Origin of the sequence: Nocardia sp. JCM 34519.1, from assembly GCF_020361265.1 — a bacterium.
In the GTDB taxonomy this organism is placed as follows: Bacteria; Actinomycetota; Actinomycetes; order Mycobacteriales; family Mycobacteriaceae; genus Nocardia; species Nocardia arthritidis_A.
The window spans coordinates 1-111830 of the sequence record NZ_JAIRBR010000012.1; the positions used below are offsets into that span (position 1 = coordinate 1).

Sequence of the window (111830 nt, forward strand, 5' to 3'; positions counted from 1 at the left end):
CTGGCCGCGTTGTCGTCGTCGCCGATACAAACCCGGTATCGGCTCCTCCTCCGCCTTGCCAGGCGACGAGCTGGACCGCGGATGCATCCGGCCGGACTTCGAGGACGCGCCCTAGTCAGCCCGCGACGATCGAATCGCCCTGGACGCGTATGGATTTCGCGGCGAGCGGCTTCGGGGCCGGGCCGTTCGCGACGGATCCGTCCAGGTGATATCTGCTGCCGTGGCACGGGCAGTTGATGGTGCCGTCGGACACCGCGTTCACCTTGCAGCCCATATGTGTGCAGGTGGTGGACAGGCCGACGAATTTGCCCGCCGTGGGTTGGGTGATCACGGTGTCGCCCTTGATGATTCCGCCGCCGACCGGAACGTCGGCGGTTTTGGCGAGTGCGTTGTCGCCCTGCTGGGCGACGGGGGAGGTCGCGGGAGCGGTGGCCGGGGTGTCGTCTTTGCCGTAGGTGGTGCACGCGGTGAGTGCGGCGGCCGCGGCCACCGCACCGGCGCCCGCGACCACGGCGGTGCGGCGATTCATGGTCGGGTCGACTGTCATCGTTATTGCTCCGATCAGAAGGTGAGGCCGTTGTGTTCGAAAAACCAAGCGGCCGAGCTGAGCCAGATGCCGGTGAGCCCGGCGAGCACCAGCCCGCCCGCGACCGGGACCACCCAGCCGGGCAGGCGTCCGCGGGTCAGCAGCAGCATTTTGGCGACGAACGCGCCGTAGAAGAAGCAGCCGAACAGCGAGTGGAGCAGGACACGCGGGTTGTAATCCTGAAAACCCAAGGCGTACAGGCAATGTACCGCGACGGGCACGCTGATCAACACGGCGAGCCGTCCGGTCCACACGTGTGCGGCGCCGATCCAGGACGGCGCGCGGAAATTCGGAATCTTGCCGTAAATCGCCAGGGCGGAGGCCAATTGGGCGAGGCCGAGCACGAGAACCGCGGTGGCGAGCCAGGTTTTGACCGCGAGCGGGCTGGAGAAACCCGCGAGGTTGATCGAGAAGTACCGTGGCTCATGGACTTTCGCGTAGACGCCGAGCGCGACCGCGGCGGCGGCGCCGATGAGCACCGGGATGACGATCGCGAGGGCCGAAATGTTGTTCCGGGCCGTCGGTGCGTTACGGTCAACCGACACTGTCACCACCACTTACTTTTGTCGCGGTTATCTTGTGGCCGTTGATGATCGCCGTGCCGTCCGGGGCGAGCACGGGCGCCGGGGATGTGCCGCCGTCCGCGGTGCGCTGGACACCGGTGACCCGGCCGTTCGCGTCGACGATCCAGCTCTGCCGGGAATTGTCGGTGCGGTTGACGTACAGTCCACCAGGGGAATTGACCGGCGCCGCGGTGAAATCCCATTGCTTCCCGGCGAGGGCGAGGATCCCGTGTACGGCGGCGCCGTCGTAGCTGCCGTACAGTTTCGCGTTATTCCAACCGGTCAGGTGCACGCTGCCGTCCGTCGCACCGCCCTGTAACCAGGATTCGACGGACTTGCCGTCGCAGACGTAGGCGGTGGCCTTGTTGTCCTTTACCGCGATCGAGACGGTGAGCGGTGCGCCGGTCGTGGTGCCGACATAATCGGCCTTGGCGGGGAACGGGATCGCGGCCGGAGTGGTGGCGGGCGGGATGGTGGTCGCGGGTGCCGCCGCAGTGGTGGTCGGCGCGTACGGGTTCGCCGCGGGCGTCGGCGTGTCCTTCGACATGTCGACGGCCAGCAGGATCGCACCGAACAGCACCACCGCCGCGAGCGTCAGCAGTGGTCCGAGACGTTTCATACAGGTCTCCCTCGATGGGCGGCCGTCGATGGCTCAGGCATTACGCATTGTGTACGGGGAAATATGACCCGCCGGTTCAATCGGGTGCTCGCGGCGTGGCGTGTCGGGCGGCTGCAACCCGCGTCGGCTACGGCTACCGCACGGCTCGCGCAACGGGGTTCCGGTCAGCCCGGCCGTCGGGATTCCCGGCCCTGGTCCTGCTGTTGTTGATCTTGATATTGGCATTGTCGTCGTCGACCACCCGATGGCTGGCGGCCGCCCGACGACCGATCCACGCCCCACCCGCCCAGTACCAGCCGCCCCGGTATCCGCAATACCCTCGGTAGCGGAGGTGAAATTATGCCGCGACTACTGCAGACGGTGCTCGATACCACCGACGCGCGACAACTCGCCGAGTTCTACCGGCAATTACTAAATTTGGTCTACCGGCCCGGTGACGAGCCGCCGGACCCGGGAGGCGATGATGTACGTGGCCGCGACTGGCTGGTGTTGACCACCCGAGATGGGTTGCGATGCTTGGCTTTTCAGCAGGTCGATCACCTGACGTCGAGCACCTGGCCGGATAACGAAGTGCCGCAACAGCTTCACCTCGATATGACGGTGGATTCGCGGGCGGAACTCGATGCCGAACACGACCGGGTCCTGGAGCTGGGTGGTCGCCTGCGCTGTGACCGCAGCGACGATCCGGACGAGCCGCTGCGCGTGTACGCCGATCCGGCGGGCCATCCGTTCTGCCTCTTCGTCGGTTGACTCACCAACTGTCGTCATCGTCGTCGTCATCGCCGAACAGGTCGCCCGCGATGTCCTCGATGGCGCCCGCCGCGAGCATGCCGCCGCCGACACCGAGCGCGATTTGGGCTGCGCCGGTGAGGAAGTCGCCGCCGGAGCGGCGCGGCGGCGCGGCGGCGGGTGTGGGCTGGCGCTGCGCGGATTGCTGTAGCTGGGCCACCTGCTGCTGGAGCTGACCGATCGCCTGCTCCTGCCCGATCAACAGCTGCGCCATCGCGTACAGCGCCCCCGGCGTCTGCTGGACTCGCTGCTGAATCAGCGCCTCCACCTGCGGGTTTCGCGGGCCGGACTGCGCGGTGTGCTGGGCGACCTTCTGGAAAAGCGCATCGATAGCCTGTTGCTCTTGTGGGTTCGTCATACAGCCGTTTATACCGCTGGATCCGCGCGGCGTCCTGGCCGCAGGACAGCACAACTAGAACGCGCGATGTGGTTCGGTCATCCGGTGTGCGAGCAGGAAACGCATGAGGTCGCGCTGGATTTCGATACCGATCTCGTCCTGTACCAATCGAGCTCCGTACACGTGTTCGGCGAGGACCGGCGTGGTGAATTCCGCTATAGCGCAACCTTTTCCGCTGGCGTAATGCTCAATTCGCAACGGCTGCGGGCTGCCCGGCGCCAGCGAGCGGGTTTCGGCGCCGGTCGGCTCGGTCGGTGCGGAGCCCGGGTCGGCGAGATTGTCGGCGGCGAGCCACTGTTCGATATTCACCCGCCCGATGACGTAGTTGCTCATCTCGTCGAACAGGGTTTGCAGAAAGTATGCGGGGACCGGTCGGGCGCGCTCGCCCATGGCATCTACGACGACCTGACCGCCGACCTGTTTCAGGAAGGGAGCACCCGCCATCGGCGCGATCGCCGCGTACAGGTCCGGATAGAGCGCGCCCATATTGGTGGTCATGGCCCCGCCCGCGGAGTATCCGCCCAGATAGATTCGGGTTCGGTCGAGCCGGAATTCGTCGGCGAGCGCCGTGGTGATTCCGGCGATGATCGCGGGTTCGCCCTGATCGCGCCGCGTGTTCTCCGGTTTGTCCCAACCCCAGCAGCCGTTCTCGGCCACCGCGTTGTCCTGAAGCGGGTAGGCGAGGACGAAACCCATTTCGTCGGCGACGCGGGTGAGCGAGAATCCGCTGGGCTCCGGGGCGGAGAGGGGATCGTCGCAGCCGTGCAGATAGACCATCAACGGTTTGCCCGCAGTGTTGCCGGGCGGTACATGGAGGTAGTAGCACCTGGTGCCTGCGGCGTTGGTGAAGCAGCGTTTGTCCACTCGGGCATCGGCCGTCGGCGCCCAGACCGTGATGGTGACGAGGGCGGCGACGACGGCGAGCAAGCGCCCCGGGGTGATTCGCACGGGTCGAATGTTAGCGATTCTCAGCGTATTTCCACGCGATGGACCCGGCCGGTATCGCCATTCGGACCGGGTCCATCGCGGGTGCGGGATCACCCGCGGGCGATGGCCTCGAAAACCTTGGGGTCCACCAGGGTTGAGGTGTCGCCGAGTTCGCGTCCTTCGGCGACGTCGCGCAGCAGGCGGCGCATGATTTTGCCGCTGCGGGTTTTGGGGAGTTCGGGGACGATGTGGATCTCGCGGGGTTTGGCGATGGGGCTGATGTCGCGGGAGACCTGTGCTTTGAGTTCGTCGATGAGTGCGGTGCCGGTGTTGGTGGTTTCGGCGGTGAGGATGACGAACGCGACGATGCCTTGTCCGGTGGTGGGGTCGCTGGCGCCGACGACGGCGGCTTCGGCGACTCCGGTGTGTCCGACGAGTGCGGATTCGACCTCGGCGGTGGAGATACGGTGGCCGGATACGTTCATCACGTCATCCACCCGGCCCAGCAGCCAGAGTGCGCCATCGGTATCGAGTTTCGCGCCGTCGCCCGCGAAATACCAACCGGCGGCGGCGAAGCGCTCCCAGTAGGTCTCGTGGAAGCGGCGCATATCGCCCCAGATACCCCGCAGCATCGACGGCCACGGCCGGTCGAGGACGAGCAGACCCGAACCGCCGGAGGGGAGTTCGCTGCCGTCCTCGTCGACTATCCGGGCCGAGATGCCGGGCAGCGGTGCCATGGCCGCGCCGGGTTTGGCGGCGGTGACGCCGGGCAGCGGGGAGATCATGATCGCGCCGGTCTCGGTCTGCCACCAGGTGTCCACGATCGGGGTCCGGTTGCCGCCGATCACCTCCCGGTACCAGCGCCAGGCCTCCGGGTTGATCGGCTCGCCCACCGAGCCCAAGAGACGCAGCGAGGACAGGTCGTGTGCGTCCGGAATGTCCCTGCCCCACTTCATGAACGTTCGGACAAGTGTCGGCGCGGTGTAATAGATTGTGACGCCGTACTTTTCGATGATCTCGAAATGCCGGTGCTCATTCGGGGAATTGGGCGTCCCCTCGTAGACCACCTGTGTCGTCCGGTTGGCCAGCGGTCCGTAGACGATATAGCTGTGCCCGGTGACCCAGCCGATATCGGCGGTGCACCAGTAAACATCTTGTCCCGCTTTGTGATCGAAGACGTAGTGATGGGTGTAAGCGGCCTGGGTCAGATAACCGCCCGAGGTGTGCAGGATGCCCTTCGGCTTACCGGTGGTCCCGGAAGTGTAGAGAATGAACAGCGGATGTTCGGCGTCGAACGCCTCGGCCTCGTGCGAGGGGGAAGCCTCGGCTACCGTCTCGTGCCACCACAGATCGCGGCCCTCGGTCCACGGCACCTCAACGCCGGTGCGCCGCACCACAAGAACGTGCTCTACCGGCGAACCGGGTTCTCGCAGTGCGGCATCCACTGCGGCTTTGAGTGGTGCGGGGGTGCCGCGTCGCCATTGGCCGTCGGTGGTGATGACCAGGCGGGCCTGGGCGTCGTCGACGCGTTGACGCAGCGCGGTGGGGGAGAATCCGGCGAAGACCACCGAGTGGGTCAGGCCCAGTCGGGCGCAGGCCAGCATCGCCACGATGGCCTCGGGCACCATCGGCATGTAGATCGCGACCCGGTCACCGGCGTGCAGGCCGAGTTCGGTCAGGTAGTTCGCCGCCTGCGAAACCTCGTGCAGCAGTTGGGTGTAGGTGATGTCGCGGGAATCGCCGGGTTCGCCTTCCCAGTGGATGGCGACCTGATCGCCGTGCCCGTCGAGCACGTGCCGGTCCACGCAGTTGTAGGCGACGTTGAGTTTGCCGTCGACGAACCACCGCGCCACCGGCGCCCCGGACCAGTCCAGCACCCGCGACCACGGCTGATGCCAATGCAACCGGCCCGCCTGCTCCGCCCAGAACGCCTCACGATCGGCGGTGGCGCGATCGTACAGTGTCGCATCGGCATTGGCGTGCGCGGCGAATTCGGCGCTCGGCGGATAGGTGGCCGCAACGGTGGTGCTGGTCAACGCGATTTCCTCCTGCTATCGAAAGGTCAAGGGTGACAAGTTGTTACCGCGAACGTGTCAGTGCGCCACCGCCTTCTCGGCGCCCGCGCCGGTGAGCGCGCGCACCTCCATTTCGGCCTCCCGGTCCGGATCGCTCGCCTTGCCGCCGAGGTAGGTGCCGATGATGCCGAGTACGAAAGCCAATGGGATGGAGACGATTCCGGGGTTCGACAGCGGGAACCAGTCGAACTTCGCATGCGGCAGCATGGCGGTGGCGTTGCCGGAGACGGCGGGGGAGAAGACGATGAGCACGATGGTCGAGATCAGGCCGCCGTACATACTCCACAGCGCGCCGGTGGTGTTGAACCGCCGCCAGAACAGCGAGTACAGGATGGTCGGCAGATTCGCCGATGCCGCGACCGCGAAGGCGAGCGCCACCAGGAAGGCGACATTCTGCCCGTTGGCCAGGATGCCGAGCGCGATGGCGAGCACGCCGATGATCACCGCGGTGATCCGGGATACCCGAACCTGTTCGCGCTCACCGGCATTGCCGCGCTTGACGACATTGGCATAGATATCGTGCGCGAACGAGGTGGCCGCGGTGATGGTGAGCCCGGCGACGACGGCGAGGATGGTGGCGAATGCGACGGCGGAGATGATGCCGAGCAGTACGACACCGCCCAGTTCGAAGGCGAGCAGCGGCGCCGCCGAATTCTGGCCGCCTGCCGCGGCGAGGATGCGATCCGGGCCGACGATGGCCGCGGCGCCGTAGCCGAGTACGAGGGTGAACAGGTAGAACGCGCCGATCAGGCCGATGGCCCAAACCACCGAGCGCCGGGCCTCTTTCGCGGTGGGCACGGTGTAGAAGCGCATCAGCACATGCGGCAGGCCCGCGGTGCCGAGCACCAGAGCGATGCCGAGCGAGACGAAGTTCAGTTTCGAGGTTCCGTTGGCGCCGTACTGCGCGCCCGGTGCGAGCACGTCGCGAGCGGCCACACCCTTGGTCTTCGCGCCGTGCACCGCGTCCTGGGCCGAGCCGAGGATGTCGGAGAAGTTGAAGCCGTACTTGGCCAGCACCAGCACCGTCATCAGGGCGGCGCCGGCGATCAGCAGCGCGGCCTTGATGATCTGCACCCACGTGGTGCCCTTCATGCCGCCGACCAGCACGTACACGATCATCAGCACGCCGACGACGGCGATGACGACGGCCTGCCCGGACTTGCTCGACACGTCGAGCAGCAGCGCGACCAGACCGCCCGCGCCCGCCATCTGCGCCAGCAGGTAGAACAGGCAGACGGCCAGGGTGCTGAAGGCGGCCGCGGTGCGCACCGGACCCTCTTTCAACCGGAAGCTCAGCACGTCGGCCATGGTGAATTTGCCGGTGTTCCTGAGCATTTCGGCCACCAGCAGCAGGGCGACCAGCCAGGCGACGAGGAAGCCGATGGAGTAGAGGAAGCCGTCGTAGCCGTATACGGCGATCGCCCCGGCGATGCCGAGAAAGCTTGCGGCGGAAAGATAATCGCCCGAGATGGCGATGCCGTTCTGCGGTCCGGAGAAGCCGCGTCCGCCGGTGAAGTAATCGGCGGCGCTGGCATTGCTGCGGCTGGCGCGGATCACCACCACCAGGGTGACCGCGACGAACAGCGCGAAGATCGCGATATTCGCCACCGGATTGCCGACTTTGGTTGCGGCGGCGAGGTATTCGGTGTGCCTCATGCCCGGCCCCCTTCGATTCCGGCGCGGATGGCCGCGGCTCGCGGATCGAGCTCCCGGTTCGCGAAACGCACGTAGAGCCCGGTGATGACGAAGGTGGACACGAATTGCCCGAGGCCGAGCAGCAATCCGGCATTCACTTCGCCGAACACCTTGGTGGCCATGAAGTCGTGCGCGTACGCGCCGAGCAGCACGTAGCTCAGGTACCAGACCAGGAACAGCGCGGTCATCGGGAATACGAAGCGGCGCAGTCGATCGCGCAGCTGCTGGAATTCCGGGCTCGCCTGCACGGCGCGGAAATCCTCTGGTCGGGTCGGGGTGCCGCCGACATCGGTACTGGTCATGCTGAGTCCTAGCGTGTTACTTGGCTCTGTCCGGGCCGACGGTAACCAGCCTCCTATGAGGAATTGGTGATGTGGCGCGGCTCACTCCGCCGAAGGCGCCGGATCTGCGGTGAGCGGTCGGTGGGCGGCGACGAACGGTCGGTCCGAGATCACCGCGAGCGCAGCCCGCGTTCCCGGTCCGCGCCGAGGCCGAGCCGTTCCGGGGCGTGCATGCGCACGAAGACGCGGCGCACCGTGCGCGCGCCCTGCCGCCTGGTCACCAGGCTGACCAGCACCATTGTCGCGAAGGCGAGTGGAACGGTGATCGCGGCGGGATAGCCGAGCAGTGCGGCGGGCCAGCCGTCACCCACCTCGGAGGTGAAGCCGCCCGCCACCGACACCGCCGTCGCACCGCCCGCCGTGAGCCCGCCCGCCGCCATTCCGGCCGCCGCACCCGCCGCGGTGAGTCCGCGCCACCAGATGCCGAGCACCAGCAGCGGACACAGCGTCGACGCGGCGACCGCGAAGGCCAGCCCGACCGTGCGGGACAGGTCGAGCGAGACGACGGTGACCGAAAGCCCAAGGGGCACAACGCCCGCGACGATGGCAGCCACACGGAAGTCGCGGATCCGGCCGCGCAGCACATCGGTGCTGAGCACGCCCGCGATGCTGACGAGCAGTCCGGACGAGGTGGACAGGAATGCGGCGATCGCGCCCGCCGCGACCAGCGCGGCAAGCAGTTGGCCGGGCAGCCCGCCGAGTACCGAGCCCGGCAGCAGTACGACGGCGGCGTCGGAGGTGCCGGTGATGAGCAGTTGCGGCACATACAGTCTGGCGAATACGCCCAACAGGATCGGGAAGAGATAGAACAGCCCGACCAGCGAGATCACCGCGAGCGCGGTGGTGCGGGCCGCGCGCCCATCGGGATTGGTATAGAACCGCACCAGCACGTGCGGCAGCCCCATCGTGCCGAGGAAGGTCGCGATGATCAGCGAATACACCTGGTACACAGGGTGTTTGCCGCCGAAGCCGTTGCCGGGGGCGAGCCAGCTCGCGCCGTCGGCCGGTGCGCCCGCGACCACCGGGACGGTCGCGCCCGCGTCCAGCGTGAGGCGGGTGCCGGCCGCGAGCTCGTGCCGTCCGGGGGTGAGCAGTTCCGGTCCGTCGACGGCGCGGTCGTCGAGTGTTCCGGTGATCGAAACCGGTTGTGCCGCACCGACCCGCACCACCACATCGGTGGTGACGTCCACCGTGGTGCGCGCGGTGACCACGGGCGGCGCGGGCGCGCCGAGGTCGCGGTCGGCGGCCAGGAAATAGCCGAGCAGCACCAGTGCGGGCACCGCGACCGCGGTGAGCTTCAGCCAGTACTGGAACGCCTGCACCAGCGTGATCGAGCGCATGCCGCCGCCGGCCACATTGCCGATCACGATCGCGCCGACGGCGGCCGCGCCGACCCACTTCGGCAGGCCGAGCAGGATGTGCAGCGTCAAACCGGCGCCCTGGAACTGCGGAATCAGGTACACACCGCAGATCAGCAGCACGACGACCGCCGCGACCCGGCGCAAACGCGTTGAGCCCAACCGGAATTCGGTGAAATCGGGCACCGTGTACGCGCCGGATCTGCGCAGCGGGGCCGCGACGAACAGCAGCAGTCCGAGATAGCCCGCGGTGAAGCCGAGCGGATACCACAGCGCGTCGGCGCCGTATTTCGCGATCAGCCCGGCGACGCCGAGAAATGATGCGGCCGACAGGTATTCGCCCGAGATGGCGGCGGCGTTCCAGCGCGGACCGACGCTGCGCGACGCGACGAGGAAATCGGAGGTGGTGCGCGCCAACCGAACCCCGTACGCGCCGATCGCCACGGTGGCCAGCGCCGCGAGCACCGATCCCGCGACGGTGAAGGCGGGCGCCGCGCTCATCTCAATCCTCGGCCAGCTCTAGGAAATCCTGCTCGTTGCGCTCGGCCAGCCGTACATACAGCAGCCCGGCCAGCGCGAGCATCGGATAGGCCGCGAACCCGAGCGCCAACCACGGCAACCGAATCCCGAACAGCGCAACCGAACCGAGCCCGCCCAATGCGAAAATCACCGGCAGCGAGCACAGTACGAGCACAACCAGCAGGCCGAGCCGCAGCGCGAGCCCGAGTTGCGCGCGAATCAGCCCGCTCAGCAACGCCTCGCCGATCTCGGTCTGCTCGGCGACCTCGGCCCTGGTCCGCACCCGCCGCGCGCCGCGCCGCTCGGCGAGCACCACCCGCTGCCGCGCCGGGCGCTGCTGCGGGCCGGTCACCGGTGCGTCCAGATCTGCCGAGGCCCGTGCACCAGACGCTGTTTCAGCTCGCGCACCTGCCGCCTGCTCACCGGAAGCTCCACCGGCCCGGCCGAACCCTCGCCGCGCAGGCACACCACCGTCCCGGTGCCGACCGTGCGCAGCCCGGTGACCAACCGCAACGCGACCAGGTACGAGCGGTGCACGCGCAGGAATCCCGCGTCCTGCCAGCGGGATTCCAAGGCGGACAGCGGGATGCGCACCAGATGTGAGCCGGCCGCGGTGTGCAGCCTGGCGTAGTCGCCGTCGGCCTCCACCCAGCCGACGCTGGACCGGTGCACCAGCGTGGTGACCCCGCCCAGTTCGACCGGGATCACCTCGTTCGAATCGGACTGCGGTGCAACGACATTCGGCGACAGGGCGGTGGCGATGCGGCGCACCGCCTCGGCCAATCGCCGCTCCCGCAGTGGTTTCAGCAGATAATCGACCGCACCGAGATCGAAGGCGGTCACCGCGTGGTCGTCGTGCGCGGTGACGAACACCACCGCGGGCGGATTCGCGAATTCGGACAGGATTCCGGCCAGCTCCATGCCGTCGAGGCCTGGCATATTGATATCGAGGAATACCGCGTCCACCGGATGCGCCCGGAGCAGCCGCAGCGCGCTGGTGGCATCGCCCGCCGCGTGGATCTCGCCGACCCCGGCCTGCGCGCGCAACAGATAGACCAGCTCGTCCAGAGCGGGTTTCTCGTCGTCGACGGCCAGCACGCGCAGGCCCGATTTGTCGGTATCCACAGCCGGTTCATCGTACGGCGTCAGGCCCGAATACCCGCACGGAACTTGGGGACTCGCATACTCACCTTGGTGCCCGCGCCCGGCGCGGTCTCGACCACCAGCCCGTAGTCGTTGCCGAATGCGGCGCGCAGCCGGTCGTCCACATTGGCCAGCCCGATATGCGCCGACTCCGCCGCGTCCAACGCACCGGAGCGCAGCAGTTCCGGATCCATGCCGACGCCGTCGTCCTCCACGCTGATCAGGCAGTCGGTGCCGGCATCGGTGGCGATGATGTTCACCGTCCCGCCGCGCGCCGCCCCCGCCAGCCCGTGCCGAACCGCGTTCTCCACCAACGGTTGCAGCGCGAGGAACGGCAAGACGACGCCGAGCACCTCCGGCGCGATCCGCAGCCGCACGTGCAGCGCATCGCCGAAACGGGCCTGCTCCAGCGCGAGATACCGTTCGATATTGCGCAATTCGTCGGCGAGCACGGTGAATTCGCCCGCCGCCCGGAAGGAATACCTGGTGAAATCGGCGAATTCGAGGATGAGCTCGCGGGCCCGGTCCGGATCGGTGCGCACGAACGAGGCGATGGTGTTCAGCGCGTTGTAGATGAAATGCGGGCTGATCTGTGCCCGCAGCGCCCGCACCTCGGCCCGGTCCAGCCTGGCTCGTGACGCGTCGAGTTCCGCCAATTCCAGCTGGCCGCAGGCATATCGGGCCACCTCGGCCACCGCGCCCAGCCGGCCCGGACCCGGCCGTCCGGTGGTCACCACACCCAGAACACCTGATACGCCGCCATTTTCGATGAGCAGCGGCTGGGCTATCACGGTGCGGACTCGTTCGCCGGGCCCGGACACCAGCACCGGGCGGCCGCCCGCGATGGCCCGCGCGGCGGCGTCGGTGAAGTATTCGGTCAATTCCGCGTGCGGTCCGTCCCAGGCGAGCAGCGCCGCATCCGGATCGGCGATGCCGAGCGCCTCGGCCCCGGTGAGCGCGCGCAGGTGCGGTGCGGCCTGCCCGGCCGAATCCGCGGTGAGCCCGCGCCGCAGCGGCACCGCCGCCAGCGACGCGGTGTGCAGGGTGGCGTGCACCGCGCGCTCGGCCGGCGTCGTCACCACGCGCCGGGTCCGCCGCCACATGAACAGGGCGCCCGCCAACAGCGCCGCCGCCGCGGCTGCGGCGAGCGCGGTCGCCGTCATCGGCGGTCCAGCGGCGCGTCCATGGATGGCATTATCGCGCCGCGGATCGTGTCGGACGGTCCGAGTACAGTCCGCGCCATGACCACGGCCGGGTACTCCGGGACACCGCTGCATCGGAAGCTCGGTATCAAGCCGGGCCATCGAGTCGTGCTGCGGCATGCGCCGCCGCGCTGGCGAATTCCCGAGTTACCCGCCGGGGTCGAATTCGTCGGGACGCCCGAGGACACCGACGTGATCATCGCCTTCTACCGCACACACGCCGAACTCGCCGAGGACGCACCGGATCTCGCCGCGCGGCTGCCCGCTGGGTCCGCGCTGTGGATCGCGTGGCCGCGCCGAGCCGGCGGTCACACCAGCGATATCACCGACAACGATCTGCGCGAGCTGCTGCTGCCGGTCGGCGTCGTCGACGTGAAAGTGGCCGCGCTGGACGATGATTGGTCCGGCCTCAAATTCCTATGGCGCAAGCGGAAATAAGCGACCGCCGCGACGCGCCGGTGATCTTCGCCACCGACACGCCGGGCACCTGTGCCGCCGCCGCGCGCCTGGCGAAAGCAGTCGGTGCGGCCCCCTAGAATCGGTCCAGCCAACCCCCGTCGCGACCTTGGGAGGAAGGACAGTCTTGGCAGCCTCGTCCGGATCGTTCGTTCACCTGCACAACCACACCGAGTACTCGATGCTCGACGGCGCTGCGAAGATCACGCCCCTGTTCAAGGAGGCGAATCGGCTCGGCATGACCGCCGTCGGCATGACCGACCACGGCAATATGTACGGCGCGTCGGAGTTCTACAACTCGGCCAAGAAGCAGGGCATCAAACCGATCATCGGCATCGAGGCCTATATCGCGCCGGAATCCCGCTTCAACACCAAACGCGTCCTGTGGGGCGATCCGAGCCAGAAGGGTGACGACGTCTCGGGTTCGGGCGCCTACACCCATATGACGATGGTCGCCGAGACCGCGACCGGACTGCGCAACCTGTTCAAGCTGTCGAGCCTGGCCTCCATCGAGGGTCAGCTCGGCAAGTGGGCCCGCATGGACGAGGAGATCATCGCCCAATACGCCGAGGGCATCATCGCGACGACGGGCTGCCCATCGGGTGAGGTGCAGACCCGCCTGCGGCTGGGCCACGAGCGCGAGGCGCTGGAGGCCGCGGCCAAGTGGCAGGAGATCTTCGGCAAGGAAAACTTCTTCCTCGAGGTGATGGATCACGGGCTGTCCATCGAGCGCCGGGTGCGCGAGGGCCTGCTGGAGATCGGCCGCAAACTCGATATTCCGGCGTTGGCCACCAACGACTGTCACTACGTGCACGAATCCGAGGCGGCGAACCACGAGGCGCTGCTGTGCGTGCAGACCGGCAAGACGCTGTCCGATCCCACCCGCTTCAAATTCGACGGCTCCGGCTATTACCTGAAGTCCGCCGAGGAGATGCGGGCGATCTGGGATGCGGAGGTGCCCGGCGCCTGCGACAACACGGTGCGCATCGGCGAGCGGGTGCAGTCCTACGACGACGTGTGGAAGCACCACGACCGGATGCCGATCTTCCCGGTGCCGGAGGGTGAGACGCAGGCCACCTGGCTGCGCAAGGAGGTTCTGCGCGGGCTGGACCGGCGTTTCCCGGACGGTCCGCCGCGCGAATACCTGGATCGCGCCGACTACGAGCTCGGCGTCATCATCGAAATGGGTTTTCCCGCCTACTTCCTCGTGGTCGGTGACCTGATCAGCCATGCGCGCGAGGTCGGCATCAGCGTCGGACCCGGTCGCGGTTCGGCGGCCGGTTCGCTGGTCGCCTACGCCATGGGCATCACCAATATCGACCCGATTCCGCACGGTCTGCTGTTCGAGCGATTCCTGAACCCGGAACGCGTCTCGATGCCCGATATCGATATCGACTTCGACGATCGCCGCCGCGGTGAGATGGTCCGCTACGCCACCGAGAAGTGGGGCTCGGACCGGGTGGCCCAGGTGATCACCTTCGGCACCATTAAAACCAAGGCGGCGCTGAAGGATTCGGCGCGCGTCCAGTTCGGCCAGCCGGGTTTCGCGATCGCCGACCAGATTTCGAAGGCGCTGCCGCCGCCGATCATGGCCAAGGACATTCCGCTCTCGGGCATCATGGATCCCGAACACGAGCGGTATAAGGAGGCCGCCGAGGTCCGGGAGCTCATCAATACGAACCCGGACGTCAACAAGATCTACGAGACCGCGCGCGGGCTGGAGGGTCTGATCCGCAATGCCGGTGTGCACGCCTGCGCGGTGATCATGTCCTCCGAACCGCTGATGGACGCGATCCCGGTGTGGAAGCGGGCGCAGGACGGCGCGATCATCACCGGCTGGGACTACCCGTCGTGTGAGGCCATCGGCCTGTTGAAGATGGACTTCCTCGGCCTGCGCAACCTCACCGTCATCGGTGACGCGCTGGTCAACATCAAGGCCAACCGCGGCATCGATCTGGACCTGGACCACCTGCCGCTGGACGATAAGCCGACCTACGAATTGCTTTCCCGCGGTGACACTCTCGGCGTCTTCCAGCTCGACGGTGGCGCCATGCGCGATCTGCTGCGGCGCATGCAGCCCACCGGCTTCGAGGATATCGTCGCCGTGCTCGCGCTGTACCGCCCCGGTCCGATGGGCATGAACGCGCACAACGACTACGCCGACCGCAAGAACGGGCGGCAAGAGGTCAAGCCGATCCATCCGGAGCTCGAGGTACCGCTGAAGGAGATCCTGGCCGACACCTTCGGCTTGATCGTGTACCAGGAGCAGATCATGCAGATCGCGCAGAAGGTGGCCGGGTACTCGCTCGGTCGAGCCGATATTCTGCGCCGCGCCATGGGTAAGAAGAAGGCCGAGGTCCTGGAGGCCGAATTCGAGGGCTTCGAGAAGGGCATGCTGGAGAACGGTTTCTCCAAGCCCGCGATCAAGGCGCTGTGGGACACGATTCTCCCGTTCGCCGGTTACGCGTTCAACAAATCGCATGCCGCCGGCTACGGTCTGGTGTCGTTCTGGACCGCCTACCTCAAGGCCAACTATCCGGCCGAATATATGGCGGGCCTGCTCACCTCGGTCGGTGACGACAAGGACAAGGCCGCACAATATCTGGCCGACTGCCGCCGCCTCGGCATCACCGTGCTGCCGCCGGACGTCAACGAATCCGAGCAGAACTTCGCCTCGGTGGGCGACGACATCCGGTTCGGGCTCGGCGCGGTGCGCAATGTCGGCGCGAACGTGGTGTCCTCGATCATCGCCGCGCGCAAGGAGAAGTCGAAGTTCACCGACTTCTCCGACTATCTGAACAAGATCGACGCGCTGGCCTGCTCCAAGAAGGTCACCGAATCCCTCATCAAGGCAGGCGGATTCGATTCGCTCGGGCATCCCCGCAAGGGTCTGATGCTGGTGCACTCCGACGCCATCGATGCGGTGATGTCCACCAAGAAGGCCGAGGCGATGGGTCAGTTCGACCTGTTCGGCGGGTTGGACGACGCCGACGACTCGATCACCTCGGTGTTCAACGTCAAGGTGCCCGATGACGAGTGGGAGCCCAAGCACAAGTTGGCGCTGGAACGGGAGATGCTGGGCCTGTACGTATCCGGGCATCCGCTCAACGGTGTCGAACACGTACTCGCGGCCCAGTCCGACACCCAGATCCCGGCCATCCTGGAAGGCGATATCAAGGACGGCACCCAGGTGACCGTCGGCGGCATCCTCGCCGCGGTGAACCGGCGCATCAACAAGAACGGATTGGCTTGGGCGTCGGCGCAATTGGAGGATCTGTCCGGCGGTATCGAGGTGCTGTTCTTCCCGCAGGCCTATTCGGTCTACGGCATGGACGTAGTCGAGGATGCGGTGGTGCTGGTGAAGGCGCGCGTCTCGGTGCGCGACGACCGCATCTCGCTGATCGCCAACGACCTTGCGGTGCCGGATCTTTCGGCCATCGGCGTGGCCAAGCCGCTGGCCGTCACCATGCCGACCCGCATGTGCACCCCCGACAAGGTGAGCGCACTCAAACGCGTTCTGACCAGTCACCCGGGCACCTCCGACGTGCACCTGCGCCTCGTCGGCGCGGGCGAGAAGACGCATCTGCTGAAACTCGATGACCGCCTGCGTGTTTCGCCGTCCTCCGCCCTGATGGGCGACCTCAAGGCGCTGCTCGGCCCCGGCTGCCTGGCCAGCTGACCGCGATTCGGCAACGGCCCCCATCCATGGATGGGGGCCGTTGTGTCTAGTTGGCGAGAACGGGTTCCGGGGCGGCCGCGGCCGAATTCCGGTGCAGTGCTTGGCTCCACCTGAGGGTGCCGATCGCGGCGATGCCGAGGACCACACCGATCCAGGCGGTGGCGGGGTAGCCGAGGCCCGCGCCGATGGCCAGTCCGCCGAGCCAGGGGCCGACGGTGATGCCGACGTTGAACGCGGAGGTGTTGAAGGCGGTGCCCAGGGTCGGTCCGTCGGCGGCCAGTGCGAAGATGCGGCTGTTCAGGGTCGGGTTGACGCCGAAACCGAAGGCGCCGAGCAGGAATGCCGCCAGCACGGCGGTCACGGCGTACTGCCCGGTGAGCGCGAGCAGCACCGAAGTGCCGATCAGGCCGGTGAATCCGAGGTAGAGGGTGCGGACGGGATGCGTATCCGCGGTGCGCCCGCCGACGGCGATGCCGAGCACCGCGCCGACACCGTAGATCGTGAGCACCACGGGTATCCAACCGGCGGCCAGCCCCGTCGTCTCGGTCAGCAGCGCGCCGAGATAGGTGAAGGTGACCATCAGGCTCGCGATCTGCAGCGCGGTGGTTCCGTAGTGCAGCCACACCCGCGGATTCACCAGGCTGCGCAATTCCCTGCGCAGATCCGGGATTTCGGCGGCGCGGGCGGCCGGGATCCTGGCCAGCACGCCCAGCATGGCCAGCGCGGACAGCGCGGCGACGGCCCAGAACGCGGCGCGCCAGCCCCACTGCTGGCCGATGACCGTACCCGCGGGCAAGCCGATGATGGTGGCGACCGTCAGCCCGCCCGCCACAATGCCCATGGCGCGTCCGCGCTTGTTCGGCGGCGTCAGGCTGATGGCCGTGGCGGCGCCTACCGCCCAGAACCCGGCGTAGACGAAGGCGGCGATCACCCTGGTACCGAACAGCACCCAGTAACTGGCGGTCAGCGCGCCGATGACATGGGCGATGACGAATACGGCGAGAAATCCCAGCAGTGCGGTGCGGCGCGACAGCCGCAGCGTCGTCGCGGCGAGGATCGGCGCGCCGACCAGCATGCCCAGCGCGAACGCCGAGACCAGCAGACCGGCCTGTGGTACGGAAACGCCCAGGTCGTTTGACATTTCGGTGAGGATCCCGGCGAGCATGAGCTCGGATGTGCCCTGGGCGAAGATGGCCAGGCCCAGGACGTAGACGGCGACGGGCATCGAATACCTCTCTATTTTGGACAGATTGGTTCAAAACGAACCGATGGGAAAGCGGCGGCGCTGCCGCATATCGTCAGGGGGTGATCAGAGGCACCGCAGTGCGGTATCGGCGATGGCGGCCAACGTCTTTCGATCGGCGCCGCCGCGCGCGGCGACCCGCAGACCGCTGATCGTCGCGATCACGAAGTGCGCGAGATCCCTTGCGGGCCTGCTGTTGTCGATTTCGCCCAGGCGCTGGCCCACGGTGATCGCCGCGGTGAGCGCGGTGAGCCTGCGCTCGTGGTCGTCGCGCAGGGCGGCGGCGATATCGTCGTCGCGCGGGCCGAGTTCGACGACGGAGTTGACCACGAAGCAGCCCATCGGATCGTCCTGCGGCGCCTCGACGGCCCAGTGCAGGATGGTCCGGATTTTGTCCTTCGCCGGTTCGGGGCCGTCGAGCAGTTCGAAGGTTCTCGCGTTCTTGCTGTCCATATACCGGCGCAGCGCCCGCGTGAACAGTTCGTGCTTGCTGACGAAGGTGTTGTAGATGCTGCTGCGGCCCAATCCGGTCGCGGTGCAGAGATCTTGCGTCGAGGTGCCCTCGTAGCCCGTGGTCCAGAACGCGCGCATCGCCGCGTCGACCGCTCGGTCCTCGTCGAATGCCTTCGGCCGTGCCATGGATGACACGCTAACACGTTTTGGATAGATCAGTCCAAAAATGCTAATTCGCGACCGCGACGCCCCGGGTCTGCGCGCCGAAGACGCGCGGCGAGCCCTCGCCGTAGAACTGCTCGACCTCGCGCAATTCGAATCCGGCCGCCTCGATCAGCACGCGGATCTCGCGATTCAAATGGCAGCCGCCCGCGATCACCTTCTGCACCGGGTTCAGCCGGTTCTGCCAGACCTGCACCGAATGATCCGGTGCCAGGCCGTGCTCGATGAAATGCAGCGTGCCGCCGGGCTTCAGCACCCGCCGGACCTCGCCGAGCGCGGCCCCGGCATCCGGGATGGTGCACATGGTCCAGGTGGACAGCGCGCAGTCGAAACTGTCATCCGGAAACGGCAATCGCTGTCCGTCCAGGCCGGACCGCTCGACCGGAACGGGTGACGCCGCGACGCGCTCGGCCGCGAGCCGCCAGCCCAGATCGGCCGGTTCCACCGCGCTCACCGATTCGACGGCGGCCGGGTAGAACGGGACGTTGAGTCCGGAGCCGAAGCCGATCTCGACCACCTTGTCGTGCAGACCGGCGCAGACCTGCGCGCGCAGCGGTTCATGATATTTCGCCCCGCAGCACAGTTCGACGAGGCGGGGGACAACATGGTCGTTGTAGAGGCCCATGCCGTCCACTGTGACATGCTGACCCGGTGACTGTCTTCGAGGTTTGGGCGCCGCGGGCGGACCGGGTCCGGATCGAACTCGACGGTGTCGTCCATCCGATGACGGGTCACGGCGAGTGGTGGCGGGCCGAACTCCCGGCCGCGTCCGGCGCCCGCTACGGCTATCTGCTCGACGATGATCCGGCCGTGCTGCCCGATCCGCGCTCGCCCCGGCAACCCGACGGCGTACACGGCCGATCCGCGGTGCACGCGCTCGATCCGGCGGGCTGGACCGACGCCGGGTGGACCGGGCGCCCGCTGGCCGGATCGGTCTACTACGAGCTGCACATCGGAACCTTCACGCGGGCGGGCACTTTCGACGCGGCCGTGGAAAACCTGGACCATCTCGTCGAATTGGGCGTGACGACGGTCGAACTCATGCCGGTGAACGCGTTCAACGGCGCGTGGAACTGGGGTTACGACGGTGTGCTCTGGTATGCGGTGCACGAGGCGTACGGCGGTCCGGATGGCCTGCAGCGATTCGTGAATGCCTGCCACGCAAAGGGTTTGGCGGTGGCGCTGGACGTGGTCTACAACCACCTCGGGCCGTCCGGGAACTACCTGCCCCGCTTCGGGCCGTACCTGAGTGATGGCCGGAATACCTGGGGGCAGAGCGTCAACCTCGATGGGCCGGGTTCGGATACCGTGCGCCGCTTCATCATCGACAACGCGCTGCGTTGGTTCCGCGACTTCCACGTGGACGCGCTGCGGCTCGACGCCGTGCACGCGCTCGTCGACCACCGCGCCATCCACCTGCTCGAACAGCTGTCCACCGAAACCGACCGGCTGGCAGCGCAACTCGGCCGCCCGCTGACCTTGATCGCGGAGAGCGACCTGAACGATCCACGGCTGATCACCCCGCGCCCGGCGGGCGGCTACGGTCTGGCCGGACAGTGGAACGACGATATGCACCATGCCGTGCACACCGCCGTCTCCGGTGAAAGGCAGGGCTACTATGCCGATTTCGGCTCACTGGACTGCCTGGCCAGCACGCTGACGCGCGGATATTTCCATGCCGCAACGTATTCCAGCTTCCGCGGGCGCACCCATGGACGGCCGTTGAACACCGGCGCGATACCCGGCAGCGCCCTGCTGGCCTACACCTGCAATCACGACCAGATCGGCAACCGCGCACAGGGCGATCGTCCCAGCGCCTACCTCACCGACGGTCAGCTGGCGGTCAAGGCGGCGCTGGTGCTGTTGTCGCCGTATACGCCGATGTTGTTCATGGGGGAGGAGTGGGGTGCGCGCACGCCGTTCCAGTTCTTCACCGCGCATCCGGAACCCGAACTGGCCGCCGCGGTCGCCGAGGGGCGCAGGGCCGAATTCGCCGAACACGGTTGGCCGCCGGGCGATGTGCCGGACCCGCAGGATCCGGCGACCTTTCGGCGATCGAAACTGGTGTGGTCCGAACCGGCCGATCCGCGCGGGGCGCGGCTGCTCGCCTGCTATCGCGCGCTGATCGCATTGCGGCGCAACAGGTTCGAGATCGCCGATCCGTGGCTGCCCGATGTCCGCGTCGAATACGACGAGGCCGCGCGCTGGGTGGTGCTGTATCGGGGGCCGCTGCGATTGGTCTGCAATCTGTCGGCCGAATCGGTGGTCGTGCCGGTGGTGGGCCGCGTCCTGCTCGCCTGGGATCCGGTCGTTACCGAATCAGACAGTGAGGTCAAGCTGCCTGGGCATAGTTTCGCGGTGCTGGACTCCGGCGAGCTTCCGATCGGCTAACGGCGTACCGCACCGTCGGTAATATGAAGTGGTGCAATATATCTCGGTCGGATAACGTTGTATTATCAACTGTCCGGGACAGGTTCGTTGCCCGATCTCGCGTCCGCGATTACCGTGGAGAGATGAGCAATGACGCTGCGCCAGGGGTCGGCGGGTACGCCGCCGCCGAATTCGCCCCGCTGGTCCGCGCTTTCGCACGGGCCTTCGGTCATCGCCGCGGTGCGGGTGGCGCGCTGGCCGTGCACCGGCACGGGGTGCCGCTCGTCCATATCTGGACCGGTAGCGCGGGCGCCGGGCCGTGGACCGCCGACACGGGGGCCATCATCTTCTCCGCGACGAAGGGCGTCACGGCGACCGTCATCCACCGGCTGGCCGACCGCGGGCTGCTCGACTACGCCGCGCCGGTAGCCGAGTACTGGCCGCAGTTCGCGGCCAACGGTAAGGCGCGAATCACGGTGCGGCAGATCATGACCCACAGCGCCGGGCTCGGCTCGGTCGGCGCGCTGGCCACCAGCGCGGCCGAGGTGCTCGACCACCGGCTCATGGAGGAGCGCCTGGCCGCCGCGAAACCGGATCGGCTGCTCGGCACGCCCTCCTACCACGCGCTCACCTACGGCTGGCTGCTCGCGGGCCTGGCCCGCGCCATCACCGGGCGAGGCATGGCCGAACTCTTCCGCACCGAGATCGCCGAACCGCTCGGCACCGACGGCATCCACCTCGGCCGTCCGCCCGCCACCTCCGCCACCACCTATGCCCCGCTGGCCGGAACGCAGCTGAGCTCGATCCGGAATCCGCTGGTCGCGCAGGTGCTCGGCCGGACGCACCTGGTGCCCGGTGCGGCGGGCGCGGCCACCAGGGCGCTGTTCCTACCCGGCCTGGAGGCGATCCTGGAGAGCGCCGAACCGGCGATCCTGGACACCGAACTCGGCGCGGGCAACGGCGTCTGCACCGCGGACGGCCTGGCCACCATGTACGGCGCGGTCGCGACCGGTATGCACGAGGGCAGGCAATTCCTGAGTCCGGCGACGCTGCGGGCGATCGGCAAGGTCGAGACGTATCGCCTCGACCGGGCGCTGTTCTACACGCCGATGATGTGGCGTCTCGGCTACCACTCGTTGCCGATTCCGGGCGCCCGCACCGGATTCGGGCATGTCGGCCTCGGTGGATCGTTCGGCTGGGCCGACCCGCGGCTCGGTCTTTCGGTCGGGTTCGTGCACAACCGGCTCTCGGTCGGGCTGCTGCCGTTGGATATGTCCGCGGCCGCGTGGATCCTGCCGCTCGCGGTGCGCGGGTTGCGCAGCGCGCGCCGGGCCGAGGCCACCGAGGCGCGCCGCGCGGCCTGACTCAGGTCAGGTAGCGGTACGCGGGCGAGCCCGGCTCCAACCGTTCGCACTGGATCGGGGACGCCTCGATCCGTTGCAGCAGCGCGGCGAGCCCGTCCGGCGCACCGAGTTCGATACCGACCAGCGCCGCACCGGTTTCCCGGTTGTTGCGCTTGACGTACTCGAACATGGTGATGTCGTCGTCCGGGCCCAGCACCTCGTCCAGGAAGCGCCGCAGCGCGCCCGGCTCCTGCGGGAAGTCGACCAGGAAATAATGCTTCAACCCCTTGTGCACCAGCGAGCGCTCGATGATCTCGCCGTAGCGGGACACGTCGTTATTGCCGCCGGATACCAGGCACACCACCGTCGAACCGGGTTCGACCCGGATCTCCGCGAGCGCGGCGGTGGCCAGCGCGCCCGCGGGTTCGGCGATGATGCCCTCGTTCTGATAAAGCTCGAGCATGGTGGTGCAGATGGCGCCCTCGTCCACCTGCATCATCCGGAAAGCGCCTGCGCCGCTGGGTGATTCGGTGGCGGTGAGCAGCGGCAGCGAGGCGTGCGAGACCACTCGGCCGCCGAAGCGGGACACCGCGGCGTAGGGCACCGCGCCGATCCGGCGCACCGCGGCGCCGTCGACGAACGGATCGATCTCCGGCAGCGTCACCGGGCCGCCCGCGACCAGTGCCGCCGTCATCGAGGCCGCGCCGGCCGGTTCGACGCCGAGAATGCCGGTGTGCGGGGCCCTTTCGCGCAGATAGGTGCCGATGCCCGCGAGGCAGCCGCCACCGCCGACCGGGACGACCACCAGATCCGGTGCGGCGCCGAGCTGTTCCAGGATTTCGGCGGCGATGGTGCCCTGACCCGCGGCGGTGCGGACATCGTCGAACGGCGGCACCATGGTGGCCCCGGTGCGCTCGACATCGGCGGCCGCCGCGGCCGCCGCGGCATCGTAGGTTTCGCCGACCGCGATGAGCTCGACGAATTCACCGCCGTGCGCCCGGATGCGGTCGCGCTTCTGTTTGGGCGTCGTGGCCGGGACGTAGATGCGGCCCTTGATCCGCATCGCGTGGCAGGCGAAGGCGACGCCCTGCGCGTGATTGCCCGCGCTGGCCGTCACCACACCCGCGGCCCGCTCCTGCTCGGTGAGCTGGACCACCAGGTTGTACGCGCCGCGCAGCTTGTAGGAGCGCACTACGCCGAGATCCTCGCGTTTGAGATAGATTTCGGCGCCGGTCAGCTTCGAGAGCCGGTCGCTGCGCTGTAGCGGGGTCGGCTCGATAATGTCGGCGATTCGCTTGGCGGCAGCATCGATCTCGTCCGCGCTCAGCGCGGGACGGGATGTGGACAGTGCGTCGAGGAGATCAAGCGGATCGGACACCCGAAATATGCTGCCACCCGCCGCGCGGCCGGGGCGCGGCGGGTGGGCCGGTCAGCGTGGGGTGAGTACGAAAACCGGGATCTGGCGATCGGTCTTCGTCTGGTAATTCGCGTAGTCGGGCCAGGCCTCGACGGCCCGCGCCCACCACAGCGCCTTCTCCTCGCCGAATACCTCGCGCGCGGTGTAATCCCTGGTCACCGCGCCGTCCTGGAGTTCGACATGCGGTTCTTTCTTGATGTTGTAGTACCAGACCGGATTCTTCGGTGCGCCGCCGAGCGAGGCGACGACGGCGTATTCGCCGCCGTGTTCCACCCGCATGAGCGGGGTTTTGCGCAATTTGCCCGTCTTCGCGCCGACCGTGGTCAGCACGATCACCGGCTTGCCCTCGTGCGTCGCGCCCTCCGCGCCGCCGGAGTTCTCGATGGCCTCCGCCTGCTCACGGGCCCAATCCGACGGCGACGGTGCGTACTCTCCTTTAAGTGGCATGGACGCCGTAACGTTGCCGGGATCACAGATATTCCCGGCAAAGTTGGGTGGACCGAACTTTTCCGTCCGCATATCCTCTATTGATGGCAGTGGTTCACCCAGAAACGGTTGACATCGCGGGCACCGCGTGGCCGACATACAAGCTCGAGGCATTGGCCGCGGGCGTGGTGAGCTGCCTGGTTCTCGCGCTGATCACCGGGTCGATGGAGGTATCGGTGCTGGCCGCGGCCGGGGTCGCCGCGGTGCGGTGGATTCTCGGGGCGGTGGCGCGGCGTCGGGACGCGGACCGTGCGATCACTGCGCCTCGAGTGGTAAGTCGCTGAGCTCGCCGCGCGACACCACACCCAGCTTCGGGTACGCCTTGTACAGGTGATGCCCCACCGTTCGCGGGCTCAAGAACAACTGCGCCGCGATATCCCGGTTCGACAGGCCCTGTGCGGCCAGCCGGACGATCTGCAACTCCTGCGGTGTGAGCTTGGCCAGCACGCCGTTCGCCGGTTTGGGGGCGGCGCCGACGCCGAGGGCGGCGAGTTCGGTGCGGGCGCGGTCGGCCCACGGGGTGGCGTCCAGGCGGTCGAAAGTCTCCATGGCGGGCTGTAATTGGACCCTGGCGTCGGTTTTACGTTTCGCCCTGCGCAGCCATTCGCCGTACAGCAGTTGCGTTCTGGCCTGTTCGAACGGGCGGCCGCCGAGCCGCAGCGCCTCCTGGAAATGGGTATCCGCCGCACTGTCGGGTGCGGTGAGCGCGCGGCAGCGGGCGGCCGTGGCGGCGATCCAATCCTGTTGTGCCGCTTCGGCCCACGCCGACAAGCGGATCAGCGCGTCACCTGCGCGGGCGGAATCGCCCAGGCGCACCGCGGCTTCGACGAGGTCGGGCAGCGTCCGCGCGCCGATGACGTGGTGGCGGGCCGGTTCGACGGTGAGCGGTGCGAAGCGGGACAGCGCGCTTTCCACCCGGCCGTAGCCGAGGTCGAGCAGGCCGAGCGCGGCGTGCGTCCACGGTGCGCCCGCGGCGGCGGTACCGCCGAATTCCTCGGCCAGCGCGCGGCCTGCCACGTCGTGGCAGTCGGATTCGCGGCCCTCGAGCGCGGCGAGATAGGCCAGGAAGCCGCACAGCTGACTGACCCACTGTCCCTGTGCGAGATCCTCGGCGATGCGCAGACCCTCGGCCGCGGCGATCCCGGCCTCGCCGGGACGGCCGAGGAACAGTTCGGCCTCGGCCCGGAAGAACAGCAGCGTCGGCAGCGGCGAAAGTCTGCCCTGCGCACGGCATTCCGCGAGCAGCGCGCGGGTCAGCTCGGCGACCTGATCGTCCTGGCCGACGGCGAGACCGATACCGCACATCTGCACCAGATCGCGCGGGCTGTCGGCGCCGTTGGCGCGGGCCGCCGCGGCGGCGTCGCGCAGGTCGGTGACGAAGCGGGCCTCGATGCCCCCGACCAGGTAGCGGGCGATCGGCGTCATCGGATCGGATTGGGGCAGCGGCAATTCGGTGAGCCGGGCGGTCACCTCGGCGAGTTCGGTCGCGCCCAGATACCAGGCGGTGTGCACGGCTTGGACGAGCATGCGTGCGGCCCTTGCCGGATCGCTTTCACGCACCGACTCGGCGCCGGCCAGCAGCAGTCGGTGTGCCGAAAGGTGTTTGCCCGCGGCGAATTCCGCGGTCGCCATGATCACGTCGAGCCGGGCGGTGACGGCGGGGTCGGCGGTTTGCGCGGCGGTGCGTTCGGCCAGCTCCCTGGCTCGCTCCAATTGTCCGGCCTCGCCCGCGGTTTCGGCGGCGAGCAGCAGCCTGCGCACCCGGGCCGCCGGATCGGTGCTGAGGCTCGCGGCGCGCTCGTATGCGGCGACGGCGCCGGAGTAGCCGCTGCGGCCGCGGGCCCGGTCGGCGGTGTCTTCCAGTGCGGCGGCGGCGTTTTCGTCCGGGCCGGTGGCCGCCGAGGCCAGCTGCCAGGCGCGCAGGTCGGCGTCGGCGGGCGCGGTGAGCGCGTCGGCGAGCGCGCGATGCGCCGAAATCCGTTGGGCCAGCGGCGCGCCCTGATAGATCGCGGAGCGCAGCAGTGGATGCCGGAAGGTCAAGGTGTGTCCGTCGGTGCGCACCAGCCCCGCCGACTGCGCCGGTTCGAGATCGGCGAGCAGAACTCCCATTTCGGCGCCCGCCAGCAGCGTCGGGCCGAGTTCGTCGGTGCCCGCCGCGGCGGCCAGCACCAGCAGCGTTCTGGTGGCGGCGGGCAGGCGGCCGACCTGACCGTTGAATGCGACGAGCAAACGCTGGGTCAGCGGCAGTGGATTCGGGCCGGAATTCGGCGCCTCCGCCGCCAGCAGCGCCGGAAGTTCGAGCAGCGCAAGGGGATTGCCCGCGGCCTCGACCAACAGCCGGTAACGCAGTGCGGGCGCGAGATCGGGTGCGCGCTCGTCGATCAGTGCCGCCGCCGATTCCTGGCGCAACCCGCCGACGCGCAGTTCTGGCAGGCCCGGCGCGGGGAAATCGGTGGCCCCGGCGCGGGTCGCGAACAACATCACCACGCCCTCGTCGGCCAGCCTGCGCGCCACGAACAGCAGCGTCTCCGCGGTGGCCCGGTCCAGCCAGTGCGCGTCGTCGATCACGCACAGCAGCGGACCCGCCGCCGTCTCCTCGGCGAGCAGCGAGAGCACCGCTAGCCCGACCAGCATCCGGTCCCCGGGATCCCGGTGGGCCAGGCCGAACGCGCCACGCAGCGCATCCCGCTGCGGGCCGGGCAGCGAGTCGAGCAGGTGCAGTCCGGGCCGCAGCAGCAGATGCAGTGCGGCGAAGGGCAATTCGGCCTCGGATTCGATCCCGGTGCTGCGTACGGTCGGCAGACCTTGTGCGGCAGCGTATTCCAGCAGCGCGGTCTTGCCGACACCCGGCTCGCCGCGCAGTACGAGCACCCCGCTGCGCCCCTGTTTCGCTCCCTCGAGCAGGCGATCGATGCGTTCCTGTTCGGCCTGTCTTCCGTGGAGCATGCCCCAACCGTAATGGGATCAGAACCGGCCCGCGCGCTTGACCGCGGTCGCGACCACGGTGACCTCGGCCGCCGCCGTCGACGGTCCGGTCGCAGCGAAACTGCGCGATGGACTCACCGCGCTGCGCCCGGGCAGCGGCTGGGCGGAGGAATTCGCCGATTTCCCCGAATCCGGCGAGTACTGGGTCGTCGACGCGCTCGACGGAGCCGTGCAATTCCTGCAGGGCCTGCCGCAGTGGTGCACCATGCGCCGTGGACGCCGGATGTGGACAGTTTCCTCGTCGGACCGTCCGGTCTGGTTTCGCTCGCCGTACGCACTCTCGCACCGGTGTGAGACGGCTTGTGCCATAAGCCCGTTTCGGCGCGTGTCATTTACTGGATGTATAGCCAACGGCTACTAAAGTTCACGGCATGCCGTCCAATCGCATGAGGGCGATCCTGGCCACCGCGTGTGCCGCCGTCGCCGGTGCGTGCGCGGTGGTGGCCGCGGTACCGGCGCATGCGGAGATCATCACCATGCCGCCGCACGAGCGCAGCTTCGTCTCGCCGAACAACGCGATGCACTTCATCGTCGGGGCCAAGGGGGAGAAGATCAACCGGATCGCACCGCTGAACCAGGTCGGCACCAGCCGGGAGGCGCTGGTCACCGTGATCGGCTACAGCATCGCCCAGGGCGCGTCCGGCGGCAAATTGCGGGTCGGCTATCACGTCGGCTGCGCGGTGACGATCGGCGCCGGCACCCTCGGCGCGACGCCACACCTGGTCATCGGGCAGCAGCCGCAGGCCGATCCCAACCCGGTCGCGACGATCAACCTCACCCCCGGTGAGATCAAAGAGGTCGCACTGATGGACAAGGATCTGGTACCCGGCAAGCTGACCCAACTGAGCGTGCGCGACTTCCATATCGTCGTCAACGCGTGTACCGGCCCGGTCACCCTGCGGGAGTACACGTATGCCGACGTGAAATCCCCCGAGGTGGACGATTCCGCCGCGGTCTTCGGCGACCCGACCTGGCTCTGAGAACCGGAATCCCGATTAACACCCGGCGTCCCCGTGCGATGAAACGAGTAGTTCGGTACGCACGTCACGCGGTGTGTCCTGCGGGAGGATGGGCTCATGAAACGCCTGGTTGTTTGCTGTGACGGCACCTGGAAAGCGGAGTCGAGCACAACGGTTTCCAACATCATCAAGATCGCCGAGACGGTCGCCTTCGACGCGCCGGGGCCGCGGGGGAAGCGCATTCAGCAATGGGTCAGCTACGTGTCGGGTCCGGGTGCGCGCGGATTCCTCGCCGACCGGTTGATGGGTGGCGCGTTCGGACTCGGGTTGGATGCCAATCTCTCCGCTGCCTACTGGCATCTGGCGTTGAACTGGGAGCCCGGCGACGAGATCTACATCTTCGGTTTCAGCCGCGGCGCGTACACCGCGCGCAGCCTGGCGGGGTTGATCCACCGGGTCGGGCTGCTGACGCCCGCGGCCATGATCGGTGGCGAATATCCGAACGCGCTGCGGATCTACCGCTGGCCATTGCCCGAAGACGGCGTGGAACCCGCGGCGTGGCGGGATTTCCGTGAGCGGCACTGCCAGCATCCGATCAAGATCGATTTCCTCGGTGTCTTCGATACCGTCGGCGCGCTCGGGGTGCCGGGCCTCGGTGCGTTCCGGCGCGGCTTCCACGACGTGCGGCTCACCCCCAATGTGTACTGCGCGCGCCAAGCCCTGGCCATCGACGAGCGCCGCCGCATCTTCGAACCTTGCCTGTGGGAGGTGCCGGTGGTGCCGAATATCAAGTACAGCAAGCGAATCGAGCGGGTCAAGCAGGTCTGGTTCGAGGGCGTGCACAGCGATATCGGCGGCGGCTACCGCGAATGCGGGCTCTCGGATATCACGCTGCGCTGGATGATTCGGGAGGCCGAGGAGGTCGGGCTGGTCTTCGACCTGGACCGGCTGAACCACCTGGCCGCCGAGTGCCGGGCCAAGGACCGCCACCTACATCTGCACAACTCGCTTTCGACGGCTTACCGGGTGCTCAACCTCATGCGCACCGTGCGGCATCCGAGAAACCGGCGCTTCGAACGGGATTCGTGGCGGCGGCTGTGCCTGCCGACCGATCGGTGCGTCCGCATCGCCTCCAGCACCCAGGACGTGCGCGACTACTCGCCGCCCAACGTGCGCAGCTGGCGCGACGAACTGGGCGGCGCGTTCCCCGAAGAACTCATCGAGAAGACCGAACTGGCCTGAGCCGCAAGGCGATTGATCGCCCCGGCGAGCAGTGCGGTGCGATCGGTGACATCGGCCAGCGCGATGTGCTCGTCGCGGGCGTGCGCACCGCCGCCGGTGGCGCCCATACCGCAGATCACCGGACGCCCGAGCGCCGCGATCAGGTTGGCGTCGCTGGCGCCGCCGACCGGCGGGTGGGCGAGCGGTCCGCGCAACCGCCGCGCGACGTCGTCGACGAGCTCGAACAATTCGCGGCTCGCCGGGGTCGAGACCATGGGCGGGCGCCCCCAGCCGCCGGAGATATCCAGCCGCACGCGCGGGTCCGGCGGTTGCAGCCGCGCGAAAACCCGGTCCATGCGCGGTATTTCGGCCGGATCGGCGATTCTGACGTCCACCTGGCATTCGGCGCGCCCGGCGACCACGTTGCGGGCCGAGCCGCCGCCGATCAGCCCGACGTTGACGGTGGTGCCCCGCTGCGGATCCGCGGCGTCGAGCAACTGGCGGATGACGTCGGCGAGCGCGTGGATCGCGCTGGCGCCGCGGGTCGGCTCCAGGCCGGCGTGCGCCTCCACGCCCGTCGCCGAAATCGTAAAGTCGCCGGTGCCTTTGCGTTCCGTCTTCACCGCCCAGCCCGCGCCACCCGGTTCGGTGACGAAGGTCGCGATCGCGTCGGTGGCGGCCCGTTCGATATGCGGCCGGGAGGCGGGCGAGCCGATCTCCTCGTCGCCGGTGAGGAGCAATCGCACTGTCGGCCGCGGCAATTCGAGGCTTTGCAGCGCCCGCAGCGCCCAAACACTTTGGGCGATACCGAATTTCATATCGAAGATGCCGGGGCCGGTGGCCCGGTCGCCTTCGACGGAGAACGGTCGCGCGGCCAGGGTGCCCACCGGCCAGACGGTGTCGTAGTGGCAGACGATGAGCACGACGTTGGTGCCGTCGCCGGGCACGATCACGTCCAGGACATCGCCGTATCGCGCGAGCCGGTGGCGGGTCGTGTAGACGGGGCCGAGCCGTTCGGGCAGCCAGGCGGTCAGCTGGTCGGCCATCGCGTCGAGCAAAGCCTTGTCACCGCTTGGTGTTTCGGATTCGACCAGGGTGCGCAGGTCGGCGATGAAGTCGCTGTTGTGCTCGTCGATCCAGGACACGAGGTCGGGTAGTGGATCGGAGGTCACGTTCGGTTCTCCTTGATAGTTCGGGTGCGGCTACGAGACGGGTGCTCCGGGTCCGAGCGGAATACCCAGCCAGTACCAGGCCAGGAAGATCAGCAGCCAGACCACCAGGTCGACCACGGCGAGCGGCAATACCAGCGACATCAGGGTGCCGATCCCGGCCGTCGGTCGGTAGCGGCGGATGAAGCCGAGCGCCATCACGAAATACGGGCTCATCGGCGTAATGCTGTGCACCGGCGCGTTGGCGATGCGGAACAGCGCCATCGTCGTCTCGGGGTGGATGTGCAGCAGCATCAGCATCGGCACCAGGATCGGCGCGACCAGCGCCCACATGGCCGAGCCGCTGGTCAGCAGCAGGGTCATCGCGCTGACGAGCAGCACGACGCCGATGAAGATCAGCACCGGGCTCGCGCCGATATTCTTCAGCAGTTCGGCGCCGTGGATCGAGATGACCGAGCCGAGGTTGGTCCACTGGAAATAGGCCAGGAACTGCGAAATGGTGAAGAACAGCACCAGCACGGGCGCCAGCTCTTTCAGGCCGCCGACCATCATGTCCGGCAGATCCCGCGAGGTGCGGATCTTGCCGATGACGATGCCGTACACCGTGCCGATCACGATGAAGAAGAACATCAGGAAGACCGCGACGCCCTCCATCAGCGGCGAGTTCACGATCGCGCCGCCCTTGCCGCGCAACGGCGAACCGTACGGCAGCACCGCCAGCGCCAGCGCGACGAGGAAGATCGCCCCCGAGGCCAGCGCCCAGCGCATCCCCTTGATCTCGAGCGCGGACACGGACATGTCCGGCAACTCCTCGGCGTCGGTCGATTCCGGCTCCTCGGCGTTCATCACCGCGACCCGCCGCGCGACCACCAGCTCGGTGACGACGGCGATGGTCACCGCGAGCACCAGCGAGGACACCACGGAGAAGTAGTAATTGGAGGTCGGCGTGACCACATAGGACGGATCGATGGTGTGCGCCGCCGAGGTGGCGATGCCCGCGAACACCGGATCCGCGGGGATCAGCACCGGGCTGATGTTGTGCGCGCCGCCGACCGCGACGAAGGCGACGACCGCACCGAGCACCGGGCTGCGGCCGACCGCGCGAAAGGCGACCATCGCGAGCGGGATCATCACCACGAATGCCGCATCGGCCGCGACCTGGGCGAACATACAGACCACCGCGACCGCGAGGCTGACATACCGGGCGGGCACCCTGGCCAGCGACGCGCGCATCAGCGCGGCGAGCAGCCCGGTCTTATCCGCGACCGCGACGCCGAGCATGACGACGACGATCAGGCCGAGCGGCGGGAAGTTCACATAGTTCTTGATCAGGTCGCCGATCATCATGTGCAGGCCGTCGGCGGAGATCAGATTCTTGACCTCGACGCGTTTGCCGCTGCCCGGCGTGATGGCGGAGACATCGAAGGTCGCGAGCAGCCAACTGGCCAGGACCACCACCGCGGTCAGGATCACGAACAGCCAGAACGGATGTGGCAGTTTGTTGCCGACCCGCTCGATCGAGGCCAGCGCGCGCTGCAACACCGAGGTCTGACGGTTGGTCGGGGTGTCGATCGTCGGTGTGCCGACGGCGGGTTCAGTCATGCCGTGTGTCCACTCTCTTCTGGTCCGGTCGTACTGCTCGACCTGACCGGCACCCGGGTCGGCGAACCCCGGAATTATCCCGAGGCGGCGGGCCCGCCCTCCGCGATGGCGATGCGGTGGTTGTTTGTGCCACAAATTAGTTTGATGATGATGACATGTGTCACTCTGTAGGTCAATGACGGTGATTTAGACCGGAATTATTGCGGTCTATGATCGACCGATGCCGAATAACCTGGTGCCCGCGGCGGAGCTGCCGCTCGACGATGTCGATCTCGACCTGGTCGCGGCGCTGCAACTCGCGCCCCGGGCGCCGGTCAATGTGCTCGCCGAGGTGATCGGCAGCTCCCCGAGCACCATCACCCGCCGGATGACCCGGCTGCGCGAGGAAAATCTGCTGCGCGTCATCGGCCGCCTCGACTGGCCGCTGTTCGCCACCGCCTACCCGCGCCTGGTGTGGCTGCGCTGCCTGCCGGGGCAGGTGCACGAGGTGGCCGCCCGCATCGCCGAGCTGCCGCAGGTGCAGACCATCATCGTCACCACCGGCAGCGCCGATCTGTACTGCTCGGTGTATCCGCTGATCGGCACCGACGTCCTCGACCTGCTGACCAGGCGGCTGCCCGGCCTGCCCGGCCTGGTCTCGGTCGAGTCGCAATTGGTGCTGCGCGCCGAAAAGGTCGGGCACTCATGGCGATTGCATCGGCTCACCCGGGCGCAGGAGACGCAGTTGAGCGCGCACGGCGTGCGGGTCACCGAGCCGCGCGCCACCCGGTTGAGCGAATTCGGTGAGCTGGAATTGCGCGCGGTGGAACTACTCGCCGCCGATGGCAGGGTCTCGGCCGCCGAGGTGGCCCGCGAACTCGATATCAGCAGGTCCGCCGCCTACCGGCTGACCCAGTCGCTACTGGAGAGCGGAACGGTATCGCCGCGGGTCGAAATCGAACCCGCCGCGCTCGGCCACCGCCTGGAAGCGATATTCGCGCTGACCGCCGAACCGAGCGCGATCCCGGAAATCCTCGACCGGCTCGGCCGTCACCCCTCGGCTCGCCTGGTCGCGATGGTCGCGGGTTCGGCCTCCGTCGTGCATACGGCGGTCTTCCGCGACGAGCAGGAGCTCGCCGAATTCATCACCGCCGAACTCGGCGGCTATCCCGGTATCACCGCGGTGGACACCCGCATCGCGGTGCAGGTGGTGCGCCGCTACTGGATGAGCCGCGACGGCGCGTACCTGGGCGCACCTGTGCCGGGCTTTCCCACCCGGCTGCTGCGGCCCGCCTGAGCGTCAGCGCACCAGCAGGGCGACCGGCAGCCGGGCGAACAGCTTCTCCAGCCGGGCCCGGCCCTGGAAGGTGTGGCCGGTGAGCCGGTCGGTCCAGTTGCCCTCGGGCAGATCCAAAGTCGTATCGCCCCAACCGGATTCGCCCAGCCCGACGCTGTGCCTGGTGGCCGCGACCAGCACCTCCGGCTCCGAGCCGACCCGGCCGCGGGCATAGGCGACCAGCCTGCCCGCGTGCTCGCCCGAGGCGAACAGCGGCAGGTAGCTGCCGCCGACGAAGCAGTCGGGCCGCTCGCGGCGCAACCACAGCGCGTACGCGACGATCCACATCTTGGCCGCGCCCGTGGTATCCAAAGCCGGTGTGCCGGTGAGGGATTGCAGCATACCCGCACGAGCCGCGAAATCCACCGGGCGGCGATTGTCCGGGTCCACCAGCGAATCCTCCCAGAGCTCGCAACCCTGGTAGATATCCGGGATACCGGGACCGCAGAGCTGAAGCAGCTTCTGCGCCAAGGCATCCGACCAGGCGTGCGGGGCCAGCTCGTGCACCAGGTCGCCGATCTCGATGCCGACCGGGCCGTCGATCACCGCGTCCAGCCAGGCGTGCACGGCCGACTCGAACTCCGAATCCGGCTCCTCCCAAGAGGTGTGCACACCGGCCTCGCGAATCGCCTTCTCCGCGAACATATGCAGTCGCTCACGCAAACCCGGCACCGAGGAGGCGGGGCGGCCGTCGGCGGGCCAGACGCCGAACATGTTCTGCAACAAGAACAGTGAGGTCGCCCCGTCCGGGCTCGGCAGGGTCTCGTGCCAGGATTCCACCGCGCGCGCCCAGGTCTCGGCGACCTGCGACAGTACGCCGATGCGGGCGCGCACATCCTCGCCGCGCTTGGTGTCGTGGGTGGACAGCGTGGTCATGGTGGCGGGCCAGCGCTGCGCGCGCTCACTGTTGGCGAGGTGGAATTCGTTGAGCGAGTGGCCGAATCGGGCCGGATTGCCGCCGACCTCCTGCAGTGAGACCAACCGGGCCGCCTGATAGAACATGGTGTCCTCGACGGACTTCGCGGTGATCGCGCCGCAGACCTGGCTGAACCGCACCGCGGTCTCACCCTCTGCGGCCAACGCGGCCACCAGCACGCTCAGCGGCGCGGTGAGTTCGCTGTTGCGCTTCTCCACCTCCGCGATCACCGCGCCGGTCATCCCGGCCAGCGGCGCGTAGTCGACGCGATAGACCGGCATGAAGGCGAGCACCTCGATGGTCGCGTTGGTGAGCGCCATCGTGTCGAAACTCTCCGCGCCCGCATCGCGTTTGATCGCGGCCACCAGCCGCCTGATCTCCGGGGCCAGCAGGTTCTCCGCGACCGCCCGCTTGATCCGGTGCTCGGTCTCGCCGATCCAGGCGCGGTCGCTGCCGTGCCCGGCGAAGCGGCGGGACAGTTCGGTGAGCGTCTGCTCACCGGCCGGATCGATCAGCACGCCGCCGACGTCGGCGAGCGCGTCGTATCCGGTGGTGCCGTCGACCGGCAGGGTCGCGTCCAGCGGTTCCCGGTTGGCGAGGATCTTCTCGACAAGTAGTAGCCGGTGCGGGCCGATGATCCGGCGCAGCCGGGCCAGATATGTTGCGGGATAAGATAATCCGTCCGGATGGTCGATCCGAACGCCGTCGATCAGGTCATGTTCGCACCAGGCGGCCAGCTCGCGGTGGGTGATGTCGAAGACCTCGGGATCCTCCTGACGAATGGCCGCGAGGCCGCTCACCGCGAAGAACCGGCGGTAGGTGCACACGCCGGCCTTCCAGCTCACCAGGCGGTAATGCTGCTTGTCGTGTATCCGCAGCGCATTGTCGCCGTCGGTGCCCGGGGCGATCGGGAAGCGCAGATCGTGCAGCGCCAGCATGGGTTCCGGGCCGCTGCGGTCCACCGTCAGCGCGGCGGGATCGTTCTCGCCCTGCAACACCGGCAGCGCCAGCCTGCCGCCCGCGCCGTTGCCCGGGCTCCAGTCGATATCGAAGTAGTGCGCGAACGCCGACTCCTTGCCGTTGCGCAAAACGTCCCACCACCAAGGGTTCTGGCGCGGATCGGCGACGCCGACATGGTTGGGCACCAGGTCCACGATCAGGCCCATACCGCGGCTGCGCACCTCGTCGGCCAGCGCCTTCAACCCGAGCGGCCCGCCGAGCGCGGCCGCGACCGTCGTCGGATCGGTGACGTCGTAGCCATGCGTCGAACCGCGCGCCGCGGTGAGGATCGGCGACAGGTACAGATGCGAAATGCCCAGCTGCTGCAGGTATTCCGCGATCGCGCGGGCCTCGGTGAAGGTCAGCGCGTCTGGGCGCAATTGCAGCCGGTAGGTGCTGCGCACGGTGGTCGGCCGGGCCGGCTTGCGGCGCAGGGACATGGCTTCGGTGAGATGTGTCTCGTTCATAGTCGTGTCGGTCATGCGGTCCGGCGGAGGACGAGCAGGCAGCGGTCGGGGACGGTGACGGTGGCCGCCGCGGCGTATTCCGCGTCGGCCCGGCCGGTGGGTGACGAACAGTCGAGTGCGACAGACCATCTCGCGCCGTAATCCCGACCGGGTAGCGCGAAATCGATGGCGGCGTCGTGCGCGTTGAAACACAGCAGGAACGAATCGTCGGTGATGCGTTCGCCGCGTGGGCCTTTTTCGTGGATGCCGTCGCCGTCGAGGTAGACCGTCAGCGACCGGCCGAACCCGTTGTCCCAGTCCGCGAGTGTCATCTCCGCGCCGGTCGGGGTGAGCCATGCGATATCGCGGGTGAAATGGTCCTCGGCGCGGATCGGGCGGCCCTCCAGAAAACGCCTGCGCCGGAAGATCGGATGCGCGGTGCGCAGCGCGATCACCGCGCGGGTGAACTCGACCAGGTCCGCATTGGTCTCCAGCAGCGACCAATCCATCCAGGCCAGCGGCGAATCCTGGCAGTAGGCATTGTTGTTGCCCTGTTGGGTGCGGCCCATCTCGTCGCCGTGCAGCAGCATCGGCGTGCCCTGGCTGAGGATCAGCGTCGCGAGCAGATTGCGGCTCTGCCGCTCCCGCAGGGCATTGATCGCCGGATCGTCGGTCGGTCCCTCGACGCCGCAGTTCCACGACCGGTTGTAGCTCTCGCCGTCCCGGTTGTCCTCGCCGTTGGCCTGGTTGTGTTTATCGTTGTAGGACACCAGATCTCGCAGCGTGAACCCGTCGTGCGCGGTGACGAAGTTGATGCTGGCGCTCGGGCGGCGCCCGGTGGCCTCGTACAGATCCGAGGATCCGGTGAGCCGGGAGGCGAACTCGCCCAACGTCGCGGGCTGACCCCGCCAGTAATCGCGCACCGTGTCACGGTATTTGCCGTTCCACTCGGTCCACAGACCCGGAAAATTGCCGACCTGGTAGCCGCCCTCGCCGACGTCCCATGGCTCGGCGATCAGCTTCACCTGGCTCACCACCGGATCCTGTTGCACCAGATCGAAGAACGTGGACAGCCGGTCCACGTCGTGCAGCTCCCTGGCCAGCGTCGCGGCCAGATCGAAGCGGAAACCGTCGACGCGCATCTCCAGGATCCAGTACCGCAGCGAATCCATGATCAGCTGCAGCGTATGCGGGTGGCGGACGTTGAGGCTGTTGCCGGTGCCCGTGTAATCCATGTAGAGCGAAGGGTCTTCGTCGACGAGGCGGTAATAGGCCGCGTTATCGATGCCGCGGAAGGCGATGGTCGGGCCGCGGTGATTGCCCTCGGCGGTGTGGTTGTACACCACGTCGAGAATCACCTCGATGCCCGCGGCGTGCAGATCCCGCACCATCGCCTTGAATTCGGTCACCGCCGAGCCCGCGCGCTTGACCGCCGCGTACTCGTTGTGCGGGGCCAGGTAGCCGAAGCTGTTGTAGCCCCAGTAGTTTCGCAGACCCTGGTCCAGCAGCATCCGGTCGTGCAGGAACTGGTGCACCGGCATCAGCTCGATCGCGGTGACGCCGAGGCCGCGCAGATGGTCGATGATCGCCGGATGCGCGAGACCGCCGTAGGTGCCGCGCAATTCGTCCGGCACCTCGGGATGGGTGATGGTCATCCCCTTGACGTGTGCCTCATAGATCACCGTCTCGTGATACGGGCGATTCGGCGATCGGTCGGCGCCCCAGTCGAAGAACGGGTTGATCACCACCCCGGCCATGGTGTGGCCGAGCGAATCCAGGCCTCTGGTGTAGAGCGCCGGATTGTCGTCGAAATCGCCGTCGAACGCCTTGCCGTACGGGTCGAGCAGTAATTTGCTTGGGTCGCAACGGAATCCGCGCGCGGGATCGTATGGGCCGTACACCCGGTAGCCGTAGCGCTGGCCGGGGCCGATGCCGGGTAGGTACGCATGCCAGACATAGCCGTCCACCTCGTCGAGCGCGATCCTGGTCTCGGTGCCGTCCGCGCCGATCAGGCACAGTTCGACCGCGTCGGCGACCTCCGAGAACACCGAGAAATTGGTGCCGGCGCCGTCATAGGTCGCGCCCAATGGATATGCGGTACCCGGCCAGACACCGAGGGGTGTCACATCACCGGGCGCTACGTCGGGCTGGGCCATGCTACGACAGTAGCGGCAGCGGCGGTCCGGCTCGTGCGGGTGGTTGTGGACGGGCGCGTCAGCTGGGCTCCGGTACCCGGATCAAGGACTTTCGCCAGGTCTGGCCGATCAGGTCGACGCCCCAGCTGTGATGCGGGTTGGATTCCACCAGTTCGAATCCGGCGCGCTGGTAGATGTGCCGGGCCGAGGTGAGCACGTCGTTGGTCCACAGGACCATATCGCGGTAGCCGACCTCGGTCGCGAAGTCCAGGCAGGCGTCGACCAGCGCCGAGCCGACGCCGAGACCGCGGGCGCTCGGTTCGACCAGCAGCAGGCGCAGGCGTGCGGTGTTGTCGTCCTCGCGGACGCAGAAGACGCTGCCCGCGGGACGGCCGCCCACCTCGGCGATCCAGGCGCGTTCCCGCGCCGGATCGCGATTGTCGAGGTAGTCGGCCAGGATGCGCGCGATGAGCGCCTCATACGTTGCGTCCCAACCGTATTCGGCCGCGTAGACGGCGGCGTGGCGCTGCAGCACCCAGCCGTACTCGCCCGCCTGCGGCTCGCGCAGGGTGAACGCGGGCGCCGACGCGTCGGCGGGACGGTCCAGGATGTCCTGGATGGTGCGCATGGCCGCGAGGAGTTCGGTGCGGTCGGCGGGCGGGTGCGCCCCGAGCAGTTTCCCGACATCGGCGCTGGAACGCCGGTTCAGCAGGGCGAATTCGGCGCGGCCACGGCTGGTGAGGCGCACCTCCTGTCGGCGCGCGTCGGTGCTGGAGCGGTCGGTCTCGATCAGGCCGCGCTGTTTGAACCGGGTCAGAATGCGGCTGAGATAGCCGGGATCGAGGCCGAGTTCCTGGCGCAGCCGGATGGTTTCGGTGGATCCGGAATTGGCCAGCTCGAACAGGATTCGGGCCTCGGTGAGCGAGTAGTCGGTATCCACCAGCCCCGCGCCGAGCACCCCGATGACGCGGGTGTATCGGCGGTTGAAGGCGCGGACGGCGGCGATATCGGTAGCGGCGACGGCGGTCACGGCGGCTCCTAATGTTTGACTGAGTCAAAGGATATGCCGCGGCGGCGCATCTTGGTGGAAATTCGCCCGCCGCGCAGCTCGACTGGTAACTTGAACGCCGTTCAAGCGGCGCTACCACGAGGATTCCTGTGGCATTGACTCCGGACGAAATCTCCGCCATCGACGCCAAACACGTCTGGCACCCATACGGCGGATTTCCCGCAAGTACCGAACCGCTGGTCGTCGCGAGCGCGGCGGGCACCAGGCTCACCCTCGCCGACGGTCGGGAGTTGGTGGACGGCATGAGCTCCTGGTGGGCGGCCATCCACGGCTACCGCCACCCCGTGCTGGACGCGGCGCTGGCCGAACAGTCGAAGAAGATGAGCCATGTGATGTTCGGCGGGCTCACCCACGAGCCGGCGGCCCGGCTCACCGAACTGCTCGTCGAGCTCACGCCCGCCGGGCTGGACAAGGTCTTTCTCTGCGACTCGGGTTCGGTCTCGGTCGAGGTCGCGGTGAAAATGTGCCTGCAATACTGGCGTTCGCTCGGCGAGCCCGGCAAGCGCCGGATGCTCACCTGGCGCGGCGGTTACCACGGCGACACCTTCACCCCGATGAGCGTCTGCGATCCGCAGGGCGGCATGCACTCGCTGTGGACCGACGTACTGGCCGAACAGGTTTTCGTGCCGCGGCCGCCGCGCGAATTCGACCAGGCGTATGTCGCGGAGCTGGAGCGGACCTTCGCGGCGCACGCGCACGAACTCGCGGGCGTCATCGTCGAGCCGATCGTGCAGGGCGCGGGCGGAATGCGCTGGCATCACCCGCATTACCTGAACGAGCTGCGCAGGCTGTGCGATAAGCACCGGGTGCTGCTGGTATTCGACGAGATAGCCACCGGATTCGGCCGCACCGGAACGCTTTTCGCGGCCGACAGCGCCCGGGTGAGTCCGGATGTGATGTGCGTCGGCAAGGCCATCACGGGCGGATATCTCTCGCTGGCCGCCGCGCTGTGCACATCGCGGATCGCCGAAACCATCAGTGCCGGGCACGGCGGGCTGATGCACGGGCCGACGTTCATGGGCAATCCGCTCGCCTGCGCGGTCGCCGTCGCCTCGATCGAGCTACTGCGGCAAAGGGATTGGCGCGCGGAGGTGGCGCGCATCGAATCGGAGCTCACCGCGGGGCTCGCGCCGGTGCGCGACCTGTCCGGCGTGGCGGACGTGCGGGTGCTCGGCGCGATCGGGGTGGTGGAGCTGGACCGGCCGGTCGATATGCGGGTGGCCACCGAAGCGCTTGTCGCCGAAGGGGTTTGGCTGCGGCCCTTCCGGAATCTGATCTACACGATGCCGCCGTTCGTCAGCGATTCGGCGGATATCGCCGCCATCGCCCGCGGCATAGCCGCGGCGGTGCGAGCGGTGGGGATGTCATCTTGAACGATGTTCAAGTATGCTTCCGAGCTGTGACTATGGATCCGCTGAGCTGGTTGGATGAGCGCGCGGCCGAGCGCAGGACCGCCGGGCTGCGCCGGGAACTGCGGCCGCGCCGCGCCGAAACGCCGTCGATCGACCTGGCCTCCAACGACTATCTGGGGCTGGTGCGGCATCCGGAGGTGATCGCGGGCGCGATCGCCGCCGTACACCGCTGGGGCGCGGGTTCGACCGGATCGCGCCTGGTCACCGGCACCACCACCGAACACGAACTGCTCGAGCGCGAGCTCGCCGACTTCGTCGGGGCCGAGGCCGGGCTGGTCTTCGCCTCCGGCTACGCCGCAAACCTCGGCGCGGTGACCGCGCTGGCCGGGCGCGGCGCGCTGGTCGTTTCCGATGCGGGCAGCCATGCCTCGCTGGTGGACGCCTGCCGGTTGTCCAGGGCGCGGGTCGAGATCGCGCCGCACCGCGATGTCGCGGCCGTCGACCGCATGCTGGCGGCGCGCACCGAGGAGCGGGCGCTGGTGCTGACGGATTCGGTATTCAGCGCCGACGGCGACCTGGCGCCGCTGGCCGACCTGCACCGGGTGGTGCGGGCGAACGGCGCGGTACTCGTCGTCGACGAGGCACACGGGCTCGGCGTGCGCGGCAGCGGCGGGCGCGGGCTGGTGCACGAGGTGGGCCTGGCCGGTGAACCGGACCTGGTCATCACCGCGACACTGTCGAAAGCCCTTGCCGCACAAGGCGGTGTCGTGCTGGCGGATGCCCGGGTGCGTGCGCACCTGATCGATGCCGCGCGCACCTTCATCTTCGACACCGGCCTGGCCCCGGCCGCGGTCGGCGCGGCGCGGGCGGCGCTGCGGCTGCTGCGCCAGGACCCGGGCATGGCGGGGCGGGTGTTGGACAGGGCGGCCGAGATCGCGCGCATCGCCGGTGTGGCACAGCCGGATTCGGCGGTGGTCTCGGTGGTGCTCGGCGAGGCGCAGGTCGCCTACGATGCCGCGCAGGCCTGCCGGGCCATGGGGCTGGACGTCGGCTGTTTCCGGCCGCCGTCGGTGCCCGAAGGCACGTCGCGGCTGCGGCTCACCGCGCGGGCGAATCTCACCGACGGTGAAATCGACACCATCGCAACAGTTTTGAATAAAGTTCTGGCCTCGGCCCGCGGATTGGATGTGGTACACGCATGAGTTTGCTGTTCGTCACCGGGACCTCGACCGAGGTCGGCAAAACAGTGGTCACCGCGGCGGTGGCGGCCGCCGCGCGCGCGGCCGGACGATCCGTCGCCGTCTGCAAACCCGCGCAAACCGGTGTCGCGCCCGGAGAACCCGGCGATCTGGCGGAGATCGAACGGCTCACCGGAATCGGCGGCGGGTTGGAACTCGCGCGTTATCCCGAGCCGCTCGCGCCGGACACCGCGGCGCGCCGCGCGGGGATGCGCGAGCTGACTTTGGCCGAAACGGCCTCGGCTATAGCGGAATTCGACACCTTCGACCTGACACTGGTCGAGGGCGCGGGCGGATTGCTGGTGCGATTGGGCGATTTCACGTTGCTGGATCTGGCGCGCAAGCTCGACGCGCCGGTGCTTTTGGTGGTCGCCTCCGGTCTCGGGACGCTGAATCACAGTGAGTTGACCACACGGGCACTGGAATCCGCGGGGGTACGGTGCGCGGGGCTGGTAATCGGGTCTTGGCCTGCCGCACCGGATCTGGCATCGGAATGCAACCGGGACGATCTGCCCCGGGTTACCGGGGTGCCGATTGTCGGGTCCATTCCTGAAGGCGTCGGGGCGTGGGACCGGGAACGGTTCATCGCGGCCGCACCGGGATGGATCGCACCCGGTTGGCTGCCGTAGGGGCTCGGTCTACCTCGCCGAGAGCTGTTCGCCGAGTTTGGCGCTGTTGAGCTCGAGCCAGGCTTGTTCATCGCCGGGGGCGGGCAGGATCACCCCCGCCTCCATAACGGAGGTCGGGTCGACCTCGTTCAGCCCGATGATGAGCGTCGTAGGATCTTGGCCCGTCAGGGAATTCCATGCCTCGGATAATTTCGTGAGCAGTTCGGTACGTACTTTATGATCACGGCCCGCTCGAATTGTGCCGTTGATCACGGTGCATCTGTTCGGCTTACCGGCGGTGAAATACGCTTCCGGGTCGTACTCGACAAACAGGACGTTGACGAATCCGCGCGGGGCGTCGGTCAGGGACGTGTGCACGTCGGTAATGGCTTCCGCCAGCTCGCTCCGTGTGTCGGCGTCCAGTGATCCCGCGGGAACCAGGCATTGATAGAACGGCATTTCAATCCTCCGCTATTCTTTCGCTGTTCGTGTGCGTCCTCGTCGGCCGCCGCGGCGAGGGATCTGAACCTGTTACTGAATCCACGGTATGACGGGCCGGTGCGGCGCGGAATGTCCAATCGGATCCGACAGCATGACCAGCGTGATAACACCGAGCTACGCTGGCGGATGTGGAGATTCATCACCTACGCTACTTCCTTGCGGTGGCACGGGAGCTGAACTTCACGAGGGCGGCGCAGGAATTCCATATGGCGGTGCCGCCGCTGAGTCAACGCATCAAAGCGTTGGAAGCGGAGCTGGGACAACAACTTTTCGATCGATCCACCCATCATGTTCGACTGACGCCGGCGGGCGAACGGTTGCTTCCGTGGGCGAGGCAGCTCATTGCCGACTTCGATGCCCTGCCCTCCCGCGCCGCCCCCGGCCCGGCGACGGACATCGCGCGCCTGGCCATACCGGAGGTTGTCGACGGCGCTCTTCGCCGCAGGCTGGCGGCCGCCGCGACCGATGCCGGTGTCGACATCGACGTATCCCAGATGACTTCGGCTGATATGTCGCACCAGCTGACGGACGGCAAAATCGACTTGGCGCTCTCCTATTCGGACGCCGCGGATCAGCCGCAGCTCACCGCCGTAACCGTGGCAACGCAACGACTGGGTATCGTGACAGACGTCAATAATTTCCCCGGACGCAGCATGCTGACGCTGGCCGATCTACGCGATTATCGCTACATACGCGGACCGGCCCATTGGGAATTCCCCCAGGTTCGGGCCGCCATAGAAACGCTGCGACGAGCCGGAGTGCGCGATAATCCCGGTCGGCGATTCAACGGTATGACCAGTATCCTCGTCGGCTTGCGTCAGACCCGGGGAATCACGCTCTGCCCGATATCCGCCGATCTGCTCAATGTCGGGGATCCACCCGAATTCGTAATAATTCCGATCGAAGATCTCGTGGTCGACTTCAACGTGTTTCTTCTATGGCGAACCGATAATTCACACGGTGAGTCCGTGGCGCGCAGACTGCTGCGGAATATGAATCGACCCGATGACCGGACATCCATCACCTGAGACGATTGTGCTCCCGGCCGTCGGATCAGTCGGTCGGCAGGTTGGGTAGTTCGGCGGTGCTGATTTGTCGTGCCTCGGCAGGGTCGATTCCCGTGGCGCGCAGGACGAGTTCGGCGGTGGCGGATCCGGCGGTGCGCCAGGTTTGGTGGCCGTCCAGGACCATCCACATCGCGCTGATGGTGGCGCCGAGGACGAGCGAGATGACGGCGGGGATTTCCGTGGCCGTGATGGCGTAGCGGCCTGCCTCGACGCCGGCGTGAATGTCCGCGGCGGGCGGGCCCGTCATCATGATGCGCAGCGATTCGGCGGTGAGTCCGAATTTCACGGCGAATCGGCCCAATTGCGGGTGGTCGTGGGCGTAACGCACCCAGAGCCGGATGCCGGTGGCCAGCCGTGCTGCCGGATCGTCGATATCGGCGAAGGTTTTGGCGACGCGACGATGCATGTTCTCGCCGAGGTCGGCGACGACGCGTTCGAACAGCGTGTCCATCGAGCCGATATTGCGGTAGAGGGTGCCTCGCGCGACGTTGGCTTCCTGGGCCAGTTCGCTCAGAGTGACGCTGTCGGTGCCTTTTTCGGTGAATAGGCGCACTGCGGCGGCAAGTATCCGCTGATCGGTCGGAGTTGTCATCTCCCTCCCTGTCTGCCCGTCATGACCGTACCTCGTGAAGGCACAACCATGTCCAATTTCCAGCTGAAATATACGCTATTGGACACAGTTGACTTATATTGAACATAGTTGTTCAATCGATGTGGGTACCGCGATGGAAGGACATCGGATGAGTACTGTGACCACGGACATCGAGCAGATACCGGTGCTGATCGCCGGTGGGGGTCCGGTCGGACTCGTGCTCGCCTTGACTCTGGCGCGTCACGGGGTGGCGGCGATGCTGGTGGAGCGCAATCCGTCGACGACAACCCATCCGAAGATGGATATCACCAACGGCCGCAGCATGGAGTTGTTCCGTCAGCTGGGCGTGGCCGATGAGATACGCGAAGTCGCTGTGCCGGAGGATCATTCGTTCGATGTGTCGTGGGTGACCAAGCTGAGCGGATGGGAGCTCGCGCGGTTTCGCTATCCGACGGTCGCCGAGCGGCGCGCGCTCATTCGCGAGCGTAACGACGGCACCATGGCCCTGGAGCCACCGATGCGGGCCTCGCAGGCGCTGCTCGAACCGGCACTGAAGACGATTCTGCAAACCCGCGCCGGTATCGATATCCGCTACGGCTGGGGGCTGCGGTCGTTCACCCAGGACGCCGATGGTGTCGATGCGGTCATCGTCTGCTCGGCGACCGGGCGGACCCGCCGGGTCCGCGCGCAGTATCTGGCGGGCTGCGACGGTGCGGGAAGCGTTGTGCGTCACGAACTCGGTATCGGGCTCGACGACATCGAGCTGCGTCTGCTCGCGATGCGCGAGCTGGGGCTGCGGCGTCTGGTGCCCGCGGCGATCCGCGCCTTCGTCGGTGAGCGGAAGCCGCCGATGGACGGACGGGTATACCTGATTCATTTCACCTCGCCGGACAGAGCTCTGCTCGAGCGGTTCGGCCAGGTCTGGCGCACCCAGTCGCCGGAGGGGTGGACACTGATCTCACAGAACGACCGCGACACCTGGACGCTGCACACCCCGATCGGTATCGGTGTGAACGCCGAGGGGATCGATCCCGAGCAGTTCTTGTTCGCGCGGCTGGGTATGCGGTTCAACTGCAGGATAATCCTGGCCAACGCGTGGCGGCCGCGGTTGTCGCTGGCCGACAGCTACGGGCGCGGGCGGGTGTGGCTGGCCGGCGACGCCGCGCACCAGGTGGTACCCGCCGGCGGATATGGCATGAACACCGGTGTCGGTGATGCCGCAGGTTTGGGTTGGGCGCTGGCCGCGGTCCTACAGGGCTGGGGTGGCCGGGATCTGTTGCCGGCCTACGGGATCGAGCGTCGGGCGGTCGCGATACGTAACCGGAAGGCGTCGGCGCGGCACACCCTGGTGCGTCTGGCGATCGGAACCGCCTACCGCAGGGCGGTTCACGATCAGGGCTGGTCCGGAGATCGGGCTCGCCACCGTCTCGGCCGCGAGATCCGCGACCTGGGCAACCTCGAAAACGAGGCCGACGGAATCGAATTCGGCTATCGCTACGACAGCTCACCGATCATCTGGACCGAACCGCAACCACCCACCGTCGACCTCCTGCACCGCTACACTCCCGGTACACGGCCGGGGGCGCGGCCGCCGAGTGTGTTCCTGCCCGACGGTACGGCGCTGTTCGACCTGTTCGGGTTGGGTTTCACCCTGCTGCGATTCGACGACAACCTGGATGTGCGGGCTTGGGTGACCGCGGCCGCCGACCGTGGCATGCCGCTGACCGTCGTCGATGTCCGCGACGAGCGCACTCGCCGCCTCTACGAACGCGACCTGGTCCTTATCCGGCCCGATCACCATGTCGCCTGGCGCGGCAGTGCCTCCCCGGAGCGGCCCGACTGGATTCTCGACCGCGTCCGCGGCGCCGACCCCGGCAGGGGGAAGGGTCTGCGCCTGGTCGAGTCCGTGAGTCGAATTCGCAAGTCGGGCACCGTCATCCCGCTCACCCGCGTCATGGAGGGCTCGCTGTGATGAATATCTGGCTCTGGGTACTGCAAAGCGTGCTCGCGGCCGTCTTCGCGGCCGCCGGACTGTACAAACTCCTCGCGCCGCGCGACAGGCTTGCCAACAACCTCGGCGACTGGGTGAACGCGGTGCCCACCGCGGTCGTCAAATCGCTGGGGCTGGTGGAAGCGCTCGGCGCGGTCGGGTTGATCGCGCCCGCCATCACCGGGATCGCGCCGATTCTCACCCCGATCGCTGCCGTCGGCGTCGGCGTTGTCATGGTCGGCGCGATCGCCGTCCACGCCCGCCGCGGCGAGTACGTCCAGATAGAGGGCAACTTCGTGCTGGCCGTGCTGGCGGTGGCCGTCGCCTGGGGACGGTTCGGCCCCTATGCGTTCTGATCGATCGCTGGAAAGAAGGCATACAGATGAGCGATACCGTCGGAGCCCACACCGGTCTGCACAGCGAGCAGGGCGCTCGCAAGGGTGAACACCCGGGCCGGTCCCGCAATCCGGTGATCAAGGTGCGTGATATCGCGTGGCTGGAATTCGACAAGCCCGACCTGGCGCGGGCCGAGGCGTTCGCCAACGCCTTCGGTTTCGCCACCGCCGCACGAACCGACAGCGAACTGCGGTTGCGGGGCACCGATTCCGGCGCACCCTGCGTGATCGTCCATCGCGGCGATACCCGCTTCCGCGGGGTGGCCTTCACCGCCGCCGCGGACTCCGACCTGTTGCGGCTGGCCGATGCCATCGGCGGCCGGACCCGGCGGCTGCCGGAGTCGATCGGCGGGACGAGCGTCGATCTCGTGGACCCCAGCGGCATGCCGGTGCGTGTCGTCGCCGGAACACACCCGTTGCCCGCGCTGACGGCGCAGCGAGCGCACACCTTCAACGCAGGTCACGACGTGAGCCGTATCAACACCACACAGCGGCCGCCACGAGTACCGACCACGGTGCAGCGGCTCGGGCACGTGGTGCTGCAGAGCACCCGATACCTCGCGGCGCTCAACTGGTATCTCGACACCCTCGGGATGATCGTCAGCGACTTCCTGTTCTTTCCCGGCCAGCGCGACCGCGGCCCGGCGATGAGTTTCCTGCGCTGCGACCGCGGCGCCACCCCGGCCGATCACCACACCATCGCCATTGCCCTGGGGCCGGCGAACCGGTATCTGCATTCGGCCTATCAGGTGTCTGACATCGACGCGCTGGCCGCGGGCGGTGAATACCTGAAAGACCATGGCTACCAACGCTCCTGGGGCATCGGCCGCCATATTCAGGGCAGCCAGATCTTCGATTACTGGCGCGACGCCGACGGCCTGCTCGTCGAGCACTTCACCGACGGCGACATGTTCGACAACACCCTCGAACCCGGCTGGGCGCCGTTCACCGCTTCCGGTCTGGCCCAGTGGGGTCCACCCGCCACCGGTGACTTCCTCGGCACCAGACCCCGCCAGCTGCGCGATGAAGTCCGTTCGGTGCTCACCGCGCTGACCGCGGACAACGAATTCGACCTATACCGCCTCCGCGGACTGTTGAAGGTCGCCACCTCATGACCATCTCCATCCTGCGCACCGCCGACACCTGGTGGGTCGATACCCCCGCGGGCGCACTCGAAATCGACACCAGCGCGGCGACAACCGCCGACCTGCTGGCCGATCGCGCCGCGATCGCCGCCGCCCGCGCCGCCGACCCCGTGCCCGTGGCCGGCCTCGAGTGGCGGTCACCGGTCACCACGCCGTGCCGGGTAGTCGCCCAGATGACGAATTACACCTCGCATGTCACCGACGCCGGGATGAACCCGAAAACCGTGCCACTGACCTTCTTTCGCAAGTCCTCGGCCTCGATCACCGGTCCGTTCGACCCGATCGTCAAACCCCCGCACGTCCGGCTGCTCGACTACGAGGTCGAGATCGGGCTGGTCATCGGCCGCGACATCCCCGTCGGCACCACGATCACCGAATCGAATATCGCCGACTACGTCGCCGGGCTCGTGGTCACCAACGACATCTCCGCCCGCGACATCCAGCTACCGCAGACCCAGTTCTACGAAGCGAAGTCCTATCCCAGCTTCACCCCCGTCGGACCGGCGCTGGTCTTGCTGTCCGGTGATGAGTTCGAACGGTTCGACGATCTGCGGCTACAACTGCGCGTCAACGGTGAACTCCGCCAAGATTCCCTCGTCGGCGCCGACATCATTTACCGTCCGCTACAGGCATTGCAGTCACTGAGCCGTTTCCAAGACCTCGCCGCCGGTGACCTGATCCTTACCGGCACACCCGCCGGCACCGCGCTGAGCGCACCTTCCAAACCGATCGAAATCCTCGCCGCCCTGATGCCACCGGCGGTGAAATGGAAAGCGTTCGTCCAACGCCAGGCCCGCAACCTCGATTACCTGCAGCACGGCGACGTCGTGGAATCCCGAATCGGCACCGACGACGGTGCCATCGACCTCGGCGTCCAACGCAACACCGTCACCTACACCTGAGCACGCCACGGTCTCGCCGAAATATCTACTGCAGGTTGTCGTTTCCAGTGCGATGTCGCACGGAATTGCTCGACTACCCGACCAAGGTCCGTTCGCCGAGTCGGCCGCGACCATCGTGTGGGGTGCCGGAGCTGCTGCGGCGCGATCCGGCCGGGAGGCTATCGCGCGGCTGGCGGGCGGCGCGTATTCGACTGCGGTGCACGAACAGTCGAATACGGCGAACGATTCCGGAACCGTTTCCCGGTGCAGGCCGCCGACCAGCGGATTCATCGATCGGACCCGGGCGAGCGCCCGGAGCGGGCCCCGAGTTTGCCGAAGGCTCTACTACAGACTGTCGTTACGTCGTAGGATCGGGGGGACGATACCGCGAGAAGTAAAGGGGAGCGCGGAAATGAGGGCGCTGAAAAGGCTTTGGCACTATCTGAAGGCGTTCGGGAGTGCGCGGCGCAACCGGACCGATCTGGCCGGATGGTTGATCCGCAGGCCGCAGATGTTGCTCGGCACCATGGTTTACGAAACCGTGCTGATCTTTGCCAACCGGCTCGATCCGCGGCTCAAGGAGCTGGCCGAGCTGAAGGTGGCGGGGTTGGTGAATTGCGAATTCTGCCTGGATATCGGTTCGGCCCTGGCGAATTCGGCCGGGTTGTCCGAGCGGCAGATCACCGATCTGCCGAAATACAAAACCAGCGACGCGTACAGCGAACTCGAGAAACTGGTGATCGCCTACGCTGAAGCGGCCACCACCACCCCACCACCCCTCGATATCGCGGACCTGCGCACCGAACTGCTCACCCACCTGTCCAAGGGTCAGCTCGCCGAACTGGCCGCCACCATCGCCTGGGAAAATCAGCGAGCCCGCCTGAACCAGGCCCTCGGCGTCCGCCCCACCGGCATGGCCGACGGTATGGCCTGCGCCCTTCCGGAACCACGCAGCGCTTAATCCGTAACGGGTGCAGCGGCCATCGATCCGGTTATCGGGAAATTACTCGAAACTGACGTCGGGCCAATCGATTTCGGTGGTCGGCGCCCATACGCTCGCGTGCGGAATCTGCGCCCGCAGCCATTCCATACCCGTACCGGAGGGTCAGGCGATGGGTCGGTCCGTTGCGAAACGAGCGGTGATAGTCGGCTGCGCAACGCTTTTCGCGTTCGGTCCCGAAGCTGTCCCGGCGGCGACCGCGGGCCCGCCCGCCGGGATAGCGTCGAATGATCTGGTGACGGCGCTGTCCCGCGATCTTGCGCTCACCTTCCCGGAATATTTGCAACGCGCCGACACCGCGCAACGACTGGCCGAATTCGAAAGAACCGCGCGCGGAAGCTATCCGATGGTCGTGCGGGGCGTGCACCTCGACAAGGCCGGACGCCCGCTCGTCACGCTCACTGGCGGACCGTCGAGCGATGTGGCCCGCGCCGCCGCCGAGGCCGCGGGGTTCACCGTAGAAACAGCGTCCCAGAATTCGGCGGCAGGCGCCGACCCCACCCCGGTCGCCGACGACGTCGCGGCGACCGGCGACGAAATACCAACCCCCGCAGCGGCTTCCGACCCCGAAGTGCCGGGCGGGACCTACTTCTACACCATCCGTGACCGGATAGTCTCCCGCTTCTGTGTGACGGCCTTCAACGGCACCGACCGAGACGGCAACGTCATCGCCATCACCGGCACCCATTGCGATCGGACCGGGCCGCCGGACCCGCCGGGCACCCCGTTCATCCCGATACCCGCACCACCCGATACTCCGCCCGACCCCAATGTGGCCTGGGTATTACCGGCCACACCCGGGCAGTTCGCCGCCTCTCCGCTCGGTCCCCGGATCGGGGTCCTGCGTACCCCACCGATCGATGTGCCGCTCGATTACGGGATCCTGCGGCTCGATGAAGCGGTCGAAAATCGCTTCCGCAACAATCTCATCGGAGTCGGCGCGGGCACATCGATAGCGATCGACGGTATCGCGGACCCCGTAGTCGGCGCTCCCGTGTGCAGAGTAAGCCCGATCTCCGGCTTCACCTGCGGCACAGTGACAAATGCAGACGTGAACCAAACGTACCGTCGACGAGCAGGGCGAAATCTCGAGCACCTGACCGCCGCGACGGGCGGATTCCTGACGCTGCCAGGCGATTTGGGCTCGCCGGTCATCAGCGGAACCAAAGCGCTGGGTATCGTTTCCATAAATTCTGGAGTCACCACCGGCAATATCGTCATCCAGCCGATTCGCCCGGTGCTGGAGGCCAACCCCGGGCTGACTTTGTTCACCCGCGAACGGCATTGAGCCGGACCGAATCCCGATGGCGGTCGCGTGGTCCATGTGCGGCTGCTCCGGTTAATTCGGATGGTGGCCAACGGATTACGCCCACCATTCATAGTAGGACGCGACCGCGGGTTGACCGGTGTAACCGGGTCCGTCCCGATCGTCGGCACCGAGGTAGGTGACCGGGAAGCAGATGGATCGCGGCCCACGGCTCGAAATGCGATGACGGCGGCGGTCATACGTCATATCCGCCGCGCGCAGTACGGCCAGTACCTGGCGGGCCGCCGAGGAGCCGTCCGCGTGCCGGATGGTGTCCGGATCGAAATGCGCGGCGAAAGTGCCATGTGGGGCAAGCCAACTCGCCATCGCCGCGAGCAGTGCGAGTTTGTCGCCGATGTAGTGCAGCCCGTGCACGCAGGTGACCAGATCGGCAGGGCCGTCCGGCCGCCAGGTCGTTGCCTGGGTCGTGAAGAAACGCAGCCGGGACGTGCGCGGCGGGGCCAGGTAGTAGTCGACGAGATCGATACCGACCAACCGCACTCCGGCATCGGGCAGTTCACCCGCGAAGCGCTCCTCGGCCGCCAGTAGCGCTCGCCCGGATCCGCAGCACACGTCGATCCAGATCACTGTGGAAGCTGTTGCAGCGCAATATGTTTCGACGAGCCGCTGATATGGGTCGAAGCCGAGTTCCTTGGCGTAGCTGTTCGGCCCGGACAGCCCGCGGCCGCGGTTCATCGCGTTGTTCGCGACCACCGATGATCGTTCCAGAGCGGCATCGTCGAGCAGGCGGCGGGAATCGGGCGGCACCCCACCATCTTCGCGCGGATCGGCGCGCGATATCCCGATGGATCAGGTGTGTTCGGTGATCCAGTCGATCAGTTGGGTGGCGACGGTTTCCCAGCCGGGTTCGCCGACGAGGGCGTAATGGCCCGCGCCTTGGATTCGCAGATGTTGGCCGTGGTAGCGGGTGGCGATGGTTTCGCCGATGTGCGGCCAGATGAGGCGGTCGTCGGCGGCGCTGACGGAAAGAATGGGGCAGTGGACTGCTGCGGCGTCGACTTTGATTGCGCCGTAGGCGATTTGGGCTCCACGAGCCGCGAGCAACTGCGCGATCAACCCGCCCATCGATTGACCGACGACGACCGGATCGGTTCCCAGATGATCGCGTGCGACCGCGGCGTCCGCGAGATAATCGAGCACACCGGCCCGTCCCCGAACTTCGCCGAAATCCGCCAACTTTCGACGACGAAGCGCCAGAATGTGCGGCGCTCCGGGGTCGGAGCACCGTCAGCGGATGACGTCGTCGGCGCGGGGTTCGATGGTGGAGGGCGGCACCAGGGTCCAGTGTTCGAGTTGTTTGCGGATCTGTTCGGCGGCGTCGATATTGAGTGGGCCGCTGGTCCACATGGCGTAGGGGAGGTTGAGGAAGCGGTTCTCGGTTACCGCGCGCAATCGGTTGATACCCGGTTTGGCGCGCAGGAGCGCGACCTTCTCGGCGAAGGACTGGGGTGGGTAGTCGACGAACATGATGGCGTCGGGATCGGCCGCGGCCAGCCGTTCCCAGGATGTCTTCACCCAGGTGTCCGGCACGTCGGCGAGCACGTTGCGCCCGCCCGCGGCCTCCAGGATCGCCTGTGGCGCACCGTAATCGCCACTGGACATGATCGAATCGCTCGCGCTGTCGAACAGGAAGATGTTCGGGCGGCGCTCGGCCTGCGGCGCGGCGCGCAGCGCGGCCAGCCTGCGGTCGAGGTCGGCGGTGAGTTCGGCGGCGCGTTCGGTGCGGCCGGTGATCGCGCCGAGGTTGGTCAGGTCGGTGCGCAGCGCGGTCCACGGTTCGACCAGCCCGCGCTGGCGCTCACCGGGGTGCTGACGGCAGCTCTCGGTGAGGACGTAGGCGGCGATTCCCTGCTTGCGCAATGTGTCCGGGGTCAGGTTCTTGGCCTCGTCGTACCCGTAGCTCCAGCCCGCGACCACGACATCCGGCCGCTGGGCCAGCACGGTCTCCAGCGACGGATACCCGGGGGCAACGGATTTCAACGCGTCGACGGCGGGACCGTAGTGCCTGCGCAGGGTTTCCGCATCGCGTTGCAGGCTCGACACCGCCGCCACGGAATCGGTCGCGCCCAGTGCGAGCGTCATCGAGATCAGGTTGCCATCGTTGACGAACATCCTTTTGGCGGCCGGAAAGCGTTGTTCCGCATCGCAATTGCGAACGGTCAGCGTGCCTGCCGCGGTCGATTGCCCGCCGCATGCGGTCAGGACCAGCGCGATGGCGAGCAGTACGGGTATGCGCTTCATGATCTGGCCTCTCGTGCCGTGATGATGAGATGGCTTGCGCCGGTATCCGGTTCGGGCACACGCAGTGCGCGCACTCCGAAGACGGTGTCGAGCACCTCCGGTCGCAGCGCCGTCTCGGGTGGGGTGAGCGGATGGGCGGCGCCGTCGTGCAGCACCAGGATCCGGTCGCAGTACCGGTCGGCCAACGCCAGCTCGTGCAGCGCCATGACGACGGTGCGGTGGAGGTCGCGGGCCATGGCGAGCAGTTCCAACCGGTGCGTGATGTCCAGGTGGTTGGTCGGCTCGTCCAGCAGCAGCACTGGCGTTTCCTGAATCAGGGCCCGCGCCAACAACACCCGCTGCCGCTCACCGCCGGAGAGCCGGTGCACCGGCCGGTCGGCGAACCCGGCGAGATCGACCGCCGCCAGCGCCTCGGCCACCATCGCGCGCTCGCGCCGTGACCCCGCGCCCCACGGCGGCAGATACGGTGTGCGGCCGAGCGTGACCACCTCACCCGCGAGCAGGTCCGTCGGCGGCTGCTCGTCCTGCGCGACGAGTGCGACGGTGCGTGCCCGCTGTCTGCCCGAAAGTTCGTGCAGCACTTGACCGTTCACCAGAACTCGGCCGAGCGCCGGTTTTCGCACGCCCGCCAGGACGTGCAGCAATGTCGATTTGCCGGTGCCGTTGGGGCCGACGATGCCGATGGTCTCACCAGGCCGAATCGTGAACGACACCCGAGACAGCACGGTTCGTCGCCCGGTCGCGCAGGACAGCCCATCCACCGCGAGCTCGGCCGGTTCCGGTGCGGCACTGGGGATCATGCCGCGCCGAACCGGTACTGCCGCCGTCCCAGCAGTACCAGGAACGCTGGCGCGCCGATCAACCCGGTCAGCACGCCCACCGGAATCTCGGTCGGCCGCACCAGGATTCGGGCGGCGGCATCGGCGATCACGAGGAACGACGCGCCGCAGAGCGCGCAGACCGGCAGCAGGCTCCGGTGTCGCGCCCCGACCAGCAGCCGGGTGGCGTGCGGCACGACCAACCCCACGAACCCGATACCACCCGATACCGCGACGAGCACGCCGACCAGCACCGCGAGCAGACCGAACAGCCCGATCCGCAGCTCACGCACCGGAACCCCCACCGCCGCCGCGGTATCCGCGCCGAGATGCAGCGCGTCGAGCCAGCCGCCGGCCAGGCACAGCGTCGCCGCGCTCACCGCGACAACGCCCAGGGGCAGCGCGATCCGGGTCCAGTCCGCGCCCGACAGGCTGCCGAGCAGCCAGAACAGCACCGATTGCGCGGCGGCCGGATCGGCGCTGCGGAAGATCAGATAGCTGCTGAACGCCGCGAAGGCCGAGCCGAGCACGGTGCCGGTGAGCACCAGCCGCAGCGGCGTCAAACCGCCCTGCGCGACGGCGATCAGGAATACCAGCGCCGCCGCCGCGAACGCCCCCACCAGCGCGCCGCCGGACAGCGCCCACACCCCGGCCCCGGCGAACAAGCCGGTGGTGATCACCGCCGCCGCGCCGACACCGGCGCCGGAGGACACCCCGAGCAGATACGGATCGGCCAGCGGGTTGCGCACCAGTGTCTGCATGGCCGCACCGGCCAGCGCCAGACCCGCGCCGACGATCGCCGCGAGCACGGTGCGCGGCACCCGCAGCTGCCACACGATGGTGTCCAGTCCGGGATCGGTGGGCGTGCGGCCGGTCAAGCGATGCGCGAGCACGTCGACGACGGATCGGACGGGCAGGGTTTCGGCGCCGAATCCGGTGGCGGCCACCATCGCGGCGATCAGCAGCAGCGCCAGCACGGGCAGGGCGATCGATGTCCGGACGCGGATCATCGCGGCTCCACAGGCAAATCGCGGCCTTTCGAGTTCGGGCCGGCGGGGGAGGTCTGACTTTCGCCCGAGGGCGATCACAGTGGCGCGACCGTTCCGGATTCGAACCGGATTCCCGCACCCGCCGATAATGACGCCCGAACTCTACCGGCCGGTTGGATTTCCGCGACACACCGGGGCTTTGGCGAGCTCACCGACCCATCCATACCCTGAAGACATGTTGCCGATGGACGAGCGGCACCCGTCCACCGTCAGCGATTGGGACGACGCGCGTCGCCGGGCCCGCCTGCGGGAAACCCGCATCGGACACGATTGGCACCGGTTGCGCCGCACCCGACTGGCACTACTGCGGGTTGCCGCGCTCATGCTGGCCGTGCTCATCGTGGTCGGCTACTACTGGACCGCCGACGTCAACCCGGAGCGGGAACGCCTGGCCCGCACCCGGCCGTCCATCATCGCCGTCAACACGCCCGCCGATCCGAAGAACTGGGATACGGTCGTCGTCGATATGGTCGGGCTCGGAAATCTCGACGCCACCAGTACGGCCGCCGCCCTGCCCGCGCTGGACCGGATCGGGATGGTGTGGGCGATCCGCTACGACAATCAAGGTATCGACACCAAGGTCATCGCCGACCTGATCGTCCGCGCCGCCGAGCAGGCGGCGCTGAAAAACATTGTGCTGGTTGGCCACAGCATGGGTGGGGTGATCGCGCTGGAGGTGGCCAAGCACATCCGCAACGAGAGCGATCGCAGGCTGGTCGGCGTGATGCTGGACTGCACGCCGGTGGACCTGAACGCGGTTCGCCCGGAGAGTCGCAGCGCGGGAGAGGATCTGGTGCGCTGGGCGGGTTGGCTGCCCGGCGCGCGGGAGAGCCGGCTGCTGCGGATACTCGCGGAAACCTATGCGCGCCGCGACCGTTTCCTGCACGTGAGCCCGGAAGGCTTGCCCGACATCGGGTTTCGCGAGCTGCGCGATGTCGAGGTGGAGATATTGCGGGATAAGATCCTGTCCCGCGACGTGGCGAGCAACGGTCTGATCGAGGCCCAGTTCGCCGCCATCGTGGCGGGCGGCGCGGCCGACGACCTGCGCTCGCTCGCCCGCCCGCTGGACGGAAAGCCGCGCCCCGCAATCATTTTCATCCGCCCACGGGATCCGGATCGGGACATGGTGGTGGATGACGAATACTCACACCGGGTGCTGATCGATATCTCCGGCGGGGTGAACGGCACCCTGCTCGTCGTATTCACCAGGACCGGGGGCCACGCCAACCCGATCTCGCGTCCGGTGGAGTACAACGACATCATCGAGAATCAGATCCTGCCGTTCATCCAGCGGTATCAGCTGCAGATGCGGAACGCGAGCGGCAACGCGGCCGGACCGCACTGAATTTCAGCGCACCCGCTCGCCGAGCAGATGCCGCACACCGGCGATGAACAGCTGCAGCCCGAAATCGAAACGTGCGGTGGCATCGGGTGTTTCGTACAGCGGCGAGGCGTCCTCGGTCAGTGCGCCCGCGGAGTCCATCTGCATCCGCGACTGCTCGTCGACCGTCTGGCCGAGCACGTAGTACAGCACCGTGTATCCGGCCAGCTCCGCCTCGTGGCGCGGCATTCCGGCGCGAATCGCCGCGCCCACCAAGCGTTCTCGGCCCTTGCTTGTGGTCAGCCTGGAGGCGTAGGTGGCCGAGACCAGTTCGGCGCCGTCGCGGTAGGCGAGCAGGCAGCCGCGCAGCCGATGCGCCAGTTCGCCGATCTGGCCGGACCATTCGGTCGCGGTGACCGGATCCTCCATCGGCGCGAGTATCTTGTCGGCCACCGCGCCGAGCAGCGCCTGTTTATTCGGGAAATGCCAATACAGTGCCCCCGGCTGCACCTGGAGCGATCCGGCGAGCCTGCGCATGGTCAGATCGGCGAGCCCGTACTGGTCGAGGATGGCGATGGCGCCGTCGACGACGTCGGCCCTGTGCAATTGCACCCGAACTCCTCCGCTCCCTGATCGCCGCGTGCGCGATCGTGTTTTGACTCACTGTGGACGCTACCCTAGCCTGAACGCTGTTCAAGTTTTATCGCGGCGTTGTTGAATGAAACGGCCCAGAAGGGATTCGCGCAGTGACCCAGGCACCCGTCCACACCGACATTCTGGCGGTCGCCCGCGAGCAGGTGCTAGAGCAGGGCGTCGGATTGACGATGGAGCAGACCCTCGAGGTGCTCCGGCTCACCGACGACCGGCTGGAAGATCTGCTGGCGTTGGCGCACGAGGTGCGCATGAAGTGGTGCGGTCCCGAGGTCGAGGTCGAGGGCATCATCAGCCTCAAGACCGGCGGCTGCCCGGAGGACTGCCACTTCTGCTCGCAGTCCGGGCTGTTCCAGTCCCCGGTGCGCGCGGCCTGGCTCGACATCCCGAGTCTGGTGGAGGCGGCCAAGCAGACCGCCAAGACCGGCGCCACCGAATTCTGCATCGTCGCCGCCGTGCGCGGGCCGGACGAGCGGCTGATGGCTCAGGTCGCGGCGGGCGTCGAGGCGATCCGCAACGAGGTCGATATTCAGGTCGCCTGCTCGCTCGGCATGCTCACCCAGGAACAGGTCGACCAACTCGCCGCGATGGGCGTGCACCGCTACAACCACAACCTGGAAACCGCGAAATCGCATTTCCCGAATGTGGTCACCACGCACACCTGGGAGGAGCGCTGGGACACCCTGCGCATGGTGCGCGAGGCCGGTATGGAGGTGTGCTGCGGCGGCATCCTCGGCATGGGCGAGAGCCTGGAGCAGCGGGCCGAATTCGCTTCGCAGCTGGCCGAATTGGCGCCCGACGAGGTGCCGTTGAACTTCCTGAACCCGCGGCCGGGCACCCCCTTCGGCGATTTGGAGGTGCTGCCCGCGGCGGAGGCGTTGAAGGCCGTGGCCGCCTTCCGGCTGGCGCTGCCGCGGACCATTCTGCGCTTCGCGGGCGGGCGCGAGATCACCCTCGGCGACCTCGGCGCGAAACAGGGCATCCTCGGCGGCATCAACGCCGTGATCGTCGGCAACTACCTGACGACGCTCGGCCGCCCGGCCGAAAAGGATCTGGATCTGCTCGGCGAATTGAAAATGCCGATCAAGGCGCTCAACGAAACGCTGTGAATTCCGGCGCCATGAGTACTGTCATGGGTATGGACGAGCGCTACAACCCGTTCACCGGCAAACGGATCGAGCAAGGGCTCGAGAATCCGGTCCCCACCGCCGCCGCGCTGGGACTGGAACCGCCGCGCTACTGCGAACACTGCGGCAGGCGGATGATCGTGCAGGTGCACCCCGAGGGGTGGTGGGCCAAATGCTCCCGGCACGGCGTAATCGATTCGGCCGGACTGGAATTGCGCTAGTGGGGGCGCGCGAGGTACGAGCGGGAGTTTTCATCGTCGGCGCGATCCTGCTGGCCAGTGCGGTCGGCGGGGCGTTGTGGGGCTGGTTGGCGCCCGCCGAACAATTCCTCGTCGTCGAGCCGGGACGCGGCGCGGCGCTGACGGGGGAGAGCGTGCATCAATTCGACGCGGTGGCCATCTTTCTGCTGATCGGTGCGGTCACCGGATTCCTGTCCGCCGCCGCGGCGTGGCGCTGGCGCGGCGCGCGCGGGCCGGTCATGCAGCTCGCGCTGCTCATCGGCTCGTTCGCGGGCGCGGTGGTGATGGGGAAATTCGGCGAGCAGGTGGCGCAGTGGCTGCATCAGCGGCCGCACGATCCGGCTGTCGGCCAGATCGTTTCACTACCACCGGAATTGGGCACCTGGCCGGCGTATCTGATTCAGCCGCTGGTGGTCTCGCTGGTGGTGTTCTTCCTCGCCGTGCTCAGCCCGACCGAGGATCTGGGCACCGGGAACTACCGCTGGTTCGGCGACCCCGAAAATCCGGACGCCGCAGGCGCTTACGATCCATATCCGGTGTACACCCCGTACGGCCCGGTGGGCGACGCCGGGGTGAACACCGGAACCGATTCGCGCTGAACCGTTTCGCGCTCAGCGGAACGGCGGTTCGTCGAAGGTGCGCAGCTTGCGGGAATGCAGCCGGTCGCCCTCGGCGCGAAGCAATTCCACCGCGTTGATGCCGATCTGGAGATGTTGCGAGATCGCGCCCTCATAGAACCGATTGGCCTGACCGGGCAGTTTGATCTCGCCGTGCAACGGTTTGTCCGATACGCACAGCAGCGTCCCGTACGGCACCCGGAATCGGTAGCCCTGTGCGGCGATGGTGGCGCTCTCCATATCGATCGCCACCGCCCGGCTGAGGCTGAACCGCAGCGCGGACGCGGAATAGCGCAGCTCCCAGTTGCGGTCGTCGGTGGTCACCACGGTGCCGGTGCGCAGCCGCCGCTTGACCTCGGCGCCGGGTAAACCGCTCGCCGCCTTCGTCGCGTCGTACAGGGCGCGCTGCACCTCGGCGATATTGGGAATCGGAATGTCCGGCGGCAGTACCGAATCCAGCACGTGGTCGTCGCGCAGGTAGGCGTGCGCCAGCACGTAGTCGCCGATCGCCTGGCTCTCCCGCAGCCCGGCGCAGTGGCCGATCATCAGCCAGGCGTGCGGTCGCAGCACCGCGAGATGGTCGCAGATGGTTTTCGCATTGGACGGCCCGACGCCGATATTCACCAGTGTGATGCCGCGTTTGCCCGGCGCCATCAGATGCCATGCCGGCATCTGATGCTTCTGCCAACCGAGATCGCCTGGCACATCGGTGTTTTCGGCGGTGATGACGCCGCCGCCCGCGCAGGACAGCGCATCGTACGGGCTGTCCGGATCGGCGATGCGCTCGCAGGCCCAGCGCACGAATTCGTCGACATAGCGGTTGTAGTTGGTGAACAGCACGAACGGTTGGAAATGTTCGACCGGCGTCCCGGTGTAGTGCCGCAGCCGGGCCAGCGAGAAATCGGTGCGCAGCGCGTCGAAGTGATTGAGCGGGAACAGATCTCCCGAGTTGAATATGCCGTCGGCGGTCTCGTCGCCGATATTCGCCAGGTCGGTGGTCGGGAAGTGCCGTGCGATGGCGGCGCTCAGCGACCGGTCCGGTACCAGGGAATCGTCGATGACATACGGGAACGGGATCTCCTGCCGCGAGGGCAGCACCTCGATCCGCACCCGGTAGTCCCGTTCGATCGTCGCCAATTGTTCGGCCAGGTAGGAGCGGAACAGGTCAGGGCGGGTGACGGTCGTCGCGTAGCTGCCGGGGCGGGTGAATCGGCCCCATGCGCGCGATCTGTTTTCCGGCTGTTCCGCTCCATCCCAGCTCAGGCGCAGTTCCGGATAGACGAACAGTCCGGCGGCCCGCGCGCTCGGATCGGGCGGGGTGCCGTGTTCGACGAATTCGGCCAGCGCCTGACGCAATGCGGCGATCGATTGCCGGTACAGCCGGTCGAGGGCGTCCAGCGCTTCGGCTCCGGTCAGCGCGGTGGGCACGGTAGCTCCTTCGGGTCGTTCGAAGTACTAGTCGGTCTGATTCGACCCTATGCGGGTCGCATCGCCGACGCACACCTGTCTGCCACGGCCCGAAAAATAAGTGGAGAGTCCGGGAATGCCTGGTTACCCTGGGCCGTTCCCTGTAGGGGAAATCTGGAACGGGGAGGTCCGATGGTCAAGATGGGTGAGCGCGCGCCGAGCGGCGCGACGCTCGAAAATCCAACGGAGCGCGCCGATCTCACCGCCTGGCGGCGGCGGGATGCGCTGCGGCGCAGCAGTGCGGCCCAGCCGCTGCCGAACAAACGGCGGTATCGGCGCGGGAGTAAGCATCGCAAGGCGGCGTTGGAGGCATGAGGGCCCGGTCCGGAGAGACCGGGCCTTTTGCGTTGTGGCGCAAGGCGTTCAGGCGCGCGGGCGTAAGGCCGCGAACTCGTCGGTGACCCGGATACCCGAATCGGTGTAGCGGTATACGGCGGCCGGTCGCCCGCCCGCGCGGCCGGGGGCGCGCGTCTTGCCAGTGGGGGTTATCACATCACGGCGGGTGAGCACGCGCTGCAGGTTGGTCGTATCCACGTCGTATCCCAGTGCCGCGCAATAGATTTCGCGCAATGTCGACATGGTGAAATCGGCGGGGGCCAGTGCGAAGGCGATATTGGTGTACGAGAGTTTGGCCGCGAGGCGGGTGCGGGCGTGTTCGACGACGATGCCGTGGTCGAAGGACATGGCGGGCAGCGCGGAGACCGGATGCCACGCGGTATCGCCGGGCAGTTCCGGCTCGGCGGTGAGCGGGACGAGGCCCAGATAGGCCGACGCGATGCGCCGCGGTCCCGGGACGCGGTCCGGCGCGCTGAACACCGAGAGTTGCTCGAGGTGTGCCAGCTCGCGCACGTCGACCTTCTCGGCGAGCTGGCGGCGTGCGGAGGTGTCGAGGTCCTCGTCGTCGCGCAACCGACCGCCCGGTAGTGACCAGGTGCCCTTCTGTGGGTCGAGTGCGCGCTCCCAGAGCAGGACCGCCAATTCGGGGCGCTGGGTGCGGTGCAATGTCTGCGCCGCCGGGGAGGAAATGTTCCTACCTGCGGTGATGTCGGCGGGGAAGCGGCGAACCTGGAACACCGCGGTGAGCGTTTCGTGGATGGTGCTACTATGGGGCACGTTTTCGATTATAAGTCGAAAACCTGGTTTGGTGCGAATCGGCGCTGTCGCCGACCGCACGAGGAAGGGAGCCATCATGGCGACTTCGGCTACGAAGCAGGCGCCCCCGCTATCGGGGCAGGTGTTCGACGGGCCCGGTGGATACACGGGCGTCGAGGCGACCCCCGAGTGGGCGAGCGAGGTCAAGCGACTCGCCCGCGAACGCAACGCGACGATCCTGGCGCACAACTACCAGCTGCCGGAGATCCAGGATGTGGCCGACCATGTGGGCGATTCACTCGCCCTGTCCCGCATCGCGGCGGACGCCCCCGAGGACACCATCGTGTTCTGCGGCGTGCATTTCATGGCGGAGACGGCGAAGATCCTCAGCCCGGACAAGACCGTCCTCATCCCCGACCAGCGGGCGGGCTGCTCGCTGGCCGACTCCATCACCGCCGCCGAATTGCGGGCCTGGAAGGCCGAATTCCCGGACGCGGTGGTCGTGTCGTACGTCAACACCACCGCGGAGGTGAAGGCGCTCACCGATATCTGCTGCACCTCGTCCAACGCGGTGGATGTCGTCGCGTCCATCGATCCGGACCGCGAGGTGCTGTTCCTGCCGGACCAATTCCTGGGCGCGCACGTCAAGCGGGTCACCGGCCGGGAGAATATGCACATCTGGGCGGGCGAATGCCATGTGCACGCGGGCATCAACGGCGACGAACTCACCGAGCAGGCGCGCACCCACCCGGGTGCCGAACTGTTCGTCCACCCCGAATGTGGTTGCGCCACTTCGGCGCTGTACCTGGCGGGGGAGGGCGCGTTCCCGGCCGACCGGGTGCACATCCTCTCGACCGGCGGCATGATCGACGCCGCCAAGGCCGCCAAATCGAATCAGGTGCTGGTGGCCACCGAGATCGGCATGCTGCACCAGCTGCGAAAGGCCGCGCCCGGCATCGACTTCCAGGCCGTCAACGACCGGGCCTCGTGCAAATACATGAAGATGATCACCCCGGCCGCGCTGCTGCGCTGCCTGGCCGAGGGGCGCGACGAGGTGCACGTCGATCCGGAAACCGCCGCGCGCGGCCGTGATTCGGTGCTGCGGATGATCGCGATCGGCAATCCCGGTGGTGGTGAGTGAGATATGGATATCGGGACGATCGCCTGGGAGGCCGAGGCGGATCTGGTGGTGGTCGGCGGCGGTGTCGCCGGTCTCACCGCCGCCCGCACGGCATCACTGCGCGGCCTGCGGGTGCTCACGCTCAGCAAGGGCGGGCCGAACGACACCTCGACCCAATACGCCCAGGGTGGGATCGCGGTCGTTGCGCCGCACGGGGATTCGGTGGACTCGCATCTGCAGGACACCATGGAGGCCGGGGCCGGGCTCTGTGATGTCGATGCGGTGCGGTCCGTTGTCTCCGGCGGCCGCGACGCCGTCGCGGCGCTCACCGATCTGGGCGCCGTCTTCGATCTCGGCCGGGACGGCCGGATTTCGCGCACCCGCGAGGGTGGACACAGCGCGCGGCGCATCATTCACGCCGGCGGTGACGCCACCGGCGCGGAGGTGCAGCGCGCGCTGAACGCGGCCGGGTTGCCCGTGCTGTTCGGCACGGCGGTATGCGAGATCGTCACCGGCGCCGACGGAGTGTGTGGCGTTATCGCGGTGTCCGACAAGGGTTTCGGATTGGTGCACGCCCCCGCGGTGCTGCTGGCCACCGGCGGTCTCGGACAGTTGTACGCGCTGAGCACCAACCCGCCGGGCGCCACCGCCGACGGCATCGCGCTGGCACTGCGGGCCGGTGCGGCCGTCGCCGATCTCGAGTTCCTGCAATTCCATCCGACCGTGCTGTACACGCCGGGCGGGCTGGGGCGGCGGCCGCTGATCAGCGAGGCGGTGCGCGGTGAGGGCGCGGTGCTGGTCGACGCCAACGGCGATTCGGTCACCGCGGGTGTGCATCCGCGCGGTGATCTGGCGCCGCGTGACGTGGTGTCGCGAGCCATCGCCGCCCGCATGCGGCTGCTCGGTGTCGACCACGTCTATCTGGACGGGCGCGCGATCGACGGTTTCGCACAACGCTTTCCGACGATCACCGCATCCTGTCTGGCGGCGGGCATCGATCCGAGCGTCGATATGATCCCGATCGCACCGGCCGCGCACTACCAGTGCGGCGGCGTGCTCACCGATACGGACGGACGCACCGAGGTGCCCGGCCTCTACGCCGCCGGTGAGGTGGCACGCACCGGCCTGCACGGCGCGAATCGCCTGGGCTCCAACAGTTTGCTCGAGGGTCTGGTGGTCGGCGAGCGTGCGGGCGCCGCGGCGGCCGAACGTCGCGGGATTCGCGCTCGGGTGACCGAAATCACCTGCACCGCAGGGGAGTACGTCGACCGTGCGGACCTGCAGCAGCTGATGAGCTCGCATGCCGCCGTGGTGCGCGAGGGCGACGGGCTCGCGGTGGCGCTCAAGACCATCGACGCCGCCGCGCGGCCCACCCTCACCCGGCCGGACGACGATGCGGCACACCAGATTTCGGCACTCGAGGACGCCGCGCTCACCCTCACCGCGCGCGCCCTGCTCACCGCGGCGACGGTACGCACCGAAAGCCGCGGCTGCCACACTCGATCCGACTATCCCGGCCGCGAGGATTGGCTGCGCCAGAGCCTGCCCATCCGGCTGACCCGCGAGGGCCGCCCGCAACTCGCCGCCGCCCGGCCGCCCGCGAAGCCATAGGAGTGCCCCATGACCCTCGATCCGAATATCGACCGCGACGAGGTGCTGCGGCTGATCCGCACCGCCCTCGACGAAGACCTGCGCTATGGGCCCGATATCACCACTGCCGCAACGGTTCCCGCCGACGCGGTGGTCAAGGCGGCGATGGTGCCCCGGCAGCCGGGGACCGTCGCCGGGCTCGACGTCGGACTGCTGGTGCTCGACGAGGTGATCGGCGCGGGCGAGTACGAGATCACCGACCGCGTTCCCGACGGAACCCGGGTGCGGCCCGGTGAATCGGTGCTCGGGCTCGTCGCACCGACCCGCGGGTTGCTGACCGCCGAGCGCACCATGCTCAACCTGGTCTGCCACCTGTCCGGCATCGCCACCGCCACCGCCGCCTGGGTGGACGCGGTGGCTGGCACCGGCTGCGCGATCCGCGACAGCCGGAAAACCTTGCCCGGCTTGCGTTCCCTGCAGAAGTACGCGGTGCGGGTCGGCGGCGGCGTCAACCATCGGATGGGGCTCGGCGATGCCGCGCTCATCAAAGACAACCACGTCGTCGCGGCCGGTTCGGTGGTCGCCGCACTGCGCGCGGTGCGCGAAATGGCGCCGAATCTGCCCTGTGAGGTGGAGGTGGACAGCCTCGAACAACTCGACGCGGTGCTCGCCGAGAACGTGGAACTCGTTCTGCTGGACAACTTTCCGCTCTGGCAGACGCAGGCGGCCGTGCAGCGGCGCAATGCCGTCGCGCCCGCGACGAAGCTGGAATCGTCGGGCGGGCTGACCCTGGATTCGGCCGCCGACTACGCCCGCACCGGCGTCGACTATCTCGCCGTCGGCGCGCTCACCCATTCGGTGCGCGTGCTGGATCTCGGTTTGGATATGTAGCACAGTGGCCGCCTTCACCGAAAGATGAAGGCGGCCAGCGTGTTAGCTGTAGAAGTAGTACCAGCCCGCGCCCTCGGGCTGATTGGTCAGGTATCGGCAGGTGTAAGCGATGCCGGGATCGCCGCCGTGGCTGGAGTGGTTCATATCCTCCGCCGCCTGGCACTGGCCCAGGCTCGGCTGCGGTCCGTGCCACGGCCCGGCCGCGGCCGCCGTGGCCGCGGTGCCGACCCAGATGCCGGACACCATGAGCGCACCGGCAACGATTTTCTTGAACAAGGTGGAGCCTCCTTCGATCGAGATCACTGCGGCAACGCTATCGATCTCGACCGGGAGAATCCGGGGCCCTGACAAACAGTGGCAGTAGCTATGGCAGTCTCTGCCTGAAGGGATTTCGCAGATGAGCACCCGCTATGACCGAACCGGCCGCACGTATTCACGGACCCGCCAACCGGATCCGCGCATCGCCGCCGTGCTCGATGCCGCATTGGTCGGTATGGCCTCGGTCGCGAATATCGGCGCGGGCACCGGATCGTACGAACCCGCGACCACGGTGGTCGCGGTCGAGCCGAGTTCGGTGATGATCGCCCAGCGCGGGCCCGGCCTGGCTCCCGCGATCCAGGCGGTGGCCGAAAACCTGCCCATACCAACCGATTCCGTAGACGCGGCGCTGGCGATCCTGACCGTGCACCACTGGTCCGATCTCGCGGGCGGCCTGGCCGAACTGCGCCGGATCGCACGCCGCCGGATCGTGCTGCTCACCTGGGATCACACCGTCACCCGCGAATTCTGGCTGCTGCGCGAATATCTGCCCGCCGCGGCGGAAACCGATGCGGCCCTTGCCGTTCCGGTGCCGGAACTGGTCGCGCTGCTGGGCGATGCGACGGTCACACCGGTTCCGGTTCCGCACGACTGCCTGGACGGGTTCGCCTGCGCGTACTGGCGTCGTCCCGAGGCGTACCTCGACGAGACCGTCCGCGCCGGCGCGTCCATGTTCGCGCTCACTCCCGAATCCCGGATGCGCGACGGCCTGGCGGCCCTGCGCGCGGATCTCGACTCCGGCGTCTGGGCCGCCCGGCACGCCGATCTGCTCGACGCGCAGACCCTCGACCTCGGCTACCGCCTGATCACCGTGGATCTCTGATTCCTGCCCCGGAATGCGGCATGGGTACGGCCTCGCTGGCCTATTCGCGCGCCGGGGCGGATACCGCGCGGAAATCGGTGCGATTCGGTTGTTGACCACGCGGCGATTTCGCGCTGGGATATGCCGGTGGCGCAGCGGTGGTGGGACCTGCCGCCGGCGGCCGGTTCATTCGTCATGGCCACCGGCATCATCTCGATCGGCCTGCACCTGACGGGGTTCGCGGTGCCCTCCCTGATCGCGCTCGGGCTGGCCGGTGCGGTGTGGCTGTTGTTGGCCGTCGACTTCTGTACCCGGCTGATCTGGGATTTCCCGCGCTGGTCGGCCGAATCGGATACCCCGCCCGCACTCACCGCGGTGCCCGCGACCACCGTCCTCGGCACCCGGCTGGCGCTGCTCGGCTGGCATCGGATCGCGGTGATCCTGCTGATCGTCGCCGCGGTGGTGTGGCCCGTGCTGCTGGTGGCGGTGATCGGGCACTGGCAGCGGCAGCTGCCGGGTGCGGCGTTCCTGGTATGCGTTTCGACGCAGGGGCTCGCGGTGCTCGCGGCGACATTATCGCTTGCGGGCGTTGCGGATTGGCTCATCGTCGCGGCGCTCGTGCTGTGGGTGCTCGGGCTTTGTCTGTATGCCGTGGCCCTGCGGCGCTTCGACCTACGTCAGGTGTGGACCGGTGCGGGCGATCAGTGGGTCGCGGCGGGCGCGCTGGCGATTTCCGCGTTGGCCGCGTCGAAACTCGTTGTCGCACCGCGATGGACCGGTGCGTCGCACGGGGCGCTGCGGATCGCGACCCTGGTCGTGCTGACCCTGTGCGTGGCCTGGTATCTGGTGCTGCTGGTCGCCGAGGTGGCCCGCCCGCGCAACCGCTACGACATTCGCCGCTGGGCCACCGTCTTCCCGCTCGGGATGACCGCGGTGGCCACTCTGAATACCGGTGCGGCAGTGGGTATTCCGGCCTTTCGGCCGATCGGCGATGCGCTGCTCGGCATCGCGGTCGGCGCCTGGCTGCTCACCTGCGCCGCACTCTGGAGAGCCCGCAGGCCCGCGCGGTCGTGAAATCGTTCAGGCGGTGAGTTCCCGCTCCAGCGGGGTGCGGAAGCGCGGGATGGCGCGGACGTCGCCGTACCAGGCGGCCATTCGCTCGGCCTCGGCTTCGATCATCGTTTTCGCCTCGGCACCAACATCTTCCAGTAGCCGGTAGACGATTTCACCGTCGGGCCGCTGCGCCCAGCCGCCGACGATGCGGCCGTCGGACCAGATGGTGGGGCCGATATTGCCGTTGCGGTCGAAGAGCTTCGGGCCGTGTGGGCCGAGGAACCAGTCGCGGGATTGCCAGCCCATCGGCGTCGGGTCGAGGGCGGGCAGCAGCGCGACCCAGGGGTCCGGCGGGGCGACCGGTTCGAGGTCGTCGGCCAGCAGCACCCCGGTGCCGCCGTCGAGATCGACTGTCGCCGTGTCGATTCCGGCTAATGCCTGGCGGACCTCGCCGAGCGTCCAGCCGGTCCACCATTTGATATCGGAGATCGGCGCGGGCCCGAATGCGGCCAGCCACCGCCGAACCAGCTCGGTCCTGGCCTGCGCCGCGCCGAGCCGTGCGACCCCTTGCGGCAGCCAGGATTCGATCGGCGCCCAGGTGTATTGGCTGCTGGCCCAGGTGCCGTTGGGCCTGCCGCGCACGATGCGGCCCTCGACGCCGAGGATGATCAGCACCCAGGTGGTGATGCTCGTCGGGCGCGAATAAGCCTTGCCCGGTGCGGTATTCACCTGCGTGCGCAGCCGCGGCACATCCTTGCTCAGCTGGGCGCCGGTCGCCGAACCGCGGGCCAGCAGCGCCTGATGGGTCTCCGCCTCGACCTCGGCCAGCCAGGCGGAAATATCGCCGCTGACGACGCCGGCTTCCGCGAGGTAGCGCCCGTATACGCGGCGTTGCTTGTCCGCCAACGCATTCGCGCACGAGGCCTGCAGCACCGGCACCGAATCCGTCGGAACGACGAACATGGTGCGCCGCATGGCGAGCATGCGCAGCAGCGTGCGGTCGTCGTAAAGCGCCTTCTCGACGTGGCCCGGTTCGGGCGCACGGCTGCGCGCGGCGACCGACAGATGCACGGTGGCCGGGTCGGTGGCGTGCAGCGCGACCAGCGATGCGGCGATATCGGTCACCGAGTCGGTCCTGGTCGCGGCGGTGAGCCGGTGCCGGATGGCGAGCCGGGCGCGGCGCTCGGCCGCATCAATCGAACGCATAGGCGAATCGTAGTCAGTCGGTGGGTTCCCAGGCGCGAATCAAATCCAGCAGGCCCGGAAAGCGTGCGTCGAGATCCTCGATGCGCACCCGGCTGCGCCGTTCCAGACCGTACTGCTGCTGCCTGGTGACGCCCGCCTCGCGCAACACCTTGAAGTGGTGCGTCATGGTGGATTTCGGCCGGTCGATGCCGAACCAGCCGCAGGTGCGGTCGGCGTCGGGGGATTCGAGCAGCAGGCGCCGCACCATGGCCATCCGCAGCGGATCGCTCAGCGCGCCCATGATGTGTTCGAGCCGCAGGTCGGCGCGTGCGGGCTCGGGCAGTGGGCGGCCGGCCGTGCGGTCCTGGGCGGCGGTGGCGGGCATCGCGTCTCCTGAATTCGTGAATTTCTTGTACGACTTCTATCGTACAAGGTGCTACAGTTCGAATCCTGTCGTACTAGTACGAGAAAATTCGAACTTGTGGAGGATGGAATGACGACGACCCTGGCCCGCCCGTCCGCGGTGGACCTGCCGGCCCGGCGCGGCCTGATCTGGCTGTCCGCGTGGCCGGTGCTCGCGGTGTTCGTGCTGTCCAATGCGGCGACACCGCTGTACGTCGTGTGGCAGCGCGATATGGGTTTCTCCTCCGGTGTGCTGACGGCGATCTTCGCCTGCTACATCGTCGGCCTGCTCGGCGCGCTGCTGGTGGCGGGCGTGCTTTCGGACCGGATCGGCCGTAAACCGGTGCTGCTGCCCGCGATCGGCCTCGCGGTCCTGGCCTGCGTGCTGTTCGCCACCGCGAATTCCGTTGCGATACTGGCGCTGGCGCGACTGCTGACCGGTATCGCGGTGGGCGCCACCGTGTCGGCGGGTATGGCCGCGGTGACCGATGTCGGCGGTCCGGCGCGCAAACCGCTTGCCGCACTTGCCGCCTCGTCGGCGATGGTGCTCGGCGCCGGCTCCGGTCCACTGCTCGCCGGGCTGTTCTCGCAGCGGCTGCCGTGGCCGACCACCACCGTCTTCCTGTTCGAAATCGCGCTGCTGATCTCGGCTTTCGCGGTGGTTGCCCGGCTGCCGCTGGCGAAGGGGGCCGGTGGGCGCGGCGCTTGGATCCGCATTCCCGCGGTGCCCGCGCAGGGTCGCACGCCCGTGCTGCTCGGTATCGCGGTGTTCGCGCCGGGCATCACCGCGACCTCCTTCGTCCTCTCCCTCGGCCCGTCGGTGCTGGCGCGACTCGGCGTCGCCGATCGAGTGGTCGCGGGCGCGTTGGCCTTCGCGATGTTCCTGGGCGCCACCGGAATTCAGTTCGCGGTGCGGCGCTTCCCGGTGCGCGTCATCCTGCTCGGCGGCGCGGCGGCCGCGGTGGCGGCGATGGCCGCGCTGGTGCTCGCGCTGCAGGCGGGCTCGGTGGCGCTGTTCGCGATGGCGGCCGTGCTCGCGGGCGTCGGGCAGGGGATGGGACAGCTGGGCGGGCTGACCGCGATCAGCGCCGCGGTGCCGGGGGCCCGGCTGGCCGAGGCGAACGCGGCGCAGAACATCGGCGGGTACGTGCCCGCGGCGGCGCTGCCGCTGGCCACCGGATTCCTCGGTGACGCAATCGGTTTGCCCGCGGCCGCGACCGTCTTCGGCGTCGTGGTCGGCGTTGCGGCGCTGGCGGGCGTCGGCTTCGTCGCGACGCGCCGGTCGAAATGACCCGATGATTATTCGCGCCGGTGGCGGGCCCGCCCCTGATCTGCCATGCTTCCCGATACATCCGATGAATCGGGCTGGCCGCGGCTAGGAGTGTGACGAAATGCGGTGCAGATCAGTGATATTCGTCGAGCGCCGAATGGAAATCCGATGAGCACGACGGAATTCGGCTGCCCCTATGGCACGGCGCCCTATGTGAGTTATTCCCAATTGGATGCCCTGCACGAAATGCAGCATCCCACCACCGATTCCCCGCTGGAGATGCAATTCATCCTGATCACCCAGGTGAAGGAGCTGCTGTTCCGGATGGCATACGTCGATCTGGACGAGACGCGGAATCGGTTGCGCGCGAACGATTGTGCGCAGGCCTGCCGGGCGCTGGCCAGGGTGAGCCGGGTGCAGCGGGTGCTGCAGTCGTCCTGGGATTACCTCAACGGCATGTCGGCATCCGAATTCCTCGGATTCCGGCATGTGCTCGGCAGCGCCTCCGGCAACCAGTCGTTCATGTACCGCGCGCTGGAATTCATCCTGGGTAATAAGGACGACGAAAGTTTGGCCTACCTCCGGCAATTCGGCCCATTGGCGCCGATACTCGCCCGCGAGGTCGCCGAACCGAGCCTGGACGACGAGGTGATCGCCTATCTGGGCCGGACATTCGGCGCACTGCCGACACCGAGCCGCCCGGCGCTCGAGCCCGCGGTGGAGCAGGCCTGGCTGGCGGTCTACCGGGACCCGAACCGCTACCCGGCGCAGTATGCGCTGGCCGAGGCGCTACTGGAGGTGTCATACCAGTTCGCGCACTGGCGCTCGACCCATCTGCTCGTGGTCGAGCGCATGCTCGGCGCCAAACCCGGCACCGGCGGCACCGCGGGGCTCGACTGGCTGCGCCGGATCCGCGACCACCGCTTCTTCCCCGAGCTGTGGGCGGTCCGAACCCGGATGTGACCGCGCGCCGGAACAACGGGAGCCGCACCCGCGGTTGACTCGATGGACGGCGACGATAGGGGAGATATGAGCACACCCGGTTACCACTGGAACGGTACGGAGGTGGATCTCGACGCGTATCTGTCCCGGATCGGCTACACCGGCGAGCGGGTGCCGACCGTGCGCACCCTGCGCGAACTACACCGCAGGCACACCACGACGATCCCGTTCGAGAATTTCGAGATCATCCTCGGCCGCGGTATCCCGCTGGACCTGGAGACGGTGCAGGACAAGCTGATCCGCCGCCGCAGGGGTGGTTACTGCTACGAGCACGTCACGCTGTTCGCGGCCGTGCTGGAGCGGCTCGGCTTCGGCGTCACCGGATTCGTCGGCCGGGTGGTCATGGGGGCGCTCGGCGCACTTCGCCCGGCCACCCACGCGCTGTTGCGGGTCACCACCGCCGACGACGACCGGATCTGGCTGTGCGACGTCGGATTCGGCTCCGGGCCGCTGGAGCCGTATCAGCTCTATGACGATATCCGCGAATTCCGCTCGGGCGATTGGCGGTTCCGGCTGGAACTGACGAAAGGCCAACTGGGCGAGGAGCTTTGGCTGCTGCACCAATTCGGGGAGGACGGCTGGATCGTGCGCTATACGTTCACCACCACACCGCAGTACCCGATCGATTACGTGGTCGGCAACCACTACGTGTCCACCTCGCCGCGCTCGCCGTTCACCACCCGCCCGTACGCGCAGCGCTTCCACCCCGACCGGCACGTCGTCGTCGACGGTACCACTCTGACAACCCGATTCCCGGACGGCAGCGCCGAAACGACGACCATCGATCCCGCCGACCTGCCGAAAATTCTGAACGAGTCGTTCGATATCGAACTCGACGCGACCGACGTCGCCGCATTGACGCAGCGCTGGCTGATCCCGAAATGAGGGAATAATGATCGCGGGCGCCGGACGCCCCGTGGGTATGGTCGAGCGCGTGCACAACCGTATTCGCATCGTGACCGTATTCGCGGCCGCCGCGCTGGTGCTGCCCGGCTGTTCGTCGCCGGGGCCGGATCAGCCCAAGACCGTCGCCCAGCAGTTCGCCGACGCGCTGACCCGCGACGACGTCGCGGGCGCCGCGGCGCTCACCGACGATCCGAAGACCGCGGCGAGCGTGCTCGGCCCGCTCTACGACGGCCTCGGTAAAGATGTGAAATTCGAGGTCCGCGATACCGGGAAGGACGGCGCGTTCACGCTGTCGGCCACCTGGAAGCTCGGGCAGGACGGCAAGCAGCAGTGGACATACACCACCTCGGGCGCCGCCGCCGACAAGAACGGCTGGAAGGTGCGCTGGAATCCGGTCACCGTCGCGCCCGGGCTCGACCAGGGGCCGCTGAGTTACGGCCCGGCCTATCCCGCGAAGCCCGCGCGCGTCCTCGATTCCGCCGGCGGTGAACTGCTGACCCAGCAGGTGGTCACCCTGGTGAATGTGGCGCCGGGCACCGATACCGCGGCCGTCGCCGCACTGCTCGCGCCGATCTCATCGGATGTCACCGCGGCCTCGGTGCAGTCGGATATCGCTGGGGCGCAAGGGAAACCGGCCACTGTGATCACGCTCCGGGAATCGGATATCGGACCGATCCGGGACCGGCTCGCGGCCATCCAGGGCGTCACCCTGGCGCAGCAGACCCGGTTGTTGCCCGACAAATCGGTGGCCTCGCAGACGCTGTCCGGACTGTCCGATCTGTGGCAGCAGGAGATGAACGCCGCCGCGGGCTGGGCGGTGCGCGCGAAAACCGCCGACGGCAGCACCGTTCGCATCGCGGGCGCGGACGCCCAACCGACGCCCGACATCACCACCACGCTGGACAGCGGTCTGCAGCGGGCCGCCAAGGCCGCGCTCGCATCGATCGACCAGCCCGCCGCGATCGTCGCGCTGCAACCATCCACCGGAAATGTGTTGGCCATGGCGCAGAACGCGGCGGCGGACGACAAGGGCCCGATCGCGCTGACCGGGCTCTACCCGCCGGGTTCGACATTCAAGACGATCACCGTATCGGCCGCGCTGCAGGCGGGCATCGTGACACCGAATTCCACGGTCGGCTGCCCCGGTAAGGAAAATATCGAGGGCCGCACCATCCCGAACGACAACAACTTCGATCTGGGACAGGTCCCGCTGCACACCGCGTTCGCCCGCTCGTGCAATACGACCATGGGCAAGCTGGCCGTGCAGCTGCCGCCGGACGGTCTCACCAAAGCGGCCGCTCAGTTGGGTCTCGGCATCGACTACGTCACGCCGGGCCTCACCACCGTCACCGGCAAGGTGCCGACCGCCGACACCGCCGCCCAGCGTGTCGAGGCCGGAATCGGTCAAGGCCAGGTGACGGCGACACCCTTCGGGATGGCGTTGGTCGCCGCGTCCATCGCGCGCGGCTCGGTGCCGACACCGACCGTGGTGGCCGGGCAGCCGGGCAAGCCGGACCGCGCACCGGCGCCGCTGCCCGCGAACATTCCCGAACAGATCAAGCCGATGATGCGTGAAACCGTCACCGACGGCACCGCGACCGCATTGCGGGATATCCCAGGGATTTTGGGGAAGACCGGCACCGCCGAGTACATCGATGACAAGCACGCGCACGGCTGGTTCGTCGGGATCGACGGCGATCTCGCCTTCGCCGTCTTCATCAGCGATGCCGGATCGTCGACTCCGGCGGTGGCCGCCGCTGGGCGAATGTTGCGTGCGCCACGCTAGAAAACGCGCCACGCCGGATCCGGCGTGGAGGATGCGCTGAGGCCCGCTACACTCGTTCGCGGACCACGCATGTGGTCAACACGCGGGATGTCACGATTTCGAGAAGGTTCGGAGTAGGCGCCATCGATACCGGTCAGTTGATCGCGGAGCATTACCGCCTGGTCGAGCGGATTGGTAGCGGCGGCACAGGCGTTGTTTGGCGTGCCGTCGACGAACGCCTGCAGCGCTCGGTGGCGGTCAAGCAGATCCACGTCAAAGCCAGTCTCCCCGAGGGAGAGCGCGACGTGTTGCGCCAGCGGGCCATCCGCGAGGCGCGCAACGCGGCGCGATTCCAGCATCCGAACGCCATCGTGGTGTTCGACATCACCGAGCACGACGGCGATCCGTGCCTGGTCATGGAGTACCTCAAATCGCGCAGCCTGGCCATGGTGCTATCCGCCCAGGGCACGCTGCCGCTCACCCAGGTCGGCCGGATCGGCGAACAGGTCGCCTCGGCGCTCATCGCCGCCCATCAGGCGGGCATCGTGCACCGCGACGTGAAGCCGGGCAATGTGCTGCTCGACGATCACGGCACGGTCAAGATCACCGACTTCGGCATCTCCAGGGCCACCGGCGATGTCACGCTCACCGAGACCGGCCTGATCTGCGGCACCGCCGCCTATCTCGCGCCGGAATGTGCGCGCGGCGCCGATCCGAGCCCGGCCTCCGACGTGTTCTCGTTGGGCGCCACGCTGTTTCACGCGCTCGAGGGCGAACCGCCCTACGGCGCCAACGCCAATCCGCTCGCCGTGCTGTACGCCGCCGCCAACGGTCAGGTCACCGAGCCCAGGAATGCCGGTCCCGCAACGGATTTCCTGCTGCAGCTGCTCAGCCCGGAACCGCAGGACCGGCCGACCATGCGGGCCGCCCGCGACTATCTGGCCGCACTCGCCGACGCCGGCCCGGTACCCGCCGCGGCCGGATTCGTGCCCGCCAGTGAGGCATTCACGCGCCAGCTGCCCGGCGCGGCGCACGGCGCCACCCGCACCCTGCGCCCCTCCGCAGCGGCGAACAACGGCCAGACCGAACGGATTTCGCGTCCGCTACCCGTCACGCCACCTCGCCCGCCGCGGCGCAACGGCACCGCGCACCCGAACACCGCGACGCACCCCCAGGCCGCGTCCCACCCCAAAACCCAAACCCACCACCGCCCCGCACCCACCCCCAAATCCGGCGGCAAGCGCAAGGCGGTTCTGATCGGCTCGCTGGTCGGCGCCGTCGTCGCGGCGATCGCCATCGCGGTCGCGTCGCTGAACAGCGGCGGTGGTAGCACGCCGACCGTACAGGCGGGAGTGCCCGCCACCTCGGCCGGCGGTTCGGCCAGTTCGACCACCAAAGCCAGTGCGGGGCAGACGAAGAGCTCAGGCCAGAAGATCAACACCGGAACTGCCGCCAATGTGATCGTGCAGTTCTACAAGGACATTCTGAAGCCCGATTACAGCAGCGCATGGTCGCAACTCACACCGGCTGCCCAGCAGCTGTACGGTAGCCAGTCCGCATTCCAGCAGTACTGGACCGATCACAGTATCCAAGACTTCGGCGGCGGTATCAGCGGCACCAACAGCAGCGACGGTTCGGCCGACATGCAGATGCCGTACCTTGTCTACAGCGATGGCAAGTCGAAGAATTCGATGCCGTTCCGAGTGATCGACTCCGGCGGCGGTCAGCTGCTCATCGACAGCGAAACCCGCTGATCGCGGCGGACTCTCGGTGTTGGTTCGAGCCATAGCGCGCCGACACCGCTCAACCGTGTGCGATTCCGCAGGCAGCGACCGTGACCTTTCGAAGAGTCGGGCAGGCGAGGCTTTGCCCCACTCTTCGGCAGTGTGACCCACTGAAATGTGGCCGAGCTGGCCAGAATTCGTGATCAGCTATTCGTCGGATGTACCGCGGATTCGTAACTCGTTGTGCGGCACCCGGATTCCGGTCCAGTCGGCGGTGTGGGCCGTGGTTTCGGTGAGGGTGGTCAGTAGGCGCAGGGCGGTTTCGGTGGCGGAGCCGGGTTCGGTGGTGTGCATGATGAGCGCCTGGTCCGGATCGTCCGGTAGGCGCAGGGTTTCGTAGCCGAGGTCGAGGCGGCCGACCACCGGGTGGCGGTAGGTGTAGCGGCCGTGCGTCTTGTCCTTGAGTTCATGTCTGGCCCACCGGTCGCGGAACTCGGGGGAGCGGTCGCTCAATTCCTCGATGAGCGAACCGATTCCGGCGTCGCCCGGATTGCGGGCCGAATCGAGGCGCAGATATGCGACCACGTCGGCGGCCTTCCCGGGCCAGTCCTCGTACAGCTCACGCATCCCCTCGTCGAGGAAGACCAGTCTGGCCAGATTGCGTTCATGCGGTGGCAGCGCGCCGAAATCGGTGATTATCGCGGCCGCCAACGCATTCCAGGCCAGCACGTTCGTGCCGCGGCCGACGATATAGGCGGGGACGTCGGCGGCCGTGTCGAGCAACCGGCGCAGCCCGGGCCGCACCCGCTGTTCGGACTCGGGTTCGGCGCCGGACCACGGCCGCGCCAGACGGTAGAAGTGTTCGCGCTCAGTGGGATTCAAGCGCAGCGCCTGCGCCACCGCGTCCAGCACCGATTCGGAGAAATGCATGGTGCGGCCCTGCTCCAACCGCACATAGTGGTCGACGCTCACCCCGGCCAGCATCGCCAGTTCCTCCCGGCGCAGACCCGGCACCCGGCGGCGGACCCCGTGTTCGGGCAGGCCGACCTCCTTCGGGCTCAGGCGAGCCCGACGGGACCGCAGGAATTCCCCCAATTCGGCGCGACGATCCAAACTCATGATCACCAGTATCCGGGAGCCGCCGATCCGGATCCTGGTCGTGCCGTGCCCAGGCTTACGCGGCGCTGTTCACCACGCTCGGGAGCGCCGAAAGTAGTGATCACCGCCGGAACGGTTCCGGCAGATAGGGAGCTGTCACCAATGACGCTGCACGTTGTCGCCGAATTCCGCGCCGCAACCGGCCAGGAGGATCGCCTGCGCACCGCGCTGGAGGCCATGATCGAACCGTCGCTGTCCGAGGCGGGTTGCCTGGCGTACCAGCCGTACGTCGATCCCAATGACGCGGCGCATATGGTTGTCGTCGAGGAATGGACGAGCGAGGCGGCGCTGGACGAACATTTCGCCACCGCGCATTTCGCCCATGTGGCAGAGGTGCTGGAGCGGATCCTCGCCGAACCGTTGGTGCTCAGGAAGCTGGTCGCGGCCTGATGGCGACGGGGTCGTCCGTGGTGCGGGCGGCCCCGCCGACCTACCCTCATTGCCATGGAAACACCGGCGGTCGAGCAGGATATCCACGACATCGCCATGTCACTACCCGAGGTGACTCGGTTGACGCATGCGGGGGATCTGCCGGTGTATCAGGTGAAGCGGAAGTCGTTCGTATTCTTTCGCGGTGCGCGGCCGGACGCGGTCGATCCGGAGACCGGTGAGCGGCTGACGGACGTCGTGTGTTTCTTCGTACCGGACGAACACGAGAAGCGGGCGTTGGTGGACGGAGACGGTCCGTTCTTCACGACACCGCATTTCGACGGGCATGCGTCGGTGTTGCTGCGGCTATCCGAGTTACATCGGATCAGCCGGGACGAACTATCCGAAATCATCACCGACGGATGGTTGTGTCGTGCGCCGAAACGGCTGGCGGCGCGCTGGCTGGCCGAACATTCGCAGTAGCGCCGGCTGCGCCACCACCCGCACCGGATAACCCCTGGCACCCGCCCGATACTCTGGTACCGGAACCGACCGGCAAAAACCGACCGTTCGGCGTCGTAACACCAGCAGACAAGGATCGTGGACCACATGACATCCCGCATCGAGCTCGCCCGCGTCGATCTGCGCGGTCGCACTCCCTCCGTTGCCGAGCTGCGCGCCGCGCTGCCGCGCGGGGGAGTCGACGTCGACTCGGTGCTGCATCAGGTGCGTCCGGTGGTGGAGGCGGTACGTGAGCGCGGTGTGGCCGCGGCGCTGGAGTTCGGCGAGCGGTTCGACGGGGTGGTCCCGCCCTCGGTGCGGGTGCCCGCGGCGGAGCTGGAAGCGGCGCTGACGCAACTGGATCCGGCGGTGCGGGCGGCGCTGGAGGAGTCGATCGCGCGGGCCCGCAAGGTGCACGCGGATCAGCGCCGCACCGATAAGACCACCGAGGTGGTGCCGGGCGGCACGGTGACCGAGCGCTGGGTGCCGGTGGAACGCGTCGGGCTGTATGTGCCGGGCGGCAACGCCGTGTACCCGTCGAGCGTGGTGATGAATGTGGTGCCCGCGCAGACCGCGGGCGTCGGCTCGCTGGTGGTGGCCTCGCCGCCGCAGGCGCAATTCGGCGGGCTGCCGCATCCGACGATTCTGGCGGCAGCGCGGCTGCTCGGCGTCGAGGAGGTCTGGGCGGTGGGCGGCGCGCAGGCCGTCGCGCTGCTGTCCTACGGCGGCGTCGACACCGACGGGACGCAGTTGGAGCCGGTGGATCTGATCACCGGGCCCGGCAATATCTATGTCACCGCGGCCAAGCGGCTGTGCCGCGGGCTGGTCGGCATCGATGCCGAGGCGGGCCCCACCGAGATCGCGATTCTGGCCGACGCCACCGCCGACCCGGTGCACGTCGCGGCCGACCTGATCAGCCAGGCCGAACACGATGTGCTCGCGGCCAGCGTATTGGTCACCGACAGCGCGGAATTGGCGGACGCGGTCGATACCGCGCTGAATATCCAACTGGCCGTGGTCAAGCACGCGCACCGGGTGCGAGAGGCGTTGTCCGGCAAACAGTCCGGCACCGTGCTGGTGGACGATATCGAGCAGGGGCTGCGCGTGGTGAACGCCTACGCGGCCGAACACCTGGAGATCCAGACCGCCGATGCGGCGGCCGTCGCGGCCCGGGTGCGCAGTGCGGGTGCGGTTTTCGTCGGCGCATACGCGCCGGTGAGCCTCGGCGACTACTGCGCGGGCTCGAACCACGTGCTGCCCACCGCCGGATGTGCCAGGCACTCTTCGGGTTTGAGCGTGCAGACCTTCCTGCGCGGCATCCATGTCGTCGAATACACCGAGGCGGCGTTGAAAGATGTCGCCGGGCATGTGGTCGCGCTCGCGAACGCGGAAGATCTGCCCGCGCACGGCCAGGCCGTGACCGCGCGATTCGAGGCCCTCGCATGAACCTCACCGTCCCCGGCTCGGGCATCACGCTCGACGACCTACCGCTGCGCGACAACCTGCGCGGCAAAAAGCCGTACGGCGCACCGCAATTGACGGTTCCGGTGCAGTTGAACACCAACGAGAATCCGCACCCGCCGAGCCGGGCGCTCATCGACGACGTCGCCGAATCCATCCGGATCGCCGCCGCCGACCTGCACCGCTATCCCGATCGCGACGCCGTCGCGCTGCGCACCGACCTGGCCGCGTACCTCACCCGCCAGACCGGCGTCACATTGGACGCGGCCAATGTCTGGGCGGCCAACGGCTCCAACGAGATCCTGCAGCAGCTGCTGCAGGCATTCGGCGGAACCGGCCGCAGCGCACTGGGTTTCGTGCCGTCGTATTCGATGCACCCGATCATTTCCGAGGGCATCGACACCGAATGGATCGAGGCCAAACGCGGCGCCGACTTCTCCCTCGACATCGACTACGCGGTGGCCGCCATCGCCGAACGCCGCCCCGATGTGGTGTTCGTCACCAGCCCGAACAATCCGACGGGCCACAGCATTTCGCTGGACGAGCTGGAACGGATCCTCGCGGCCGCGCCCGGCATCGTCATCGTCGACGAGGCATATGCCGAATTCTCCGGTGCGCCGAGCGCCATCGGCCTGATCGACCGCTATCCGGCCAAGCTGGTGGTCACCCGCACCATGAGCAAGGCGTTCGCCTTCGCCGGCGGACGGCTCGGCTATCTGGCCGCCGCGCCCGCCGTGATCGATGCGCTGCTGCTGGTGCGGTTGCCCTATCACCTGTCGGTGGTCACCCAGGCCGCCGCCAGGGCCGCGCTGCGGCACGCCGACGAAACCCTCGCCAGCGTCGCGGAATTGGCGCGGCAGCGGGACCGGGTCGCGGAAGCGTTGCGCGCCTTGGGTTTCGAGGTGATTCCGAGTGATGCGAACTTCCTGCTGTTCGGCCGCTTCACCGATGCGGCGCAGGCGTGGCAGCACTACCTGGACGGCGGCGTGCTGATCCGCGACGTCGGCATTCCCGGCTTTCTGCGCGCCACCATCGGGCTGGCCGCGGAGAACGACGAATTCCTGCGGGTCAGCGGCACACTCGCCGGCACCGACCTGACCGTTCGATGAATCCGCCTGTGGAGGAATAGATATGAGCCGTACCGCGCGGGTGGAGCGCGTCACCAAGGAATCGAATATCGTCGTCGAACTGGACCTCGACGGCACCGGGCGCACCGAGATCGCCACGGGTGTCCCGTTCTACGACCATATGCTGACCGCGCTCGGCGCACACGCGAGCTTCGATCTCACGGTGCGAGCCGAGGGCGATATCGATATCGAGGCGCACCACACGGTGGAGGACACCGCCATCGTGCTGGGACAGGCGCTCGGACAGGCGTTGGGGGACAAGAGCGGTATCCGCCGCTTCGGCGACGCGTACATCCCGATGGACGAGACCTTGGCGCATGCGGTGGTCGACGTCTCCGGACGTCCCTACTGCGTGCACACCGGCGAACCGGATCACCTGCTGCACGCGGTGATCCCCGGCTCCGGGCCCGGCGCACCGTATTCCACGGTGCTCAACCGCCACGTCTTCGAATCGATCGCGTCGAACGCGCGTATCGCACTACATGTGCGCGTGCTGTACGGCCGCGATCAGCACCACGTCACCGAGGCCGAATTCAAGGCGGTGGCAAGGGCTTTGCGCGCCGCGGTGGAACTCGACCCGCGAGTCAGCGGTATCCCGTCGACGAAGGGCGCGCTGTGACAACGAAATCCGTCGTCCTGCTCGACTACGGTTCGGGCAATCTGCACTCGGCCGAGCGCGCACTGGTCCGGGCGGGCGCTCAGGTCGAGGTCACCGCGGACGCGACCGCGGCCCTGGCCGCCGACGGCCTGGTGGTACCCGGCGTCGGCGCGTACGCGGCCTGCATGGCGGGACTGCGAAAAGTGCGGGGCGAGCGCATCATCGGTCAGCGTCTGGCCGGTGGGCGTCCGGTGCTCGGCATCTGCGTCGGCATGCAGATCCTGTTCGAACGCGGCGTCGAATTCGGGGTGGAGACCGAGGGCTGTGCCGAATGGCCCGGCGTGGTGGAGCGCCTGTCCGCCCCGGTGCTGCCGCATATGGGCTGGAATACGGTGTCCGCGCCGTCCGACAGCGTCCTGTTCGCCGGACTCCCCGCCGACACCCGCTTCTATTTCGTGCACTCCTACGCCGCCCAAACCTGGGATCTTCCACCCAGCGAACACTTCGCCAACCCCAAACTCACCTGGACCGAACACGGCGTCCCGTTCCTGGCGGCGGTCGAGAACGGTGCCCTCTCGGCCACCCAATTCCATCCGGAGAAATCCGGCGATGCCGGAGCCCAGTTGCTGCGCAATTGGATCGAATCGATCTGAGCCGCCCCGCCATGAGCTGACCCCGCGCGGATTCGCCATGACCTGCATCGATTGCGGGTAACACCAACAACTGGCTTGATACATTGGTGCGCATGGAGATCGCGCAGGAGGGTGCGGCGGGCAGGCTGCGCGCGCTGCCCACTCGGCTGGTGAATCAGGTTGCCATCGTGGCGAATCGGGCGACCGACCGGGCGCTGGACGCCACCGGTTCGCGGCGGTACCACTACGCGATCCTGGCCACGCTCGGTGAATTCGGACCGGCCAGCCAGGCCGATCTCGGCAGGCACACCCGCATCGATCGCAGCGATGTGGTGGCCGTGCTGAACGATCTGGCCGTGCGCGGCTATATCGAACGCAGCCCGGACCCGACCGACCGCCGCCGCAATATCGTCACCATCACCCAGGCGGGCACGGAGCATCTGACCGAAATGGATCAGCATCTGCAGGGCGCACAGGACGAACTGCTCGCCGCGCTGAACCAGGAGGAGCGCGCCCAACTCGTCCGGCTGCTGGTCCGCATCCTCGATGATCATGCCCGCGGCTGAATTCGATTTCGAGCTGCTGATCTTCACCCGGCGGGCCGCATCCAGCATTTCCGCAGGCCGGAGGTGGGACGCGCGAGGCGGCCGACTAAGCTTGACAGTCGTGAGTCTTGTGCTGCTACCGGCTGTCGATGTCGCCAATGGAGAGGCCGTGCGCCTCGTGCAAGGGGAGGCGGGTAGCGAAACCAGCTACGGCTCCCCGCGCGAAGCCGCGCTGGCCTGGCAGGAAGCCGGCGCCGAATGGGTGCATCTGGTGGACCTGGACGCGGCGTTCGGTCGCGGCTCGAATCGGGATCTGCTGGCCGAGGTGGTCGGCGAACTCGACGTCAAGGTCGAACTGTCCGGCGGTATCCGGGACGACGAAACGTTGAAGGCCGCGCTGGCCACCGGCTGCGCCAGGGTGAACCTCGGTACCGCGGCGCTGGAGGATCCGCAGTGGTGCGCCCGCGCCATCGGCGAGTACGGCGAGCGCATCGCGGTCGGGCTCGATGTGCGCATCGTGGACGGTGAGCACCGACTGCGCGGCCGCGGCTGGGTCAGCGACGGCGGCGACCTGTGGGAGGTGCTCGAACGCCTGGAGCGCGACGGCTGCTCGCGATACGTGGTCACCGACGTCACCAAGGACGGCACCCTGACCGGTCCGAACCTGGACCTGCTGCGCGAGGTGTGCGCGGCCACCGACGCGCCGGTCATCGCCTCGGGCGGCGTCTCGACGATCGCCGACCTGGTCGCGATCGCCGAGCTGGTGCCCGACGGCGTCGAGGGCTCGATCGTCGGAAAAGCCTTGTACGCGGGCCGTTTCACGCTGCCCGACGCGCTGGCCGCGGTGCGCTGAACGTCGATGACTGCGGCTTCCGAACTACCGGCGCTGCTCGCCGTCGCGAGCGAAGTCCTCGACGCGGTGCGCCCGCGCTTTCTCGAGGGTGTCGGCGCACCGAGCGCGGTGACCAAGGGCCGCAACGACTTCGCCACCGAATTCGATCTGGAGTTGGAGCGCACCGTCTCCGAGGAACTGGCCCGGCGCACCGGAATCGAGGTGCACGGTGAGGAATTCGGCGGGCCGCAGCTCACCGCGGGCACCGCGTGGGTACTCGACCCGATCGACGGAACCTTCAATTACTCACAGGGGCACCCGCTTTCGGGCATGCTGCTGGCGCTGGTGCGCGACGGCGAACCGGTGCTCGGGCTGACCTGGCTGCCCATGCTCGGCCGCAGATACGCCGCGGTGCGCGGCGGTCCGGTGCTGCTGGACGGGCAGGCGCTGCCGCCGCTGCCGCGCGGCAAACTGGCCGAGGCGATGATCGGATTCGGCACCTTCAACGTCGATTCCAAGGGCCGCATCCCCGGACAGTTCCGCTTCGACCTGCTCGGGCCGCTCAGCAGGCTGTCCTCCCGGGTGCGCATGCACGGGTCGACCGGAATCGATCTGGCCTTCACCGCGTCCGGAGTGCTCGGTGGCGCAGTCGTTTTCGGCCATCACCCGTGGGATAACGCCGCGGGTGTCGCGCTGGTGCGAGCCGCGGGCGGCGTTGTCACCGACCTGTCCGGTGAGCCGTGGACCATCACCTCCGGTTCGGTGCTCGCCGCCGCGCCCGGGGTGCACGAAGAACTGCTCGAGCTGATCTGCACGGTCGCAGAGGAAGATTTGAGGAACGACGAATGACCCGCCGCGTGAATGTCAGGCCCGGAGGCGGCAGCTTGCGTAACCACGGAGGGACCATGAACGCGGCAAATCAAACACTGGCGGTACGTGTGATTCCGTGCCTTGACGTCGACGCGGGCCGGGTGGTCAAGGGCGTCAACTTCGAAAACCTGCGTGACGCGGGCGATCCCGTGGAACTGGCGGCCGCGTATGACGCGCAGGGCGCCGACGAGCTGACCTTCCTCGACGTCACCGCGTCCACCGGCGACCGGGGCACCATGATCGATGTGGTGACCCGCACGGCCGAACAGATTTTCATTCCGCTCACCGTCGGCGGCGGCGTGCGCACGGTCGAGGATGTGGACCGGTTGCTGCGCGCGGGCGCGGACAAGGTTTCGGTGAATACCGCCGCCATCGCCAGGCCCGAGGTGTTGCGCGAGATGTCGGAGCGGTTCGGCTCCCAGTGCATCGTGCTCTCGGTGGACGCGCGCACGGTGCCCGACGGGCAGCCCGATACGCCGTCGGGCTGGGAGGTCACCACGCACGGCGGTAAGCGCGGCACCGGGATCGATGCGGTCGAATGGGCCGTGCGCGGTGCGGAATTGGGTGTCGGTGAGATCCTGCTGAACTCGATGGACGCCGACGGCACCAAGGCGGGTTTCGATCTGCCGATGATCCGCGCCGTGCGCGCCGCGGTGACGGTGCCGGTGATCGCGAGCGGCGGCGCGGGCGCGGTCGAACATTTCGCGCCCGCCGTGCACGCGGGTGCGGACGCGGTGCTGGCGGCGAGCGTCTTCCACTTCGGCGATATGACCATCGGTCAGGTGAAGGACGCGATGCGCGCGGAGGGGATCGTCGTCCGCTAGCGGGAATCGGCCCGGCGGGAATCTCAGCCGATCGGTGCGGTTGTACGGGGGATGACGCTCGGAATCTCGTTGTCGCCCTTCACCCTCAACAACTCCGATAACGCCGTCGACGCCGCCGTCGCATTCGGCCGGGAGGCCGTCGCCGCCGGGCTGAGCTCGGTCTGGTTCGGTCAGTTGTTCGGTCAGGACAGCATCGCGGTGGCCGGTACCGTCGGCCGTGAGCTGCCCGAGCTGGAGGTGGGTACGTCGGTGGTGCCGATCGGGGGACGGCATCCACTCGTCGTCGCGGGCCAGGCGCAGACCGCGCAGGCCGCCACGCACGGCCGGTTCACCCTCGGCATCGGAACCGGCGGGCGGGCCGCGGCCGAATCGTCCTTCGGCATCACATTCGATCGCCCGATCGCCTACCTGCGGGAATTCCTGACCGGGCTGCAACAGCTGCTGGAGACCGGCACCGCCGATCTGCACGGCGAAATCCTCACTGCCGCACCATCTTTCCCGACCGAGGTGGCGGGCGCGCGGCCGCGGGTTCCGGTGTTGGTCGCCGCGATGGGACCGCAGGCGGTGCGCGTCACCGGCGAACTCGCCGACGGCACCCTGCCGTATCTCGTCGGTCCGCAGGTGCTGTCGAAGCATATCGTCGAACCGATCAATGCGGCCGCCGAGCGCGCCGGCCGTCCCCGGCCGCGTATCGCCGCAATGGTTACGGCCGTGGTGACCTCGGATGTCGAGGCGGCCCGCGCACAGGCCGAGCAGTCCATGGCCTTCTACGACGAGGTCCCGTCCTACCGGCGGGTGATCGAATTGTCCGGCGTGCGGCGCGCCGCGGAGCTCGCGGTGCTCGGTGACGAGGAAACCGTCGCGGCGCGTGTCGAGGAATACTTCGACGCGGGCGCCACCGACGTCATAGTCGCCAGCACCGACCTGAACGGCGATGCCGACCGGTTGCGCACCTGGCGACTGCTCGGCGAACTGAACAGCAAACCTCGGGCATAGTCGGTGCGGCGGTGTTGTTATAAAGAGCTATGACTTTGGACCCCGCCATCGCCACCCGGCTCAAGCGCAATGACGCGGGCCTGGTCGCCGCCGTCGCACAGGAACGCGGCACCGGTGCGGTGCTGATGGTCGCGTGGATGGACGACGAGGCGCTGGCCCGGACGCTGGAAACCCGTAAGGCGACCTACTATTCGCGTTCGCGTCAGGAGTACTGGGTGAAGGGCGAGACCTCCGGGCACACCCAGTACGTGCACGAGGTGCGGTTGGACTGCGACGGCGACACCCTGTTGCTCATCGTCGATCAGGAGGGCGCGGCCTGCCACACCGGCACGCACACCTGCTTCGACGCCGACGTCCTGCTGGCCGACCTGAATCCCGCTGTACCGTAAGGGATTTCAGGTTCGTCCGCGATTTTCCCTGCTGTCCTCGGCGAGCGCGTCGGCCAGTTGTGCGGTGAGCAGCTCGCTGAGGTCGGCCAGTTTCTGCTTCTGGCCGGCGTCCAGGCCGTCGAACACCAAGCGGCGCACCGCCTCCAGATAGCCGGGTGCCGCCTCGACCACCTTCAGATAGCCGTCGTCGGTGAGCACCGCCTGGACGCCGCGGCGTCCGGTGGTCGCGGTGCGCTGCGCCCAGCCCATCCGCTCCAATTTCGAAACGACATGCGACAGCCGTGATAGCGATGCATTTGCCTTGTGGGCCAGGTCACTCATCTGCAACCGGTGTCCCGGCTCCTCGGACAGCAGGGTGAGTACCCAGTACTCGAAATGGGTGACCCCGGATTCGCGCTGTAATTGGGTATCCAAAGCGCCTGGTAGACGTGTCATCAGCGCCACGATCGCGCGCCAAGCTCGTTGTTCGATGGGGTCGAGCCATTTCGTCACTGTGTGCCCTCTTTCAAGCCAAGTGACGTGGTTTTGGTCGTCCGCCTAGCGGTTATTGGAATGCGTATTCACTGTCACCCGTGGAGACGAGTTTGCCACGGCTTCGCTCGACCGTCATGGAGTTGCTGGGTGACGTGAGGTCACTCACATACCTGCCTGGCGTGTCGCCTCCGTGTCACCGCTGTCGGTGACCGGTGCGGGAGGGGCAACCTGCGCGGGCGGCGGCTCGATCCGTTTCCCGGCGCGGCGTTTGCGCCAGCGTCGCCGGATCACCAGGAAGGCGGTGAGCAGGAACAGGACCGCGGCGGCGATCGCACCGGCCAGCGAAGCGCCGCGGAACGCGGGCGCCTCCACATCCAGGATCCGCTTACCGGCCTGGGACGCGCTGCCGGTGCCGAGCACGATGGTGAGCGTCATCAGATTGGGTACCGCGGCGAGTATCGCGATCACCCCGGCCGCGCCCGCCAGCACCTTGCCCGCCCGCCGCCGCCATACCAGAACCGCGAACAGCAGCAGGAAAAGCGTTATGGCCGTGCCCAATCCGCCGTACGCGAGACCCCACGCGATGCCCTTGCCGAAGCTCTTGCCGACCATATCGCCGACGCGTTGAGCCCACCATCGCGGGATGAAGGCGGCCAGGATGAAATAGGCAACGAACAGCACTGCGACGAACGCCAGGCCCCCGACGATGCGCGCACGCCAGCGGGCCCAGAACGATTTCGGTTCTGCGTAACTGTCGGTCATGGCTTCCAGCGTAGGCTGCTGACCAGCCGAAACGGCGCTATCGGCGGCGCGTTTTCAGGCCGCGCGCTCGCGCAGGAAGGTCAGCGCCTCGTCGGCGTGCACATTGGCGCGCAGTTCGCCGGTGATGATCTTCAGGATTTTCCGGTCGGTGCCGATGACGAAGGTATGCCGCTTGACCGGGGCCAGCCTGCCCAGCAGGCCACGCTTGACGCCGAATGCCGTCGCCACCTTCCCGTCGGCATCGGAGAGCACCGGATAGCCGAGCCGCTGCTTGTCGGCGAATCCGGCCTGGGTGTCGACGCTGTCGGTGCTGATCCCGGCGCAGGACGCGCCGAGCGCGGCGAATTCCCCGGACAGATCGCGGAAGTGACACGCCTCGGCGGTGCATACGGGGGTGTTGGCGGCTGGGTAGAAGAACAGGACGAGCGGACCGTTCGCGAGCAACGCGTCCAGCGAGCGCACCGTGCCGGTCTGATCCGGTAGCTCGAATTCGGGGGCGAGCTGACCTATCTGCATGAACTGGACAGTACACCTGGACGCGACTGCCGGGCCGTCCGCTGCCGGCTGTCGAATCGGGTTGCCGCCGAACGCCTTCGGCGGCAACCCGGTGCCCTCACGCACCGATGAGCGCGGCCACCTCCGGATTCTTGATCTCCATGACATCGAGGATCCCGTGTGCCCGCAGGAACGGCTTGAGCTCGCGAATCCGGTCGCTGTGCGTGGCGTACTCGTCCGGGAAGTGGTTCTTGTCCAACGCTTCCAGTGCCTTCACATAGGTGACGAAGGAGGCCAGGGCATTGACCGTTGTCGTGCCCTGGCCGCCGCCCATCTGGCCGAGCCCGACCATGCGGGGCATCGAGCCTGGGGCGGCATGCCGAGGGCCCTCCGGGGCCACCGGTTGCGAGGGGTACATCGTTTGTTGACTCCTCTCGTAAGTGGGTACCGCGCGAATTGGAACTGGAGATATCGAACGGAGCGAGTGTAGTGACGCCGGACACAGCGGTGTGCGAGCACGTACGAACCGAGCAGTTGTTTTCACCTGGCTGTGCCCCATTTGCCGCACTCCCTAGCCCTACGTGGTCACGCTCCGCTACCGCCTCCGGGCTTGACGCTCGCGCGGCGGGTCCCATTTGCCGCACTCCCTAGCCCTACGCCCAGCCTGTCGGACCGTGCTGGGATGATGGGCCAATGCACGGCGCGTCGACACCAACCACAACGACCCGCGAACAGTTCCATCAGCTGGCCGCGGAGCACCGGGTGGTCCCGGTGACCCGAAAGGTGCTGGCGGACTCGGAAACTCCGCTCTCGGCCTACCGCAAGCTGGGTGCCGGGCGGGCGGGCACCTTCCTCTTCGAATCCGCGGAGAACGGACGCTCCTGGTCCCGCTGGTCGTTCATCGGCGCGGGCAGCCCGTCGGCGCTCACCGTGGTGAACGGCGAGGCCGCCTGGCTCGGCAATATCCCGGTCGACGCCCCGTCCGGCGGTGACCCGCTGCGCGCGCTGCACGAGACGCTGCAGCTGTTGCGCACCGAGCGGCTGCCCGGTCTGCCCCCGCTGACCGGCGGCATGGTCGGCTACCTCGGCTACGACACGGTGCGCCGGATCGAGCGGTTGCCCGAACTCACCGTCGACGATCTGCACGTGCCCGAAATGGTGCTGCTGCTCGCCACCGATCTGGCCGCCTTCGACCACCACGAGGGCGCGATCACGCTGATCGCCAACGCGGTCAACTGGAACGGCACCGCGGACCACGTCGACGCGGCATACGACGACGCACTGGCCCGGCTGGACCGGATGACCGAAGCCCTTGCCGCCCCGGCGGTTTCGACGGTGTCGGTATTCGAGACACCGGAACCGGAGTTCCGGCGCAGGCGCACCTCCGACGAATTCGGCGCCGGGGTGCGGCGGCTGGTCAAGGAGATCGAGGCGGGCGAGGCCTTCCAGGTGGTGCTCTCGCAGCGATTCGAAATGGATTACGACGGCGATCCGCTCGATCTGTACCGGATGCTGCGGGCGTCCAATCCGAGCCCGTACATGTACCTGATCCACGTCCCGGACGGTGACGGCGGCACCGCCTTCTCCATCGTCGGCTCCAGCCCGGAATCGCTGGTGACCGTGAAAGACGGTGTGGCGACGACACATCCGATCGCGGGCACCCGGTGGCGCGGCGCCACCGAGGAGGACGATCTCCTGCTGGAGAAGGCGCTGCTCGCCGACGAGAAGGAGAACGCCGAACATCTGATGCTCGTCGACCTCGGCCGCAACGATCTGGGCCGGGTCTGCCAGCCCGGCACGGTGCGGGTCACCGAATATCGGCATGTCGAGCGGTACAGCCACGTCATGCATTTGGTGTCGACGGTGTCGGGCAGGCTGGCGCCGGGCAATATCGCGCTGGACGCCGTGAAGGCCTGTTTCCCGGCGGGCACGCTGTCCGGTGCGCCCAAGGTGCGCGCGATGGAGCTCATCGAGGAGTTGGAGCCGACCCGCCGCGGCGTATACGCCGGAGTGGTCGGCTATCTCGACTTCGCGGGCGACGCCGACACCGCCATCGCCATCCGCACCGCACTGCTGAAAGACGGTGTGGCGTATGTGCAGGCGGGTGGCGGCATCGTGGCCGATTCGCAGCCGGAGTACGAGGACAACGAATCGCGCAACAAGGCCATGGCGGTGCTGAAGGCGGTCGCGGCGGCCAGAACGGTGCGGGCGTACGCCGAGGGCGCGCGCGGTGAGTGAGCCCGGTGCGGCGCAGGGCAAGCGTCGCTATCCGGTGGTCCCGGTGCTGCTGCTGGCGGTGGCCGCCGGGCTGATGTGGCTGTCCTCCCGGCTGACCTGGGTGACCATCCACTCAGAGGACGGCCTGACCGTCGCGCGCACCAACGATCTCAACGGCGGCACCTGGTTCGGCGCGCTCACCCCGCTGGCGCTGGTGCTGCTCGCCGCCATCGCGGCGGTGCTGGCGACCCGCGGCTGGCTGCGCCGGATCTTCGGCGTGCTCATCGGTCTGGTCGCGGCGGTCACCGCGGTGCCAGGATTCGCCCTGCTGCTCGGCAAGGGCGCCACCGCGGACCGGGCCAAGGCGCTGGCCGAATTGCCCGGCCGCGCAACGGTTACCGACGTGCTGACCCATCCGTTCCCGCCGTCGCTGACGCTGCTCGCGACGGTGGCGGCGGGTGCGGCGGCGGTGTTGCTGGCCAGGATGCCGGAGCAGACGGCGCGGCTCTCCGGCAAGTACGACAACCCGGTGTTCCGTCGCGCCGCCGCCACCGCGGAGGTGGCCAAAGGGCCGGCGCAGGGCGAGGTCACCGAACGGGTGCTGTGGGATGCGCTGGACGCGGGAGCCGACCCCACCGCGGACGATGCCGGTGCGAATCCGAAACCCCATGGGGGATCGGGCGATTCGGCGGGCGACGGCGATCGTGCCGAACGCTGACCGGTGCGGCTCGGGCTGCCGCGTCGCGGCGGTGAGCAACGTTCGCGCAGGTAAGGCGGGCAAACACAACCCCGCCGTCAGAGCGAGACGGATAGCCATTTATTCTTTGTCAACATCGGTGAGACAGCGCCTGGGGGGACACTCAGGCAGCAAGTCCGTCTCCCCAGAAAGGATTCGAGCCAGATGACGGTCCTCGACTCGATTCTCGACGGGGTCCGCGCGGATGTGGCCGCTCGGGAAGCCCTCCTGGATTTCCAGGCGGTGAAGGCCGCCGCGGCCGCCGCGCCAAGGCCACTCGATGCGCGGGCCGCGCTCCTGGAGGACGGTATCGGCGTCATCGCCGAGGTCAAGCGGGCCAGTCCGTCCAAGGGTTCGCTCGCGGATATCCCGGATCCGGCCAGTCTGGCCAAGGCTTACGAGGACGGCGGCGCGCGCATCGTCAGCGTGCTCACCGAGGGCCGCCGGTTCAACGGTTCGCTGGACGATCTGGACGCGGTCCGCGCCACGATCGATATCCCGATCCTGCGCAAGGATTTCGTGGTCGGGCCGTATCAGATCCACGAGGCGCGCGCACACGGCGCCGATGTCATCCTGCTGATCGTCGCGGCCCTGGAGCAGGACGTGCTGTCCTCGCTCATCGACCGCACCGAATCGCTGGGGATGACCGCGCTGGTCGAGGTGCACACCGAGGAGGAGGCCGATCGCGCGCTGGAGGCGGGCGCGTCGGTGATCGGAGTGAACGCCCGCAATCTGAAGACCCTGGAGGTCGATCGCGACGTATTCGCGCGCATCGCGCCCGGCCTGCCCACCGAGGTCATCCGGATCGCCGAATCCGGTATCAGCGGCACCGCCGACCTGCTGGCGTACGCGGGTGCGGGCGCGGATGCCGTCCTGGTCGGCGAGAGCCTGGTGATCAGCGGCGATCCGCGGGCGGCCGTCTCCGAACTGGTCACCGCGGGCACGCACCCGTCCTGCCCGCGCCCGGTGCGGCGCGGCCGGTGACCGCATCGCAACGAACGAAATGAGCGAGCTATGAGCACATCCCGTCCGGGTGAGGTGCGGCCATGACCGCACTGCCCACCGCGAGTTCCGGCGTTCACGAGCGCAGTGGCCACGAGCCGGATGTCGGCGGCCACTGGGGCCGGTACGGCGGGCGGCATGTGCCGGAGGCGTTGATGGCGGTGATCGAGGAGGTCACCGCCGAGTACGAGAAGTGCCGGCTGGATCCGGCGTTCCTGGACGAGTTGGACCGGCTGCAGCGCGATTACACCGGCCGTCCGTCGCCGGTCTTCGAATGCAAGCGGCTGGCCGAGCATGCGGGCGGCGCGCGGATCGTGCTCAAGCGTGAGGATCTGAACCACACCGGTTCGCACAAGATCAACAATGTGCTCGGTCAGGCACTGCTGGCCAAGCGGATGGGCAAGAACCGGATCATCGCCGAGACCGGCGCGGGTCAGCACGGCGTCGCCACCGCCACCGCCTGTGCGCTGCTCGGCCTCGACTGCGTGATCTACATGGGCGCGGTCGACACCGCGCGGCAGGCGCTGAACGTCGCGCGCATGAGATTGCTCGGCGCGGAAGTGATTTCGGTGACCACCGGATCGCAGACGCTCAAGGACGCGATCAACGAGGCGCTGCGCGACTGGGTCAGCAACGCCGATGACACCTACTACTGCTTCGGCACCGCGGCGGGCCCGCATCCGTTCCCGATGATGGTGCGCGATTTCCAGCGCGTCGTCGGGCTGGAGGCGCGCGCGCAGATCCAGCAGCTGGTCGGGCGGTTGCCGGATGCGGTGACGGCGTGCGTCGGCGGCGGATCCAATGCCATCGGCATCTTCCACGCCTTCATCGACGATCCCGGCGTCCGGCTGATCGGTTACGAGGCGGCCGGTGACGGCGTCGAAACCGGAAGGCACGCCGCCACTTTCACCGGCGGCTCACCGGGCGCCTTCCAGGGCGCCTACTCGTACCTGCTGCAGGACGAGGACGGCCAGACCATCGAATCCCATTCCATCTCAGCGGGTTTGGACTATCCGGGCGTCGGCCCCGAACACGCCTACCTCAAGGACATCGGCCGCGCCGAATACGCGCCGATCACCGATGCCGAGGCGATGGACGCGCTGCTGCTGCTCTCGCGCACCGAGGGCATCATTCCGGCCATCGAATCCGCGCACGCCGTGGCGGGCGCGCTGAAGCTGGGCCGGGAACTCGGCAAGGGCGCGGTCATCCTGGTGAACCTGTCCGGGCGCGGCGACAAGGATATGGATACGGCGGCGCGCTGGTTCGGGCTGTTCGACGAGCAGAACGGAAGTCAAGAGTGAGTCAGCAGTCCCGTCTCGCCAATACCTTCGCCGCCGCGCGAGCCGAGAACCGGGCCGCGCTGATCGGCTACCTGCCCGCGGGCTATCCGGATCTCGCCGGATCCATCGAGGTCTGCCGGACGATGGTCGAATCCGGTTGCGACATAGTGGAAGTCGGTGTCGCCTACTCCGATCCGGTGATGGACGGCCCCACGATCCAGGCAGCCGCCGAACAGGCGCTGCGCGGCGGGGTGCGGGTGCGCGACGTATTCTCCGTCGTCGAGGCGATCACCGCGGCGGGCGGCCAGGCCGTGGTGATGAGCTACTGGAATCCGGTGGTCAAATACGGTGTGGACCGCTTCGCGCGCGACCTCGCCGCCGCGGGCGGCGCGGGCATCATCACGCCGAACCTGATTCCGGAGGAGGCCGACGACTGGTTCGTCGCCTCGTCCACGCACAACCTGGACCGCATCTTCCTGGTCGCGCCGTCGTCCACCGAGGAGCGCCTCGTCAAGACGCTGGAGGCCAGCCGCGGCTTCATCTATGCCGCGTCCACCATGGGCGTCACCGGCGCCCGCGACATGGTCTCCTCGGCCGCTCCCGCGCTGTGCGCGCGCATCCGGGCGCACTCCGATATCCCGATCGGCGTCGGCCTCGGCGTGCGCAGCGGTGCGCAGGCCGCCGAGATCGCCGGGTACGCCGACGGGGTCATCGTCGGCTCGGCGCTGGTGTCCGCGGCGGCATCCGGACTCGACGCGGTGCGCGCGCTCACCGCCGAACTCGCCGAAGGCGTCCGGGCGGCGACGGTCCGGAGCTAGGCCGTCCGGCCATCCGACCTCCCAGCGGCAGCCGTCGACGGGACTCTCGGCTACGGTGGGGCCGTGACTTTTCCAGTCCTGGCAGACAGTGTCCTGACCGACGGCGATGTGCTGGCCTATATTCCCAGCCCGTCGCAGGGCGTATGGCATCTCGGGCCGCTCCCGCTACGGGCATACGCGCTGTGCATCATCCTCGGCATCGTCATCGCCATCTGGTGGGGTGAGCGGCGGTGGCGCGCGCGCGGCGGGCAGGCGGGCGCGGTGCTCGACGTCGCGATGTTCGCGGTGCCGTTCGGCCTGATCGGCGGGCGGCTCTACCACGTGGCCACCGACTGGCAGAAGTACTTCGGCGCCAACGGCAATCCGGCCGACATCATCAAGATCTATCAGGGCGGCCTCGGCATCTGGGGCGCGGTATTCCTCGGCGGCATCGGCGCCTGGATCGGCTGCCGGGTGTACCGAATTCCGTTGCCCGCCTTCGCCGATGCGATCGCGCCCGGAATTCTGCTGGCCCAGGCGATCGGCCGGCTCGGCAACTACTTCAACCAGGAGCTCTACGGCCGCGAGACCACCGTGCCGTGGGGTCTGGAGATCTATCGCCGATTCGACGCGAACGGCAAGCTGGATATGCTCAACGGCACCTCCACCGGCATCGTCGACAAGGTCGTGCATCCGACCTTCCTGTACGAGCTCATCTGGAATGTGCTCGTGGTGATCGCACTCGTCCAGTTGGACAAGCGATTCCGGATCGGGCACGGCAGGCTGTTCGCGCTCTATGTGGCCGGCTACTGCTTCGGCCGATTCTGGGTCGAGCTGATGCGCGACGACGAGGCTACGCATATCGCGGGCATCCGGATCAATTCCTTCACATCGGCGCTCGTATTCCTCGCCGCCATCGCCTATTTCGTCTTCGCGACGAAGGGCAGGGAAAAACCGGAGTCGCTGCAGCCGAGCACGTCCCAGCGGCCGTGGCCGTGGCAGTTCGGGGCACTGCGCGCGGCGGCTGCGGCCGAATCGTCGGAAACCGCTGCCACAGAATCGACGGAAACCGCTGCGACCGAATCGACGGAAACCGTTACGGCCGAGGAATCGTCGGATGAAAAGCCGGAACCGGCCGAACCCGATAACGCGGACGTCTCCGAAAAATCATCGGACGAGCCCGCACCGGAATCCGAACCCGTCAAGCCCGCTGGCGACGAGACCGCCTCGGCCGAAAAGGATTCCGCCAAGGCGGATACCAATCCGACCGGTTAACCCATTCCGTTCGCACCGCGATATCCGGACCGGACAACGGATTTGGCTTCGCCGAAGTGGAAGTAGGTCCACACTTCGAGAAGACAAACTCGGTCGATTCCGGCAAGAATGACCCCTGATCTTCGCGGGGCCGTCTTGCTGCTCGGCAGATCAGTCACGCCGGGGGCCAAGCAGAGGGTTCCTGCACGAATGAGGAGGACATGAGTGACCGACCCTTACCAGCAGAACAATCCGGGATTCGGCGGCCCGCAGTACGGGCCGCCCGGTACGGGGCCGGATCTGAACAAGCAGCCCGATAATTCGGGTGCGCAGTACGGTCAGCCCGCCAACCCGTACGGCCAGCCCGGCTACGGGCAGCAGCCCGGCTACGGGCAGCCCATGGACGGGTACAGCCAGCCACAGCCCGGCTACCCCGTGCCGTATCAGGGCCAGCCCGGGTTCAACCCGAACGATCCGGAGGCGCCCTACGGCCGCAATCAGCAGGGCGAGCCGCTGTCGGATAAGCAGAAGCTCATCGCGGGGCTGCTGGAGATCTTCCTCGGTGCGTTCGGCGCGGGCCGGTTCTACCTCGGCTACACGGGTCTCGGCATCGCGCAGATCGCGGTCGTCTGGCTCACCTGCGGTCTCGGCGGCATCTGGCCGTTGATCGACGGCATCATGATGCTCACCGGTAGCGTCCGCGACGTCAACGGGCGTCCGCTGCGCGACTGATATCCGATCGCCAACACGATGGGCACCGCCACCGCGGCGGTGCCCATCGTCGTTTCCGGGCCCATTACCAGCTCCGGGGAGAATCGCCGGTATTCGGCTCGGCGTGAGCGCAATACTGTTCGACAAAACCGACCAGGCGTACTCTGGGCCGGATTTGTGTGCCGTGCGCGGGACTCGGCCCGCGCACAGAAGAGAGGGATCCCGTGCGTCGCAAGCTGTTCGCCGTCGCCATGCTCGCCATCGTCGCCGCCACCGGGCTCAGTGCCTGCGGCAAGAGCGATCCGAACGTATTGAAGATCGGCACGGAAGGCACCTACAAGCCGTTCAGCTTCCAGGGGCAGGACGGCAAGCTCACCGGATTCGATATCGAGGTGGCCCAGGCGATCGGCGGCAAGCTCGGCAAGAAGGTCGAATTCGTGCAGACGCCGTGGGACGCCATATTCGCGGGTCTGGAGTCCAAGCGCTTCGATCTGGTGGTCAACCAGGTCTCGATCAATGACGACCGCAAGGCGAAATACGCTCTCTCCCAGCCGTATACGACCTCCGACGGGGTGATCGTCACCCGCGCCGACAACACCAGCATCAATTCGCTCGCCGATCTGAAGGGCAAGACCTGCGCCCAGACCGCGACCAGCAACTGGGGCAAGATCGCGACCGACGCCGGCGCCAAGGTCGAGACGGTCACCGATTTCGGTCCCGGTATCCAGCTGCTGAAGCAGGGCCGGGTGGACGCCGTCATCAACGACACCCTCGCCGTCGGCGAATACACCAAGACCACCGGCGACACCTCGCTGAAGGTGGCGGCCAAGACCGGAACGACCACCCAGCAGGCGGTCGCGGCGCGCAAGGGCGACGCGTTGATCGACGATGTGAACAAGGCGCTGTCCGAGCTGCGCGCCGACGGCACGCTGGCCAAGATCTCGGATAAGTACTTCGGCACCGACGTCACCAAATAACCGGTGGACGACCGCACTCGGGAGCTGATCCTGCACAACCTGTGGCCGATGCTGCAGGCGACGCTGGACAAGACCCTCCCGCTCACCGCGATCAGCTTCGTCATCGGCCTGGCGATCGCCCTGTTCGTCGCGCTGGCCCGGATGTCGCCGATATGGCCGGTGGCCGCCGCCGCCCGCTTCTACATCTCGATCATCCGGGGCACGCCGCTGCTGGTGCAGCTGTTCATTGTGTTCTACGCGCTGCCGCAGTTCCAGATCGTCATCGATCCGTTTCCGGCGGCGGTTATCGCGTTCAGCCTAAACGTCGGCGGTTACGCGGCCGAGGTGGTGCGCGCGGCGATCCTGAGCGTCGCGCACGGTCAGTGGGAGGCGGCGCAGGCCGTCGGCCTGTCGTATGCGCAGACGATGCGGCTGATCATCCTGCCGCAGGCCGCGCGGATCGCGGTGCCGCCGCTGTCCAATACCCTCATCTCACTGGTGAAGGACACCTCGCTGGCCTCGACGATTCTGGTGACGGAATTGCTGCGGGTGGCTCAGGTGGCGGCCGCGCCGACGTTCGACTTCTTCGCGCTCTACGGCGTCGCCGCTATTTACTACTGGGTAATTTGTTTGATTCTCGGATTCGCGCAGACCCGGCTGGAGACCCGTTTGGCCAGGCACGTTGCACGATGAGCAGCGCTTCGTATGTTCCGACAAAGCGAGTTCGTATTTTTCACCAAGCTTTCACCGAGGCCACGACGGGTCCACTCGAGTACACCGGACTAGGCTCACACCCGTGATGCGACGGACGAAGATTGTGTGCACGCTCGGCCCGGCTACGGCCACCGAGGACCGTATCCGCGAACTCGTCGAGAGCGGCATGGATGTGGCCCGGCTGAATTTCAGTCACGGTGAACATGCCGACCACGCCGAGAACTACAAGAAGGTGCGGCAGGCCTCGGATCACCTCGGCAGAGCGGTCGGCATCCTGGCCGACCTGCAGGGACCGAAGATCCGGCTGGGCCGGTTCATCGATGGCCGCACCGTATGGGCGACCGGCGAAGAGGTGCGCATCACCGTCGACGATGTCGACGGCACCCACGACCGGGTCTCCACCACCTACAAGGAATTGGCCAAGGACGCCAAGCCGGGCGACCGGCTGCTGGTCGACGACGGCAAGGTCGGGCTGACCGTGCTGCGGGTCGACAAGAACGACGTGGTCTGCCGGGTCACCGAGGGCGGCCCCGTCTCGAACAACAAGGGCGTCTCGCTGCCCGGTATGGATGTCTCGGTGCCCGCGCTGTCCGAAAAGGACATCGAGGACCTGGAATTCGCGCTGAAGCTGGGCGTCGATTTCATCGCGCTGTCCTTCGTGCGGTCCCCGTCGGACGTCGAGCTGGTGCACGACGTGATGGACCGGGTGGGCCGCCGGGTGCCGGTGATCGGCAAGCTGGAGAAGCCGGAGGCCATCGACAACCTGGAGGCCGTGGTGCTGGCCTTCGACGCGGTGATGGTCGCGCGCGGCGACCTCGGCGTCGAACTGCCGCTGGAGCAGGTGCCGATCGTGCAGAAGCGCGCTATCCAAATGGCAAGGGAGAACGCCAAACCGGTCATCGTCGCCACCCAGATGCTGGAGTCGATGATCGAGAACTCGCGCCCGACCAGGGCGGAGGCCTCCGACGTCGCGAACGCGGTGCTCGACGGCGCCGACGCGGTGATGCTCTCCGGTGAGACCTCGGTCGGCAAGTACCCGATCGAGACGGTGCGGACCATGGCCCGCATCGTGCACGCGGTGGAGACCGAATCGACCCGGGTCCCACCGCTGACCCACGTGCCGCGCACCAAGCGCGGTGTCATCTCCTACGCGGCCCGCGATATCGGCGAGCGGCTCAACGCCAAGGCGCTGGTGGCGTTCACCCAGTCCGGTGACACGGTGCGCCGCCTGGCCCGGCTGCACACCCCGCTGCCGCTGCTCGCGTTCACCCCGCTGCCGGAGGTGCGCAGCCAGTTGGCCTTGACATGGGGCACGGAAACGTTCATCGTTCCGACGGTGGACAGCACCGACGCCATGATCAGGCAGGTCGATCAGGCGCTGCTGTCGATGGAGCGCTATCAGAAGGGCGATCTGGTCGTCATCGTCGCGGGCTCGCCGCCCGGCACGATCGGCTCCACCAACCTCATCCACGTGCATCGCATCGGCGAGGAGGACCACTGATTTGAGCGGATCCCTAGGCGGTTCGGTCGGCGTCGCGCCGACGGGGAATGCGGATCTCGATGTGCTGCTCCGACTGCTGGACCTGGAGCAGGTCGACGAGGATGTCTTCGTCGGCCTGCATCCGGAGAAGGTGTGGAGCCGCACCTTCGGCGGCCAGCTGGTCGCCCAGGCGATCATGGCCGCGGGTCGCACCGTCGGCGATCGGCCGGTGCACGCGATCAACGCGCATTTCGTGCGCGGCGGCGATGTGAAGCGGCCGATCGAATACCGGGTGGACCGCCACCGGGACGGCCGTTCACTGGCCAATCGCACCGTCACCGCCACCCAGGACGGGCAGGAGCTGTTCGTCATGCTGGCGGCGTTCCAGGACTGGGGCAAGGGCCTCGAGCATGCGCATGCCCGGCCCGAGGTGCCGGATCCGGAGACGCTGCCCCGGGTGGAGGAGAGCTTCGAAGGCTTGGAGGACAAGCTGGAGATGTTCGTCAACGCCCCGCATCCGATCGATATGCGCTACACCAACGACCCGGCGTGGATCATGAAGGGCACGGGGGAGCGGCTCAACCACAACCGGGTGTGGATGCGCGCGGACGGCAGGCTGCCCGACGATCCGCTGATTCACGTTGCGATGCTTGGTTATTCGTCGGACACCACGGTGCTGGATTCGATCATCACCACGCACGGGCTGTCCTGGGGCCTCGATCGGATCATCGCGGCGACGGTGAACCACTCCATTTGGTTCCACCGGCCGTTCCGCTTCGACGAATGGGCGCTCTACGCAACGGAATCCCCGGTCGCGGCCGGGTCGCGCGGGCTGGCCACCGGCAAATTCTATTCGCGCAGTGGGGATCTGCTGGCGACGACGGTGCAAGAGGGCGTCATCCGGCATTTCCCGGCGCGCCGCTGATCCGGCGCTAGTGCGCCAAATACTCGGAGAGACGGGCCGAGTCGTAGGTTTCGCGATGCCTGCAGCGGATGGTCCACGGGATGGTGGTGCTGGGCGGGGGCGGGGTGAGGGCCGAAATGCGAACGGCCAGCTTCTGTTCCAGCGCCGCCACATTCGCCTCGGTGAGCCTGCTGGCCGGGCCGACGAGGCTGATGGCGATCTCGTAGGTGCGCCAGCCGTCCGGCGTCGCGCCGGGATGGTCCATCCGCCACTGGGTTTCGAGCAGGACATGGGCCGCGTCGTCGGCGTCGACGGGTAGCGTGAACCGCCACGCGAACACCTCGCGGTTGCGTAGGTGCTGATCGACCACCTCGCGGACCGATTCCACGACTCGGTCCAGGGTTTCCGTTGTCACATAAACATGGAGCGAAACATCCGAAATTCGTTTCGGCATGTCTGATTCCTGTCCTGTGTCGAACCATCCAACGGCGGAAGTTTATCCGCGGGGAGTGTAATCCCTTTTCACCGGAATGCGTCAATCCCACTCTCCGTTGGCGCACAGGGGAACAGCCGACCGCCGGTACCGGAATCTTTCGCCGCGCGGGTATTTCGGCCGGTCAGTACCGGATTCCGGTGCCGCTATCGCATTCCGGCGCGCTGGGCGGCGAGGAATGCCGAGAGCGGCGCCTGGGCGGAGTTCGGTTGGATGACGAGTCCGGGGACTTCGCTGTCCACCAGATGGGTTTGTTCGTGCGGCGCCAGCGCGAGCAGCAGCGGCACCAGCGCATCGGCGATGCGGTCGCCGACCTCGCAATAGGCGGCCTCGGACAGGCCGACCGGATCCGCGATGCCCTCACGGCCCACCAGCGAGAGATCGTTGCGCGCCCCGTGTAATTCGGCGATGGTGCGCGCGCCGGTCACCTTGGCGATTCTGGCGGCCTCCAACAGCGTGTAGGTGCGCGGGGCGGAGCCGAATGCCATATCGATCGATTGGTCGCGCAGCTGCTGGGTCATGGCGAGTACGAGATCGGCTCGGTCGATCAGTTCCGGCTTCAGCTTGCGCGCCTTGAAGTTTTCCGGGTCGGCGCCGAGGCCGGTGATCGCCTGTGCGGCCAGCGGTTCGATCGGAAAACCAACCAGCGCACGGGTTCCCGCGCTTTCCGCGGTCAGGCCGGGCAGATTGTGTTCGACCGCCAGTGCTCGGGTGAGCCGCTCGGCGATCGCCGAACGACAGACATTGCCATTGCAGACGAACAGGACGTGCATACCGATACGGTAAATCGCTCGATACCCAACTCGAAGTCGGATAACCCCGAATCACACGTTCCGTAGGACAATTTCATCTGGCCTTTGCGTGCCGTACACGCGAGACGGGCCGACCGCGGCGGTCTCCGGGGACTGTATTGCGACACCGGACAATATCATTCGGTGATCATGATCGAATCTACCCGGCGGCACCGCGAATGAAACGTTCCGGGTGAAATTGTGGGTGTCATCACTCGGAATCGGTTCCGTAATAGGCGGATTCACTGACAATCCCGGTGCGGCGCCGACCGAGTCCAACGTTCCAGGCTGTCCAGGTCTCGCCTGTACCGGCGGGCGCCTCAGTGCGGCGGGAACAGCTGTCGCCGGATCCGGTCGGAAATACGAGCGCGGCGAAGGGCGGGTTCGAGCACCCTCGAGCCGAACCCGCCCCTCGTCGCGGCTCAGCGCGGCGCCGGGGTGAAGACCAGGAAGCGGTTGCCGTCGGGGTCGAGTAGGTCGGCGAAGATCAGGCCATTCTGTGTCGCTCGCGGCTCCGACAGTGCCTTGCCGCCCAGTTCGGCGGTGCGGGCGCAGACGGCGGCGACGTCGCGGACCATGACGCCGAAGGTGGCGTGCCGGGTGTCCCCCTCCTCGAGCGCAGTGATTCCACCGCTGGGCGCGGCCGCGCCGGGATATTTGACGATCCGGTAGTCGGGGCCGCTGCCCGGGTCGGCGGTCGCGGTCCAGCCGAACAGATCACCGTAGAAGCGTTGTGCCGCATCGGGATCGGCGCTGCCGATCTGGAACCAGGTGACCGTGTCGAACGGTGGCGTTGTCATCGAATGCGTCTCCTCTGCATCGCTGCGCGGCCGGAATGCCTGCGCCCGTTCAGCTTCGGCGCTCATGGCGACAACCCTATGTCGGTGTTTCCGCCGAATTTCCGGTCACAGCGCCAGCCTGCTCGCCGCCACATCGGCCGGCAGGTCGTCCGGGTACCGGATCGGCCGCGGTGTGAACTTGACGTCCATCAGTTCGGCGGTCTGGATCCGATCCAGCCGGAACAGCCGCGTCTCCTCCCGCAACCGGCACCACCCGATCACATACCACCCTTCCCGCCCCAGCATCAGCACCATCGGTTCCAGCACCCGTTCACTCACCGCCCCGTACCGGTCCACATACGACATCGTCACCGGCCGCTGCTCCGCCACCGCCTGCCGCACCACCCCCGCACACCGTCCTGGCTCCGCAGCCACCACCGGCTGCAACATCTGCACCCGCCCCGCCAACTCCCGCGCCGCCCGCACCCCCTCCTCCGGCATGGCCGCCAAAATCTTCCCCAACGCACTGGCCCCCGCCGCATCGAACGGCGTCCCCCGTGTCCGCCCCAGCGCCACCGCGACAGCCACCGTCTCCGCCGCCGAAAAATTCAAGGGCGGCAACGACATCCGCTTATCAATCGCATACCCCCCACCCCGCCCCACATCGGCGTAAATAGGCACCCCAGCCTGCTGCAGCGCCGAAATATCCCGCTCCACCGTCCGCACACTGACCTCGAACCGCCCCGCCAACTCCCGCGCACTCAACCGCCCCGGCGCAACCCCCCGAAGCTCCTCCACCAACGCATAAAGCCGATCAGTCCGGTTCACCCGTCGAGTGTCCCCGGCCCCACCGACATCTCAGGAGCCGATGCCCCTCCAGTTCCGCACGGCCCGAGCGAGAATCCACCCAGAGCCACCAACATTCCGGAGCCATACTCCCTGCCGTTCCGTGCGAGCCGACCAAGGAGCCAGCAGAGCCACCGACATTCCGGAGCCCATGCCCTACGGTTCCGTGCGGGTCGCTTTCGACAGGGACACCAGTCCGGGGTTTTACCTACGCAGTGCTGTGCGCGCCGTGTGCCGTACCCGACTTGCTCTTCCGCGGCCCAGACGCATGTCCTCAACCCGGCGAGGTGAGGACTGGCTGTCGTCCGGTCCAAAGATCCAATCAAGCCCCCCAACCACTTTCGCGCAACCTTCGGAGTGATCGGCCCGTCGAGCGGGCGGTCGCGTCACTACGACAACGCAATCGCCCCAGTTGGCCGCGTGGCCCGTTGGCATCCGGCATTCCGATCCCCACTTCGCGCAAGGTTCGGAGTGATCGGCCCGTCGGGTGGGCGGTCGCGTCACTACGACGACGTAATCGCCCGAGCTGGGCACGTGGCTCGTTGGCATCCGGCGTTCCGACCCCACCCGAATACCGTTGTTCCCAAGCACCTTCCAGCTTCCCGCACACGCAATATCCTGCGCGAGAAGCCAATTGCCATGCACAACCTCACCACCGGCATATCGCCCGCCCACACGCCAATCACCTACGCGCCCAAAGCTAAACAAAAGGTCCCCACCCCTGTGTCAGAAGACACACCGCCCGCCACACCGCCAGATTTCACGAACGGGGTGCGTCAGCGACGACCGGATGCGGCAGCAACGACCGGATGCGGCACCGCCCAAGACAGGCGCACAAGAATCAACGCCAGCCGATGCAACCGAAACCCACAACCAACCGGAGCCGAACAACAAATCGCAACCCCAACAGAAGGGGGTCCGGGGGCAAGCCCCCGGGCGGGGTCTGGGGGTTGCACCCCCAGAAGAAAGGACGAGGCACCACCAGGCTGAGCGATTTCCGCGAACATGCGTCGCCCATGGTGCCGAGTGTGGGACTCGAACCCACACGTCCTTTCGGACAACGGTTTTTGAGGTTGTCACTCTCGGCGTTTGCGGTATTCGGGGAGCGTTGGTGTCGGTGGCCGAGTCCGGCTGACCAGGAAATTCGGTCGTTGGGATCGTTGGTCGGACTCGGTGGAGTTCGGGACTGCTGCGGACTGGTTGCGGACTGGATCCCGTGCCAGTACGGTCTGTGTCGGATCGTGAAGGGGGGTGCCACGAATGGATTTGCTCGCGCAAATGATGATGATGCTCATGCAGCAAATGCTTGGCGGCGGCAGATAGATCGCCTATCCGTCCCCTGCCTACCCTTTCCCTCTTCCTCATACTTGCCGCCCTCAGCGGAAGTCGGGTGTGTCAAGGGTGCCGTAGGCATCGCGTAGCGACGCGAAGCGCCCTTGATACGCCCGAGTGGAGCGAGACAATAGGCGCATGAGGAAGGGGCACCCCAACTGGCCGTGATGCCACCTCGGAACGATGGTCGGCGGGCGGAGTTGGGTTCGGCTCGACCTGGCCGATAGTCAGCTGATCACAGCTGGGATTCGATAGGTCAATCTCGACGGTGGAGTCTCCCACCCGATTCGATTCCGTCATTCATGCGGAAGTCAATGCCGTACAGGCGATTCAGGATCTCGCGGCGTGCTGCGTGTGTCGCGACGCGCCCGACGCTCCGGTAGGCGGAGCGAAGCGGAGCCGGGCCGCATGTGCGGCCGGTTGCGTGGCGCGGCGCGCGCAGCGCGCCGCCTTGATCCTGTATGGCCAAATTCGGCAACGATCACCGGAATCGGCTGTGACACGGAAGAATCGGGTGCATGACTGATCTGGTGCTGACGGCGGAACGTCGGGACGAACTGGCCGCGCTGCTGGGTGACGCGCAGCGGTTGCGGACTGAGTACCCGAAGGTGGCGGACTACCTGGATACGGCACCGATGCTGTCGGGTACTGGCGACGAGCAGGCGGACGCAGCATTCGACTTGCGCATGGTGCACTACATGACGGGCGGCCGGTCCGAGACTGGCAATCCGTATTGGGACATCGTGGGTCCATCGGTGTCCGAGCATGATGGTCATCGCGTAGTGAATGGTGGTCGGGCGCAAGGGAGTTCGCGACTCGGGTACGCACAGACAATCTTGCAGGCTGTATATGCCTATGCGGTTCCGGCGCCAGAGACCGTTCGCTGGATCGCAGATTTTTGCCAAGGTAGGCCAGTGGTTGAGCTGGGAGCAGGACGCGGATACTGGGCGGCACAACTAGCGCGAACTGGCCTGACGGTAGATGCGTACGACTCTGAACCGCCGGATACGAGCCAGAACGCCTCATTTCCCGGAGCGGCAGGGTTGCAGGATGTTTGGCACCATGTCGGCGGTTTGGACGAGTTTGATGCACGTGTAGGCAGCCGATCGGATCACGTTCTGTTCCTGTGCTGGCCACCAGGATGGGGCAACACCATGGCGTCCGAAGCTCTCTCAGCGTTTGCGGAAGCTGGTGGCGAAAGGTTGATCTTCGTCGGTGAGCAGAAGGGCGGTAAGACCGGTGATGATGCCTTCTTCGATATGCTCGGTGAGTCGTGGACGCTGGATTCCCAAGACGCGCAATATGTTTCGTGGTGGAATCTTTCGGATACCGCGCAGGCTTGGTCGCGACGCTGATACGCCTGGCTGCTCGTAGGCGGCTACGATTTGACCAGGCGTGTCGAGGCCGAAACGTTGTTTATGAACTGGGGGATTGCTTCAACGGTTCGGTCAGCGTCATGCGGAATACGAAGGCGTCGTAACGATCTCTCGGATATGAGATGTCCGACAGCATGAGCACTCGCTCGTCGGAACCGATGTATCGCTGTCGAACGGTTTTGACCAAGTCGCCGGACGGCGTACCAAGCCATGTGGCATGGCTGGTTACCGGAAGGCGATCAGCTACCGTTTCCTCGAGGACGGATGCGTTCGAGATGTCCGGCGCGCCGACCGGTTGATAAGTGTCCGAAATCGACACGGGCCGACCGTCTTCGGTTGCTCGTGTAACGACGTGCAACAGCTCATTGCCTACGCTGATTCCGAACACTTCCGCCAGCTCTTCGGTTGCTGGTACATGCTGATTGCTGCGTTCGATACGAACGTCTCGATCCGATTCGTGCCCGAAGGTGTCTTCGGGGTTCTCCATCTGACGTTCAGGCGCGGCCCGAACAAGATTCGGATGATCGCTAACGAAGATGCCGCGCCGTCGAACTGAACGCACCATGCCCTGACTCTTCAGTAGCTCGATCGCCTTCCTGACCACCATCTCGGACACGTTGTGCCGGGCGGCGATCTCCGAGTAGCTGGGCAACTGGATCCCTGGCGGATATGCGCCGGTACGAATCCGTCGCGCGTAGTCGGCTGCAAGGGAGACGTAGTCGTATTCCGGCTCGGGCATGTGGTTGTAGTCCTTCCTTGTCATCGCCTTAATGATAACCATGTTCAGTATACGCAATTACGTATACGCATTTAACCCTTCAGCATTGGTTGAGCTACGTATGCGAAGTTGTGATCCGTAGATTCTTGCTACGGATACGTAGCTACGGATACGATGGAGTCATGACCTGATCTGCAAGGTCATTCACTCGAAATTGCTACGGATGCAAGGAGTTTCAACCAATGGGTGTGAAGTGGAATCAGCGGTTTCTCGCTCCACATGGGGTGATCTTCCCGAACGGGGCGGCGATCAACGGGGTGCCCGTGCTGATGATGAAGTACAACGACCGCAAGAAGGCGTATACGAATGAGCCTGAGCGGGATGAGGAGACGGGTCTTCTGAAGTGGAAGGCCAAGGTCTGGGACTTCTCGGAGGATGTCCGGGGTACGGATGCGGGCTTGGAGCTGATTTTCCTGGCTCCGGTGCAGCCGATTCCGACCGGGAAGGAGATCCGGCCTGGTCTGGTCGAGGTGGAGTTCGAGAACCTGATGGTTCAGCCTCGGGTGACAAAGTCGGGCGACTACGCGAAGCTGACCTACCTGTATTTCGCGACGGGTATCAAGGGCGACGCTTCGGGCACGGTGGCTCCGGGTGATCACTCGGCAGCTGCTCCGCGCGATCGGAAGGCGGTCGCGTGATGTCGTCTTTCGTGGTTGTCGCGACGGCTGGTGTCGGCGGCGAACTTCGTGGCATCAAATACGAGCCCTCGTATGTGTCGTTCCGGATCGGTGAGGCCCGAGTGGTGTTGACGGTCCCAGACGCACGGGACTTGTTGGAGGCGCTGCCGAATGTGCTGGCCCAGCACGATTACGCCGAGTACGTCACTGATCAGCAGAAGGCGGTGGCGTGATGAGCGACCTGTGGATGTCGGTTGATTCGTGTAACAGCTTGTGTGACAACGAGATTTGCGCTGATTACTGCGAACGTATCGGCAAGGTGGTCATTGAGACCGGCTCGGGGCATCTGTACATGACGGTGCCGCTCGCGAAGGAGCTGTTGCACAAGCTTGCGGTGGCGGTGATGGATGGCCAGCTGGATCGAGGCGCGAAATCCGGTGCGGGGGTGTGGATTACGCCGAGCTGGTTCGTGTCCGCCGATGCTGCTGCTGAGTTGTGGGCTGAGCGGAAGGCGGTGGCGTGATGGCGACCTTCGTGCACACCACCACGGCTGTGGCGGGTATCCGCTCGGTGGAATATTTTCCGGCGTATCGGGTCGGGTCGGGTCGGCGTGCGGAGCAGATTCCGGCGTCGGTGCAGGTCCTGTTTGGTGAGGACGGCGACGTCACCCTCGAACTGACCGCCGATGACGCGCATGCCTTGATGGAAGCGCTCGCGGTGGCGTTGGTGCAGCACGCGTCGGCGCAGAGGTCGGTGGCCTGATGAACCATGACTTCGGTGTTGATGATCCGTACGGGCATCCGGCTGTGCTGAGTGTCGGTGAGGGCGTGCGTGGTGTGCACCGTCAAGGAGAGCTGGCGGCGACGGTCGCGCTGGTCGGTTGCGGCACACCGATGTTGCTGCTTCGCGTTGGTGAGGATGCGGTTGTCGGCTTGGATGTGTTCCTGGCGCACAGCCTGCGTTATCTGATGGATTATCTTCTGCCGCAACTGGATTCGCTGGTTGATGCTGATTTGAGCGGTGAGGGCAGTGGCTGCCACGGCTGAGAAGTCGCGGGCCATGGTCGCTGCACGCTGGGTCGCGGTGGTGGTGATCGTTGCTATCGGGACGGCGGCGTTTGTGCTCAGTTTCGTCGCTCTGCGTGAGCTGGCGTTGCTGGCGCACCTGCCGTCCCGGTGGGCGTGGCTGTTCCCGGTGATCATCGACGGCACCATCGTGCAGGCGACCGTGTCGGCACTGGTGCTGGCCAGCTCGCCGGAACGCCGCTGGTTCACCGGGGTGCTGATCGTCGGCGCGGCGGTCTCGATCGCTGGTAACGCCCTGCACGCGGTCATGGCGGGTCATCCGCTTCCGCCGGTGTGGGCGGCGGTGGTCGCGGCTATCGCCCCGGTCAGCCTGCTGGTCGACACCCATGGCTTGGCGGTGCTGGTCCGTGCGGCACAACAGGATTCGGCAGCGGTCCCCGAAAACGTGGCGGTCACCGAACCACTGCCGGACCTGAGTGCCAAGGCCCAGCCTGAACCGGTCGCGGTGAGCGAATCCCTGCCCGCACAGAACGATCCGGTGCCCGTGATGGCGGCGTCGCCTCGCCCGCAGCGACGTGGACGCGCCGGTTGGCCACTGCAAGCCGAGATGTTGCCGTTGGAGGTGGGTGCATAGCGTGCTCGTCTCAAATATCAAGTCGTTCAACCTGTTTCATCTATCAAGTCACCCATTGAGGAGGGGTGCCTGATGCCTGTACCTACGTCCCCTGTCCCATCCACCCGACCCACGTACATCGCGTTGGCTGCGATTCCGGTGATCGCGGTGGCGGGTCTGCTATCGCTTGCCGTTGATCGCGCACCGCATCTGGTGGCCCATCGCAGCAGTGTCCGCGCCGATGGCTGCGTGATGCTGTGCGAGCCTTCCCCGACCGTCCCGTCGTATTCGGGCATCGGCTGCCTGACCAACTGCGCGACCACCCCGCCGACTCCAGCACTGCCGAACATTTGCGTGATGTTCTGCACCGAACCGGGGTGGAGGGGTGAGCACTGATGTCGACCACGAATGCCGCCGTTGTCGGCGTGCTGCGGAACGTGAAATACGTTGCCGCGTCCCGCTACCGGGATGGTGAGACGGCTGCTGTGGTGTCGTTCGAGTTGGGCGGCACCGAGATTCGGTTGTCCATGCCCGATGCCCGCGCTTTGTCGGCGGTGCTGCCGAATCTGCTGGCCGAACACAGTGTCACGGTGGCTATCGGTCCGTTGTGGAGGGTGGCGTGATGTCGATACTGCCGATCGTGCTGTCCGCCACAGCTGTCAGTGGCGTGGTCGGAGCCGTCCTCGGTACCTGCCTGGTGCGGCGTGACCCGCACGAATGGACCCATGAGGCGATCGTGGCCGATGCCCCACCAGAGTTGCGGACGGCGGTGTTTGTGTTGGCCGATCCGGTGCAGACGAACATGATGCTGCATCGCCTCGGCTTGGGTTCCCCGGATGCCGGGTTCCCGCCGTTGGAGGGCTACGGCTACACCGATCACGGCCTGGATGCCGATTTCCTGATGCTGGCGGGCCAGTCCCGCAAGACCTGGGCCAGCGACGAAATGCTCGACCGGTTCGCTCACGTGCTGGGGGTGCCGAAGGTGACGGTGGTCTCGCCTGCTCCGGGATGGATTCGCTTGCAGCTGCGGGTGTTCGACACACTCGCCGACCCGACAGTGCTGTCGGGGGTCCACAACGAGGTGGACCTGCGAGCGGTCCCGGTCGGGGTCACCGAAACCGGTGAGATCGCCCGCATCCCGATTCTGGGCACCCACGGTCTCGCCGCCGGCGCTACCGGATCCGGGAAAGGCAGCATCGCCTACTCGATCCTGGCTGGCCTGGCTCCCGCGATCCAGGACGGATTGGTCGACGTGTGGTGCATCGACCCCAAGGGCGGAGTCGAGTTCAGCCCCGCGGCAAAGCTGTTCGTCCGGTTCGAGTACGAAACCGCCGAACGCATCCTCGCGTTGTTGAAAGAGGCCGTGGCGGTGATGCGGGACCGGCAAGCCAAACTCGTTGCGGCGGGCCTGCGCAAGCATGTCCCGACCACCGAGGAACCGCTGATCCTGATCCTGCTCGACGAGGCAGCAGCCCTGTCCGCCTACGCCGACCGCGATACCCGTACCGCGTTCGAGGAACTGCTCGGTCTGCTGCTGACCCAGGCGCGGGCTACCGCGATCAGCATCTTCGCGTTCGTGCAGGATCCGTCGAAGGAGACCATGCCGCAGCGGCAGCTGTTCCCGGTCCGGATCGGGCTGCGTCTGGACGAACCGACCCAGGTCGGCATGATCTTCGGGGCCGGTGCCCGTGACCGGGGTGCCCGCTGCGACGAGATCCCTGACAGCACACCGGGTGTCGGCTACATCGAACAGGACGGCTCGACCGCCCTGACCAGGGTCCGGTTCTACTGGGTCTCCGACGACGATATCGCCTGGCTGGTCCGCGAATACGGCTTGCACCACGACATCGGCACTGCGGCACCGGGTTCGGCTCCACCGGACTTCGATCCCGATGACCTCGGCGACGAAAGCGAGGCGGCGGCATGAACGGGATTGTGCTCCTGCGCCTTTCGGGTGATCTCGCAGACATTACAGCCGTCCTGGCAACCCTGGTCGGCGCTGACGGGCTACGGATGACTGTCCGTGACCGCACTTACCCCAACCGGAACGGGGACGGCGTACGCGTCTACGCCGAACTCGCTCTACCGGCCGCGAAGGAGGGCCGGTCATGAAATCAGGATTCGTCACCGAAACACACCTGCTCGTCTACTGCACGGGATGCGGTCAGCCCTGGCATTGCGGTGACCCGGACTGCCCGCGTGAAGCCTGCTGCCTGGGCACCCTCGACGACATCGAGATCGTACGGCGGTTGGCGGCGACGGGATGGCGCGTCGAGACCGACCGGGTCGTGTACTGCGACGGCTGCCTTCACTACACGGAGGTGCGGTCATGAACACCGATACCTACCGGGATGAACCGGTGTTCTTCTACCTCGTCACTCCCGATCGGGTCCGCACGGGTGATGTCGTCTACGAGATCAACGGCCATCTGGTCCGGGGTGGCGCGCTCCGGATCGGCAAGGTCCGTCACCTCGCCGCCGACAAACACACCGGACGGCCCGAGGGCTGGCAGCTGGTCCCGCAGGAACCCTGGTCACGGTTCACTCGATTCGTCGACGCCGCCGCACAGGTGAAGATCGGCCGCGCTACTTCGGTCACCGGTCGCGTCAACCCCATGGTCGCAGCTGCCGCAGCGCCGCTACCCAAACGCGCCACGCGCCGGAAAACGGCCGCTACCGATCAGCTGACATTGTTCGAACGGCCTGGTGAAAGCTCATGATGAACACGAAAGACGGTGCACCACAGCATGATCCGTTCGACTTGATCGGGTTGGCGGTGCTGAACACCGCGTGGTGGCTGCTGCTCGGTGCCGCTGTCGCGGTCCGGTGGGCGCTGCTGTTCCCGATGATCTCGATCCCGGTCGCCATGGTCATCACGGTCACGATCACGACCGGGCCGATCGCGGGTATCGCGGTCGCGGCGCTCTCGGTCACGGCACTCATGGTGTGGCGCAACCAATTCCCGGCAACGTTCGATCGCTGGGTCACCGCTCGGGCGCGGACACGGTTCCTGGCGTGGTGGCGTTACGGGTGCCGCTGGGCTCGCCTGCTCACCGCCTGTCATCTCACGATCCCCGACGACAGTGGCAGGCAGGTGATCCCGCGTTGTCTCGCTGTCGAGATCGGCAAGACCGTGGACCGCTTGCGGGTGCGGATGCTGCCCGGGCAATGCCCCGCTGACTGGGAGAACCGCACCGACCACCTGGTGCACGCGTTCCGGGCGCAGGAATGCCGGGCCACGATCATCGGCCCCGCCACCATCGAATTGGTGTTCCGGCGCGCCGATTCACTGGCCGAACCGATCGAACTGCCCACGATCGGGGATGGGCACGACCGGAGAAAGGGGGCAGCGTAATGGACGTCGATACCGAAACTGTTGTGCCGCAGCGGGAAATAGCCGCCGAGCGGCACGCTAAACCGAACTTCTACGACATCGCGATCGCCACGGCAGAGAAGTTCGGCGTGTGCAAGCGCCCGATTCCGATGCGCATCTACGATCCGAGAACACTCACCGAGACCTACGTCGCTACACCGTGTAAGGCCACGATCGCCTCAACGTGTCCAGCGTGCGCGAAAGTCGCTCGGGCGCTGCGGGTTACGCAATGCTACGAGGGCTGGCACCTGGATGCCGAACCGGTGGACGAGAAACCGG

The 111830-nt window shown here is 67.3% G+C and carries 117 protein-coding genes, 1 pseudogene and 1 riboswitch (1 of these 119 running past the window's edge); of the genes and pseudogenes, 71 read left to right on the top strand and 47 right to left on the bottom strand.

From position 1 onward, the window contains the following. Positions 1–115: 115 nt before the first annotated feature. The 3 genes from LGY53_RS26230 to LGY53_RS26240 are packed head-to-tail and all read right to left on the bottom strand — an operon-like array spanning position 116 to position 1768. The gene (locus LGY53_RS26230; protein ID WP_225729386.1) at positions 116–547 is read right to left on the bottom strand and encodes a ubiquinol-cytochrome c reductase iron-sulfur subunit; all 432 of its coding nucleotides are present in this window, start codon (positions 545–547) and stop codon (positions 116–118) included. Between the two features lie 14 nt (positions 548–561). After that, entirely contained in the window at positions 562–1131 is a 570-nt protein-coding gene (locus LGY53_RS26235; protein ID WP_225729387.1) for a DUF6529 family protein, read from the bottom strand. Next, positions 1121–1768: a hypothetical protein gene (locus LGY53_RS26240; RefSeq protein WP_225729388.1), complete on the bottom strand. Its 648-nt coding sequence runs from the start codon at positions 1766–1768 to the stop codon at positions 1121–1123. Before LGY53_RS26240 ends, LGY53_RS26235 begins: the two co-directional genes overlap by 11 nt. Positions 1769–2107: 339 nt before the next feature. On the opposite strand from LGY53_RS26240, the gene LGY53_RS26245 reads away from it, so the two are divergent. Continuing rightward, positions 2108–2518: a VOC family protein gene (locus LGY53_RS26245; RefSeq protein ID WP_225729389.1), complete on the top strand. Its 411-nt coding sequence runs from the start codon at positions 2108–2110 to the stop codon at positions 2516–2518. A gap of 1 nt (position 2519) precedes the next feature. Here the strand turns inward: LGY53_RS26245 and LGY53_RS26250 are convergent, their stop codons facing one another. The 9 genes from LGY53_RS26250 to LGY53_RS26290 form a co-directional block, all read right to left on the bottom strand. Beyond that, positions 2520–2915 carry a DUF2076 family protein gene (locus tag LGY53_RS26250; RefSeq protein ID WP_225729390.1) on the bottom strand — a complete coding sequence of 132 codons (396 nt, stop codon included), beginning with the start codon at positions 2913–2915 and terminating at the stop codon, positions 2520–2522. A 54-nt stretch (positions 2916–2969) separates the two neighbouring features. Continuing rightward, positions 2970–3902: a PHB depolymerase family esterase gene (locus LGY53_RS26255; protein WP_225729391.1), complete on the bottom strand. Its 933-nt coding sequence runs from the start codon at positions 3900–3902 to the stop codon at positions 2970–2972. An 89-nt stretch (positions 3903–3991) separates the two neighbouring features. After that, complete coding sequence (gene acs / locus LGY53_RS26260) at positions 3992–5917, bottom strand: acetate--CoA ligase (RefSeq protein ID WP_225729392.1); 1926 nt, start codon at positions 5915–5917, stop codon at positions 3992–3994. A 57-nt stretch (positions 5918–5974) separates the two neighbouring features. Beyond that, on the bottom strand, positions 5975–7612 hold the full coding sequence (locus tag LGY53_RS26265; RefSeq protein WP_225729393.1) for a cation acetate symporter: 1638 nt from the start codon (positions 7610–7612) through the stop codon (positions 5975–5977). Next, positions 7609–7953, bottom strand: coding sequence for a DUF485 domain-containing protein (locus LGY53_RS26270; protein ID WP_225729394.1), 345 nt, complete (start codon positions 7951–7953; stop codon positions 7609–7611). Before LGY53_RS26270 ends, LGY53_RS26265 begins: the two co-directional genes overlap by 4 nt. Before the next feature lie 149 nt (positions 7954–8102). Next, positions 8103–9851, bottom strand: coding sequence for a cation acetate symporter (locus LGY53_RS26275; RefSeq protein WP_225729395.1), 1749 nt, complete (start codon positions 9849–9851; stop codon positions 8103–8105). Between the two features lies 1 nt (position 9852). Then, entirely contained in the window at positions 9853–10221 is a 369-nt protein-coding gene (locus LGY53_RS26280; protein WP_225729396.1) for a hypothetical protein, read from the bottom strand. Continuing rightward, positions 10218–10994, bottom strand: a complete 777-nt coding sequence (locus LGY53_RS26285; protein WP_225729397.1) for a LytTR family DNA-binding domain-containing protein — start codon at positions 10992–10994, stop codon at positions 10218–10220. The genes LGY53_RS26280 and LGY53_RS26285 overlap by 4 nt, the downstream gene beginning before the upstream one ends. A 20-nt stretch (positions 10995–11014) precedes the next feature. Continuing rightward, positions 11015–12175, bottom strand: a complete 1161-nt coding sequence (locus LGY53_RS26290) for a sensor histidine kinase (RefSeq protein WP_225729398.1) — start codon at positions 12173–12175, stop codon at positions 11015–11017. Between the two features lie 78 nt (positions 12176–12253). On the opposite strand from LGY53_RS26290, the gene LGY53_RS26295 reads away from it, so the two are divergent. Together LGY53_RS26295 and dnaE are read left to right on the top strand one after the other, a co-directional pair. After that, positions 12254–12652, top strand: a complete 399-nt coding sequence (locus LGY53_RS26295) for a DUF3052 domain-containing protein (protein WP_225729399.1) — start codon at positions 12254–12256, stop codon at positions 12650–12652. A 145-nt stretch (positions 12653–12797) separates the two neighbouring features. Further along, positions 12798–16349, top strand: a complete 3552-nt coding sequence (dnaE, locus tag LGY53_RS26300; protein WP_225729400.1) for a DNA polymerase III subunit alpha — start codon at positions 12798–12800, stop codon at positions 16347–16349. A gap of 46 nt (positions 16350–16395) precedes the next feature. Here dnaE and LGY53_RS26305 read toward each other — a convergent pair whose 3' ends face one another. The 3 genes from LGY53_RS26305 to LGY53_RS26315 all read right to left on the bottom strand — a co-directional run bounded on the left by LGY53_RS26305 (position 16396) and on the right by LGY53_RS26315 (position 18892). Then, positions 16396–17574 (bottom strand): Cmx/CmrA family chloramphenicol efflux MFS transporter, encoded by a 1179-nt coding sequence (locus LGY53_RS26305; protein ID WP_225729401.1) that lies wholly within the window; start codon positions 17572–17574, stop codon positions 16396–16398. A gap of 84 nt (positions 17575–17658) precedes the next feature. Then, positions 17659–18231 carry a TetR/AcrR family transcriptional regulator gene (locus LGY53_RS26310; RefSeq protein WP_225729402.1) on the bottom strand — a complete coding sequence of 191 codons (573 nt, stop codon included), beginning with the start codon at positions 18229–18231 and terminating at the stop codon, positions 17659–17661. A gap of 43 nt (positions 18232–18274) precedes the next feature. Continuing rightward, entirely contained in the window at positions 18275–18892 is a 618-nt protein-coding gene (locus LGY53_RS26315; protein ID WP_225729626.1) for a class I SAM-dependent methyltransferase, read from the bottom strand. 26 nt (positions 18893–18918) lie between these two features. On the opposite strand from LGY53_RS26315, the gene treZ reads away from it, so the two are divergent. Both treZ and LGY53_RS26325 read left to right on the top strand, forming a co-directional pair. Then, complete coding sequence (gene treZ, locus LGY53_RS26320) at positions 18919–20658, top strand: malto-oligosyltrehalose trehalohydrolase (protein WP_225729403.1); 1740 nt, start codon at positions 18919–18921, stop codon at positions 20656–20658. A gap of 122 nt (positions 20659–20780) precedes the next feature. Continuing rightward, a complete protein-coding gene (locus LGY53_RS26325; protein WP_225729404.1) occupies positions 20781–22001 on the top strand; it encodes a serine hydrolase in 1221 nt (406 codons plus the stop codon). A 1-nt stretch (position 22002) separates the two neighbouring features. Here the strand turns inward: LGY53_RS26325 and ilvA are convergent, their stop codons facing one another. Both ilvA and LGY53_RS26335 read right to left on the bottom strand, forming a co-directional pair. Beyond that, positions 22003–23358 carry a threonine ammonia-lyase IlvA gene (ilvA, locus tag LGY53_RS26330; RefSeq protein ID WP_225729405.1) on the bottom strand — a complete coding sequence of 452 codons (1356 nt, stop codon included), beginning with the start codon at positions 23356–23358 and terminating at the stop codon, positions 22003–22005. Positions 23359–23409: 51 nt separating this feature from the next. Next, on the bottom strand, positions 23410–23844 hold the full coding sequence (locus LGY53_RS26335) for a nitroreductase family deazaflavin-dependent oxidoreductase (RefSeq protein WP_225729406.1): 435 nt from the start codon (positions 23842–23844) through the stop codon (positions 23410–23412). Between the two features lie 83 nt (positions 23845–23927). Here LGY53_RS26335 and LGY53_RS26340 point away from each other — a divergent pair, with 83 nt between their 5' ends. Next, entirely contained in the window at positions 23928–24167 is a 240-nt protein-coding gene (locus LGY53_RS26340) for a hypothetical protein (RefSeq protein WP_225729407.1), read from the top strand. Here LGY53_RS26340 and LGY53_RS26345 read toward each other — a convergent pair. Continuing rightward, positions 24139–26829: an AAA family ATPase gene (locus LGY53_RS26345; RefSeq protein ID WP_225729408.1), complete on the bottom strand. Its 2691-nt coding sequence runs from the start codon at positions 26827–26829 to the stop codon at positions 24139–24141. The two genes, LGY53_RS26340 and LGY53_RS26345, sit on opposite strands and share 29 nt — an antisense overlap. Before the next feature lie 37 nt (positions 26830–26866). Here LGY53_RS26345 and LGY53_RS26350 point away from each other — a divergent pair, with 37 nt between their 5' ends. The 3 genes from LGY53_RS26350 (at position 26867) to LGY53_RS26360 (ending at position 29069) form a co-directional block, all read left to right on the top strand. Beyond that, positions 26867–27229 carry a hypothetical protein gene (locus LGY53_RS26350; protein ID WP_225729409.1) on the top strand — a complete coding sequence of 121 codons (363 nt, stop codon included), beginning with the start codon at positions 26867–26869 and terminating at the stop codon, positions 27227–27229. A 10-nt stretch (positions 27230–27239) separates the two neighbouring features. Further along, a complete protein-coding gene (locus LGY53_RS26355; protein ID WP_225729410.1) occupies positions 27240–27848 on the top strand; it encodes an MspA family porin in 609 nt (202 codons plus the stop codon). 96 nt (positions 27849–27944) lie between these two features. Further along, positions 27945–29069, top strand: a complete 1125-nt coding sequence (locus LGY53_RS26360) for a DUF2235 domain-containing protein (protein WP_225729411.1) — start codon at positions 27945–27947, stop codon at positions 29067–29069. On the opposite strand, the gene LGY53_RS26365 is transcribed toward LGY53_RS26360, so the two are convergent. Together LGY53_RS26365 and LGY53_RS26370 are read right to left on the bottom strand one after the other, a co-directional pair. Further along, positions 28982–30220, bottom strand: a complete 1239-nt coding sequence (locus LGY53_RS26365) for a M20 family metallopeptidase (RefSeq protein WP_225729412.1) — start codon at positions 30218–30220, stop codon at positions 28982–28984. The two genes, LGY53_RS26360 and LGY53_RS26365, sit on opposite strands and share 88 nt — an antisense overlap. A 30-nt stretch (positions 30221–30250) precedes the next feature. Further along, on the bottom strand, positions 30251–31819 hold the full coding sequence (locus tag LGY53_RS26370) for an AbgT family transporter (RefSeq protein WP_225729413.1): 1569 nt from the start codon (positions 31817–31819) through the stop codon (positions 30251–30253). Positions 31820–32039: 220 nt separating this feature from the next. Between LGY53_RS26370 and LGY53_RS26375 the strand changes: the two genes are divergently transcribed. Next, positions 32040–33095 carry an Lrp/AsnC family transcriptional regulator gene (locus tag LGY53_RS26375; RefSeq protein ID WP_225729414.1) on the top strand — a complete coding sequence of 352 codons (1056 nt, stop codon included), beginning with the start codon at positions 32040–32042 and terminating at the stop codon, positions 33093–33095. Positions 33096–33098: 3 nt separating this feature from the next. Here the strand turns inward: LGY53_RS26375 and treY are convergent, their stop codons facing one another. The 3 genes from treY to LGY53_RS26390 are packed head-to-tail and all read right to left on the bottom strand — an operon-like array spanning position 33099 to position 38660. Then, complete coding sequence (treY, locus tag LGY53_RS26380; RefSeq protein ID WP_225729415.1) at positions 33099–35516, bottom strand: malto-oligosyltrehalose synthase; 2418 nt, start codon at positions 35514–35516, stop codon at positions 33099–33101. Between the two features lie 11 nt (positions 35517–35527). After that, a complete protein-coding gene (glgX, locus tag LGY53_RS26385; RefSeq protein ID WP_225729416.1) occupies positions 35528–37651 on the bottom strand; it encodes a glycogen debranching protein GlgX in 2124 nt (707 codons plus the stop codon). Positions 37652–37709: 58 nt separating this feature from the next. After that, positions 37710–38660 (bottom strand): helix-turn-helix domain-containing GNAT family N-acetyltransferase, encoded by a 951-nt coding sequence (locus LGY53_RS26390; protein WP_225729417.1) that lies wholly within the window; start codon positions 38658–38660, stop codon positions 37710–37712. A 128-nt stretch (positions 38661–38788) separates the two neighbouring features. Here LGY53_RS26390 and LGY53_RS26395 point away from each other — a divergent pair, with 128 nt between their 5' ends. Genes LGY53_RS26395 through bioD form a run of 3 tightly spaced genes read left to right on the top strand, consistent with a single transcriptional unit; the run spans position 38789 to position 41918 of the window. Continuing rightward, positions 38789–40072: an adenosylmethionine--8-amino-7-oxononanoate transaminase gene (locus tag LGY53_RS26395; protein WP_225729418.1), complete on the top strand. Its 1284-nt coding sequence runs from the start codon at positions 38789–38791 to the stop codon at positions 40070–40072. Positions 40073–40104: 32 nt separating this feature from the next. Then, positions 40105–41253 carry an 8-amino-7-oxononanoate synthase gene (locus LGY53_RS26400; RefSeq protein ID WP_225729627.1) on the top strand — a complete coding sequence of 383 codons (1149 nt, stop codon included), beginning with the start codon at positions 40105–40107 and terminating at the stop codon, positions 41251–41253. Next, positions 41250–41918 carry a dethiobiotin synthase gene (gene bioD / locus LGY53_RS26405; RefSeq protein ID WP_225729419.1) on the top strand — a complete coding sequence of 223 codons (669 nt, stop codon included), beginning with the start codon at positions 41250–41252 and terminating at the stop codon, positions 41916–41918. Before LGY53_RS26400 ends, bioD begins: the two co-directional genes overlap by 4 nt. 9 nt (positions 41919–41927) lie before the next feature. Here the strand turns inward: bioD and LGY53_RS26410 are convergent, their stop codons facing one another. Beyond that, positions 41928–42356 carry a tautomerase family protein gene (locus LGY53_RS26410; RefSeq protein ID WP_225729420.1) on the bottom strand — a complete coding sequence of 143 codons (429 nt, stop codon included), beginning with the start codon at positions 42354–42356 and terminating at the stop codon, positions 41928–41930. 170 nt (positions 42357–42526) lie between these two features. Between LGY53_RS26410 and LGY53_RS26415 the strand changes: the two genes are divergently transcribed. Next, a complete protein-coding gene (locus LGY53_RS26415) occupies positions 42527–43426 on the top strand; it encodes a LysR family transcriptional regulator (RefSeq protein WP_225729421.1) in 900 nt (299 codons plus the stop codon). A gap of 25 nt (positions 43427–43451) precedes the next feature. Here LGY53_RS26415 and LGY53_RS26420 read toward each other — a convergent pair whose 3' ends face one another. Then, positions 43452–44057 carry a TetR/AcrR family transcriptional regulator gene (locus tag LGY53_RS26420; RefSeq protein ID WP_225729422.1) on the bottom strand — a complete coding sequence of 202 codons (606 nt, stop codon included), beginning with the start codon at positions 44055–44057 and terminating at the stop codon, positions 43452–43454. A 148-nt stretch (positions 44058–44205) separates the two neighbouring features. On the opposite strand from LGY53_RS26420, the gene LGY53_RS26425 reads away from it, so the two are divergent. From LGY53_RS26425 to LGY53_RS26450, 6 genes are all read left to right on the top strand, one after another. Beyond that, a complete protein-coding gene (locus LGY53_RS26425) occupies positions 44206–46029 on the top strand; it encodes an FAD-dependent monooxygenase (protein ID WP_225729423.1) in 1824 nt (607 codons plus the stop codon). Then, positions 46029–46403, top strand: coding sequence for a DoxX family protein (locus LGY53_RS26430; protein WP_225729424.1), 375 nt, complete (start codon positions 46029–46031; stop codon positions 46401–46403). The genes LGY53_RS26425 and LGY53_RS26430 overlap by 1 nt, the downstream gene beginning before the upstream one ends. A 26-nt stretch (positions 46404–46429) precedes the next feature. Then, positions 46430–47557, top strand: coding sequence for a VOC family protein (locus LGY53_RS26435; protein WP_225729425.1), 1128 nt, complete (start codon positions 46430–46432; stop codon positions 47555–47557). After that, on the top strand, positions 47554–48489 hold the full coding sequence (locus tag LGY53_RS26440; RefSeq protein WP_225729426.1) for a fumarylacetoacetate hydrolase family protein: 936 nt from the start codon (positions 47554–47556) through the stop codon (positions 48487–48489). The genes LGY53_RS26435 and LGY53_RS26440 overlap by 4 nt, the downstream gene beginning before the upstream one ends. A gap of 391 nt (positions 48490–48880) precedes the next feature. Further along, a complete protein-coding gene (locus LGY53_RS26445) occupies positions 48881–49429 on the top strand; it encodes a carboxymuconolactone decarboxylase family protein (RefSeq protein WP_225729427.1) in 549 nt (182 codons plus the stop codon). Between the two features lie 151 nt (positions 49430–49580). Continuing rightward, complete coding sequence (locus tag LGY53_RS26450; RefSeq protein ID WP_225729428.1) at positions 49581–50756, top strand: S1 family peptidase; 1176 nt, start codon at positions 49581–49583, stop codon at positions 50754–50756. A 75-nt stretch (positions 50757–50831) separates the two neighbouring features. On the opposite strand, the gene LGY53_RS26455 is transcribed toward LGY53_RS26450, so the two are convergent. From LGY53_RS26455 to LGY53_RS26475, 5 genes are all read right to left on the bottom strand, one after another. Then, entirely contained in the window at positions 50832–51542 is a 711-nt protein-coding gene (locus LGY53_RS26455) for a trans-aconitate 2-methyltransferase (RefSeq protein ID WP_225729429.1), read from the bottom strand. Between the two features lie 42 nt (positions 51543–51584). Further along, positions 51585–51935, bottom strand: a complete 351-nt coding sequence (locus tag LGY53_RS26460; RefSeq protein WP_225729430.1) for an alpha/beta hydrolase — start codon at positions 51933–51935, stop codon at positions 51585–51587. 87 nt (positions 51936–52022) lie between these two features. Beyond that, the gene (locus LGY53_RS26465; protein ID WP_225729431.1) at positions 52023–53036 is read right to left on the bottom strand and encodes an ABC transporter substrate-binding protein; all 1014 of its coding nucleotides are present in this window, start codon (positions 53034–53036) and stop codon (positions 52023–52025) included. After that, a complete protein-coding gene (locus LGY53_RS26470; protein ID WP_225729432.1) occupies positions 53033–53836 on the bottom strand; it encodes an ABC transporter ATP-binding protein in 804 nt (267 codons plus the stop codon). The genes LGY53_RS26465 and LGY53_RS26470 overlap by 4 nt, the downstream gene beginning before the upstream one ends. Beyond that, positions 53833–54864, bottom strand: coding sequence for an iron ABC transporter permease (locus LGY53_RS26475; protein WP_225729433.1), 1032 nt, complete (start codon positions 54862–54864; stop codon positions 53833–53835). Before LGY53_RS26475 ends, LGY53_RS26470 begins: the two co-directional genes overlap by 4 nt. A gap of 28 nt (positions 54865–54892) precedes the next feature. Further along, positions 54893–55018, bottom strand: a riboswitch (cobalamin riboswitch). Positions 55019–55078: 60 nt separating this feature from the next. On the opposite strand from LGY53_RS26475, the gene LGY53_RS26480 reads away from it, so the two are divergent. Further along, on the top strand, positions 55079–56248 hold the full coding sequence (locus LGY53_RS26480) for an alpha/beta hydrolase family protein (protein WP_225729434.1): 1170 nt from the start codon (positions 55079–55081) through the stop codon (positions 56246–56248). Between the two features lie 3 nt (positions 56249–56251). Here the strand turns inward: LGY53_RS26480 and LGY53_RS26485 are convergent, their stop codons facing one another. Continuing rightward, positions 56252–56836 carry a TetR/AcrR family transcriptional regulator C-terminal domain-containing protein gene (locus LGY53_RS26485; protein WP_225729435.1) on the bottom strand — a complete coding sequence of 195 codons (585 nt, stop codon included), beginning with the start codon at positions 56834–56836 and terminating at the stop codon, positions 56252–56254. A 134-nt stretch (positions 56837–56970) separates the two neighbouring features. Between LGY53_RS26485 and bioB the strand changes: the two genes are divergently transcribed. Genes bioB through LGY53_RS26500 form a run of 3 tightly spaced genes read left to right on the top strand, consistent with a single transcriptional unit; the run spans position 56971 to position 58840 of the window. Then, positions 56971–57984: a biotin synthase BioB gene (gene bioB, locus LGY53_RS26490; protein ID WP_225729436.1), complete on the top strand. Its 1014-nt coding sequence runs from the start codon at positions 56971–56973 to the stop codon at positions 57982–57984. An 11-nt stretch (positions 57985–57995) separates the two neighbouring features. Then, positions 57996–58223 carry a hypothetical protein gene (locus tag LGY53_RS26495; RefSeq protein WP_167473914.1) on the top strand — a complete coding sequence of 76 codons (228 nt, stop codon included), beginning with the start codon at positions 57996–57998 and terminating at the stop codon, positions 58221–58223. Then, positions 58223–58840 carry a DUF2567 domain-containing protein gene (locus LGY53_RS26500; protein ID WP_225729437.1) on the top strand — a complete coding sequence of 206 codons (618 nt, stop codon included), beginning with the start codon at positions 58223–58225 and terminating at the stop codon, positions 58838–58840. Before LGY53_RS26495 ends, LGY53_RS26500 begins: the two co-directional genes overlap by 1 nt. A 12-nt stretch (positions 58841–58852) precedes the next feature. Here LGY53_RS26500 and LGY53_RS26505 read toward each other — a convergent pair whose 3' ends face one another. After that, positions 58853–60286 carry an AMP nucleosidase gene (locus LGY53_RS26505; RefSeq protein ID WP_225729438.1) on the bottom strand — a complete coding sequence of 478 codons (1434 nt, stop codon included), beginning with the start codon at positions 60284–60286 and terminating at the stop codon, positions 58853–58855. A 171-nt stretch (positions 60287–60457) separates the two neighbouring features. Between LGY53_RS26505 and LGY53_RS26510 the strand changes: the two genes are divergently transcribed. Further along, entirely contained in the window at positions 60458–60640 is a 183-nt protein-coding gene (locus LGY53_RS26510) for a hypothetical protein (protein ID WP_225729439.1), read from the top strand. A gap of 48 nt (positions 60641–60688) precedes the next feature. Here the strand turns inward: LGY53_RS26510 and LGY53_RS26515 are convergent, their stop codons facing one another. Continuing rightward, positions 60689–61438, bottom strand: coding sequence for an NUDIX domain-containing protein (locus tag LGY53_RS26515; RefSeq protein ID WP_308102997.1), 750 nt, complete (start codon positions 61436–61438; stop codon positions 60689–60691). Between the two features lie 76 nt (positions 61439–61514). Here LGY53_RS26515 and nadA point away from each other — a divergent pair, with 76 nt between their 5' ends. The 3 genes from nadA to nadC are packed head-to-tail and all read left to right on the top strand — an operon-like array spanning position 61515 to position 65018. Next, positions 61515–62558, top strand: coding sequence for a quinolinate synthase NadA (gene nadA / locus LGY53_RS26520; protein WP_225729440.1), 1044 nt, complete (start codon positions 61515–61517; stop codon positions 62556–62558). A 3-nt stretch (positions 62559–62561) separates the two neighbouring features. Then, positions 62562–64148, top strand: a complete 1587-nt coding sequence (locus tag LGY53_RS26525; RefSeq protein WP_225729441.1) for an L-aspartate oxidase — start codon at positions 62562–62564, stop codon at positions 64146–64148. A 9-nt stretch (positions 64149–64157) separates the two neighbouring features. Then, complete coding sequence (gene nadC, locus LGY53_RS26530; protein ID WP_225729442.1) at positions 64158–65018, top strand: carboxylating nicotinate-nucleotide diphosphorylase; 861 nt, start codon at positions 64158–64160, stop codon at positions 65016–65018. 42 nt (positions 65019–65060) lie between these two features. Here the strand turns inward: nadC and LGY53_RS26535 are convergent, their stop codons facing one another. Further along, positions 65061–65294, bottom strand: coding sequence for a hypothetical protein (locus LGY53_RS26535; RefSeq protein WP_225729443.1), 234 nt, complete (start codon positions 65292–65294; stop codon positions 65061–65063). Positions 65295–65415: 121 nt separating this feature from the next. Here LGY53_RS26535 and LGY53_RS26540 point away from each other — a divergent pair, with 121 nt between their 5' ends. Then, positions 65416–66159: a class I SAM-dependent methyltransferase gene (locus LGY53_RS26540; protein WP_225729444.1), complete on the top strand. Its 744-nt coding sequence runs from the start codon at positions 65416–65418 to the stop codon at positions 66157–66159. 126 nt (positions 66160–66285) lie between these two features. Next, a complete protein-coding gene (locus tag LGY53_RS26545) occupies positions 66286–67212 on the top strand; it encodes a tellurite resistance/C4-dicarboxylate transporter family protein (RefSeq protein WP_225729445.1) in 927 nt (308 codons plus the stop codon). Between the two features lie 6 nt (positions 67213–67218). Here LGY53_RS26545 and LGY53_RS26550 read toward each other — a convergent pair whose 3' ends face one another. Together LGY53_RS26550 and LGY53_RS26555 are read right to left on the bottom strand one after the other, a co-directional pair. Next, a complete protein-coding gene (locus tag LGY53_RS26550; RefSeq protein ID WP_225729446.1) occupies positions 67219–68397 on the bottom strand; it encodes a winged helix DNA-binding domain-containing protein in 1179 nt (392 codons plus the stop codon). A 13-nt stretch (positions 68398–68410) separates the two neighbouring features. After that, on the bottom strand, positions 68411–68761 hold the full coding sequence (locus LGY53_RS26555; protein ID WP_225729447.1) for a helix-turn-helix transcriptional regulator: 351 nt from the start codon (positions 68759–68761) through the stop codon (positions 68411–68413). Positions 68762–68869: 108 nt separating this feature from the next. On the opposite strand from LGY53_RS26555, the gene LGY53_RS26560 reads away from it, so the two are divergent. The 5 genes from LGY53_RS26560 (at position 68870) to LGY53_RS26580 (ending at position 75475) form a co-directional block, all read left to right on the top strand. Continuing rightward, complete coding sequence (locus tag LGY53_RS26560) at positions 68870–70069, top strand: MFS transporter (protein WP_225729448.1); 1200 nt, start codon at positions 68870–68872, stop codon at positions 70067–70069. Between the two features lie 147 nt (positions 70070–70216). Further along, entirely contained in the window at positions 70217–71011 is a 795-nt protein-coding gene (locus LGY53_RS26565; RefSeq protein ID WP_225729449.1) for a tryptophan 2,3-dioxygenase, read from the top strand. Between the two features lie 66 nt (positions 71012–71077). Beyond that, a complete protein-coding gene (locus tag LGY53_RS26570) occupies positions 71078–71935 on the top strand; it encodes an arylamine N-acetyltransferase (protein ID WP_225729450.1) in 858 nt (285 codons plus the stop codon). Positions 71936–71972: 37 nt separating this feature from the next. After that, entirely contained in the window at positions 71973–73742 is a 1770-nt protein-coding gene (locus LGY53_RS26575) for a penicillin-binding transpeptidase domain-containing protein (protein ID WP_374111242.1), read from the top strand. Positions 73743–73813: 71 nt separating this feature from the next. Then, positions 73814–75475, top strand: a complete 1662-nt coding sequence (locus tag LGY53_RS26580) for a serine/threonine-protein kinase (protein WP_225729451.1) — start codon at positions 73814–73816, stop codon at positions 75473–75475. Between the two features lie 177 nt (positions 75476–75652). On the opposite strand, the gene LGY53_RS26585 is transcribed toward LGY53_RS26580, so the two are convergent. After that, positions 75653–76564: a helix-turn-helix transcriptional regulator gene (locus LGY53_RS26585; RefSeq protein ID WP_225729452.1), complete on the bottom strand. Its 912-nt coding sequence runs from the start codon at positions 76562–76564 to the stop codon at positions 75653–75655. A 141-nt stretch (positions 76565–76705) separates the two neighbouring features. On the opposite strand from LGY53_RS26585, the gene LGY53_RS26590 reads away from it, so the two are divergent. From LGY53_RS26590 to hisI, 12 genes are all read left to right on the top strand, one after another. Further along, positions 76706–76993 (top strand): putative quinol monooxygenase, encoded by a 288-nt coding sequence (locus LGY53_RS26590; RefSeq protein WP_225729453.1) that lies wholly within the window; start codon positions 76706–76708, stop codon positions 76991–76993. A gap of 54 nt (positions 76994–77047) precedes the next feature. Further along, the gene (locus LGY53_RS26595) at positions 77048–77455 is read left to right on the top strand and encodes an MmcQ/YjbR family DNA-binding protein (protein WP_225729454.1); all 408 of its coding nucleotides are present in this window, start codon (positions 77048–77050) and stop codon (positions 77453–77455) included. Positions 77456–77581: 126 nt separating this feature from the next. After that, on the top strand, positions 77582–78919 hold the full coding sequence (gene hisD, locus LGY53_RS26600; RefSeq protein WP_225729455.1) for a histidinol dehydrogenase: 1338 nt from the start codon (positions 77582–77584) through the stop codon (positions 78917–78919). Then, positions 78916–80043 carry a histidinol-phosphate transaminase gene (locus tag LGY53_RS26605; RefSeq protein WP_225729456.1) on the top strand — a complete coding sequence of 376 codons (1128 nt, stop codon included), beginning with the start codon at positions 78916–78918 and terminating at the stop codon, positions 80041–80043. Before hisD ends, LGY53_RS26605 begins: the two co-directional genes overlap by 4 nt. Before the next feature lie 22 nt (positions 80044–80065). After that, the gene (hisB, locus tag LGY53_RS26610) at positions 80066–80680 is read left to right on the top strand and encodes an imidazoleglycerol-phosphate dehydratase HisB (protein ID WP_225729457.1); all 615 of its coding nucleotides are present in this window, start codon (positions 80066–80068) and stop codon (positions 80678–80680) included. Further along, on the top strand, positions 80677–81312 hold the full coding sequence (hisH, locus tag LGY53_RS26615) for an imidazole glycerol phosphate synthase subunit HisH (RefSeq protein WP_225729458.1): 636 nt from the start codon (positions 80677–80679) through the stop codon (positions 81310–81312). The genes hisB and hisH overlap by 4 nt, the downstream gene beginning before the upstream one ends. Positions 81313–81404: 92 nt before the next feature. Continuing rightward, the gene (locus LGY53_RS26620; RefSeq protein WP_225729459.1) at positions 81405–81857 is read left to right on the top strand and encodes a MarR family winged helix-turn-helix transcriptional regulator; all 453 of its coding nucleotides are present in this window, start codon (positions 81405–81407) and stop codon (positions 81855–81857) included. Positions 81858–81957: 100 nt separating this feature from the next. Then, the gene (priA, locus tag LGY53_RS26625; RefSeq protein ID WP_167473935.1) at positions 81958–82689 is read left to right on the top strand and encodes a bifunctional 1-(5-phosphoribosyl)-5-((5-phosphoribosylamino)methylideneamino)imidazole-4-carboxamide isomerase/phosphoribosylanthranilate isomerase PriA; all 732 of its coding nucleotides are present in this window, start codon (positions 81958–81960) and stop codon (positions 82687–82689) included. A gap of 6 nt (positions 82690–82695) precedes the next feature. Beyond that, the gene (locus tag LGY53_RS26630) at positions 82696–83517 is read left to right on the top strand and encodes an inositol monophosphatase (protein WP_225729460.1); all 822 of its coding nucleotides are present in this window, start codon (positions 82696–82698) and stop codon (positions 83515–83517) included. 56 nt (positions 83518–83573) lie between these two features. Further along, positions 83574–84362, top strand: a complete 789-nt coding sequence (gene hisF / locus LGY53_RS26635) for an imidazole glycerol phosphate synthase subunit HisF (protein ID WP_225729461.1) — start codon at positions 83574–83576, stop codon at positions 84360–84362. 51 nt (positions 84363–84413) lie between these two features. Beyond that, complete coding sequence (locus tag LGY53_RS26640; RefSeq protein ID WP_225729462.1) at positions 84414–85358, top strand: TIGR03564 family F420-dependent LLM class oxidoreductase; 945 nt, start codon at positions 84414–84416, stop codon at positions 85356–85358. A gap of 29 nt (positions 85359–85387) precedes the next feature. Beyond that, positions 85388–85747 (top strand): phosphoribosyl-AMP cyclohydrolase, encoded by a 360-nt coding sequence (gene hisI / locus LGY53_RS26645; protein ID WP_225729463.1) that lies wholly within the window; start codon positions 85388–85390, stop codon positions 85745–85747. A 6-nt stretch (positions 85748–85753) separates the two neighbouring features. Here the strand turns inward: hisI and LGY53_RS26650 are convergent, their stop codons facing one another. The 4 genes from LGY53_RS26650 to LGY53_RS26665 form a co-directional block, all read right to left on the bottom strand. Continuing rightward, positions 85754–86182 (bottom strand): MarR family winged helix-turn-helix transcriptional regulator, encoded by a 429-nt coding sequence (locus LGY53_RS26650; protein ID WP_167473940.1) that lies wholly within the window; start codon positions 86180–86182, stop codon positions 85754–85756. 201 nt (positions 86183–86383) lie between these two features. After that, the gene (locus LGY53_RS26655; RefSeq protein ID WP_225729464.1) at positions 86384–86983 is read right to left on the bottom strand and encodes a permease; all 600 of its coding nucleotides are present in this window, start codon (positions 86981–86983) and stop codon (positions 86384–86386) included. Between the two features lie 54 nt (positions 86984–87037). Beyond that, on the bottom strand, positions 87038–87499 hold the full coding sequence (locus LGY53_RS26660; protein WP_225729465.1) for a peroxiredoxin: 462 nt from the start codon (positions 87497–87499) through the stop codon (positions 87038–87040). 97 nt (positions 87500–87596) lie between these two features. Next, positions 87597–87896: a hypothetical protein gene (locus LGY53_RS26665; RefSeq protein ID WP_225729466.1), complete on the bottom strand. Its 300-nt coding sequence runs from the start codon at positions 87894–87896 to the stop codon at positions 87597–87599. Between the two features lie 275 nt (positions 87897–88171). Here LGY53_RS26665 and LGY53_RS26670 point away from each other — a divergent pair, with 275 nt between their 5' ends. The 11 genes from LGY53_RS26670 (at position 88172) to LGY53_RS26720 (ending at position 99550) form a co-directional block, all read left to right on the top strand. Continuing rightward, positions 88172–89716 (top strand): anthranilate synthase component I, encoded by a 1545-nt coding sequence (locus LGY53_RS26670; protein WP_225729467.1) that lies wholly within the window; start codon positions 88172–88174, stop codon positions 89714–89716. Continuing rightward, positions 89709–90413, top strand: coding sequence for a TIGR02234 family membrane protein (locus tag LGY53_RS26675; RefSeq protein ID WP_225729468.1), 705 nt, complete (start codon positions 89709–89711; stop codon positions 90411–90413). The genes LGY53_RS26670 and LGY53_RS26675 overlap by 8 nt, the downstream gene beginning before the upstream one ends. Before the next feature lie 183 nt (positions 90414–90596). Then, positions 90597–91415: an indole-3-glycerol phosphate synthase TrpC gene (gene trpC, locus LGY53_RS26680; RefSeq protein ID WP_167473944.1), complete on the top strand. Its 819-nt coding sequence runs from the start codon at positions 90597–90599 to the stop codon at positions 91413–91415. 62 nt (positions 91416–91477) lie between these two features. Next, complete coding sequence (trpB, locus tag LGY53_RS26685; RefSeq protein ID WP_225729469.1) at positions 91478–92734, top strand: tryptophan synthase subunit beta; 1257 nt, start codon at positions 91478–91480, stop codon at positions 92732–92734. Next, positions 92731–93531 carry a tryptophan synthase subunit alpha gene (gene trpA, locus LGY53_RS26690; protein WP_225729470.1) on the top strand — a complete coding sequence of 267 codons (801 nt, stop codon included), beginning with the start codon at positions 92731–92733 and terminating at the stop codon, positions 93529–93531. Before trpB ends, trpA begins: the two co-directional genes overlap by 4 nt. 63 nt (positions 93532–93594) lie before the next feature. Continuing rightward, entirely contained in the window at positions 93595–94785 is a 1191-nt protein-coding gene (gene lgt, locus LGY53_RS26695; protein ID WP_225729471.1) for a prolipoprotein diacylglyceryl transferase, read from the top strand. Between the two features lie 204 nt (positions 94786–94989). Further along, entirely contained in the window at positions 94990–95496 is a 507-nt protein-coding gene (locus LGY53_RS26700) for a TM2 domain-containing protein (RefSeq protein WP_225729472.1), read from the top strand. 203 nt (positions 95497–95699) lie between these two features. After that, a complete protein-coding gene (locus LGY53_RS26705; protein ID WP_225729473.1) occupies positions 95700–96452 on the top strand; it encodes a transporter substrate-binding domain-containing protein in 753 nt (250 codons plus the stop codon). 3 nt (positions 96453–96455) lie between these two features. Further along, a complete protein-coding gene (locus LGY53_RS26710; protein ID WP_308102998.1) occupies positions 96456–97124 on the top strand; it encodes an amino acid ABC transporter permease in 669 nt (222 codons plus the stop codon). 103 nt (positions 97125–97227) lie between these two features. Continuing rightward, positions 97228–98646 carry a pyruvate kinase gene (pyk, locus tag LGY53_RS26715; protein ID WP_174867344.1) on the top strand — a complete coding sequence of 473 codons (1419 nt, stop codon included), beginning with the start codon at positions 97228–97230 and terminating at the stop codon, positions 98644–98646. Between the two features lies 1 nt (position 98647). Further along, the gene (locus LGY53_RS26720; RefSeq protein WP_225729474.1) at positions 98648–99550 is read left to right on the top strand and encodes an acyl-CoA thioesterase II; all 903 of its coding nucleotides are present in this window, start codon (positions 98648–98650) and stop codon (positions 99548–99550) included. 7 nt (positions 99551–99557) lie between these two features. Here the strand turns inward: LGY53_RS26720 and LGY53_RS26725 are convergent, their stop codons facing one another. From LGY53_RS26725 to LGY53_RS43985, 5 genes and pseudogenes are all read right to left on the bottom strand, one after another. Beyond that, a complete protein-coding gene (locus LGY53_RS26725) occupies positions 99558–99944 on the bottom strand; it encodes a hypothetical protein (protein ID WP_225729475.1) in 387 nt (128 codons plus the stop codon). 224 nt (positions 99945–100168) lie between these two features. Continuing rightward, the gene (locus LGY53_RS26730) at positions 100169–100795 is read right to left on the bottom strand and encodes a low molecular weight phosphatase family protein (protein WP_225729476.1); all 627 of its coding nucleotides are present in this window, start codon (positions 100793–100795) and stop codon (positions 100169–100171) included. Between the two features lie 272 nt (positions 100796–101067). After that, positions 101068–101151 (bottom strand): annotated as a pseudogene (locus tag LGY53_RS26735) (DUF4188 domain-containing protein); the annotation flags it as partial. Between the two features lie 84 nt (positions 101152–101235). Further along, complete coding sequence (locus LGY53_RS26740; protein ID WP_225729477.1) at positions 101236–101679, bottom strand: VOC family protein; 444 nt, start codon at positions 101677–101679, stop codon at positions 101236–101238. A gap of 39 nt (positions 101680–101718) precedes the next feature. Then, positions 101719–102420, bottom strand: coding sequence for a WYL domain-containing protein (locus tag LGY53_RS43985; protein ID WP_308102999.1), 702 nt, complete (start codon positions 102418–102420; stop codon positions 101719–101721). Between the two features lie 1868 nt (positions 102421–104288). On the opposite strand from LGY53_RS43985, the gene LGY53_RS26755 reads away from it, so the two are divergent. After that, positions 104289–105125 carry a hypothetical protein gene (locus LGY53_RS26755; RefSeq protein ID WP_225729478.1) on the top strand — a complete coding sequence of 279 codons (837 nt, stop codon included), beginning with the start codon at positions 104289–104291 and terminating at the stop codon, positions 105123–105125. A 61-nt stretch (positions 105126–105186) separates the two neighbouring features. Here the strand turns inward: LGY53_RS26755 and LGY53_RS26760 are convergent, their stop codons facing one another. Beyond that, positions 105187–105909, bottom strand: coding sequence for a GntR family transcriptional regulator (locus LGY53_RS26760; RefSeq protein ID WP_225729479.1), 723 nt, complete (start codon positions 105907–105909; stop codon positions 105187–105189). Positions 105910–106106: 197 nt separating this feature from the next. On the opposite strand from LGY53_RS26760, the gene LGY53_RS26765 reads away from it, so the two are divergent. The 12 genes from LGY53_RS26765 to LGY53_RS26820 all read left to right on the top strand — a co-directional run. Beyond that, entirely contained in the window at positions 106107–106562 is a 456-nt protein-coding gene (locus LGY53_RS26765) for a hypothetical protein (protein WP_225729480.1), read from the top strand. Continuing rightward, a complete protein-coding gene (locus LGY53_RS26770) occupies positions 106559–106774 on the top strand; it encodes a hypothetical protein (RefSeq protein WP_225729481.1) in 216 nt (71 codons plus the stop codon). The genes LGY53_RS26765 and LGY53_RS26770 overlap by 4 nt, the downstream gene beginning before the upstream one ends. Continuing rightward, on the top strand, positions 106774–107064 hold the full coding sequence (locus LGY53_RS26775; RefSeq protein ID WP_225729482.1) for a hypothetical protein: 291 nt from the start codon (positions 106774–106776) through the stop codon (positions 107062–107064). Before LGY53_RS26770 ends, LGY53_RS26775 begins: the two co-directional genes overlap by 1 nt. Further along, complete coding sequence (locus LGY53_RS26780) at positions 107064–107303, top strand: hypothetical protein (protein WP_225729483.1); 240 nt, start codon at positions 107064–107066, stop codon at positions 107301–107303. The genes LGY53_RS26775 and LGY53_RS26780 overlap by 1 nt, the downstream gene beginning before the upstream one ends. After that, positions 107303–107587: a hypothetical protein gene (locus LGY53_RS26785; RefSeq protein ID WP_225729484.1), complete on the top strand. Its 285-nt coding sequence runs from the start codon at positions 107303–107305 to the stop codon at positions 107585–107587. Before LGY53_RS26780 ends, LGY53_RS26785 begins: the two co-directional genes overlap by 1 nt. Beyond that, entirely contained in the window at positions 107571–108200 is a 630-nt protein-coding gene (locus LGY53_RS26790) for a DUF2637 domain-containing protein (RefSeq protein ID WP_225729485.1), read from the top strand. Before LGY53_RS26785 ends, LGY53_RS26790 begins: the two co-directional genes overlap by 17 nt. A gap of 374 nt (positions 108201–108574) precedes the next feature. Continuing rightward, positions 108575–108802 (top strand): hypothetical protein, encoded by a 228-nt coding sequence (locus tag LGY53_RS26795; protein WP_225729486.1) that lies wholly within the window; start codon positions 108575–108577, stop codon positions 108800–108802. Continuing rightward, positions 108802–110106, top strand: a complete 1305-nt coding sequence (locus tag LGY53_RS26800; RefSeq protein WP_225729487.1) for an FtsK/SpoIIIE domain-containing protein — start codon at positions 108802–108804, stop codon at positions 110104–110106. Before LGY53_RS26795 ends, LGY53_RS26800 begins: the two co-directional genes overlap by 1 nt. Positions 110107–110287: 181 nt before the next feature. Then, positions 110288–110512 (top strand): hypothetical protein, encoded by a 225-nt coding sequence (locus LGY53_RS26805; protein ID WP_225729488.1) that lies wholly within the window; start codon positions 110288–110290, stop codon positions 110510–110512. After that, positions 110509–110898 (top strand): hypothetical protein, encoded by a 390-nt coding sequence (locus LGY53_RS26810; RefSeq protein WP_225729489.1) that lies wholly within the window; start codon positions 110509–110511, stop codon positions 110896–110898. The genes LGY53_RS26805 and LGY53_RS26810 overlap by 4 nt, the downstream gene beginning before the upstream one ends. Continuing rightward, positions 110895–111533: a hypothetical protein gene (locus LGY53_RS26815; protein ID WP_225729490.1), complete on the top strand. Its 639-nt coding sequence runs from the start codon at positions 110895–110897 to the stop codon at positions 111531–111533. The genes LGY53_RS26810 and LGY53_RS26815 overlap by 4 nt, the downstream gene beginning before the upstream one ends. Beyond that, positions 111533–111830 carry the 5' portion of a helitron helicase-like domain-containing protein gene (locus LGY53_RS26820; protein ID WP_225729491.1) on the top strand. The gene runs 1382 nt beyond the window's last position, so the window shows 298 of its 1680 coding nt (coding positions 1–298); the start codon lies at positions 111533–111535; the stop codon falls past the right edge of the window. Before LGY53_RS26815 ends, LGY53_RS26820 begins: the two co-directional genes overlap by 1 nt.

What these genes read in the sequence shown, in the direction of transcription:
- LGY53_RS26295 (WP_225729399.1), top strand. Translation starts at nt 12,254, where the DNA reads ATGACCACGGCCGGGTACTCCGGGACACCGCTGCATCGGAAGCTCGGT.
- LGY53_RS26800 (WP_225729487.1), top strand. Translation starts at nt 108,802, where the DNA reads ATGTCGATACTGCCGATCGTGCTGTCCGCCACAGCTGTCAGTGGCGTG.
- LGY53_RS26730 (WP_225729476.1), bottom strand. Translation starts at nt 100,795, where the DNA reads ATGCACGTCCTGTTCGTCTGCAATGGCAATGTCTGTCGTTCGGCGATC.
- LGY53_RS26465 (WP_225729431.1), bottom strand. Translation starts at nt 53,036, where the DNA reads ATGAAGCGCATACCCGTACTGCTCGCCATCGCGCTGGTCCTGACCGCA.
- LGY53_RS26805 (WP_225729488.1), top strand. Translation starts at nt 110,288, where the DNA reads ATGAAATCAGGATTCGTCACCGAAACACACCTGCTCGTCTACTGCACG.
- LGY53_RS26565 (WP_225729449.1), top strand. Translation starts at nt 70,217, where the DNA reads ATGAGCACGACGGAATTCGGCTGCCCCTATGGCACGGCGCCCTATGTG.
- LGY53_RS26275 (WP_225729395.1), bottom strand. Translation starts at nt 9,851, where the DNA reads ATGAGCGCGGCGCCCGCCTTCACCGTCGCGGGATCGGTGCTCGCGGCG.
- LGY53_RS26270 (WP_225729394.1), bottom strand. Translation starts at nt 7,953, where the DNA reads ATGACCAGTACCGATGTCGGCGGCACCCCGACCCGACCAGAGGATTTC.
- hisF (WP_225729461.1), top strand. Translation starts at nt 83,574, where the DNA reads ATGAACGCGGCAAATCAAACACTGGCGGTACGTGTGATTCCGTGCCTT.
- LGY53_RS26555 (WP_225729447.1), bottom strand. Translation starts at nt 68,761, where the DNA reads ATGCCCGCCACCGCCGCCCAGGACCGCACGGCCGGCCGCCCACTGCCC.
- trpC (WP_167473944.1), top strand. Translation starts at nt 90,597, where the DNA reads ATGACGGTCCTCGACTCGATTCTCGACGGGGTCCGCGCGGATGTGGCC.
- LGY53_RS26435 (WP_225729425.1), top strand. Translation starts at nt 46,430, where the DNA reads ATGAGCGATACCGTCGGAGCCCACACCGGTCTGCACAGCGAGCAGGGC.
- LGY53_RS26375 (WP_225729414.1), top strand. Translation starts at nt 32,040, where the DNA reads ATGCCGAATAACCTGGTGCCCGCGGCGGAGCTGCCGCTCGACGATGTC.
- hisB (WP_225729457.1), top strand. Translation starts at nt 80,066, where the DNA reads ATGAGCCGTACCGCGCGGGTGGAGCGCGTCACCAAGGAATCGAATATC.
- LGY53_RS26540 (WP_225729444.1), top strand. Translation starts at nt 65,416, where the DNA reads ATGAGCACCCGCTATGACCGAACCGGCCGCACGTATTCACGGACCCGC.
- LGY53_RS26290 (WP_225729398.1), bottom strand. Translation starts at nt 12,175, where the DNA reads ATGACGGCGACCGCGCTCGCCGCAGCCGCGGCGGCGGCGCTGTTGGCG.
- LGY53_RS26560 (WP_225729448.1), top strand. Translation starts at nt 68,870, where the DNA reads ATGACGACGACCCTGGCCCGCCCGTCCGCGGTGGACCTGCCGGCCCGG.
- LGY53_RS26575 (WP_374111242.1), top strand. Translation starts at nt 71,973, where the DNA reads ATGGTCGAGCGCGTGCACAACCGTATTCGCATCGTGACCGTATTCGCG.
- LGY53_RS26650 (WP_167473940.1), bottom strand. Translation starts at nt 86,182, where the DNA reads ATGACACGTCTACCAGGCGCTTTGGATACCCAATTACAGCGCGAATCC.
- LGY53_RS26795 (WP_225729486.1), top strand. Translation starts at nt 108,575, where the DNA reads ATGTCGACCACGAATGCCGCCGTTGTCGGCGTGCTGCGGAACGTGAAA.
- LGY53_RS26470 (WP_225729432.1), bottom strand. Translation starts at nt 53,836, where the DNA reads ATGATCCCCAGTGCCGCACCGGAACCGGCCGAGCTCGCGGTGGATGGG.
- LGY53_RS26665 (WP_225729466.1), bottom strand. Translation starts at nt 87,896, where the DNA reads ATGTACCCCTCGCAACCGGTGGCCCCGGAGGGCCCTCGGCATGCCGCC.
- LGY53_RS26595 (WP_225729454.1), top strand. Translation starts at nt 77,048, where the DNA reads ATGGAAACACCGGCGGTCGAGCAGGATATCCACGACATCGCCATGTCA.
- LGY53_RS26510 (WP_225729439.1), top strand. Translation starts at nt 60,458, where the DNA reads ATGGTCAAGATGGGTGAGCGCGCGCCGAGCGGCGCGACGCTCGAAAAT.
- LGY53_RS26765 (WP_225729480.1), top strand. Translation starts at nt 106,107, where the DNA reads ATGGGTGTGAAGTGGAATCAGCGGTTTCTCGCTCCACATGGGGTGATC.
- LGY53_RS26305 (WP_225729401.1), bottom strand. Translation starts at nt 17,574, where the DNA reads ATGCCCGTCGCCGTCTACGTCCTGGGCCTGGCCATCTTCGCCCAGGGC.
- treY (WP_225729415.1), bottom strand. Translation starts at nt 35,516, where the DNA reads ATGAACGAGACACATCTCACCGAAGCCATGTCCCTGCGCCGCAAGCCG.
- LGY53_RS26430 (WP_225729424.1), top strand. Translation starts at nt 46,029, where the DNA reads ATGAATATCTGGCTCTGGGTACTGCAAAGCGTGCTCGCGGCCGTCTTC.
- LGY53_RS26440 (WP_225729426.1), top strand. Translation starts at nt 47,554, where the DNA reads ATGACCATCTCCATCCTGCGCACCGCCGACACCTGGTGGGTCGATACC.
- LGY53_RS26340 (WP_225729407.1), top strand. Translation starts at nt 23,928, where the DNA reads ATGGCAGTGGTTCACCCAGAAACGGTTGACATCGCGGGCACCGCGTGG.
- bioD (WP_225729419.1), top strand. Translation starts at nt 41,250, where the DNA reads ATGAGTTTGCTGTTCGTCACCGGGACCTCGACCGAGGTCGGCAAAACA.
- LGY53_RS26740 (WP_225729477.1), bottom strand. Translation starts at nt 101,679, where the DNA reads ATGAGCGCCGAAGCTGAACGGGCGCAGGCATTCCGGCCGCGCAGCGAT.
- LGY53_RS26785 (WP_225729484.1), top strand. Translation starts at nt 107,303, where the DNA reads ATGAACCATGACTTCGGTGTTGATGATCCGTACGGGCATCCGGCTGTG.
- LGY53_RS26585 (WP_225729452.1), bottom strand. Translation starts at nt 76,564, where the DNA reads ATGAGTTTGGATCGTCGCGCCGAATTGGGGGAATTCCTGCGGTCCCGT.
- LGY53_RS26425 (WP_225729423.1), top strand. Translation starts at nt 44,206, where the DNA reads ATGAGTACTGTGACCACGGACATCGAGCAGATACCGGTGCTGATCGCC.
- LGY53_RS26810 (WP_225729489.1), top strand. Translation starts at nt 110,509, where the DNA reads ATGAACACCGATACCTACCGGGATGAACCGGTGTTCTTCTACCTCGTC.
- LGY53_RS26475 (WP_225729433.1), bottom strand. Translation starts at nt 54,864, where the DNA reads ATGATCCGCGTCCGGACATCGATCGCCCTGCCCGTGCTGGCGCTGCTG.
- LGY53_RS26245 (WP_225729389.1), top strand. Translation starts at nt 2,108, where the DNA reads ATGCCGCGACTACTGCAGACGGTGCTCGATACCACCGACGCGCGACAA.
- LGY53_RS26360 (WP_225729411.1), top strand. Translation starts at nt 27,945, where the DNA reads ATGAAACGCCTGGTTGTTTGCTGTGACGGCACCTGGAAAGCGGAGTCG.
- nadC (WP_225729442.1), top strand. Translation starts at nt 64,158, where the DNA reads ATGACCCTCGATCCGAATATCGACCGCGACGAGGTGCTGCGGCTGATC.
- LGY53_RS26755 (WP_225729478.1), top strand. Translation starts at nt 104,289, where the DNA reads ATGACTGATCTGGTGCTGACGGCGGAACGTCGGGACGAACTGGCCGCG.
- LGY53_RS26495 (WP_167473914.1), top strand. Translation starts at nt 57,996, where the DNA reads ATGAGTACTGTCATGGGTATGGACGAGCGCTACAACCCGTTCACCGGC.
- LGY53_RS26760 (WP_225729479.1), bottom strand. Translation starts at nt 105,909, where the DNA reads ATGACAAGGAAGGACTACAACCACATGCCCGAGCCGGAATACGACTAC.
- LGY53_RS26450 (WP_225729428.1), top strand. Translation starts at nt 49,581, where the DNA reads ATGGGTCGGTCCGTTGCGAAACGAGCGGTGATAGTCGGCTGCGCAACG.
- LGY53_RS26775 (WP_225729482.1), top strand. Translation starts at nt 106,774, where the DNA reads ATGAGCGACCTGTGGATGTCGGTTGATTCGTGTAACAGCTTGTGTGAC.
- LGY53_RS26605 (WP_225729456.1), top strand. Translation starts at nt 78,916, where the DNA reads ATGAACCTCACCGTCCCCGGCTCGGGCATCACGCTCGACGACCTACCG.
- LGY53_RS26780 (WP_225729483.1), top strand. Translation starts at nt 107,064, where the DNA reads ATGGCGACCTTCGTGCACACCACCACGGCTGTGGCGGGTATCCGCTCG.
- LGY53_RS26265 (WP_225729393.1), bottom strand. Translation starts at nt 7,612, where the DNA reads ATGAGGCACACCGAATACCTCGCCGCCGCAACCAAAGTCGGCAATCCG.
- LGY53_RS26315 (WP_225729626.1), bottom strand. Translation starts at nt 18,892, where the DNA reads ATGGGCCTCTACAACGACCATGTTGTCCCCCGCCTCGTCGAACTGTGC.
- LGY53_RS26815 (WP_225729490.1), top strand. Translation starts at nt 110,895, where the DNA reads ATGATGAACACGAAAGACGGTGCACCACAGCATGATCCGTTCGACTTG.
- LGY53_RS26630 (WP_225729460.1), top strand. Translation starts at nt 82,696, where the DNA reads ATGACTGCGGCTTCCGAACTACCGGCGCTGCTCGCCGTCGCGAGCGAA.
- LGY53_RS26250 (WP_225729390.1), bottom strand. Translation starts at nt 2,915, where the DNA reads ATGACGAACCCACAAGAGCAACAGGCTATCGATGCGCTTTTCCAGAAG.
- LGY53_RS26525 (WP_225729441.1), top strand. Translation starts at nt 62,562, where the DNA reads ATGGATATCGGGACGATCGCCTGGGAGGCCGAGGCGGATCTGGTGGTG.
- LGY53_RS26655 (WP_225729464.1), bottom strand. Translation starts at nt 86,983, where the DNA reads ATGACCGACAGTTACGCAGAACCGAAATCGTTCTGGGCCCGCTGGCGT.
- hisI (WP_225729463.1), top strand. Translation starts at nt 85,388, where the DNA reads ATGACTTTGGACCCCGCCATCGCCACCCGGCTCAAGCGCAATGACGCG.
- LGY53_RS26550 (WP_225729446.1), bottom strand. Translation starts at nt 68,397, where the DNA reads ATGCGTTCGATTGATGCGGCCGAGCGCCGCGCCCGGCTCGCCATCCGG.
- LGY53_RS26240 (WP_225729388.1), bottom strand. Translation starts at nt 1,768, where the DNA reads ATGAAACGTCTCGGACCACTGCTGACGCTCGCGGCGGTGGTGCTGTTC.
- LGY53_RS26400 (WP_225729627.1), top strand. Translation starts at nt 40,105, where the DNA reads ATGGATCCGCTGAGCTGGTTGGATGAGCGCGCGGCCGAGCGCAGGACC.
- hisD (WP_225729455.1), top strand. Translation starts at nt 77,582, where the DNA reads ATGACATCCCGCATCGAGCTCGCCCGCGTCGATCTGCGCGGTCGCACT.
- LGY53_RS26310 (WP_225729402.1), bottom strand. Translation starts at nt 18,231, where the DNA reads ATGGCACGGCCGAAGGCATTCGACGAGGACCGAGCGGTCGACGCGGCG.
- LGY53_RS26570 (WP_225729450.1), top strand. Translation starts at nt 71,078, where the DNA reads ATGAGCACACCCGGTTACCACTGGAACGGTACGGAGGTGGATCTCGAC.
- LGY53_RS26420 (WP_225729422.1), bottom strand. Translation starts at nt 44,057, where the DNA reads ATGACAACTCCGACCGATCAGCGGATACTTGCCGCCGCAGTGCGCCTA.
- LGY53_RS26660 (WP_225729465.1), bottom strand. Translation starts at nt 87,499, where the DNA reads ATGCAGATAGGTCAGCTCGCCCCCGAATTCGAGCTACCGGATCAGACC.
- LGY53_RS26670 (WP_225729467.1), top strand. Translation starts at nt 88,172, where the DNA reads ATGCACGGCGCGTCGACACCAACCACAACGACCCGCGAACAGTTCCAT.
- LGY53_RS26410 (WP_225729420.1), bottom strand. Translation starts at nt 42,356, where the DNA reads ATGCCGTTCTATCAATGCCTGGTTCCCGCGGGATCACTGGACGCCGAC.
- LGY53_RS26335 (WP_225729406.1), bottom strand. Translation starts at nt 23,844, where the DNA reads ATGCCACTTAAAGGAGAGTACGCACCGTCGCCGTCGGATTGGGCCCGT.
- LGY53_RS26325 (WP_225729404.1), top strand. Translation starts at nt 20,781, where the DNA reads ATGAGCAATGACGCTGCGCCAGGGGTCGGCGGGTACGCCGCCGCCGAA.
- LGY53_RS26445 (WP_225729427.1), top strand. Translation starts at nt 48,881, where the DNA reads ATGAGGGCGCTGAAAAGGCTTTGGCACTATCTGAAGGCGTTCGGGAGT.
- LGY53_RS26640 (WP_225729462.1), top strand. Translation starts at nt 84,414, where the DNA reads ATGACGCTCGGAATCTCGTTGTCGCCCTTCACCCTCAACAACTCCGAT.
- LGY53_RS26230 (WP_225729386.1), bottom strand. Translation starts at nt 547, where the DNA reads ATGACAGTCGACCCGACCATGAATCGCCGCACCGCCGTGGTCGCGGGC.
- LGY53_RS26370 (WP_225729413.1), bottom strand. Translation starts at nt 31,819, where the DNA reads ATGACTGAACCCGCCGTCGGCACACCGACGATCGACACCCCGACCAAC.
- LGY53_RS26345 (WP_225729408.1), bottom strand. Translation starts at nt 26,829, where the DNA reads ATGCTCCACGGAAGACAGGCCGAACAGGAACGCATCGATCGCCTGCTC.
- LGY53_RS26480 (WP_225729434.1), top strand. Translation starts at nt 55,079, where the DNA reads ATGTTGCCGATGGACGAGCGGCACCCGTCCACCGTCAGCGATTGGGAC.
- LGY53_RS26355 (WP_225729410.1), top strand. Translation starts at nt 27,240, where the DNA reads ATGCCGTCCAATCGCATGAGGGCGATCCTGGCCACCGCGTGTGCCGCC.
- nadA (WP_225729440.1), top strand. Translation starts at nt 61,515, where the DNA reads ATGGCGACTTCGGCTACGAAGCAGGCGCCCCCGCTATCGGGGCAGGTG.
- LGY53_RS26590 (WP_225729453.1), top strand. Translation starts at nt 76,706, where the DNA reads ATGACGCTGCACGTTGTCGCCGAATTCCGCGCCGCAACCGGCCAGGAG.
- glgX (WP_225729416.1), bottom strand. Translation starts at nt 37,651, where the DNA reads ATGGCCCAGCCCGACGTAGCGCCCGGTGATGTGACACCCCTCGGTGTC.
- trpB (WP_225729469.1), top strand. Translation starts at nt 91,478, where the DNA reads ATGACCGCACTGCCCACCGCGAGTTCCGGCGTTCACGAGCGCAGTGGC.
- LGY53_RS26620 (WP_225729459.1), top strand. Translation starts at nt 81,405, where the DNA reads ATGGAGATCGCGCAGGAGGGTGCGGCGGGCAGGCTGCGCGCGCTGCCC.